We start from the raw sequence: 110,742 nt of genomic DNA on the forward strand, positions 1-110,742 counted from the left end.
AGCGGGCGAAGGGATTCGAACCCTCGACCCCAACCTTGGCAAGGTTGTGCTCTACCCCTGAGCTACACCCGCTCACACCCGTCGTGGCGAAGGTGACCCTCGCGCCGGACGGTTCGTCGTCTCAACGAAGCAAAAAGCCGCCTTGCAGCGGCTGTCGCTCCGGTCGTCTCGTTCGGTCAATTGGAGCGGGCGAAGGGATTCGAACCCTCGACCCCAACCTTGGCAAGGTTGTGCTCTACCCCTGAGCTACACCCGCTCACAACCGCGCCGCTGGTGGGAAAGACCCGCCGGCGGCCCCGGACGGCGTCTCTAAACACCATTCCGCCGGGCGTTGCAAGCGCTGAATCCAGGCGCTCGCCCCGCGGGCCGTTTGCCGGCATCGCACCGCCCCTCAGGGCTGCCACTGCGCGGATGGGGGCAGGCCCTCGCGAATTTCGCGCAGGCGCGCGCGGGTGGCGGCGGTGGTCTCGGCCGGCAGCGCATCGAGGGGGAAGAAGCCACAGGCGGCGATCTCCCGGTCGGGCTGTTTCGGCGCCCGCACCGCGAAGGCGGCGGCCACGTAGAGGGCGACGTGGTCGCGCCCGGCTCCCGCGCGGCTGTGATAGAAGCCGTGCAGCCGCAGGGGCTGCTCGGGATCGACCACGATCTCGGCCTCCTCGCGGAACTCCCGCGCCATGGCCGTCACCGCGCTCTCGCCGGCCTCGATGCCGCCGCCGGGCAGGTGCCAGCCCGCCACGTAGGTGTGGCGGACGAGGCAGACCCGACCCTCGGCGTCGATGGCGACCCCGCGCACGCCCAGGGTCATGCCGCGCGTCGCCAGGGCGCCGTAGTGGATCAGGCGCCGCATCCAGGGGCGTTGCAGGAGCATGCGGCTCAGACGACGCGCAGGCGGATGGCGCCGAGGCCCTCGATGGCGGCCGTCATCGTCTCGCCGCGCCGGACGGCGCCGACGCCCGACGGGGTGCCGGTGAAGATGAGGTCGCCCGGGTGAAGCTCGAAATAGGTCGAGAGCAGCGCGACCTGCTCGGGGATCGACCAGATCATCTCGGAGAGGTCCCCGCGCTGGCGCTCGCCCGCGTCCAGCGCCAGGGTGATGGCGCCTTGCACCGGGTGGCCGATGGCCGAGGCCGGGTGCAGCGGCCCGATCGGCGCCGAGGCATCGGCGGACTTGGCGAGGTCCCAGGGGCGCGCCAGGCGCTTGGCCTCGTCCTGGACGTCGCGCCGGGTCATGTCGAGGCCGACGGCGTAGCCGTAGACGTGGTCGAGGGCGGAGGCCTCCGGGATGTCGCGGCCGCCCAACCCGAGGGCCGCCACCATCTCGACCTCGAAATGGTAGTTCTCGGTGCGCGGCGGATAGGGATGGTCGACGGCCGCCTCGCCGGTGACGATCTGCAGGGCGTCGGCGGGTTTCATGAAGAAGAACGGCGGCTCGCGGTCCGGGTCCTTGCCCATCTCGCGGGCGTGGGCCGCATAGTTGCGGCCGACGCAATAGACCCGGCGGACCGGGAAGAGGTCGTCGCTGCCGACGATCGGAAGGGCGGTGCGGGGCGGGTTCGGGATCACGGACAGCATGGGTCTCCAACCTCTTCATTCGGCGGATGCGGCGCGGCGCCCCGTCGCTCGCCCTGCACAGGACGCCGCGCCATCCCTATCATAGGCGGCAGGTCCGGCCGCGCCATCCCGCCGCGAGCCGAGGCCTGCCGTTGCGAGTTCCGTGGTGACCGACCCTTCCCGCCTGCTGGCGCAACTCGCCGCGCATCTCGGTGCCGCGCACGTCCTCACCGATCCGGCCGACCTCGCGCCCCATCTCGCCGAGACCCGGGGCCTGCGGCGCGGCCACGCCCTCGCGGTGGTGCGGCCCGCCGACACCGAGGAGGTCGCCTGCGTGGTGCGCGCCTGCGCCGAGGCGGGGGTGCCGGTGGTGGCGCAGGGCGGCAATACCGGGCATGTCGGCGGCGGCCTGCCGCAGGGGGGCATCGTCCTCTCCCTGGCGCGCCTGAACCGGCTGCGGGCGGTGGATCCCGTCAATGCCAGCATGACGGTGGAGGCCGGGATGGTGCTGGCCGACGTGCAGGCCGCCGCCGCGGAGGCCGGGATGCTGTTCCCGCTCTCCCTCGCCTCCGAGGGTTCCTGCCGCATCGGCGGCAACCTCTCCACCAATGCGGGGGGCACGGCGGTGCTCGCCTACGGCAATGCCCGCGACCTCGTCCTCGGGCTGGAGGTGGTGCTGGCGGATGGCCGGATCTGGAACGGGCTGAAGGGCCTGCGCAAGGACAATGCGGGCTACGACCTCAAGCACCTGTTCCTCGGTTCGGAGGGGACCCTCGGGCTGATCACGGCCGCGGTGCTGAAGCTCTCCCCCCGGCCCGCCTCGCGGGCCGTGGCCTTCGTCGGTCTCGCCTCGGCCGAGGTCGCCCTCGCCCTGTTCCGGAACCTGCGGGCGGAGGCCGGCCCGGCCCTGACCGCCTTCGAGTACATCGTGCCCTTCGGCCTGGAGATCGTGCTGCGCCACCGGACGGGAGCCCGCCGGCCCCTGGCCGGGGCGCACGCGGCCTACGCCCTGGTGGAAATCGCCACCACCCGCTCGGGCGAGGAGGCCGGCCTCCTGATGGAGGGGTTCCTCGCCGGGGCGCAGGAGGCGGGCCTCCTCGAGGATGCCGCCCTGGCGGCGAGCGAGGCCCAGGCAAACGCCTTCTGGGATCTGCGCGAGAGCCTCTCCGAGGTGCAGAAGGCCGAGGGCGCCTCGATCAAGCACGACGTCTCGGTGCCGCTCTCCCGCCTGCCCGCGTTCCTCGCCGAGGCGACGCGCGCCTGCGAGGCGGCGATGCCGGGCCTGCGGGTCTGCGCCTTCGGGCATTTCGGCGACGGCAATATCCACTTCAACCTGAGCCAGCCCGTGGGCATGGACCGCGCCGCGTTCCTCGCCCACTGGGAGCGCTTCAACCGCATCGTCCACGACATCGTCGCGGAGCTCGGCGGCTCGATCGCGGCCGAGCACGGCGTCGGCCTCCTGAAGCGCGACGAGCTGGCGCGCTACGCCGACCCGGTGGCCCTCGACCTGATGCGCAGCCTCAAGGCCGCCCTGGACCCGGGCAACGTCCTCAACCCGGGCAAAATTCTGACCCCGGCCACGATGGCCCGCGACCGGCCTGCCGCCGAGGCCGCGTCATTCGGCTTTTCCGAAGGCTCAACAAAAATTTAGTCGGAACCGGGCCGGACGTGCCCGGATTGTTGTTGTGCGTCGCACAAAGCCTTGCCAGATTGTCGACGGCAATGCGCCATAAATCGGCTCCGCTGCGGGCGGACAAGGGTGCACGACACCGACGGACGGCTGGTTGCAGTGCGGTGGGTTAGCCCGGTCTTAACCCTTCCGCCCTCTCTTGAAGGAGAGAGAACAGATCAGACGTCGCGATCGAAGACCGAGCAGGAGACACGTTCGATGCCGACTTCCCAGGCGAGAGTTCCGACCGCCGAAGCGAGCCGCTACCTGAAGCAGCTCTGCCGCCACTGGAGCCACAAGTTCCCGGTGGAAGCCACCGACGATGCCGGCCGCGTGCCCTTCGGCGAGGACCGGGTCTGCACCTTCGAGGCCGGCCCCGACGCCCTACTGATGCGGGTCGCGACCCCCGATCCGGCTGCCCTGACGCGCCTGGAAAACGTGGTCTCCGACCACCTCCTGCGCTTCGCCTTCCGCGAGCACCTCGGCGAGATCACCTGGTCCCGCGCCGCCTGAACCGACGCCGCGGCCGGCCCACCGGGCCTGCGTCCGCCGAGGGTTGACCTGCCGTCCCGAGACCTGATCTTGAGCGCACAGCGCTGAAGGCAGCATCGGGAGACAGGCATGGACGGGATTGCGCAGACAACTGCTGGGTCCACACCGACCGGGGCCGCGTCGCCGCACGGGGCGCAGCATGGCGAGCGCCTGATGCGCCTGGCCGAGGTCGCCGTGAAGGTCGGCCTGGGTCTCCGGCCCGGGCAGGAACTCGTGATCACCGCGCCCCTGGAGACGGTGCCGCTGGCCCGCCTGATCACCGAGCAGGCCTACAAGGCCGGTGCCTCCCTGGTGACCACTTTCTACACGGACGACGCCGCCACCCTGGCGCGCTTCGCCCACGCCCCCGAGGCGGCCTTCGACACCGCCGCCGGCTGGCTCTACAGCGGCATGGCCGAGGCCTACCGCAACGGCGCGGCCCGCCTCGCCATCGCGGGCGACGACCCCTCCCTCCTGGCCGGGCAGGACTCGGCCAAGGTGGCCCGCGCCAACCGCGCCCGGTCGAAGGCCTACGTGCCGGCCCTCGAGCTCATCGCCAACTTCTCCACCAACTGGACCATCGTCTCGGCGGCGACGACCCCCTGGGCCCGCACGGTGTTCCCCGACCTGCCGGAAGCCGAGGCCGTGTCCCGCCTGTGGGACGCGATCTTCGCGGCCTCGCGGGTGGACGGCCCCGACCCGGTGGCGGCCTGGGAGGCGCACAACGCCGCCCTGCACGCCCGCATGGACGCCCTCAACACCCATCGCTTCGCGGCCCTGCGCTTCTTCGGGCCCGGCACGGACCTCACCGTGGGCCTCGCCGACGACCACGAATGGTGCGGCGGCGCCTCGGCCTCCCGCAGCGGCATCGTCTGCAACGCCAACATCCCCACTGAGGAGGTGTTCACCACCCCGCACAAGGACCGGGTGGACGGCACCGTCACCAGCACCAAGCCGCTCTCCTACCAGGGCACCCTGATCGACGGCATCCAGGTGCGCTTCGAGGGCGGGCGCATCGTCGAGGCCACCGCCCGCACCGGCGGCGACGTGCTTGCCAAGGTGCTGGAGACCGACGAGGGCGCCCGTCGCCTCGGCGAGGTCGCCCTGGTGCCGGCCTCCTCGGCGATCTCCGCCTCGGGGCTGCTGTTCTACAACACCCTCTACGACGAGAACGCCGCGAGCCACATCGCCCTGGGCCAGGCCTACAGCAAGTGCTTCCGCAACGGCGGCGCGGATTTCAGCGAGGACGACCTCGCGGCGCGGGGCGCCAACCGCAGCCTGATCCACATCGACTGGATGATCGGCTCGAACCGGATCGACGTCGACGGACTCTCCGCCGAGGGCCGGGCGATCCCGGTGATGCGCGCCGGCGAGTGGGTGGACTGACGCCGCCGGGGCCGCATCGCCCGCCGGCCTGATCCCGAGAGCCATCCGTCCGCGTGCGCCCTCCCCCGTGTGACGGCGCACGCGGATCGCTGCCGCCAAATTGACGTGGGCAAATTTCCCACGCAAATTCGGGACGTGGTCGCACCGGCCACGGACGCGCGACCGAACGTCCGACGGACATCCGCACAGACCCGCCGCCGCCCTCGGGTGGATCGACATCCGAGTCCGCCAGTCCCGGGTGTCCGGGGCCTAGGCGACGACCCGATCCCCGCCCCCCGTGCCTGCCGGCGCACGGATGCGGGGATCGGGCCGGGCGTATCCCGGTGAATCCGGGGCGCCCGCGGGATGTCCCGCACCGGTCTGCCGGTTGGAACCGTCGTTCGGGGTCGCCATCTCCCGAGGGAGACAACGAGGATCTCATGATCAAGCCCCTTCTGCTGGCCGGCCCGATGGCTGTCCTGCTCGCCGGAGCGGCCTCGGCCGCCGACCTCCCGCGCCGCGTCGCGCCGCCGGTCTTCACCACGGTTCCGGCCTTCAGCTGGACCGGGTTCTATGCGGGTCTCAACGCGGGCTACGGCTTCGATGCCAGCAGCAGCAGCGGCGCCACCGTGATCGGGACCAGCGCCGCTTCCGGCATCATCGCCAACGGCGCCGATCCAGGCCTCGTCGCCTTCAGCAACCGCAACGCCAGCAACGGTTTCAGCGGGGGCGGACAGGTCGGCTACAACTATCAGTTCACGCCCGGCTCCGGCGTGGTGGCCGGCGTCGAGGCGGACGCGCAGTATCTCGGCTTCGGCAGCAACCGCAGCGCGGCGTCCTTCGTCGGCACGCCCAACCCGGACCTCACCTTCGTCAATCCGAACGGCCTGTCGACCCTCGACTACTTCGGCACCGTGCGCGGCCGCCTCGGCTACGCCTTCGACCGGACCCTGGTCTACGGCACTGGCGGCTTCGCCTATGGCGGCGGGGGCAGCTCCAGCGTCGGCCTGCCCAACCGCAGCAGCGACACCTTCCGCACCGGCTGGGCCGCGGGCGGCGGCGTCGAGTACGCCCTGCCCAGCGACTCGTTCCTGAACTTCTTCAAGTCCTCCGCCGTCACCGTGAAGATCGAGGGCCTCTATGTCAGCCTCGACCGCAACGGCACGAACGGCGTGTTCGCCTCTTCGAACGCCACGGGCGCCCAGTACAGCGTTTCCGGCACGGGTTATGCAGCCGCGACGGGCACGACCAGCCGTCGCGCCGACGAATTCGCCGTCGTGCGCGCCGGCCTGAACTACAAGTTCGGGACGTACTGAGCCGTTGCCGGACCCGCTTTTGGCCTGAGCCTCCCCAGCCCGATCAGACTGGCCGCTCGGTCAAACGACGCCCCGGGAGCGATCCCGGGGCGCTGTCAGAATCCCGGCGCGCTTCAGAAGCCCGGAGCGCTTCAGAAGCCGGGAGCCTTGGCGGCGCCGAGGATCCGGCTCGGGCGACCCTCGATGCCCCCCTGGAGCACGACGACGTAGGAATCGGCATCCGTCACCTGGGCCGCGTGGCGCGGCACCTCGAAATGGGCCGCATGACCCGCCCAGGGGCCGATCCGGTGCATCCCGCGCACGACGTTGATGTAGTCGAACACCTGTCCCTTGTTCTCGCCGCCGCCGATGGCGATGCGCCGCCGCCGCATCACGGGGAGAAGCCAGAGCTCGGCCTTGGTGTCCGGTCCGGTGCTCGCGCCGACATCGACGCAGATTCGGTCGCCCTCTTCCCAGCTCCGGACCGGCACCTGGATGGGACTGGTCGCCCGGGCCCGGCGCAGGGCCCGTTCCAGGGAGTTGCGATCCGAGCGGATCATCGAGGGCTCGCCGTTGACGATGGCCTGGGGCGTGAAGACCTGTCGCTCGCCGCGCAGGGAGGCGTAGGCCCGCTGCCGCGCCGTGAAGGCGGGCTGGGCATAGACGTCCTTCCAGCCGAGATAGTCCCAGTAGGTGATGGGGAAGGTCAGGGCGATCACGCCGGGCTCCCGGGCGAACTCCCCGAGTACCCGCGAGGCCGGCTGACAGGAGGCGCAGCCCTGGCTCGTGTAGAGCTCGATCACCACCGGGGTGCGCTCGCCCGCCTGGACCTGGGTCGCACCCGCCGCCAGGGCCCCGGCGGCGACCAGGAGGGCGAGGTGCAGGCCGACGGTTCGGCGCGGAAGGGATGGGGCGGCGCGGCTCATGGGATCAGGATACCGTCGCCGGGCCATTCCCCGTCATCACGGTCGCTCGATCCTCCGGCGCGCCGGCCGGGGCCGCGGCACCCGGGACCGGCGCGGGTTTGGGCTGCGCCTTGGGCTTGGGCAGCATCGCGGGACGCCAGCGCCGGTGCATCCAGAGCCACTGGCCGGGATTTTCGCGGATCCAGCCCTCGATCACCCGGGTCATCGCCTGCATCGCCCCCTGCACGTCGATGGCGCCCGCGGCGTCGCGCGGCAGGTCGAGGGGCGGCGTCAGTTCGAGATGGAAGCGGGTCCCGTCGCGGCGGATCACCCGCGCGCCGTGGACGGGACATTCGTAGTGGCGGGCGAGCTTACCCAGGAGCGGATTGACCAGCACCGGCTTGCCGAAGAACTCCACCACGACGCCGCGGGTGAAGTGCTGGTCGATGAGCTGGCCGAGATGGCCGCCGCGCTCCACCACGCCCTGCATGGCGAAGACCGCGCCCTGCCCGGCCGCCGCCAGGCCCCCCATGGTCTGGCGCCGGACCTCCTGCACCAGGCGGGCGGAGGCCGCGTCGTTGGGCGGGCGGAAGATCGCGGTGGCGTCGAGGCCGAACCGGGCCGCGCAGATCGCCGGCAATTCCCAGTTCGCCAGGTGGGCGGAGAAGATCAGGCCCGGCTTCCCGTCGTCGCGCAGGTCGGCGAAATGCGTCTCGCCCGCCACCGTGATCCGGCCGCCCGCCGAGAGATGGGCCGGATCGAGATCGAACAGCGTGTGGAGATGGGCGTATTCCGCCCCCGTGCGGCCGAGATTGTCCCAGGCTTCGCGGGCCAGGGCGCGGATCGCGGCCTCGTCCCGCTCGGGGAAGGCGGCGCGCAGATTGGCCGTCGCGATGCGGTGGGCCGGCAGGAAGGGGCCGATCGTCCGCACGACCCAGCCGCCGACCCGGCTCGCCCGCTCCGCCCCGAGGAGGCGCGCCAGCCAGAACAGTCCCCGGATCAGGGGAATCATGGCGAGGCCGGCCAGCCGCGGCAGGTTACGCTTCAGGACGAGGGCAAGGCGAAGCAAAACGAATCCCGTGACGCGGGGCGTCCCGGCGACGACCCTGGGCCCTGGCATAATTCATTTTGGTTCGGGAGGGCACCCGTGTGCGCCGCAACTCAGAGCGTCACGAGGATCTTGCCGAACACCTTGCGGGATTCCAGGCGCTCCAGCCCTTGCGCGAAATCCGCCAGGGGCAGGATCGTGTCCACCACCGGGGTGATGCCCTGCGCCATCTTTTCCATGGCGTCCCGGATATTGGCCATCGAGCAGCCGAACGAGCCGGTGATGCGGTACTGCTGCTGGAACAGCTGCATCAGGTTCATGGTGGTCGAGACGCCCGAGGTGGAGCCGCAGGTCACGAGCCGTCCCCCGCGCTTGAGGCAGAGGAGCGAGCCGTTCCAGGTGTCGGGCCCGACATGCTCGAAGACCACGTCGACGCCCTTGCGCTTGGTCAGCCGCCGGACCTCGCCCTCGAAGCGCTCCGCGCGGTAGTTGATGACGTGGTCGGCGCCCAGCGCCTTGGCCTTCTCGCCCTTGGCGTCGTCGCCCACCGTGGTGAAGACCGTGCAGCCGATGGCCTTGGCCATCTTGATCGCCGCCGTGCCGATGCCGGACCCGCCGGCATGGACGAGGATGCTCTCGCCCGGCTCCAGGCGGGCGTTGTCGAACAGCATGTGCTGCACGGTGCCGAAGGCCACGGGGGCGCAGGCCGCATCGGTGAAGCTGACCCCGTCCGGCATCTTGATCACGAGGCGGGCCGGCATGGTCACCCGCTCGCGGGCGAAGCCGTCGATGTGGAAGCCCATTACGCCCGAGACGTCCTCGCAGAGGTTGTCGCGACCCTCGCGGCAGGCCTTGCACCGGCCGCAGGTCTGGGCGCCGTACATCGCCACCCGGTCGCCCTCGGCCAGGCCCGTGACACCCTCGCCCACGCAGACGATCTCGCCCGAGGCCTCGGCCCCGACCGCCAGGGGCAGCTTGCGCTTGGCGAAGGCCATGCCGCGGAAGCCCCAGACGTCGATGAAGTTCAGGCCCACCGCGCGCACGCGGATCTGGACCTCGCCGGGACCGGGGGCCGCGGGCTCCGCGACATCCTCGAGGCGCAGGTCGCGGTCACCGTGGAGTTGGAGGGATTGCATCGGGTTTGCTTCCGTTCGCGGGGCGCCGCGGATGCCCCCACAGGGGCTGGGCGTTCATGCGCCTCTCGCTATCCTTCGCGGGACGAGGCATCAACCCGGCGGGCCGGCCTCACTCCGGCGACAGGTAGCGCCGTCGGGCCCAGCCGAGGATCGGGCCGGCCTTGACCCGGCACCAGGTCAGCCCGCTCGGGGTCTCGGCGGTGCAGCCGAAGCCGCGCAGGCGCGCGCCCGGCGGGGCCTGGCCGAGGGCGGGCGCGGCGGCGTCCGGCGTCTCGCGGATGCTCAGGGTCTCGCCGCGCGGGAGCCCGTCGACCCGGAACGCGTCGGCCGCGGCGGCGGGGCCGGCGGCGAGGAGCAGGAGGACCAGCGCGGCGGGAATCGGGGACATGGTCGGTTCGGCCTCAGGAGCGATGGACGCCCATCATCGCGGTGAGGCCGCCATCGACCGGCAGCACCGCACCGGTGATGTAGGCGGCGCCCTCGCCCATCAGGAAGGCCGCGAGGGCGGCGACGTCCTCCGGCCGGGCGAAGCGGCCGGCGGGGATCTGGCGCTCCATGCCGGCGCGGTAGGCGGCGTAGGGGGCCATCATCCCGGTGTCGATGAAGCCCGGCGCAATCACGTTGACGGTGACGCCGCGCTTGGCCGATTCCACCGCCAAAGTGCGGCAATACGCGATGAGGGCACCCTTGGTGGCGGCGTAGGCGGCGTTGCCGGGGTTGGCCCGCAGGGCCGCCACCGAGCCGATGGCGACGATGCGTCCCGCGCGCGCGCGGGTCATGCCCCGGACCAGGGACTTGGCCAGGCGCGTCAGCGACCAGAAGTTCACCTGCATGGCGGCCTCGGCCCGGTCCTGGTCCAGCATCGCCGCCAGGGCGTCGTAGGATTGGCCGGCATTGTGGACGAAGCCGTGGAAGCCGTCGCCGGCCTCGAGGTCCTCGCAGAACGCCTCGACGGCGGCGCGGTCGGCGAGATCCAGGGCCTGCGCGGAGATCGAGCGGCCGGGATGGGCCGCCGAGAGCGCCGCGACCAGCGCCTCGGCGGCCTCGGCGGAGGACCGGTAGGTGAAGGCGACGTCGTGGCCGGCGGCGACCAGCGCCCGCACGATGGCGGCACCGAGGCCGGAGGCGCCCCCGGTGACGAGGACGCGGCGGCCGGGCCCGGGGCTCAGGTCCGTTGTCATGCCGGCTCGTCCGCCAGCACGAGGCAGGTGTTCTGGCCGCCGAAGCCGAACGAGTTCGACAGCACCCGGCGCACCGGCACGTCCCGGGCCTCGGCCACGATGTCGAGGGGAATGGCGGGGTCGGGCACCGCGTAGTTGATGGTCGGCGGGATGCGCCCGTGCGCGATGGTGAGGAGCGAGATCACCGCCTCGACGGCGCCCGCGGCCGTGAGGGTGTGCCCGATCATCGACTTGTTGGACGAGACCGGCAGGGTGCGGATGCGGTCGCCGAACACGGCGGCGCAGCTCATCGCCTCCATCTTGTCGTTCTCCGGCGTCGAGGTGCCGTGGGCGTTCACGGTGTCGATGGCGTCGGGCGCCGTGTCGGCATCCGCCAGGGCGGCGCGGATCGCCGCGATGCCGGGGGCGCCGTCGGGGCTCGACCGGGTGCGGTGGAAGCCGTCGCCCTTCTCGCCGCAGCCGAGCACGTAGCCGAGGATCTTCGCGCCGCGGGCGCGCGCCGCCTCCGCGTCCTCCAGGACGAGGGCGCCGGCCCCCTCGCCCATGACGAAGCCGTCGCGGTTCTTCGAGAAGGGCTTCGAGGCGGCCTCGGGCGGATCGTTCTGGGTGGAGAGGGCCGAGAGCAGCGAGAAGCGGATCAGGGATTCGGGGTTCACCGAGCCGTCGGTGCCGATGCAGAGGGCGGCCGTGACCTCGCCGCGCCGGATCGCCTCGACGCCGAGCTGGATCGCGGTGGCGCCGGACGAGCACGCGGTGGAGAGGGAGATCGGCGAGCCCTTGGTGCCGAAGCGGTCGGCGATGTGGTCGGCCACCGTGCCGAAGATGAACAGGTCGTGCCAGGGGTCGAAGCGCCGGCTCGCGGCGGCGCGCTGCAGGTCCGTATAGGTGATCGGGCCGGTCTGGCCCGAGGCCTCGGCCAGGGCCTGCCGCTGCGGCCACTCGATCTCCACCGGGGGGACGGCGATGAACAGGGCGCCGGGGAAGTCGCCGGGCCGGCCGAGGCCCGACTGCGCGATCGCCTCGTCGGCGGCGGCTTCGGCGAAGCGCTGCGACAGGGCCGGTGCCACCAGGGGGTCGGTGTCGAGGAAGTCGACGGTGCCGGCGATGCGGGTGCGCAGGCCCCCCGTGGGGAAGCGCCGGATGGCGTGGATGCCGGACCGACCGGAGGTCAGCGCGGCCCAGTTGTCCGCCTGGCCCTGGCCGAGGGAGGTGACGATGCCGAGGCCGGTGACCGCCACCAGCGGCCGGCCTTTGGCGTCCCTGAGTTTGGCCTGCCGAAGGTTGGCCGCCGGTCCTCGGGCGTCCCTGACCTTGGCCTCACGGTGAGATTGGTTCGTCATCGCGCCGTCTTACACTCTTTTCGCCACCACCGGAGCCCGGGATCGCCCCGGGTCAGGCCGCCGTCACCCGGATCACGCCCTCGCCGCGGCGATGGCCCACCACCGTCACGGCGACCTCGCGCAGGCCCTTCTCGGCGACCAGCGCGGCCGCCAGGGCCGCGCCGAAGGGCGCCACCGTCTCGAGGGTGTGGCCGGTGAGATCGCCCAGAGCCGTCACGGGCACGCCCGGCGCCAGGCGCGCCAGGGCTGCGCCCTCCTCGGCCGTGACCGGGGCGACGCCGGTGGCACCGGCCAGGACGATCTCCGGTGCCTCGAGGCCCGTCGCCGCCCAGAGGGCCGCGAGGCTGGCCTCGGTGCTGCCCTCCCTGCGCGTCGTGCGGTCGCTCGCCACCGGGCAGAGGCGGGCCAGCGCCCGGGCCCCGCGGGCGGCGGCGTGCTCGGCCGCCTCCAGCACCAGGAAGGCGGCGCCACTGCCGAGGATGAAGCCGGCCTCGTCCGCCGGGGTCCGGTCGAAGACCGGGCGGAAGTCGCGGGCGCGCAGGAAGCCGCCCATCTCGTGGATGACCATGACGTCGGGCCGCTCGGCGCTGTAGGAGCCCCCCACCAGCATGCAGTCCACCTGGCCGGAGGCGATCCGTGCCTGGGCGATGCGCAGGGCGTCGGTGCCGGCGGCCTCCTCGCCCATGAAGGTGCGGGACGCCCCCGTGACCCCGTGGACGATGCCGATATTGCCGGCGAGCAGGTTCGAGAGCTGGGCCAGGAACAGGGTCGGGCGCAGGTCGTTCTGCAGGTGCTCGTTGAGGTAGGCGCCCGGATCGGCGGCCTCCCGCAGGCCGGTCAGGATGGCGCCGTCCACCGCGGTGTCGCGCTCGCCGCCGCCGGCCGAGACCACGAGGTGCATGCGGCCCTTGAGGTCGGCATCCCCCTTCACCCCGGCGGAATCGAGGGCGAGCCCGGCGGCGTAGACGCCCAGGCGCTGCCAGGGCTCCATCTGGCGCTGGTCGGACTTCTTCGGGATCTGGCCGTCGAGGGCCAGGGGCGCCACCGGGTGCACCGTATACGGCGCGAAGGTCTCGGTGTCGGTGCGCGCCGGCGCACCCGCCCCGAGGGCCGCGAGATGCGCCGCGAGGCCCTCGCCCGCGCAGGAGACGAGGCCGATGCCGGTGACGACGACGTCGCGCGAACTGCTCATCTCACCCCGTCGCTCATCTCTGGACCCTCATCGCCTCAGACCCGGCCTCAGACTCGGCCGCACGGTCACGCGGGCTCGCCCGTGAGATCGAACAGGCCGATCTTCCGGGCCCGCTCGCGCATCGGCCCGTCGAGGCCGGCCGGGAACGGCATGGTGCGGAAGCGCAATTCGGCATTGGCCAGCGGCTTGCCGTCGTGCTGGATCGCCGCCTTCGTCACCGCGTAGCCCGAGCCGTCATGTTCGAGGCTGGCCGCGATCTGCAGCTCGGCGCCCGGGCCGACGAAGGACCGGAAGCGCGCCTTGTCGACCCCCATCAGGAACGGCATCTGCCGAAATCCCAGATGGGCGAGCACGAGGTAGCCCGAGGCCTGGGCCATGGTCTCGGTGAGCAGGACGCCCGGCACCAGCGGGTGGTCGGGGAAGTGCCCCTCGAAGACCGGGCTCGCCATCGGCACGCGGGCCAGGGCCTCGATGCGGCCGGCCTCGCGGTCGAAGCGGGTCACGGCGTCGATCATCTCGAAATATTCGAGGCGCATGGCGTCCTGGGTCCCGGGGGCGAAGGGGCGGCGTCGGGCTCCCGGGGCTTCCCGGGCGGACCGGCTTCAGGCCTTGGCGGCCTTCTCGGCGACCAGGGCGTCGATGCGGGCGCAGAGGTTCTTCAGGACGAAGTACTCCTCGGCCGGCACCTTGCCCTCGTTGACCTCCTGGGTCCAACGCTCGAGGGGGAGCTTGATGCCGAAGGCCTTGTCCACCGCGAAGGCGATGTCGAGGAAGGCGAGCGAGTCGATCCCGAGATCGTCGATGGCGTGGCTCTCGGGGGTGATCGTGTCCCGCGGGATGTCGGCGGTGTCGGCGATGATGTCCGCGACGCGATCGAAGGTGGCGGTGTGGGTCTGGTCGGACATGCGTTCTCGCCGTGTGACTGGGTATCCCGCCGGATTCGGCCCGTGCCGATCGGGGGCCGGAGCGATCCGGCGCATGATGCCCGGTGCCCCCGGTCGCGCAGCATGCCCCGTGGGCCGGCGCTGCCGCCGCCCTGGACAGTGAAGGCGGTCCCTTACACGAGGGGGTCAGGAGGGGCAACCGTAGCCATCACGGCGTCGCGATCCGGCCGGCGCCTCCATTCCGATCCCGCGGCGATGGACTAGATGCAGGAGCAGGACGTGGTCGCCGCGGCCACGCCGCACGAGGTCGAACAACACGATGGTCCAGCTTCCCTCCGTGACGCCGGCCGGCACGCCGCCCGCGGGCGCGCCCGACCCGCGCCCGCTTCCCGATCATCCGCCGCGTGCGGGGACGCACCCGCTGTCGGGTTCGGCGCAGAGCCTCGCGCGCCTCGCCCTGTTCCTCGCCCTGGCGGGCCTCGGGATCTGGGTCCTGCACCACTTCATCCCGGCCCTGGTCTGGGCGGTGATCCTGGCGATCGCCCTCGGGCCCCTCTACGCCCGCGCCGAGCGGCGCTGGCCGCCGGGCCGGCACAACCTGCTGCTGCCGCTCCTCTTCACCGCGGCGGTGGCCCTGGTCTTCCTGATTCCCCTGGTGGTGCTGGGCGTGCAGGCGGCGCGGGAGGCCCACGACGTGGTCGCCTGGGCCCGCTCCTTCGAGAAGTCCGGCATCCCGGTGCCGGACTTCCTGGGCCACCTGCCCTTCGGCGCGGCGCAGGCGCAGGCCTGGTGGGGGGAGAACCTGAGCCACCCGGCCGCCGGCTCGGAGCTCCTGCACCGCTTCGACAATTCCTCGGTGATCGGGGTGACCCGCAGCCTCGGGGCGCAGATCGTCCGGCGCGTGGTGCTGTTCGGCTTCACCCTCGTGGCGCTGTTCTTCCTGTTCCGCGACGGCCGGGCGGTCGCCGCGCAGGTGCTGGCCGCCAGCGCCAAGCTGTTCGGCCCCCGCGGCGAGCGGGTGGCGCGACAGATGGTGGCCTCGGTCCACGGCACCGTGGACGGCCTGGTCCTGGTCGGCCTCGGCGAGGGCGTGCTCCTGGGGATCGTCTACTACTTCGCCGGCGTGCCGCACCCGGTGCTGCTCGGGGCCCTGACGGCGGTGGCGGCGATGATCCCGTTCGGGGCGCCCCTGGTCTTCGGCCTCGCGGCCGCGATCCTGCTCGCCAACGGCGCGGTGGTGCCGGCGGTGGTCGTGGTGGCGGCGGGCTTCGTCGTCACCTTCGTGGCGGACCACTTCGTGCGTCCGGTCCTGATCGGCGGCACCACGCGCCTGCCCTTCCTCTGGGTGCTGCTCGGCATCCTCGGCGGCGTCGAGACCTTCGGCCTCCTCGGGCTGTTCCTCGGCCCGGCCGTGATGGCGGCGCTGATCCTGCTCTGGCGGGACTTCACGCAGGGCGCGCCGATGGAGCCCGCGGGGGCCTGAGCCCGGGGACCTGAAGGCCGCCCCCGTCGGATCGGGCCTGGGCGCGGGGACGCGCGGTGGACCGCTACCAGCGGAGGAGGCGCGGCCCCAGAACCGCTCCCGCGAGGGTGCACAGCGCGATCGTCCCGCCGTACCAGACGGCGACGAACGGGACGGTGTCGTCCATGCAGTGCAGCGAATAGCCGACGGCGCTCACGGCGCCGGCGGCGAGGCCCACCAGGGCGCCTGCCCGAACCAGGTCCGTCGGCGCCCCGAACCGGCGGACCGCCCAGGTCACGACGGCGAAGGGAACGACGGCGATCAGGGGAATCGAGACCAGGCATTCGAGCCAGGCATGGCCCGAGATTTGGCCGTGCCAGTGCGCGCGGGGCATCGTCGCCAGGCTGGCCCCGGCCAGCGCCGCCACCACGACGAACGGCAGGGCGGCGATCCCGAGATGGACGCGGCTCTCCCCGCCCGGACGGGCGACCCGGGCGAGATACCGGATCGCGAGGCCCCCGACCGCGGCCGCGAAGGCGAGCTTGAAGGCGAGGAACAGCAGCGGGCGGCCCTGCATCAGGCCGGGGCGGAGGCCGAGGACGGCGAGCGCCAGGCCGAGCGCACCCGCGGCCCCCACGGCCACGGCCAGTCCGAGCCGCCGGGTCATCCCGGAGCTCCGAACCGGTTCGCGCTCGAAGCTGCGTCCCAGGAGGCCGATGAGGTCGTCCGTCTTCATCGCACCGTGCCTCCGACGCGTTTCGCCAACGCCTTCAGGCCGCGATGGACGCTCACCTTGATCGCCGTTTCGGACATGCCGGCGCGCGCCGCGGCCTCGGCGGTGCTCAGGCCGTCGACCTTCGTCGACCGGATCGCGTTTCGCATCTTGAGCGGCAGGAGCGCGAGCAGGCGCTCGACATCGAGGGAGCTCTCCGCCGCGACGTGGTCGCCCTGGACCAGCAGCACGCCGGCATCCTCGACGGGGACGTTCGCCGCGGCCGAGCGCGTATGCCGAAGATGGTCGATCAGCTTGTAGCGGGCGATGGCGTGGATCCAGGGCGTCACCGGCTGCGTGACGTCATAGGTGTGCCGCCGCGTATGGATCACCATCAGGGTTTCCTGGACCAGGTCCTCCGCCTCGGTGTCCGCCCGCCCGGACCGAACCAGCTTGCCTTTGTAGTACGCGCGCAGGTGCGAACCGAGGCGCTCGAGGAAGCGCCGGTAATCGACGGCGCTCCCCGCGAGGCTGGCGACGAGCAGACCGCGCAGTTCGCGTTCCGCCGGGGACACGGCAGCGAGACGCGCGGACTCCCGACGAACGGCTTCATCCCGACCCGGTTCATTTCGAACCGGTTCATTTCGAACCGGTTCATCCCGAGCCGATTCGTGGCCGCCGAGCGGAAGAACGAAGGCCCTCGCATCAGTCCCCACCCCGCAGACCTCCTCACGACCACGACGCGGTGCCGCCCGAGAGGCATGTTCCGAGGGGGCATGTCCCGCGGTGCATGTCCCGCGGCGCATGTCGTCCGGCGATCCGCTTACCACGGCCGGCCCCTGAGTCGCGACACGGACGCGCTCCCACCGCTCGAACGGGATGTCCGCACGCGCGGCCCGAAAGGTTACTGCGCGCCCGGCATGCCCTCGCGTACAGGCATGTGCCGCGCGCGATTGCCAATCAGGGGTGGTATTCCTAAACCCCAGCCGGGTTCGGTCGGACGGGCGGGCAGGGCAACCTCGGAGCCCTGCCGCCGGGAGCTTCCGGATCCCGCGACAGGGCGTCGCCGACCGTCTCCGGGCAGGTGTCCTGTCCGATCCGGTGACGGCGTCGGCCTCGCGCCCGGCCGTCCAGCCATCGATTCTCCCACAGTGCAGCCCTGTCTTGGAGTGCAGCCATGATCGCGGTGATCCCGAACTGGCATCCGCTCGCGGTCCATTTCACGGTCGCTCTCCTCCTCACGAGCAGCGGCCTCTTCGCCCTCGGGACCATGCTGGGCACGCGGCCGAGCGGCGGGGCGCTCACGACCACCGCCCGCTGGAACCTCGCGATCGGCATCGGGATCACGGTCGCGACCCTCGCCACGGGCTGGTGGGCCTACAACACGGTCGCGCACGACGCGGCCTCGCACCGGAACATGACGATCCACCTTCGCTGGGCCGTGGCCACCGCGCTGGTCTTTCTCGCCGCCGGGGGCGTCGCCTGGTCGGAGCGCCGGAAGCCCGCCGGAGCGGGCCTCGTGCTGCTGGTGTTGCTGGCGGGCGGTTCGGGCGCGCTCGCGGTGACCGGCTGGCTCGGCGGCGAGAACGTCTACCGCTACGGCCTCGGCGTCATGGCCCTCCCGAAATCGGGCGACCACGTCCATCCCGGCGGCGGCGACCATGGCGATGGGCAGGGCCACACGCATGACGACCAGGCACATGAGGGCTCGGCGCATGAGGACCCCGCGCATGGAGGCCCCGCGCATGGAGGCCAAGCGCATGGAGGCCCCGCACATGACCACACTCCGACGGACGGCGCAGCCACGCCCGAGGCGGTGAGCGGGGCCGATCCGGTCCCGGCCCCGGCCCCGGCCTCACCTGCCACCCCACCTGCCACCCCGCACGACCATACGCCTTGACCGTCCCGCCGCCTGCTGCGTCGCCCGCCCGGCCGACCCCGTCCCGGAATCAGCTTATGGCAAAAACACAACACAGGGTTGTTTCTTCGGACAATTGCAGCCTGGTGGATTGCCGGTCCCGCCGGGCCGTGGAATGGTTCGTCAACATTGGGCAGGAATCCTGATCAGTGGTCTTCGTGCGCACCGTGATGCTGGCCGTCCTCGCTTCGGCCTTGGCCTGGACCCTGGCCTGGACCCTGGCTTGGGCCTTGCCCATCGGCCCGGCCGCGCCGTGCGCGATGGGTCCTCATGCCGCCACGGCCGACCACCGGGGCTCCGAGGCCGCCGCACCGAGGTCCCATGCCGATCACGGGCGGGCCTCGCTGGGGCCCGACACGCCGGACAGTGCGCCGCACGCCGCGCTTCAGGCGCCGTCGGAGGCCGGTCCGTCCGCGACCGCCGGCGATGACGATGACGATTGCCCGGGTCGCCCGCACCGTTCGAAGCGCCCGGCCTGCCCGTCGCCCTGCTGCCCCCTCGCCTGCCAGGCCGCGCTGCCGATGACGGCCTGGATCGGCACGCCCCTGGAGGGCGCGCCCGCCGACCCCGTGCTCATCGGACGGGCGGACGGGGCTGTCGCCGCGCCTCCGTTCCGGATCGAGCGACCGCCGAGGCTCGCGGCCTGACGCGCGGGCGGTCCTCGCGACCGCCGACGGCCGGTCCGGCAGGACGGCCCCCTCACCTCATCGCCTCGGTGCCCCGCTCGGGCGCGACCCCGTCGTCGGCATCGGCCGTGCGGCCTGCGGCGCCTCGTCCGCGGCCCTCCGCCTCAGTTCGGGAAAGACAAGATGTTCAAGTTGCCGAGACCGGCCGCGCTCGCGGCGGTCCTGCCGCTCGCCGGCTGCCTGCCCGCCCCCGTGCCCGTCGGGCTCGTCCTGCCCTCCGACCCGAACCTGACGGTCCCGCCCCCGCACTACGCGAAGGCCACGCAGGGCGTGAAGGATTTCGGCGTGGTCGAGACCAAGGACTGGCGGGAGCTCAACCGGCAGGTGAACCCGCAGGCGACGGGCGGCGGCAAAACCGACAGGCCGGGCATGACCGGCATGGGCGACAAGCGCGATGCGGGAGGCCGCTGATGGTCCGTCGCTGTAACCCGATCGATGCCCCGCCCGGACTTACCGGCATGGGACGCAACACGACCACGCCGGGGGAAGCCGGGACGACGGGGCGCACGCCGGGGGGCGCCGTTCGGGGGCGCCCCGGGCGTGTCGCCGGGAGCTTGACCGGTCTGGCCCTGCTGCTGGGCGGCTGCGCGAGCGTCTCGCCCGATGCTGGCGTGTCGGTCGCCCGCACCTACGCCGCGCTCGAACTCGGCAAGGACATCGTCAAAGCGGGCGACCAGGGAATCGCGCCGGGCGCGGAAGCCCGGGTGGAGGCGCTGCTGCGGCGTCCCCTCACGGCGGATGGCGCCGTCCAGGTCGCGCTCCTCAGGAACAGGGGCCTGCAGGCCGCCTTCAACGGCCTCGGAATCTCCGAGGCGCAGTACGTTCAGGCCACGCTGCCGCCGGCCCCGAGCGTCTCGATCACCCGATGGGGGCTCGGGTTCAACGCGGAGATCGAGCGCTCCGTGGCCGCCAGCGTGCTGGACCTGGCGACGCTGCCGGCCCGGGCCGAGATCGCCGGCCAGCGCTTCCGGGCCGACCAGTACAACGCGGCGAACGAGGTCCTGAAACTCGCCGGCGAGGCCAGGCGCCAGTTCTACCGCACGGTGGCGGCCAACCAGGCCGTCGCCTTCCTCGAACAGTCGCTGGCGGGCGCCGAATCCACCTCGATCCTGACCCAGCAACTGGGCGAGACGGGTGCGCTCGGCAAGCTGGAACAGGCGCGCGAGCATGCCTTCTACAGCGAGCTGGGGGCCCAGCTCGCGAAGGCGCGTGTCCAGCAGCGGGCGGAGCGGGAGCGCCTGACCCGCCTGCTCGGCCTCTGGGGCCGGGAGATCGATTTCCGCCTCCCGAAGGGCCTGCCCGCGCTGCCCAAGCGCCTCGTGGACGGGCGCGGCCTGGAGGCGGAGACGGTGCGGCGGCGGGCCGACGTGCAGGCCGCCCGCTTCGAACTGCAGTCGCTCGCCGGGCAGTTCGGCCTGGTCCAGGCCACCCGCTTCGTCAGCGTCTTCGACCTGGGTTTCGCCAACCAGTACGCCCGCTCGCGGACGTTCGAGGGCGGTGCGTCTCCGAAGGTCGACAAGGACAGCCTGAACGGGTTCTCGGCCGACCTGACCATCCCCCTCTATGATTTCGGCACGACGGCGGTTCAGGGCGCGCAGGAGAGCTATCTCGCCGCGGCGAACCGGCTGGCGGAGCGTGCGGTGAACGCGCGGTCCGAGGTCCGCGAGGCCTACCAGCGCTATCGCGGCCAGTACGACATCACCCGACACTACCAGACGAGCGTCCTGCCCCTGCGCAGGACGATCCAGGACCAGGCCCTGCTCCAGTACAGCGGCATGCTCCTGGACGTCACGACGCTGATCATCGACGCCCGTGCCAGGATCCTGAGCAACATCCAGGCGATCGAGGCGCAGCGCGACTTCTGGATCGCGGCGACCGACCTCAAGGCGGCGACCGTCGGCGGCGGGTTCTCGGCGGAGAATTTCGGCGGTGAGGCCGCCGGCGGCACCCCGGGCGAGAGCCTCGCCGTCGGGACGCCCGGCGGTTGAGCCCCGCCGCCCCGCCGCCCCTGACACTCGGAGAAGCATCATGACCGACATCTCGCGCAGAGGAATCCTGGGAGCGGGCGGCCTCGTGCTCGCCGGCACGTCGCGGATCAGCGGACGGGCCGAGGCCGCGGGTCTGCCGGAGGCCCCGATCATGGACAAGGCGACGATGCAGCCGCCGCTCTATCCGACGAGCGGGCCGGACTACCAGCCGGTGGTGACGCTCAACGGCTGGACGCTGCCGTGGCGCATGCGCGGCGACTGGAAGGAGTTCCACCTGGTCGCCGAGCCGGTGGTGCGCGAGATGGCACCCGGCATGAGCGCGCGGCTCTGGGGCTATAACGGGCAATCGCCGGGCCCCACCCTCGAGGCGGTCGAGGGCGACAAGGTCCGCATCTTCGTCACCAACCGCCTGCCGGAGGCGACGGCCGTGCACTGGCACGGTCAGACGCTCCCCAACGGCATGGACGGGGTCGCCGGGCTGACCCAGCCCGGCATCCCGCCGGGCAAGACCTTCGTCTACGAGTTCATCCTGCGGCGCTCCGGCACCTTCATGTACCACCCGCACTCGGACGAGATGGTCCAGATGGCGATGGGCATGATGGGCTTCTTCGTCGTGCATCCGCGCGACCCGGCCGAGCGGCCGGTCGACCGCGACTTCGTCTGGATGCTGAACGCCTACGACATCGAGGCCGGGTCCTACGTGCCCAAGGTCAACACGATGCTCGACATGAACATGTGGTGCTTCAACAGCCGCGTGTGGCCCGGCATCGATCCCCTGGTCGTCCGTCAGGGCGACAAGGTCCGGATGCGCTTCGGCAACCTCACCATGACCAACCACCCGATTCACGTCCACGGCTGCGACTTCAAGGTCACCGGCACGGATGGCGGCTGGATCGACCCGCGCGCTCAGGTGCCGGAGGTGTCGGTCGACGTCGCCGTGGGACAGATGCGGGTCATCGAGTTCAATGCCGACAACCCGGGCGACTGGGCCCTGCACTGCCACAAGTCGCACCACACCATGAACGCGATGGGCCATTCGGTCCGGACGTATATCGGCGTCGACCTGAAGCGCACGGCCAAGCAGATCCGCGCGATCGCGCCCGGCTACATGCCGATGGGTTCCACGGGCGGCGGCATGATGACCGAGATGGAGATGCAGCTGCCGGAGAACACGCTGCCGATGATGACCGGCACCGGCCCGTTCGGCTCCGTCGAGATGGGCGGGATGTTCACGGTCCTGAAGGTGCGGCCCGGACTGGCGGCCGGCGATTATCGCGATCCGGGCTGGTACCAGCACCCGGAAGGCTCCGTGGCCTACGCCTGGACCGGCGATCCGATGCCCGAGCCGGCGCGCGCGCCGGACACGCCCAAGGGCCGGAAGGCGCGCCAGACCGACCTCCGGGCCGTGGATCCGCGCACGCGGCGCACCGCGTCCCGCGCGGGCCGCCACGAGCCCTGAGCGGGCGGCCGTAGCGTCGCCCGCGCCCGCGGCCGGCCGCCCTGGGGCGGCCCGGGCAAACCCGTTCGGACCGGGCGCGATCCCGTCCGGAATCCACCGCCCCGGTCGCCGCTCCGCCCGCGCGGGCCGGCCCGGCGCTTCGATCCTTTGAAGGAGAACCCACCATGAAACGCAAGATTTCGACACGCAAGATTTCGACACGCCAAATTTCGCGCGCCGTCCTCGCGACGGCCTTCCTGGCGGTCGCGATGCCCGCCTGGGCGCAATCCGTGAAGGGGACGGTGACCAAGCTCGACCCGGCCGCCGGCAAGGTGACCCTCGACCATGCCGCGATCCCGAAGCTCGACATGGACGCGATGACGATGGCGTACCGGGTCAAGGACCCGGCGATGCTCAAGGACCTCAAGGCCGGCGACGCGGTCGATTTCGAGATCGCCGAGACCGGCGGCGCCTACACCGTCACGCAGATCCGCAAGGCGAAGTAACGCCCCGGTCAGGGGCCCTCGCACGCGGGCGAACCCGCCTCGGTGCGAGGGCCGTCGAGCCTTGAAATGGAGCAACGATGCGACGCTTGATCCTGTCCACCGCGCTCGCGACCGCCCTCGTCGGCGCGGTCGCGCCTCCCGCCGGTGCCCAGCCCGCCAAGGGCGCGCCCGCAGCCCTGGAGCGGGCGCGCGAGACGATGGCGACCCGGTTCCGGGACACGAAGCTGACCGGCGACCCGGACCGGGATTTTGCCGCCTTGCTGATCGCCGGCTTCGAGGAGACGCTGTTCCTCGCCCAGACGGAGCTCGACTACGGCGGCGACCCGGAGCTGCGCGCGGTCGCCCGGAAGATCCAGGACGAGCAACAGGCGCGGATCGACGCGCTGAAGCAGTGGCAGCTCCACCGTCGCGAGGCGGGCGAGCGGGCGCAGCCCGACCCGACGCCGTCGGGCGAAGGCCCCCCCGACCGGCCGGCCGAGGCGGCGGCGACCAAGACCCAGCCCGCATCGCCCCCCGCACCGGCGGCTTCCGCGAACGCGCCCCTCGTGGCCGCGACGGTGAAGAAGGTGGACGCCGCCGCCGGCAAGGTCACCCTCGACCACGCGGCCATCCCCAATCTCGGGATGGACGCCATGACGATGGCCTACCGGGTGCAGGACCCGGCCCTGCTCAAGGGCCTCACGCCGGGCGAGGCGGTGCGGTTCTCCGCCGAGCGCCTCAACGGGTCCCTCGCGGTGACGCGGATCCAGAAGGCGCGGTGAGCGCCGGGGGCGAACGCCCCCCGGCGGCCCGGTGACGGCGATCCGTCCCTGGTCGCGAACCAGCGGCCGGTGCTCCGAGGCTGTCCCGACGTCGCCGCCGCGGGCCAGTCCCCGCTCGCGGAAGGACCGGCCCGGGACCGCGGTCTGGCCGCCTCAGACGTCGAGGTTGGCGACGCTGAGGGCGTTGTCCTGGATGAACTCGCGGCGGGGTTCGACCACGTCGCCCATCAGCTTCACGAACAAGTCGTCGGCGTCCTGGGTGTCCTTGACCCGCACTTGCAGCAGCGAGCGCACGTCGCGGTCGAGGGTGGTTTCCCAGAGCTGCTGGGCCGTCATCTCGCCGAGGCCCTTGTAGCGCTGGAGCTGCAGGCCCTTGCGGCCGAAGGCCATCACCGCCTCGAACAGGCCGACGGGCCCGTGCAGGGTGGTCTCGTCGCCCTTGCGTGCGTAGGTGACGGGCTGGTCGTAGATCTCGCGCAGGGCCTCCGCCCGGTCGGCGAGGCGGCGCGCTTCCTGGGAGGCCAGGAGCGAGGCGTCCAGGGTCGCCACCTGGCGCACGCCGCGCAGGGTGCGGCTGAGGACGTAGCCGCCCTCCGCGACGGAGCCTTCCCAGCCGCGCTCGATGTCGTCGGCGATCCGGTCCATGCGCCGGGCGACCTCCTCGGCCAGTCCCTCGGCCTCGGCCTGGGCCTCGTCGACATTGGCCCGGAAGGCGCCGGCGATCAGGGCCTGCTCGACCACGGCACGGTCGTAGCGGGTGTGGAGCGCCTGCATCAGGCTGCGGAACTGGCGGGCCTCCTCCACCAGGGACTTCAGCTGCGCGCCGCCGAACTCGGTGCCGGAGGCGAGGCGCAGCACGGCGCCCTCGACGCCGGCGTCGATGAGGTAATCCTCCAGCGCCCGCTCGTCCTTGAGGTAGAGCGCCGACTTGCCCTTGGCGGCTTTGTAGAGGGGCGGCTGGGCGATGTAGAGGTGCCCGCGCTCGATCACCTCCGGCATCTGCCGGAAGAAGAACGTCAGCAGCAGGGTGCGGATGTGCGAGCCGTCCACGTCGGCATCCGTCATGATGATGATGCGGTGGTAGCGCAGCTTCTCGGGGTTGAAGCCCTCGCGGTCCGTGGAGGAGCGGCCGATGCCGGCGCCCAGCGCCGTGATCAGCGTGCCGATCTCGGCCGAGGACAGCATCCGGTCGGCGCGCACCCGCTCGACGTTGAGAATTTTTCCGCGCAACGGCAGAACGGCCTGGAAGGTGCGGTCGCGGCCCTGCTTGGCCGAGCCGCCGGCGGAATCCCCCTCCACCAGCAGGATCTCGCACTTCGAGGGATCGCGCTCCTGGCAATCGGCGAGCTTGCCCGGCAGCGAGGCGATGTCGAGGACGCCCTTGCGGGTCACGGTCTCGCGGGCCTTGCGCGCCGCCTCGCGGGCGGAGGCCGCCATGATGACCTTGGCCATCACCGATCGGGCCAGCGCCGGGTTCTCCTCCAGCCAGTTCGAGAGGCCCTCGTTGAGGACGTTCTCCACGGCCGGGCGCACCTCGGAGGAGACGAGCTTGTCCTTCGTCTGCGAGGAGAATTTCGGGTCCGGCACCTGCACCGAGATGACGGCGGTGAGGCCCTCGCGGCAATCCTCGCCGGTGAGCGAGATCTTTTCGCGCTTGGCGATGCCCGAGGACTCGGAATAGCCGGTGATCTGCCGGGTCAGGGCCGCGCGGAAGCCGGCCATGTGGGTGCCGCCGTCGCGCTGCGGGATGTTGTTGGTGAAGGGCAGCACGGTCTCGTTGAACGAGTCGTTCCACCACAGGGCGACCTCGACGCGGATGTTGTCGCGCTCGGCCCGCACCATCACGGGCTTCTGCATGCCCTCGATGGGTTTGCGCGAGCGGTCGAGGTAGCGCACGAACGCCTCGATGCCGCCCTCGTAGAACAGCTCCTCGCGCTTGTGCTCGGCGTGGCGCGCGTCGGTGAGCACGATGCGCACGCCGGAATTCAGGAAGGCGAGCTCGCGCAGGCGCTTCTCCAGCGTCGCGTAGTCGAACTCGATCATCGTGAAGGTTTCGGTCGAGGGCAGGAACGACACCTCGGTGCCGCGCCGGCCGTTGCCGTCGCCCACGATCACCAGGGGCGAGACCGCGTCGCCGTGGCGGAACTCCATCGCGTGCTCCTGGCCGTTGCGCCAGATGCGCAGGCGGAGCCATTGCGAGAGGGCGTTGACCACGGAGACGCCGACGCCGTGCAGGCCGCCGGAGACCTTGTAGGAGTTCTGGTCGAACTTTCCGCCCGCGTGCAGCTGGGTCATGATGACCTCGGCCGCCGAGACCCCCTCCTCCTTGTGGATGTCGGTGGGGATGCCGCGGCCGTTGTCGGAGACCGTGACGGAGCCGTCGGCGTTCAGCGTGACGGTGACGAGGTCCGCGTGACCCGCGAGCGCCTCGTCGATGGCGTTGTCGACCACCTCGTAGACCATGTGGTGCAGGCCCGAGCCGTCGTCGGTGTCGCCGATATACATGCCGGGGCGCTTGCGCACCGCGTCGAGGCCCTTGAGGACCCGGATGGATTCCGCGCCGTAGGCATCGGCGGCGATGTTATGGGAGTTGTCGGACATGAACTTCCTCGGGCAGGCGGGCATTCAGGCCGGGCTTGCCGGCCCGGGCGGGGCTTGCCGGCCCAGGCCGGGCCCCCGCCACCTGCAATTCTTCTTGACCTACGCAATATAAGCATTTCGGCCGGAAAATGCATCTTTTCCAGGCCGTTTGGGGTTTGCGGAGACCCGATCATGGGGCGTCTCCCTTAACCACGCGTCAAGGGCGTAGCCCCACCTGCGCCGCCGTCCGGATCGGACGCCGATCGACGATCAGTCCGGCCCCCGGCGGGCATCGACGAGGCTCAGGCTCAGGTCCGGTCGACCGCGTTCGGCCAATCCCGCCGCCAGGACGTCGTGGTCGAAGTGAGGGTGGGGGAAACTGCCGGCAGCCGGGCGGAAGGTCACCTCCCGTCCAGCGCGCCCCTGGCTGTCCCCGGTGCACCGCAGGGGCGCGACGGGATCACCGTGGGCGAAGTCGATCGCATAGGCCTGACCGGCGTGCCAGATCCGGAGGCCGAACTGCTCCGAGAGGGCGTTGACGGACGCGACGCTGATCCGCGCCGTGTCACCCAGCCCGGGCGGCCCATCGTAGCGCGGCGGCTCCAAAATGCCCGGCGGTTCCAAGATGCCCGGCGGTTCCGAGACGCTCGCCTGGCCTGTGCGACGGCCACGGGCCTGGCTCTCCAGGATCGTCAGCCGTGTCTCGATCGCCGAGACGCCCGTCGCGGGGTCGCGTTCGAGAGGATCTGCGGCGCCGTTGTCCGAGATCGTGACCGAGCCGTCCCGGTTCAGGGTGACGGCCACCCGATCCGCCCCGGCCCGATCGAGGGCGTCATCGACGACGACGAAGACCAGATTGTGCAGACCCGTGCCGTCATCCGTCGCGCCCACGTACAGCGACGGTCGCCTGCGGACGGGGTCGAGCCCCCACAAGATCTGGATCGGATCCGTGAAGAAGTCATCCGGCGATAAGGGTCGACGTTTGTCGCTCATGGGTTTGCCTCCGCCCGAAAGTCGCGAACAAGGTCTCGCCGGGGTGGGAGCTTGCCGGAAAGACGACGAACCAAAACGAACAGGGAGAAAGACACTAAAACGGCGAGACGGATCGGGGCGGCTGCCGGTGTCCCGCTGTCGGTGCCCCCGCTCCGAGGTTCCTGTTCCCCGCAAGAGCCAAGCCCCTTGCGAGGCCGCTTGCGAGGCCCCTTGCAATGCCCTTTGCAAGAGCAAAATCCCATGCAAGAGCGAGGCCTCAATCCTGGAGGCTCACTCCTGCAGGAACGGGTTCGACACGCGCTCCTCGCCGAGCGTGCTGGTGGGGCCGTGGCCGGGGATGAAGGCGACGTCGTCGCCCAGCGGCAGGACCTTGTCCTTGATCGCCCGGATCAGCTGCTCGTGGCTGCCGCCGGGCAGGTCGGTGCGCCCGACCGAGCCCTTGAACACCACGTCGCCCACCAGGGCGAAGCGCGCGTCGCGGCTCATGAAGACCACGCTGCCGGGGGAGTGGCCGGGGGCGTGCAGGATGTCGAAGGCCAGGCCGCCGACCTCGACTTGGTCGCCGTCGGTGAGCCAGCGGTCCGGCGTTACGGCCCGGGCGGCGTCGATCCCGTAAGTGGCGCCGGTCTCCGGCAGGCTGTCGAGGAGGTAGCGGTCGGCCTCGTGCGGGCCCTCGATCGGCACGCCGAGCCGGTCCCGCAGCTCGGCCGCGCCGCCGGCATGGTCGATATGCCCGTGGGTGAGCAGGATCTTCTCGATGGTGATGCCCTGGGCGGCGATCGCCGCCTCGATCCGGTCGAGGTCGCCGCCCGGATCGACCACGGCGCCGACCTTGGTCTCGTCCGACCAGATCAGGGTGCAGTTCTGCTGAAAGGGAGTCACCGGAATGATTCCGGCGCGGGGCGTACCTGGCATCGCTGCTCTCGCGGGATGGCGCCGCGGCGGCGCGGACGGGCCGCCCGCCCCGGCAGGGGGTTGGCGCCGCTGCGGCGCCGGTGGGCCTGTCTAGCCCGAGATCGGCGCGGGCGCGAATCCGCCACGCCCGGGGCGGTCCCGGGCGTGGCGGCTCCGAGATCGCGGTCCTCGGGGCGCGGCTTCCAGGTCTCGGCTTCCAGCTCCCGGCTTCCAGGTCCGGACTTCCAGGTCTCGGCCCCCATGTCGCGCCCCCATGGTCAAACTTCGGCCTCGCCACGGGCCTAACGGAGCCTTAACCACGGTCCGGCCGCACGCCTCGCCGGGCGAGCCACCGTCCCCCTTCCCCATCCGGGCCCCTTGCGCACATGCTGAAAACCGCCTTCGTCGCCGCACGGGACCGGCAGCGCCTCGGGGAGATCGCGTCCGTCCTCATCGGCTTCGGCGTCACCAAAGTGGTCGAGCGCCTCGGCCTCGCCCAGGTGGCGCGCCTCGCCAAGCGCCGGACGCCGCAGGTGGACATCGCCCGCCTGTCGCAGCCCCAGCGCGTGCGCCGGGCGATCGAGACCCTGGGGCCGACCTTCGTCAAGCTCGGGCAGATCCTGGCGAGCCGCCCCGATCTCCTGACGCCGGAATGGACCGAGGAGCTGGAGAAGCTCCACAGCCAGGTCTCGCCGATCCCGTGGGAGCGCATCCGGCCCCAGCTCGAGGAGGATCTCGGGGCGCCTCCCGCGGAGATCTTCGCCGAGTTCGACACCACGCCGCTGGCCGCCGCCTCCATCGCCCAGGTCTACCGCGCCCGCCTGCAGACCGGCGAGGAGGTGGTGGTGAAGGTGCTGCGCCCGGGCCTGCGCAAGACCATCGAGGCGGACCTGCGCCTGATGGGCCACGCCACCCGCATCGTCGTGGACGAGTGGCCGGAATTCGGGCGCTACCAGCCCCAGGAGCAGATGCGCCACCTCGCCAGCGGCCTCTACGGCGAGCTCGACCTCATCAACGAGGCGCGCAACTGCGAGACCATCGCGGCGATCTTCGCCGACCGCGACGACATCGTGGTGCCCAAGATCCACTGGGAATGGACCTCCGAGCGGGTGCTCGTGCAGGAATTCGTGCACGGCATCCCGCCCAACGACCATGCCCGCCTGGACGCCGCCGGCTACGACAAGGTGCTGCTCGCCCAGAAGGGCACCGACGCCTTCCTGCAGATGGCCCTGATCGAGGGCGTGTTCCACGCCGACCCGCATCCCGGCAACATGCTGATCATGCCGGACAACCGGATCGGCTTCATCGATTTCGGCATCATCGGGCGCCTGTCCCAGCGTCGGCGGACCCAGCTCCTGATGCTGATCGGCGCGATGCTCAAGGAGGATTCCGACGGGCTGATGGCGGTGCTCCTCGACTGGAGCGGCTCGAGCAACCCGGACCTGACCAAGCTGGAAGCCTCGTCGCAGGCCTTCGTCGCCCGGCACACCGGCGCGACCCTCGATTTCGGAGCCCTGCTCACCGACTTCATGACCATGGCCCGCGAGAACGACCTTGCCATGCCCACCGACCTCGCCATCCTGTTCAAGGGGCTGGTGACGGCCGACGGCGTGATGCGCCAGCTCGACCCCGGCTTCGACCTGTTCTCGGCCGCCGGCCCCACCGTGAAGCGCAAGCTCGCCTCGCAGTTCTCGATCAAGGGCCTGACCCGCAAGGTCGAGGCGGTGGGTGCCGGCCTGTTCGGCGCGGCCTCCGAGCTGCCGACCCTGATCCACCTGATGCTGGTGCGCCTGAAGCAGGGCCGCGTCACCGTCGAGATCGAGCTGAAGGGCATCGAGAAGCTCACCCGCGGCATCGAGCGCGCTGCCGCCCGCATCGCGGTGGCGCTCATCGTCGCCGCCTTCGCGACCCAGCTCGCCCCCCGCTTCATGGACCTCGGCACGCCCGCCTTCATCACCGTCGGCGCGGTGGTCTGCGTGATCGGGATCGGCTGGCTCGTGCTGCTGGGCCGCAACAAGTAGCGAGTCGGGCGATCCTCAGGACGTCGCGGCGGGTTCGGCCGCGCGGGGGCGGACGCCGGACTCATCCACCGTCGCCCGCGCCTTCGACAGGTCGTGGGCGTTCTGGAGGTTGAGCCAGAAGTGCGGTGCCGTCCCGAAGCGGACGCCGAGCCGGATCGCGGTATCGGCGGTGATGCCACGCCGCCCGCGGATGATTTCGGAGACGCGATGGGCCGGGACCCCGATTTCCGCCGCGAACTGCCGGGCGGAGAGGTCGAGCGGCGTCAGGTATTCCTCCACGAGGATTTCGCCGGGATGAGTGCGGATGCGGGCCATGGTCGATCGCCTGTGCGGTCTCGCGATCCTGTCCTCGGTCCTGATGTTTGAAAAGGCCTGCCGCCGAACAGCAGAGGGTCTGCCAGTGGCGACGATCGGACGACTGACCGCGGCATCGGTCGGGGCGACGGCATGCCGGCCGCGGACCGCGTGCGACGCCCGCGAACCGGAGGACAGAGCGTCGAAAACGCCCAGCGGATCGTTTCCTTGAGGTTGTAAAATTCGCGCTTGAAATTACCTGAAGTTGGTAAGCCCGCGTGGGCTGCGAACGGAAGGAAGCGTGCACCATGGCTGATCGCGCGGTCAGGAAGACCGGAAAGAACGCTCAGGGCGACATCACGACGTTGTGTAACGACGGGGACGCGTGGTCGCCGCGTCGGAAGCCCGATGCCATCAACGACATCGAGTCCGGGCTCCATACCTATCATGTGCCCTGGATCAACGGACGGACCGAGATCCGGGTCGTCCAGGGGCCGAACGGCAAGTACCTGCGGACGGACCGCGATACGACGACCCGAAACAACCTGGACGATCTTCCGGATTGCTGATCCGGTTCAGGGTCCGGGCGCGACCCCCGCGGCGGCCCGGCTCCCGGCGGGGCCGCCGCGCCGGCGTCTTCGCAGCCGGCTCACCCCACCCGCCGCTTCAGCGGGGCGTCGAGGCCGCCGACGCGGAACCAGTGGTAGCCGTAGCGCTCCATCATCAGGCAGTGGCGGCCCTCCGCGTCCGCCTCGCAGCGGCGGCCGGTGAGGAGGTCGACGAGGATCCGGCCCTCCGGCCCCTCAACCCCGGCCGAGAGTTCGATCTCCATCGGCGTGCCCGCGAGGTTGTGCACGCAGAGCACGGAATTGCCCTCCCAGTCGTAGCGGATCGCCAGGATCGCCGGCGAGGCGGTCTCGATCACCGCGAAGTCGCCCCAACCGATCTCCGGCACCTCCTTGCGGGTGCGGATCACGCTCTCCATCCAGTTCAGGAGCGAGCCGCGGTCGTGGCGCTGGCTGGCCACGTTGACGTGGTCGAAGCCGTAGGCGCCGTGGTCGATCACCGGCAGGGTCGGGGTCTCGCTCTTGGTGAAGCCGCCCTGGGCCTCGCCGCTCCACTGCATCGGCGTGCGGGCGCAATCCCGCTCCTTGAGCGTGAGGTCGTCGCCCATGCCGATCTCGTCGCCGTAGCGCAGGACCGGCGTGCCCGGGAGGGTGAACATCAGGGAATAGGCGAGCTCGATGCGCTGCTGGTCGCCCCCGAGCATCGGGGCGAGGCGGCGCCGGATGCCCCGGTCGTAGAGCTGCATCCCCTTCTCGGGCCCGAAGGCGGAGAACACCGCCTGGCGCTGCGCCTCGGTGAGGCGGCCGAGGTCGAGCTCGTCGTGGTTGCGCAGGAACACCGCCCACTGGGCCGAATCCGGCCGGTTCCAGGTCTTGCGCATGGCCTTGGCCAGGGGGCGCCCGTCGCCGGCGGCGAGGCCGTAGAACAGGGCCTGGTTGACCTGGAAGTTGAACAGCATGTGCAGCCGGTCGGCGTCGTCGCCGAAATATTCGAGATCCTTCTTGGGCAGGATGTTGGCCTCGCCCAGGATGATGGCGTCGCCCTGGCGCCATTGCAGGAACTCGCGGAAGTCGCGCAGCATGTCGAACTGCTCGTCGGGCTCGCCGGTGACCTCCGGCCCCTTCTTGGCGATGACGAACGGCACCGCGTCCATGCGGAAGCCCGAGACGCCGAGCTGGATCCAGAAGCCCATGATCTTCTGGATCTCGGCCCGCACCGCCGGATGGGCGGTGTTGAGGTCCGGCTGGAACGGCATGAAGCGGTGGAAGTAGTAGGCCCCCGCCTTGGCGTCGCGGGTCCAGGTCGTGGTCTGGACGCCGGGAAACACCATGCCCTCGTCGGCGTGGGGCGGCCGGGTCTTCGACCAGACGTACCAGTCCCGGTAGGGCGAATCCGGGTCCGCGCGGGCGGACTGGAACCAGGGATGCTGATCCGAGGTGTGGTTGACCACGAGGTCGATCAGGACGCGCAGGCCCCGCTGCTTGGCCGCGTGGGTGAAGGCGACGAAGTCGCCGAGCGAGCCGTAATCCGGGTCGACGCCGTAATAGTCAGAGATGTCGTAGCCGCCGTCGCGCTTCGGCGAGGGCTGGAACGGCATCAGCCAGATCGCCGTGATGCCCATGCCCTGCAGGTAGTCGAGCCGGCGCTCCAGCCCGGCGAAGTCGCCGATGCCGTCGCCGTTGCCGTCGAGGAAGGTCCGGACCGACAGGCAGTAGACGACGGCGTTCTTGTACCAGAGGTCCTTGATCATGCCGGCATCCCCGGGGGCGGGCGCCCCGGAGCCACAACGCGGCCCCGCGGGAAAGCGTTGCCGTGAGCGTGGCCGTTCGCATGACCCTTCGCACGATCGGGCGCATCGCCAGCGGGCGCGCCGCCCCAAGCGTGGCCGCGTCGTCCTTAAATCAGCCGCCTTGTGCAGCGCATCTGCCACGCTCCGGCGCGCGGCCTCGGCTATGACCCGTGCGGACCCAGTCCCGTGACGACCCAACCTCCGGTATCCCGGCCCGCATGAACATCATCCTGATCAAGCTGTTCGCCACGGCGCTGACGCTCAGTCAGGTCACGACGCGGCCGGATGCGGTGAAGACGCAGTTCGATCCCGTGACCGACAAGGCCCAGGTGGTGCAGATCCTGCGCGACGGCTGCGCCCACATGCGCAAGGCCTTCGACATCGAGGACATCAACCTCGACGAGCTGATCTCCACGGCCATGGAGGACCCGAGCGCGGTGGCGGGCGCCAGCGCCCCCAAGATCCTGCACGGGCTCGACATCGGCGAGCTCAACGTCAGCTACCGCCAGTTCTGCAAGGGCGAGACGCCCAAGGACTCGCCCTTCGACGCGGCCGAGGTCATCGCCTTCTACAACAAGGCGGTGGCCGACCTGCCCTCGGCCGAGGCCCTGAAGGAGCGCAAGCTCCCCGGCGCCAGCCTCATCCTCGACGGCGCGGGCAAGCGCTACGCCGAGGCCTTCGAGGCCAATGGCCGGCGCCTGAGCGTGCCCATCGCCGAGGTGCCGGCGATGGTGCAGAAGGCCTTCGTGGCGGCCGAGGACAAGCGCTTCGAGACCCACCGGGGCATCGACGAGCGCGGGGTGATCCGCGCCTTCATCGGCAACCTCGCCTCCCCGGGCCGCCCGGCCGGCGGCTCCACCATCACCCAGCAGGTGGTCAAGAACCTCTCGGTCGGCGACGACGTCACCTACGAGCGCAAGATCCGCGAGATGATCGTGGCCTCCCGCCTGGAGCACATCCTGGGCAAGCCGCAGATCCTGGAGCTCTACCTCAACGGCATCTATCTCGGCCGGGGCGCCTACGGCATCGAGATGGCGGCGCGCAGCTACTTCGGCAAATCGGTGGGCCAGCTCACCGTGCCGGAGGCCGCGCTGCTGGCCGGCATGCCCAAGGGCCCGAACTTCTACAATCCCGACAAGTACCCCGACCGGGCCCGCGAGCGCCGGGCCTACGTGCTGGCGCGCATGAAGGAAGAGGGCGTCATCACCGAGGCGCAGCTCGGCGAGGCCGCCAACGCGCCCCTCGGCCTGAAGCCGATCGACGCGGTCCGGCGCGATTCCGGCTTCTACTTCGTCGACCACCTGGCCCGGGAGGTGCGCACCTTCGCGGGCGTCGACTCCCTCACCGCCGCCAGCCACGTGGTGCGCTCCACCCTCAATGCGGGCCTGCAGACCGCCACGGAGGCCGCCCTGCAGGAGGGTCTCTCCACCTACGAGCGCGCCACCGGGCGCGCCCGCTACGAGGGGCCGGAGCTCAACCTCGCCGACGCCGTGCGCAAGCTCGAGGCGGCGGTGCCCGCCGCCGAGGCCTCGCCCCTCGGCGTGCCCCTCCTCACCGGCGATCCGGTCAAGCCGGTCCCCGGTCCGAAGCCGGCCCCGAAGACGAAGGCCGAGCGCAGGGCCGCGGCCGCCGCCGACAAGGCGGCGGAGCAGGCCACCCCGAAGGTCGAGCGCCCGAAGCCGGCCTGGCAGCGGGCGCTGGAGACCGCCCGCCCGGTCCTCTACGACGTGCACTGGCCGCTGGCCGTAATCCTCGACACCGGGCGCGGCGGCACCGCGAAGGTCGGCCTCGCCGACGGCCGCACCGCCAGCCTCGAGCCGGGCCCGGCCCGCGGAAAGCTCCAGCCCTACGACGTGGTCCGGGTGAAGCTGCGCGATCCCGGCGCGAAGGTGCCGCGTGCCGACCTGCGGGTGCGCCCCGGCGTCCAGGGCGCCGCCCTGGTGCTGGAGAACCGGACCGGGCGCATCCTCGCCATGGCGGGCGGCTTCTCCTATCCGGTGAGCCAGCTCAACCGCGTCACCCAGACCGTGCGCCAGCCGGGCTCGACCCTGAAGCCCCTCACCTACCTCGCCGCGCTCAATGCCGGCCTGCAGCCCAACACCCTGGTGATGGATTCCGCCATCACCCTGCCGCCCATCGGCGGCGTCGGCGATGCCTGGTCGCCGAAGAACTACGAGGGCTCGGGGGCCGGGGCCACGACCCTGCGCCGGGGGCTGGAATTCTCCAAGAACCTCGTCACCGCCCGCCTGCTCCAGGGCGGCATCGCCGACAAGGCGCCGGCCAGCCTGCAGAAGGTCTGCGACCTCGCCCTGGAGGCGCAGATCTACGCCGCGTGCGAGCGCTACTATCCCTTCGTGCTCGGCGCCCAGCCGGTGCGGATGGTAGACCTGGCGGCGTTCTACGCCGCGGTGGCCAACGAGGGCGCCCGCCCGGCGCCCTACGCGCTGGAAGCCGTCGAGCGCGACGGCAAGACCCTCTATACCCGTGAGGCCCGGGCCCCGACCCGGATCGGCTCGGCCGACCGGGTGGCGTTCTACCAGCTCAAGACCATGCTGCAGGGGGTGACGAACCACGGCACGGCGGCGGCGCTGAGCCGGTTCTCGTCCTCCATCGCGGGCAAGACCGGAACCTCCGAGAACGAGAACGACGCCTGGTTCGCCGGCTTCACCAACGAGATCACCATCGTGGTCTGGGTCGGCTACGACAATGCCGACGGCACCCGCCGGACCCTCGGGCACGGACAGACCGGAGGCCACCTCGCGGTGCCCATCGCCGGCTCCATCCTCCAGGCGGCCTGGGCCAACGGCGTGCCGCGCACGTCCCTGGCCCCGCCCTCCCCGGAGGCGCGCCAGGACCTGCTCGAGGCCAGCATCGATCCGCGCAGCGGCCAGCGCGTCGACGGCGGCGGGTTCCAGGAGCATTTCCGGATCAAGGACGGCCGGATGGCCGACACCCAGTACAAGCTGCTGCCGCGCGAGACCCGGACCGCCATGCGGCCCGATCCCGAGGATGGCGACCTCGGCGCCGAGGACGAGGCCCCCGACGTGGCGGGCGGCCTGTTCGGCGGCCTCGACGGCAGCAGACGGGCGCAACCGGATTACGATCAACGCCGGGGGCAGCCCGAGGCCGATCTGCTCGATCCCTACGGGGCGCGCCGCAACCGCCGGGCCCAGTCCGAGACCTACCAGCCCTGGCCGGGCACGCAGCGCTCGCCCTTCGGCGACGACGAGGAGGTCCGTCCGCGCCAGCGCCGCCGCGATCCCGACTACCTGTTCGGCGACGAGCCGCGCTTCTAGGGCATGCGGCGCCGTGAGACGCCCGCGGGCGACATCCGAGGTGCGTGGCACGGCGCCGGGGCCGGTGCGGAGGAGACCGGCGCCATGCTGACGCCCGGGTCCCAGGGCCGGTTTGCCGATCCGCCCCCGCCCGAACTCCGCCCGGGCCGCGGCGGCCACTGCGCGGTGGCGGGCACCTTCTACAGGGCCGTGGCCCCAGCCCATGCGGCGGCGGCGCTGTCCGGGTCGCACCGGGCCGGACGCTATTCGCGGCCGGGCCAGCCCACGCTGTATCTCAGCGCCTCGCGGGCCGGGGTCGGCGCGGCGATGCGCGCCCACACCACCGCGACCGATCCGGCGAAGGTGGTTCTCACCCTCCGGGTCGAGGCCGACGCCCTGTTCGACCTGCGCGACGCCGAGGCCGTTGAACGCGTGCGGCGGGCCGCCGGCGCCCCGTTCGGCGACTGGCAGCAGGATCTCGCCGACGGGCACGAGCCCTCGTCCTGGCGCGCCCGCGACTGGATCGCCGCCCAGGGCGCGCAGGGCCTGATCGATCCATCCCGCCAGGCGCCGGGCCTGTGGCACCTCGTGCTGTTTCACTGGAACGTCACGGGTGCGCCGCAGGTGTGCCGGTGACGGCCCGGCCGGGCGCGCCGGCCGCCTGCCCCTGATTCGACGGATCGCCGGCCGAGACCGGGCGCGCGCCCATATCCTTTCCCGACTCCCGTCCTTCCCCGACTCCCATTCTTCCCCCGACCCAGATCCCTCCCCGACTTTCGAGGCCCCGACGTGAACAGGCAGATTTCGCAAGCGCCGCTCTCCCGCAGCCGCAGGCCCACGACCCTTCTCGCCGCCCCCGTCCTGACCCTGGCCCTGGCTCTCGCCCTCGCGGGCGGCACCCTCCCGCCGGCCCGTGCCCAGGAGGGCATCAAGCTGCAGCCGCCCGCGAGCCCGGCGGTGTCGGAGCGGATCAAGGACGTGCCGGCCATCGAGGCGGCCGGCGTCACCGGCCTGAAGCCCGGCACCATCCTGTTCACCGACCATCGCGACGATCCGACCAAGCCGGAGAGCGGCCTCGTGCCCTATCTCGACTGGGGCAAGCTGCGCCCCGGCGAGCGCGCGGCTCTGGCCCCGCACCCGACCTATGCCGAGCCCGACTACGTGCAGACCCTGAACGGGGTGGCCAAGCGCCGGCACGAGACCCTGAAGGTCTACGTGGCGCAGGGGCGCTTCGTGGTGGCGAAGGCCCCGGAGAGCATCGACCTCTCCGCCTACGCCACCCTCGGCTTCGTCGCGAAGATGGACCCGGTGATCAAGCACAAGGCCCTGAACCCGGCCGACGCCACGCCGAACAAGGACCCGGCGGCCGCCTTCGCCAAGCGGCCGGACCGGCCCTGGTGCGAGGTGGGCACGACCTGCATCGAGTCGCGCTACGACCTGGAGGGCAAGTTGCCGCTCGGCGTGAAGCTCGCCAACCGGCTGGAGGACGGGGCCTCGAAGAAGATCGCCGAGTTCGTCTCGTTCCAGAGCGAGCTGCGCACCCTGCCCCCGGCGGAGATCGCAGCGCTGGGCAATCTCACCAAGCTCGACACGCCGGTGACCGGCGGGCTGGAGCAGACGATCTTCTGGGTCAACCAGATCCTGCGCTTCGGCAAGTTCCTGGCGGTGTTCCAGCCGATGCCGGGCGATCCCGGCAAGACCGTGGTGACCACCTACATGGCCCTGGCGATCAAGGGCGACGTCCTCGACCGCAAGCAGGAATACGCCCGCGTGCCGGTGCTCAAGAACCTGCTGCCGGCCCAGGTGCTGATGGGCAACTCGTCCTTCAACACCGGCACCTCGATCAGCGCCGGCCTGCCGACCTACGCCCGCAACCGCATGATCGCCTTCGCGGACGCGCTGGCGAAGAACTGAGGGCAGGCCCTGGGGCACGCGCCTCCCCGACGGATCCCGGGCCTGCCCGAGATCCGTCGCGCTGGTGGGTGGCGTTGAAGGCGGAGAGGCTTGGGCGCCCCCCGACCGTCGGAGGCCCGCGGAGCCACCCCCGCGGAACCTCGGCCCGCGCCGGGGAGAGGGACACGCCCTCCGTCCAGGCCGGGCGACGCTGATCCGTCTTGGTTTCCCGGCGGGGTGATGGCAAGCGACAGCGCATCGTCGTTCCGAGGCGCCGTCGGCGCGCCCGGACTCCGGAGCCGCCAACGCTGTCAGATCTTGCGCCGCCTGCGCGCCTGGATCGCGGGCGCCGCTGCGCGGCCCCGGGATGGCGGGGTGGGACGGATACCGTTTCGCCGCGCGAAGCGGTCTCCGCGGTCAACCCGGGTGGACGCCGTCGCGTCGCTCAGGTCCTCGCGTGGAGGACCGCGTCACGCCCACGCCCCTCCCCATCCGGGGAAGGGACGCACCGGGGGACGCTGCCGGCTCAGTTGCCGCGGAAGGCGATCGAGGGCATCGACGGCTGGGTGTACTGGCGGTTGACGTCGCGGCGGGTCTGGGTGCCGTTGGTGTTGCTGGACTGGCGATAGTTGCTGGTGTCGAAGGCGTCCGAGAGACCGCTGCGGCCGCTCGGGCTGTCGCTGTTGCAGGCGCAGAGGCCGCCCAGGAGGGTGGCGGCGAGGGCGAGGGAAGCGAGGCGCATCGGGGCGGATCCTGTGGCGAAAGCAGCGCCTGTGGTGCTGCCCCGGCCCCGCGCCCGTCAAGCGCAAGGCTAACGAATCGTCGCCGGTTCCTGCCGTACTGATGTTGCCGTGCCACGAAAATGCTCACCACCTCGGCAAGGAAGCGGCGGTTCGGGGGGTGAAGATGGGGAATCGCGGCGCGTGCAGGCTGGCGCTTTGCCCGCGAACACGCGAGACATGGTGTCAATGAGCAACGTCGTTCCCTTCCTCCGCCGCCCCGCCGCTCCGCCGGTCGTCATCAGCGACGTGGTGGCGGTCGCCGACGATCTCTTCGCGCTCCTGGAGCAGCTGGAGCTCGTGAGCGCCCGGGCCGCCGCCATGGGACGCCCGGCCCGCGAGGTCGAGCGCACGGTCCAGAACCTCCTCGACGCCGTGACGGCCGTGGAGCGGGCCCTCGACTGTATCGGCGAGGGCGACGAGGCCGGCCAGGCGCGCTGACGGCCGGTCCGCACCGGCTTTCCCGGCCCGGTCCCTGTTGCGAATGCACGAATCGGCCCGTCGACGGCACGCGTCCACTGAAGTTCCCATCAAAACGACAAATTTGTCTCAGCAAAGGTCTACTTGTAGACAGACGGATGCGACGGCTCTGCGCTAGAGGCCGGAGAGACAGACGGTGAACACAGCGCACGGCATGGGCCCGGCCTCCGATCGACCTACGGGCAACCTTCTCCTCGACGGCCTCCGGCCCGAGGATCGCGCGCTGCTCGAGCCCTTCCTCGACCCCCTGCCGCGGGAGCGCGGCGAGTCCCTGTTCGAGGCCGGCAGCGACGTCACCTCCATCGCCTTCCCGTGCCGGCAGGCGGTGGTCACCCTCATCGTCGCCATGCGCGACGGCCGCAGCGCCGAGGTCGCCACGGTGGGTCGCGAGGGCGCGGTGGGCGGCGTCGTCAGCAGCGGCTTCCTGCCCGCATCCACCAACGCCGTCGTCCAGATCGGCGGACCGATCCTGCGCATGGACGCCCTGCGCCTCCAGGAGGCCAAGCGGGTCTCCCCGGCCCTGCGCAACCTGTTCACCCGCTACGCCGACTGCCTGCTCGCGCAGGTCCTGCAATCGGTGGCGTGCAACGCCCTGCACCCGATCGAATCCCGCTGCCTGCGCTGGCTCCTGACCCTGCAGGACCGCATCGGCACCGACGTCCTGCCGGTGACCCACGAGCTGCTCGCCACCATGCTGGGCGTGCAGCGGACCTACCTCACCCGGATCCTGCGGGCGCTGCAGCAGCAGGGCCTGATCGAGGTCGGGCGCGGCCGCATCACCGTCCGCAACCGCGTGCTGGCGGAGACCGCCGCCTGCGAGTGCCACGGCGTCGTGCGGAGGCACTACGAGACGGTGCTCGGCGCGGTCTACGATCCCGGCGGCGGCCTCGTGGCGGTGGAGCCGCCCCCCGACCGGCGGGAGACGGACGCGCCGCGCGAACTCGCGACGTCCGAACCGGCCTGACCCTCCCCTCCGCAGAGCCCCGCTTCCCCGCCTGCCCCCGATGACGCAGTCCGCCGCAAACCAGCAGCCCGGCCAGGCCCCGGACGAGCCGCCCCCGGCCGCCGGGGACCGGACGGCTGCGGGCGCGCCGGGCTTCGAAGCGGCAAGTGGTCCCCCGAGTGATTCCGCAAGCGATCCCATAGGCGATCCCACAGGTGATCCCGCGGATGCGGCGTTGCTCCTGCGTCTCGCCGCAGAGTCGGCCGGCCTCGGCCTGTTCACCTACGACCCCGCCACCCGGACCCTCCGGTGCGACGCCGGATTCCGGAGCCTGCTCGGCCTCGCCGCGCCGGGGCCGGTCGCCGACGCGGACACCGTCCTCGCGGCCCTCGACCCCGAGGATCGCGCCGCGCTGGACGCGGCGTTCTGCGCCGCCCTCGCTCCGGCGGGGTCCGGGACACTGGACTGCACGGTCCGGCGCGTGACCTCGACACGACCGCGTTGGATACGGGCGCGGGCGCGACGCGTGGTCGACCAGGGCCGCGCGGCCCGCCTGGTCGGCACGATGCAGGACGTCACCGAGGCGCGGGCGGCCGAGATCGCCGCACGCGCCACCAACGACGCCATCCGCGACTGGGACCTCGCCACCGGCGTCGTGCTGTGGAATCCCGCCCTGACCACCGCCTACGGCTGGGCGCCGTCGGAGGTGGGACCGACCAGCGCCTGGTGGCTCGCCCGGATCCACCCGGACGATCGCCCCGGCGTCGAGGCCGCTCTGGGCGCCGCCCTCGCGGGCGGCGTCGAGGCCTGGAGCCAGGAGTACCGCTTCCGACGCGCCGACGGCACCTATGCGGAGGTCCTCGACCGCGGCGCCCTGGTCCGCGACGCGGACGGAATCCCCCTGCGCATGAGTGCCGCGCTGCTCGACCTGACAGAGCGCAACCGCGTCGGCGCGCAGTTCCGGGCGGTGTTCCAGGGCGCCAATATCGGCATCGTCCAGTTCGATCCGCGGACCGTGCGCGCCTTCGCGGTGAACGCCAAGCTGTGCGAGATCTGGGGGGCGCCGGAATCCGAGATCCTCGGCCATTCCCTCGCCCGCTGGACACCGCCCGAGGACGACGACGACCGGGCGGGGCTGCACGAGCGCCTCGCGACCGGGGAGACCCTGCAGCTCCGCCTGGAGAAGCGCTACCGCCGCATGGACGGGCGCATCATCTGGGCGCGGGTCAACCTGGTCTCACAGCGCCTGGGCGGCGAGGTCCACGCCACGGCGATGATCGAGGACATCACCGAGGAGAAGCGCGCGGATGCCCGCCGTGAAGCGCTGATCGCCCTCGGCGACCGCCTGCGCGACCTGCACACGCACGCCGACGTGGTCGCCGCCACGGCCGAGAGCCTGGGGCGGACCCTGCTGGTCGCCCGGGCGGGCTATGCCCAGGTCGACCCCGGCGGTCAGATCGCATCGCTCAATCCCGACTGGACCGCCGAGGGGGACGCGGATGCGACCCACGCCGTCGGCCTGCCGACCGCGTCTCGGTCGACCCTGGCGGCGAGCGTCGGCCGTCTGGGCCGCGGCGACGTCATCAGCGTGGCCGATATCGCCGCAACGCCCGAGCGCGTCGACGACCCGGAGGGCTATGCCCGGCTCGGGATGCGCGCCGTGATCAAGGTGCCGGTTCTCCGCCGGGGCCGCCTCGTGGGCATTCTCTACGTCCTCGATCGCCATCCCCGCGATTGGAGTGCCGGCGAGATCACGTTCGCGCGCGAAGTGGCGGAGCGCGCCTGGGGCGGTCTCACCCGCGTCGAAGCCGACGAACAGCAGCGTACGTTGAACCGGGAACTGAGCCACCGCCTCAAGAACACCCTCGCGATGGTTCAGGCCATCGCCTCGCAGACCCTGCGCAACGTCACCGATATCGAGGCCGCCAAGGAAGCCCTGGCGGCCCGTCTCATCGCCCTCGGCAAGGCGCACGACATCCTGCTCGCCGGGGTGCACGAGAGCGCCGAGATGGAAGCGGTGATGCGCGGCGCCCTCTCGATTCACGACGATCGGCAGCCTGGGCGCTTTGCATTCGCGGGCCCTGCGGTCCTTCTCGGCTCGAAGGCGGCCCTGGCCCTCGCACTGATGCTGCACGAGTTGGCGACCAACGCCGCCAAGTACGGTGCGCTCTCGGTTCCCGATGGACGGGTCAACCTTCACTGGAGCCTCGACCAGGACCGAACCACGGGTGGGACGATGGTCCAGCTGATCTGGTCCGAAGCGGACGGGCCGATGGTCACACCGCCCACGCACAAGGGGTTCGGGTCGCGACTGATCGAACGCGGCCTCGTCGGTGCCGTCGGCGGCACGATCGCGCTGGACTACCATCCCACCGGTCTCGTCTGCAGCGTGGCAGCACCCCTGGAAGGCTTCCAGTCCAGTGGCTGATCGCCCGAGGACGTGACCGGGTTCCGCCTCCTGCGCGTAACCCACGCATTGCCGCTGCACCGCACCCTGGGCTAGAGGGCGAGACCATGTGGACACGCCTCGCCCATCCCGGTCACTTCCTGCGCTGGACCCAGCCCGTGATGCCCTGGCTTGCCGGGCTGTCGGGTCTGCTCCTCGTTGTCGGTCTGTATCTCACCTGGTTCGTCGTGCCGCCCGATTACCAGCAGGGCGAGACCGTACGGATCATGTACATCCATGTGCCGGCGGCCTGGCTCGGCGTCTTCTTCTACGGCGCCATGGCGATCTCGGCCATCGGAACCCTCGTCTGGCGTCACCCCCTGGCCGATGTCGCCCAGCGCGCCGCCGCGCCGATCGGGGCGGCATTCACGCTCATCTGCCTCGTGACCGGATCTCTGTGGGGCAAGCCCATGTGGGGCACCTACTGGGTCTGGGATGCGCGCCTGACCTCGATGCTCGTGCTTTTCCTGATCTATTGCGGGATCATCGCCCTGTGGCGGACGATCGAGGATCCGAACCGGGCCGCGCGTGCCATCGCCATCCTGACCCTGGTCGGCGCGGTGAATCTGCCGATCATCAAGTTCTCGGTGAACTGGTGGTCGACCTTGCACCAGCCGGCGTCGATCATGCGCATGGGCGGATCGTCCATCGATCCCAGCATGCTCTACCCGCTGCTCGAGATGATCCTCGCTTTCACGATCCTCGGCGTCACGCTGCACCTCCAGGCTATGCGCACCGAGATCTTGCGGCGCCGAATTCGGGCCTTGACCCTGCGGGAAGCCGAACGCCTCGATGCCGGCCCGTCGTCCGCACGTGGGGCGTCGATGAGCCAGGGGGCGATGGGGCAAGCGCCGATCGGTCGGGCGGTTCAGAGCCTGTGAGCCCCGCATCGATGTGGGCAGCAGGGACAGGCACCCCGGAAATCTCACTCGTGAAGTTTTGTCCATGACCCTTGGCCAGCACGCCGGCTACATCCTGGGGGCCTATGCCTTCACCGCTCTGGTGGTTGGTGGGCTGACTCTTCATGCGTTGCGCGATCAACGCTCTCGGAAGCGAGAACTGGATCGCCTGCAGGGTGAGGTGAAAGACGGTCCGGGAGGCCGCGCGTGAGCACGCCCGAATCCTCGATGCAAAGTCCGGAACCAGTCCGGCGTTCGCTGCTGGTCATCCTGCCGCTCGTCACGTTCGCAGTCCTTGCTGGAATCTTCTTTCTTCGCCTGCGCTCGGGTGCCGATCCCGCGGCCATTCCCTCGGCGCTGATCGGCAAGCCGGCGCCGACCTTCACCCTGCCGGCGATGCCGGGCTTGGTTTCACAGGGCGCGCCCGTTCCCGGCCTCTCTCATGCCAATCTTCTGGGCAAGGTCACGGTGGTCAATTTCTGGGCTTCATGGTGCGCTCCCTGCCAGATCGAGCATCCCCAGCTCATGCGACTGGCGCGGGAGCCTGGCGTCCACTTGGTCGGCATCGACTACAAGGACACGCCGGAGAATGGGCGCCGTTTCCTGACCCGGAACGGCGTTCCCTTCCAGGCCGTGGGGCTCGATACGGAGGGACGCACCGGCATCGATTTCGGTGTCTACGGAGTTCCCGAGACCTTCATCATCGGACCGGATGGCACCATTCGGGACAAGCTGGTGGGAATCCTGACCCCGGAGAGCTATCCCGGTGTGCTCGACAAGATTCGATCCATCGAATCGGCGGCCTCCACCCCGCGATGACCTGACCCGACGGACGCTCAGCGCCTAGCCCGGAGGAGGCGGCGATATTCCGTCTCAGGCACGCCGTAGCTGTCCCCCGCCGCGGCCTTGAGCTTGTCCCGGTCCAACACCTGAACGTGCGAGCGCCGAGCCTTGATCATCCCGGCGCCCTCCAGGCTGTGGATCGCCGTCGTCACGCCGGGGCGGCGCACGCCGAGCATCGTCGAGAGGAACTCGTGCGTGACGGGGAACTCGTCTCCGTCCACCCGATCGTGGCACATTAGAAGCCAGCGGGCGAGGCGCTCCTCCAAGGTATGACTGCCGTTGGACAGCGCGGTTCCAGCGGTCTGTAAATGGGCCACATAGGCGTAATGCGCGAAGATTCCCCTTAGGAGTCGCCGCTCCTCGATGAGGCGCCGGAATGCCGTGGCTTCGACCCGGACGGCATCCCCCTCGATCTGCACGAAGGTCTCATGGGGCGTCCGGTCGACATCGAGCAGCAGCGGGACCCCGACAATTCCTTCAGGACCGGTGATGCACACCTCGATCCGCCGGCCCTCGGGCGTAGCGGCAACCTCCGAGGCGATACCCGATTCTAAGAAATAGACGTGCGTGATTGATTTGTTGGCGGCGATCAGGATGTCTCGGCGCCCCAGCGCTACGCCCTCCGCAACGGATTGGATCGCCTCATAATCATCAGGGCTGAGGATGCTGAGGAGGTGATTTCGAACGTATCGCTGTGACGGCACCGGCATGAAACGTAGCGGCTCGATAGAGCAGCTATCGAACGTCTTGCTGCTCGGACAGGGGGACAGACGTCTCTCATAGCCGGATCTAGGTCTTAAGGAACTGCATCAGAGGGCGTCTGTACTATGTCGTACAATTTGCTGGCTAGGCTATGTCTGCCCCTGCTCCGAAATGTACGCTATCGTACGGTTGAAAATGCGATCTCGAGTAAGACTCGACCGGATGGATCCGTAACTTCGAAGCTGCGGCACTCCCAGATTTTGGGATCACCATAGGTCTCTGGGCGCCTGCGAATGTCGTGAACGGTGCGCTCGACGAGATCGCGTGCCTCAGGCAAGCCCGGTAAGACATCGCCTTCGGGATCAAAGATCAATGTATCTCGGTCCCGGATATTTAGGAAGTACTGGGGCATGGCGGATTCATCCGGTGATTACCTGAGGGAACCGTACCATGCGAAGCTTGAACGGCGCCGCAAGGTGCTTGTTCTTGTAAGGGGGGTTCCCCTCTCTTAGACGATCGTCTCCAGGCCTCTTCGTACGTGCAGCCACAGCGAAGGGTATCTGCACAACAGATCTTTATTCTTGTTCGTTACTGCTGGATTGGCTTTCCATAATCTCACCTACAAGAACGGCAATCAAGGATAGAACAATATTTCAATCGGTTGTGATTATATATTTCTGACGAAATTTATATTAAAAAAGATATAGATTGTTATCTTATATCACAAGGGGAGTTTCTGTCTTTCTAGATAAGTTCTTCGTCTGATAACGGACCGAAATACAACTCGTTGTTATCTTCACAATGCAGCATCGATATGGCATGTCCACTTCGTCGCCCAAGTTAAGTACGGGCTGCGGGTGACCTTGCGTTCGCACTCCCGCTTTTTGATTGCCGGGGTTGTGACGTCGATCATTGTTCAATCCGAGGTTCGCAACCGCCTCCTTCGCGCGTTGCCGCCATCCGAGTTCGAGCGACTTCGATCATCGCTGGTTCGTTGCTCATTCGAGCAGGGAGCCTTGCTCGAAGTCCCTGGCGAGCCGATTGCGGCCGTACATTTCCCGGAGCCGGGCATGATCTCCGTGATTGCTCACGCGTCCGACGGCGTACAATCAGAGGCTGGGATCGTCGGGCCAGAGGGTATGATCGGCATCGCCTTGCTCAACGGGGTCGATAGCGCGCCGCACAGCGCTCTCGTTCAGGTGCCGTGCCGGACCCTGCGCATCGACGCGGATGCATTCCGGACGGCACTGTCCGAGAGCCGGGCTCTGCACGCCTACTTCCTGCGCTACGCTCAGTTCTACGCCGTGCAACTGGCCCAAGCCGGTCTCTGCAATGCGCATTTCACTATCGAGCAACGCCTCGCCCGCTGGCTGCTGATGTGTCACGACCGGGCCGACCGGGAGGATTTGCCGCTGACCCATGAGACGCTCTCACTGATGCTCGGCGTCCGGCGTGCAGGCGTGACGACCGGGCTGCGCGTGCTCGAACTCGCCGGCGCCCTGAAGATGCGCAGGGGCGGCATCGGAATCCGTGATCGTGTTGCACTTCTGGCTGTCGCCGGGGCATCCTACGGCGTTCCTGAGGCCGAGTATGCCCGCATCATCGGCGCAGCTTGAGGAACGCCGTCAGCTTCGCGCGATATCAAGGGGAACTGCTATCAGGCTCTTTGCGCTCATGGCGTAGAAGAAGCGGTGTCTGGGCCAACGCGAAGGCGATAGTCAGCGGCATGATGCCGAAAACCTTGAAGCTGACCCAGAAATCTTCCGTCTGAGTCCGCCAGACGACCTCGTTGATCACTGCCAGGAAAAGGAAGAACACCCCCCAGCGGAAGGTCAGCTTGCGCCATCCATCCTCCGTAAGGGCGAACATCGAATCCAGTACGACCGAGAGCAGGGACTTGCCGAAGGCGAGGCCGCCCAGCAGCACGACGCCGAACAGCGTGTTCACGATGGTCGGCTTCATCATGATGAAGGTCTTGTCCTGTAGCGCCAGGGTCAATCCTCCGAACACGATCACCACCACACCCGAAACCAGGGGCATGATCGGCAGGCGCCGCATCAGCGCATAATGGACCGCGAGAGCCGCCACGGTTGCGGCGATGAAGATGCCGGTCGCCACAAACAGCTTCTGATCCGGGTGGACGCCCAGGCGTTCGGCGTAGGCGTTGCCGAAGAAGAAGACCATCAGCGGCCCGAGCTCGAGGGCGAGCTTCAGGAACGGGGGGAGATGGCGGTGCGGGGGAATGGCTTCAATCTGCATGGTGTCCGTCATATAGGGTTGCCGGTGACGGCCTGCCGCGACACGGCGCTTCAGGGTGCGTGCCGTCTCACCCGGCGTCCAGTCCTGCGATGGCCCGGGCGAAGTCTCGGGCAGCGAAGGGCTCCAGGTCCTCCACGCCCTCCCCGACGCCGATGAAGTGCACCGGCAGGCCAAACTTGGCGGCGAGTGCCACCAGGATGCCGCCGCGAGCCGTGCCGTCGAGCTTGGTCATGACGAGGCCGGTCACGTTCGCTGCCTTCGAGAACAGCTCGACTTGGCTCAGTGCGTTTTGACCCACGGTGGCGTCGAGCACGAGGAGCACTGCGTGGGGTGCTTGCGGGTCGACCTTGCGGATCACCCGAAGAATCTTTTCCAGCTCCGCCATCAAGCCTGCCTTGTTCTGCAGCCGGCCCGCCGTGTCGATGAGGAGCACGTCGCTCCCTTGCGCCTTGGCCGCTTCGTAAGCGTCGAAGGCGAGGCCCGCGGCGTCCGCGCCCTGCGCGCGGGCGATGACGGGCGTCTGCGTGCGCTGGCCCCAGACCTTAAGCTGCTCGATCGCCGCAGCGCGGAAGGTATCGCCCGCGGCCAGCATCAGGGAGTGCCCTTCTGCCTTGAGCTTCAGTGCGAGCTTGCCGATGGTGGTGGTCTTGCCCGCGCCGTTGACCCCGATCATCAGGATCACGAAGGGCTTCTTCGAGGTATCAATGCGAAAGGGAATCGCCACGGGAGCGAGCGCGCGCTCCACCTCCGCCGCCAAGATCTCGCGGACCGCATCCGGAGAAATACCCTTCTCGTAGCGGCCCTTGCCTACGGCCTCCGAGATCCGGGTTGCCGTCTCGATGCCGAAATCTGCCTGGATCAGGGCGTCCTCGAGCTCCTCCAGAGTGTCGGCGTCGAGCTTGCGCTTGGTGAACAGGCCGGTGACGCGCTCGGTCAGGGCCGAGGAGGTCCGCTTCATGCCTCCCGTCAGGCGGCTCCACCAGCCGCGGGTCGGTTCTTCCGAAGCCGCGTCGGGCTCTGGCATGAAAATCTGAGTCGAGACTTCCGGCTCGAGCTCGGGACGTGGTGCGAGTGGGACTGCCTGTGCGGGCTCGGGTGCGAAGGCTTGGCTCGTTGTGTCGGCGGCCTCGGCTCCCCGTGCGGGATCGTCGCCGGCCGTGCCCGCGGGCGGACGCTCCTCCGCGCCCTCCACGGGCTGGAGGTCTGCGCCCTCGAGTTCGTCCGGGATCGCATTCTTGTCCGGTGTCCCTTCGCCCGGCTCACCGGGCGGTGGCGGTACGTGGGAGACGTCCGTCGCGGCCGTGGCAAAATCGGGTTGACCCTCGGACAGCGATGCGGGGGAGTCCACGGGCAGCGCGGCCGGTTCGACCACCGGCTCGACGATGGTCTTTGCGACCGGTTTGGGATCCGGCGGTTGAACCGGCACCGGGGCGGGCCGCTCCTCCTCCTTGGTGCCGAACATCTTGCGCAGCAGCCAGCCCGGCCTCTTGTCTTCGCTCATTCCCGCTTGCTCCCCGGACCCGGCATGGTTAGCGCAGGGCCATGCCCCCAGCCGATGCCCTCGTAACAGACATAGGCGCGCGCCTCCTCTACCGCGATGCCCTTATGCTCGTCATCGACAAGCCGGCGGGTTTGCCAATCCATCCTGGCCCCAAAGGCGGCGAGACTCTCACCGATCATCTCGACGCTCTGCGCTTCGGTCTGCCCCGCCGGCCCGAGGCAGTCCATCGCCTCGATCGCGATACCTCGGGCTGCCTCGTCCTCGGACGCCACGCCAAGGCCCTTGCGCGCTTGAACAAGCTCTTCGCCGCGAGCGGCACGGTCGAGAAAACCTACTGGGCCCTGGTCGAGGGGGAGCCAGAGGCGGAGGCCGGCGAGATTGCCCTGCCCCTGGCGCGTCGCTCCGACGATCCCCGCTCCTGGTGGATGAAGGTCGACCCGGCGGGCGATAACGCCCTCACCCGCTTCGCGGTCCTCGGGCGCGGCGGCGGCCTGACTTGGCTCGCCCTCTCGCCGGTTACCGGGCGGACGCATCAGCTGCGCGTCCACTGCGCCGCGATGGGCTTTCCCATCCTCGGCGACCCGATTTACGGCACTGCCCCCCGCAGCGGCGGCCCGGGCCTCCAGCTGCATGCCCGCGCGCTCACTCTCCCGCTCTATCCAAAGAAGCCCCCGATCCGGATCGAGGCGCCGGCGCCTAGGCATATGCAGGTGGGATTGGCAGGGTGCGGGCATCGGGGAACCGGCAGCGCCTAGACGACCGATCGGCCGCGATCCGCTCAGGCGGCGATGAGCGCCCGTCCGTCGTGGCCGACAATCGTCACGTCGGTGAAGAGTCCGGGCGGTGTCTCGGGCGGGAGCCGGACTGGCGTGAAGGCGTCCGTGCGGCCGAGGCCGCCCCGCTCCGTGAGCACCCGGCGGGTCTGGCCCACCTCGCCGGCGAGATGGGCCGCGAGGGCGGCGTCGCCGGCAGCCCGCAGGCGCGCGGCGCGATCCCGGATGACGTCGCCGGGTACAGGTGGCATCCGGGCGGCCGGAGTGCCGGGGCGGGCGGAATACGGAAAGACGTGGAGATGCGTCAGGCCGCACTCAACCACGAGGTCGAGGGAGCGGGCGAACTGCGCGTCGGTCTCGGTGGGGAAGCCCGCGATCAGGTCGGCCCCGAAAACGGCGCCGGGGCGCAAGGCCCTGACCGTGTTGCAGAATCTAATCGCGTCGGCGCGGGCGTGACGCCGCTTCATCCGCTTCAGGATGAGGTCGTCGCCGGCCTGGAGGGAGAGATGGAAATGCGGCATCAGCCGCGCCTCGCCGGCAATGGCCGCCATGAGTGCCGCGTCGGCCTCGATGGAATCGATCGAGGAGAGGCGCAGCCGGGCGAGGCCGGGGACCTGCGCGAGGATGGTCTGTATCAGGTATCCCAGGCTCGGGGTCGCGTCGAGGTCGCGCCCATAGGCGGTCAGGTCGACCCCGGTGAGCACCACCTCGTGTCCGCCGGACTCGACGATGCGCGCGACTTGGTCGACCACGTCCCACAAGGGCACGGAGCGCGAGTTTCCGCGCCCAAAGGGGATGACGCAGAAGGTGCAGCGGTGATCGCAGCCGTTCTGGACGGGGATGAAGGCGCGGGTCTGGCCGGCGATGCCGGTGATCCGGGTCGGCGTGGCGCGGCGTACCGCCATGATGTCGTCGACGGCGGTCCGTGCCTCCGGACGGCTGGGAGCGGACCAGGTCTCGGCCCGGCCCTTGGCGTCGTTGCCGACGAGGCGCGCCACCTCCGGCATGGCCGCGTAGGCATCGGTCTCCACCTGGGCGCCGCAGCCGGTGACCACGATCTCGGCGCCGGGGCGTTCGCGGGCGAGCTTGCGGATCGCCTTGCGGGCCTGGCGACCGGCCTCGGCGGTCACCGCGCAGGTGTTGACGATGACGAGGTCCGCGGACGTCGTCGTCGCCGCAGCCGCGTGCCCGCGCATCACCTCGGATTCGACGGTGTTAAGGCGACAGCCGAAGGTCAGTGTCTCGACCGTCATCTCAGGCGGCGTCTTCGGCCGAGAAGATCTCCGGCGGGAAGCTGCCGTCCCATTCCAGCGCCACCGGGCCGGTCATCAGAACGTGGTCGTCCGCGCGCCATTCGATGACGAGGTCGCCGCCGGGCAGGCTCACGGTGGCGCCGCGACCGATCATTCGCAGGCGCGAGGCGGCTACCACGGTGGCGCAGGCGGCAGTGCCGCAGGCCTGGGTCAAGCCTGCGCCGCGTTCCCAGACCCGCAGCTTGATCCGGTCCGGCCCCAGCACCTGGGCGACCGAGATGTTGGCGCGGTCCGGAAAGATCGGGTGGTTCTCCAGCATCGGGCCCATGCGGGCGAGATCGTAGGTGTCGGGATCGCGATCCACGAAGAACACCGCGTGCGGGTTGCCCATGTTCACGACGCTCGGCGAGTGCAGCACCGGATCGTCGATCGGACCGATCTGGAGTTCGATCCGGCGGGTGTCCTGGAAAGGCTCGGCCAGGGGAATTTCGGTCCAGGCGAGCTTTGGCCGGCCCATGTCGACGGTGAAGGAGCGCTCGGCGACGCGCTTGACGCCCACGAGCCCGCCGCGGGTCTCGAGGAGGAGCCGGCCGCTCTCGGCCGGCCGGGCCATGGCGGGGTCGTCGAGCATCGCGTAGGCGACGCAGCGGGTGCCATTGCCGCAGGCGCCGGCTTCCGAACCATCGGTGTTGTAGATCCGCAAGGACGCATCGGTGCCCGGCGTACGGGTATCGTGGATCACCATGAGCTGGTCGAACTGCGCCCGGGGATACGCCGCGATGGCACGCGCCTCCCCGGCCGTGACCTGCGTCTGCGTGCCGCGCAGGTCCAGCACCACGATCTGGTTTCCGGCTCCATGCATCTTCAGGAACCGTCGATGGGCAAGCTCGCTCATGCCGCCTTGTCTCTGTGTCGTGCGTCCGGGATGTTCGAGATCGCGCAGGCCGACGGACCCCCGCGAGGGCGACCGGCCCTGGTGGGGCTATAGGCCAAAGCGTCCGCGCACGCACGGGCCTCGAGCGGCGTGGCTGCGTTGCAGAAGCGCCGCGCTTCATCCGCTTCGTGCGGCGCGGCACCCGGAACGGCTCGCCCGAGGCCGGTATCGCGCCTAGTTTCTTCTTACGGGCCCAGGGGTGTGCGATTCGACGTGCCCCGCGCCGATCCGGAGCCACCGCCTTGACCCGCCCCAGCTTCTTGACCCGCCCCAGCTTCAAGTCGCTCGCCACGGTGCTCGCCGGGTGTGTCGCGCTGTCGACGGCCTGCGCCGCGAACCCGGCCCAGGCGCAGGCGGTCACGCCCCCGGCCGCGGCCAACCCGCTGCCGACCACCACCAACCCCGATCCGAAGACGCCGGGCACGGCGGACATCCCGGTGCCGGCCCAGGCCGGGACGGCCCCCTCCGCCACGCCGCCGGCCGGCCCGCGGCAGACCCTGGTGGCGACCCCCGGCGACGCCAACGACGTCGACGAAGTCTCGCTGCCCGCGAAGCCCGCGGCGATCCTCGCCGGGCGGACGAAGTGGGAGGAGGCGGTACCGAGTCTCAAGGCCGCGTTCCAGCGCATCGAGGCCGATCTCGCCAAGGCCGGCATTCAGGCCGTGGGCCGGCCGATCGCGGTCTTCGCCAAGACCGACGACGACGGCTTCCAGTACGATGCGATGATCCCGATCGCTGCGATGCCGGACCCCAAGCCCGCCGAGGCCGACGGCCTGCGCTTCGGCACCACGCCGAGTGGCCGCGCCCTCCGGTTCCCGCACAAGGGTTCCTACGACGAGATCGACGGCACCTACGAGACCCTGACCGCCTACCTGGATGCCAAGGACATCGTCGTGCAGGATAAGTTCATCGAGGAATACGTCACGGACCTGAACGACAAGGCCGACGAGAAGCTCGACGTGAACATCTACGCCCTGCCGAAGTAGCAGGCAGGCGACGATGTCGCCGACCGGCGAGCCCACGTAGCGCACCACGCGGACGAAGCCGGATCGGATGGCGCTGCCGCTGCCGACGAGGGCCATGTCGGTGATGAGCGCCGCGATGGTCCCGAACAGGGCGAGCGTCTTCGCGCGGCGCGAGAGCCCGAAGAGCGTCGGTCTCGACCTCCGTTCTCAGTAGCCAGGATGCGGTGGCGGCCGAGTCGCTCGATCCGTGCGATCGGCGCGGTGAGGCGGATCCCGACGAGGTCCTGGCTCAGGGTGGCGTTGCTGCAGCGGCCGGCCAGGGCGCTGCCAAGGCCGGGAATCAGGCTTCGGCGATACTCAGCACCCCGAGCTCCGGAAAGATCCCCGGGGAGTCGTCCGTCGGCCCGCGTTCGACGTCGATCGCGGCGCTGACCTTCGCCAGCATTGCAGCGATCGCGACTCCACACACGGCTTCGACGGCCGACGTGATCCCTACCAGGGGCGGGGCCGGCCGCAGGAGCCAGATGGCATCCCGGCCGAGTCGTTTGTGTCCAGCCCTGGGTTGCCTGTTCGAGACTTCATCTCGGACGTGGGCGTGAGGGCAGTTCCGGTGTGCAGCGCCGACCGACATCCTCGCTGAGGCGGGCAGCCTCAGAACAGGCCGGGCTGCTCGGGCGGTTCGGTGCGCGAGCCCCCCTCCAGGGCCAGCAGGAAGCGCTTGATGTCGAGGCCGCCGCCAAAGCCCGTCAGGGCTCCGCCGGCACCGATGACCCGGTGGCACCGCACGACGATCGGCAGGGGATTGGCGCCGTTGGCCGCTCCCACGGCGCGGCTGGCGCCGGGCCGCCCGATTCGGCGGGCGAGTTCGCCGTAGCTGATCGTTTCCCCCGGCGGGATCTCGGTGAGAGCCTGCCAGACCGCGTGTTGGAACGGAGTGCCCCGCGGTGCGAGGGCGAGATCGAAGCGGGTGAGGCACCCGTCGAAGTACGCTTCGAGCTGCGCGCGCGCCGGAGCGAAGGCGGTGTCGTCGCAGTACCAGTCCGGCCCCGGCGTCACCGCGCCCTTGCCGCGCGGAAACCCGATGCAGGCGAGGCGTTCATCCGGTCCGGCGAGGACCAGCGGACCGATGGGGGTCGACAGGATCGTGTAGCGTGTTGCTGGCATGGCGAGGCTCGTCAGCGAGGAGGCCTGACCTTCGCTCTCTGTCCGGTCAGATTTCGAGGATGGGCGGTTTTTCGATTGGGAATGCGCCAGACCGCTTGTCCGGCGACCGGACCCTTGTGCCGGGCGGATACAAAGGCTCGCTGAAAAATTCAGGCTTATTCTGCCGAGGATTTACAACTAATCACCGTAATAAACAACTCAGGGTTTGGGATGGATACTGATCTTTCTCGAGTTGATCGGTCTGTCCGATTCACCATTCCGGTGGATTTTGTACAAATCATTTGCATAACGGAAAAAACCTCGCCTTACAGGGACGGCATCCTGGCGCGCATCCTGACAAGACGGAGCGTCGGAGGAGGCTGCTGACGGCAGGCGTATCGGACAAGTTGCAATGACGGGTCATCCGCGTCCCGATCCGGTCACCTGGCGCTCCCAGGGACGGTTCGTTGCCAGTATCGCATCGATGCGACACCTCCAGCTGTTCAACGATCGCGGCGGACTCGCAATCGGTTTCGACGTCCTGCGTTCGACCATGCCCGACATCGCGATCGCCGGCAGTCAGAACGAGGCCTTCAGCCTGTGGGAGACCCGCTCGTCCAGCGGCTTCGTGACGAAACCCAAGTTCAACGCGCAGCTGATCACGATCCGCTTCGTGACGAGCGGTCACGTCATCTATCGGCGCCGGTCCGGAGACGTCGACGGCGTTCCGACGCATGCGACCCTCGTCAACTTCAGCGACCTGCGGGAGGTCCAGGCCTTCGGCGCGTTCGGTGCGGTCAGCGGGACGTTCAGCGTCGAGGCGCTGATGGCCGCCCAAGTGGCCCTGACGGGCATCCGCGATGGTACCCTGCCGGACCTCGCGCCCACGGCTCCCGTGGCGACCCCTGCCATGATGGCCCTGTTTCTCACCCTGCAGCGGGTTCAGCAGCAGATCCAGGGTCTCGACAGCCATGACGACCTGACCTTCCCACTCCTGAAGGAGATCCTGAGCTACCAGTTGCTGTCGGCTTGGCCCCGGCGCGCCGCCCCTGCTCCGTCCCAGGCGCAAGACATCCCCTCCCGCAGCCTCGGGCGGGCGCTCGACTACATCGCGGCGAATCTCTCGCGGGCCCTGACCCTCGCCGACATCGCGGCAGTGGCGGGGATCAGCGTCCGCTCGCTTCAGGACCGCTTTCGACGTGACCTCGGGCGTACGCCCGTTCAGGTGATCCTCGAGCTCCGGCTGGCGCAAGCCCACCGGGACCTGATGTCCCCCACCAAGGCGTCCCTCTCGATCGCCGACATCGCCCGCTCCTGGGGCTTCGTCCATATGGGCGATTTCGGCCAGCGCTACCGTCGCCAGTACGGTCGCACGCCGACGGAAACCCGCCGCGCCAGCCGCGCCGTCTGAGGCGTTCGGACCGGCCCGGCACCGTTGCGGGGCGCCGAGAATGCTCGGCCCTCGCCAACGATCGGATCGGCGTCGGAGCGTTTCTATCGGGATTGCGCGCGATCGTATCACGATTGCGATGATTTGACAGTTTCTGTCATTTGACAGAATTTGAGTAAGCGTCGCTTTGCCGGAAAGAATATTTCCAAAAGTGCGATCAATCTGCGGGGCGGACTTCAAGTGCCTGGCGGGAGATTTATCGGTCTATCGCGGCAATGATGGTTGTATCTCTGTTGCAGCAGAGTGCCGACGGTGCGGCCTCTCTTTATTCAAACCTCTCCCGATGTTGCAATCACACGTGTCGCCAGATGCCGTATACTGAACCCACGCTTGCCTGGCTGGAAAACCTCAACCGGGATCGGACCGTCGCACCGCGAGCCTTCGCCGAAGGCGCCGGCTCGGCCACGGCGGACGCGCAGCCGACCTCGTTCGACACTGCCGATACGACGGGCCTCGAGGACGAATTGCAGAAGCGTCTCGGCCAGATCGTGTTCTCGACCCTCTGCGAGAAGCTCGGCCGATCGGCCCTGCTGTCGGTGGAGAGTGACCTCGCCGCGACCGGGAGCCTGACGCCCGATCATCTCCGGGCGGCGCGTGCCCTGCTCAACTGGTCCATGTCCGATCTTGCCCTGAAGAGCGGCCTCTCGATCTCGACGATCAAGCGCATCGAGTTGGAACCGCAGGACGTCACTCGGCGCAGCTACCGCCTCGTGGTCGACACCCTGCGGGGCGGGGGCATCCGCTTCGTCACCCTCGAGGGCGGCACGATCGCGGTGGCCAAGGCAAGCCGGGCCGCCCCGCCGGCGTCCGCGCTTCTGCCGCAGATTCCCGGCCACGCGGGCTGACGGGCGGCGTCCCGCTCAGAACAGCGGGATGTCGTGATGGCTGAGCCCCGAATGGGGGGTGTGATGGGGGGCGACGTCGAGGTGCGCGCCGGAATCGGTCCCGGCCGCATGATCGCCGGCCTCAGGCAGACTGGGCTCCGGAGCGTCGGCCATCGTGGCCATGGCCTCGACGCGCAGGTTCGCGGCCGGATCGCCTGCTCCTTGGCCGCCCTCTGCGAATACGAAGCTGTCGGCACCGGCTTCGCTCGCGATCGGGTGGTGGCCATGGCTGACCGCGTGGTCCCTGTACCCCTGGTGCCGAGCGGCGTGCTGGTCGGGTCCGACCGCCGTGGCGGTGCCGTCCTGATCAACCGGTGTCGTGGCGGGTGGCGGCGTGAGCGGTGTGGGCTCGGGTAGAGCCGCCGCGCCGCCGCGACCGTCATCGTGCAGGAGGCCGTCATCGTGCATGATCTGGCCCGGGAGAACGCCCTCGATGTCGACGCCGATGAGATCCAGCTTGGCGACGTAGCTTCCCATCCCGGCCGCTTCGGCCTGGGCGTGGACATCGGCGACCTTCTGCGCGCCGGTCACGTACTCGATCGCGACGACGTCCTTGCCGGCATCCTGGGCGATCTTCAACTGGTCGAGGCTCGCCTGCGTCTCGGCGGTAGGCTGCTTCGCGGAACCGTCATCGTTGTAGAACAGGTTCTCCTTGAACAACCCGTCGATGCTGTCGACGTAGGCTCTGTCCGTCAGCAGCTCCTCCGCCCCGTTGACCCAGACCTTGAACGTCGGAGCCTGCGCCTTGGCATAGGCGCTCAGCTCCTGGACAAGCGTCCGCATCGCACCGGCGGCGTCGCCCCCGGGCGCATGCGCCTGGGACCAGGGCAGTTGGAACGCATCGACCACGTCGAAGTAGATCCCGTCATAGCCCGCCTTCACCATCCGATCGATGGAGGCTTCGGCGACCCCTTTCCACTCCGGCGTCCAGTAGGCGACCTCGAAATCGCCCGCCCAGTTCGGGTCCTCGGGTCCGAGCGCTTCGCTCGGGATCGAGGCGAAGTAATCCCGGTAGGCCTCGGCCTCCCCGAGGCTGAAATAGCCCAGGAGCAGGGCCTGGCCCGGGCCGCCGCCCATCTGCTTCACCTCGGCCGGCGTGAACATCTGTCCGTCATCGGTGTAGACCTCGACCACCTTCACGTCGAACGGCGCGGCCGCGATCACCGCGGGATCGACGCCTTGCAGGACATACATCGCCGTCTTGGGCATCTCCGTGCCTCCCATGGTGTTTCTGTGCTTTTGGATGGGTGATGAGTCGGGGCCTGGGTGGGCCGGGACCCGTCGGGTCTCGCGGGCCGTGCGCCCTGTGACCGGCGGCCTAGTCGGTGGGGGCTAGGTCGTCCGCGGACCAGGTCTCACGGATGTTGCCCACGTCGATCTCGTAGGCTTCTCCGAGATTCCAGACGCCGACGACGGCGCCGACGCGGCCGTCGGGCAGGCGCACCAAGTCGAGGTGGATGAAGGGGGAAGGGGTCACGGGCACATCCTCCAGCGTCTTCGCCAACGGAGTACGCCGTCTTCGAACCCGAATATCAGTTCATATGGCGCAACCGGAGCAATCAATACGACTGAAAATTGATGTAGATATTTTTTCCTGCGGTATTGAATTGGTGTTAATCTTAGACGTTTATGGGATTGACGTCAAAGCACGCTGATCTACGGCGCCGAACCGGGGACGGATGGCTACGCTTCGGCGCATCCGGCCACGGCGTGCCCTCAGGGCGGTTCGGACCGGCGGGAATGGACCACGTGGGGAGCCAGGATGTATTCCACAGCGATCAACAGCAGCGTTGCTTGCTGATCTTTGTAAGGCCAAGTTCCAGCCACAATCTTCAAGAAGTCTACGGCTCCTGCTATTTCTGCGGAGGCGGTCATGACAGTGACGATCTTTGATCCTCTGACCGGGAAGATGGTGACGATCACGCTGCCCGACTGGCGATAGGCCGAGGGCTGTGCCGCGCGGGCATCACGCGTAAGGGGGCGCTCCCGTCCCGGGCGGGCCGGGAGCGCGATGCGCGGGCCCTACTCCGCCGCCTCGCTGTAGGACTCCACCGGCGGGCAGGCGCAGACGAGGTTGCGGTCGCCGTAGGCGTTGTCGACCCGGTTGATCGGGGGCCAGTACTTGTCCATCCCCAGGCTTCCGCTCGGGAAACAGGCCGCTTCGCGGGAATAGGGGCGTTCCCAGGCGCCCACGAGGTCCCGCACCGTGTGGGGGGCGTGCTTCAGGGGGTTGTTGGCCCGGTCCATCCGCCCGTCCTCGATGGCACGGATCTCCTCGCGGATCGCCAGCAGGGCGTCGCAGAAGCGGTCGATCTCGCCCTTGGTCTCGGATTCGGTGGGCTCGATCATCAGGGTGCCGGCCACCGGCCAGGACATGGTCGGCGGGTGGAAACCGCAATCGATCAGGCGCTTGGCGATGTCGTCGACGCTGACGCCCGCACTCTTCTGGAACGGCCGCACGTCGATGATGCACTCATGCGCCACCCTGCCCTGCGCGCCGGAATACAGCACCGGGTAGGCCCCCTTCAGACGGGCCGCGATGTAGTTGGCGTTGAGGATGGCGATGCGAGTCGCCTGGGTGAGGCCGCGCCCGCCCATGAGCAGGCAGTAGCTCCACGAGATCGGCAGGATCGAGGCCGAGCCGTAGGGCGCCGCCGAGACCGCCCCCGCCTCCCCCGTGCGCGGGTCGGTGGGCAGGAACGGGATCAGGTGCGCCTTCACGCCGATCGGACCCATGCCGGGGCCTCCCCCGCCGTGGGGGATGCAGAAGGTCTTGTGTAGGTTGAGATGGCTGACGTCGGCCCCGATATCACCGGGGCGGGCGAGGCCCACCAGGGCGTTCAGGTTGGCCCCGTCGAGGTAGACCTGTCCGCCGTGGCCGTGGACGATGTCGCAGATCGCGCGGACCTGGACCTCGAACACCCCATGGGTCGACGGATAGGTGATCATGCAGGCGGCGAGCTTCTCGGAATGCTGCTCGGCCTTCCGCCGGAAATCGTCGAGGTCGACATTGCCTTGCGCGTCGGCCCCCACGACCACGACGCTCATGCCGCACATTTGCGCCGAGGCCGGGTTGGTGCCGTGAGCCGAGGACGGGATCAGGCAGACGGTCCGGTGCACGTCGCCCCGCGACAGGTGATAGGCTCGGATCGCCAGGAGTCCGGCATACTCGCCCTGGGCACCGGAATTCGGCTGCATCGAGATCGCGTCGTAGCCGGTGATGGCGCAGAGCTTGTCGGACAGATCGTCGATGAGCTCCCGGTAGCCGAGGGCTTGGTCCGCTGGGACGGAGGGATGGATCTCCGAGAATTCCGGCCAGGAGATCGGCAGCATCTCGGCGGTGGCATTGAGCTTCATCGTGCAGGAGCCGAGCGGAATCATCGCACGATCGAGCGCCAGATCCCGGTCGGCGAGACGGCGCATGTAGCGCGTCATCTCGCTCTCGGCCCGGTTCATGTGGAAGATCGGATGGGTCAGGTAGGGCGAGGTCCGCACCAGCCCGGCGGGCAGACGGTTCTCCGGCCAAGCCTCGTCGTAGGCCGGGTCCGTCGCCCCGAAGGCGCGCCAGACGGCCTGGAGAATGTCGGGCCGGGTGCGCTCGTCCACCGTGATACCGACGCGGTCGTCGCCCACCTTGCGCAGGTTGACGCCGTTGGCCACCGCCTGTCCGAGGATCAGGCCCTGGAAGGCCCCGACCCGGACGGTGATCGTGTCGAAGAAGTGCTCCGGCTCGACCGTGAAGCCGAGGGCCTCGAGCCCGGCGGCGAGACGCACGGCGTCGCGATGGACCCGGGCCGCGATCGCCTTCAGTCCGCGCGGGCCGTGGAACACCGCGTACATGCCGGCGATGACCGCGAGCAGCACCTGCGCGGTGCAGATGTTCGACGTCGCCTTCTCGCGGCGGATGTGCTGCTCGCGCGTCTGGAGCGCGAGGCGGTAGGCGCGGTTGCCGCGGGCATCCACCGACACGCCGACGAGGCGACCCGGCAGGGTGCGCTTGTGGGCATCGCGGGTCGCCATGTAGGCCGCGTGCGGGCCGCCATAGCCCATCGGCACGCCGTAGCGCTGCATCGAGCCGATGGCGATGTCCGCGCCCATCTCACCCGGCGATTTCAGGAGTGTCAGCGCCAGCGGGTCCGCCGCCACCACCGCGACCGCCCCGGCCGCGTGCAGGTCGGCGATGGGCTGGGTCAGGTCGCAGATCCCGCCGCAGACGCCGGGATACTGGAAGATCGCACCGAAGACCTGGGCGGGATCGAGGTCCTTGGCCGGATCGCCGACCACGACGGTCCAGCCCAGCGGCGCGGCGCGGGTGCGCAGCACCGCGAGGGTCTGGGGCAGGCACTCGGCATCGACGAAGAAGGCGGTCTTTGCATTGCCGGAGATCCGTTGGGCCATGCCCATGGCTTCCGCCGCGGCGGTGGCCTCGTCGAGCAACGAGGCGTTCGCGATGTCGAGGCCGGTCAGGTCGCAGACCAGGGTCTGGAAGTTCAGGAGCGCCTCGAGCCGGCCCTGGCTGATCTCCGGCTGATAGGGCGAGTAGGCGGTGTACCAGGCGGGGTTCTCGAAGATGTTGCGCTGGATCACCGGCGGCATGGTGGTGCCGTGGTAGCCCTGCCCGATCAGCGAGACGAGGAGCCGGTTCTTGTCGGCGATGCCCCGCATGTGCTCGATCACCCGACGCTCCGTCATGGCGACCCCGAAATCGAGGCGCTCGTCCTGCCGGATGTCGGTCGGCAGGGTCTCGTCCATCAGGGCCGGCAGGCTCTCGGCGCCGACGACGCCGAGCATCGTCTCGATTTCCTGCGTCGTCGGGCCGATGTGGCGGCGGTTGGCGAAGTCGTAGGGGTCGTAGCGGTCGGTGGTCATGGGGGACCTCGGATGTCGCTGGTGCGGGAATGGAATCGCGCTGCCCTCTCCCTCATGGGGAAGGGATCGAGCGTGGGGCCGTCGGGTGATCCTCGATCACCGGGCGACCGCGGGCGTCGGCCCTGTCTGTCCGGACGGGGGCAGGCGCCGCTCCGCGGATCGGAGGGGCGGCGCTACTTCGCGAATTCGGCGTAGGCGGCCTCGTCCATCAGCCCGTCGAGGCTGGCCGGATCGTCGAGGCGGATGCGGTAGAGCCAGCCTGCGCCCTGCGGGTCTGTGCCCACGCTGGATGGGTCGGTCACGGCTGCCTCGTTGATCGCGATGACCTCGCCGGAGACCGGCGCATAGACATCCGAGGCCGCCTTGACGGATTCGACCACCGCCGCGGCCTCGCCCTTGGTCAGCTTCGCGCCCACCTTCGGCAGCTCGATGAAGACGAGGTCCCCGAGCTGTTCGGCGGCGTGGGTGGTGATACCCACCGTGGCGACCTCGCCGGTGCAGTCCAGCCACTCGTGCTCGTCCGTGAACTTCCGCATCGCACTCTCCTGGTTGTTGGCAAAGGGGGTTGGAACGGGCCCGATCAGGCGCGCTTGAAGCCTGCGGGAACGAAGGGCAGGGCCGCGACCGCGACGGCGAGGCGCTTGCCCCGCACTTCGGCGAAGACGCGGGTGCCGGGGGCAGCGAGCGCGGCCGGCAGGTAGCCCATGGCGATGGGGGCCTGCAGGCTGGGTCCGAAGCCGCCGGAGGTCACTTGGCCGACCGCCGTGCCGGTCTCGTCGGCGAACAGCGGCGCTCCCGCCCGCACGGGGGTGGGCCCCTCGGGACGCAGGCCGACGCGCTTGCGACTCGGGCCGTCCTCCAGGGCTGCGAGGATGCGCGCAGCACCGGGAAAACCGCCGGCCCGGACCCCGCCGCGCCGGCGCACTCTCGGAATGGCCCAGGACAGCCCGGCCTCCACCGGGTCGGTGCCCGGGTCGATGTCGTTGCCGTGCAGGCACAGCCCCGCTTCCAAGCGCAGGGAATCGCGGGCGCCGAGTCCGATCGGCAGCACGGCCGGATCGGCCAGCAGCGCTTCGGCCAGGGCCTCGGCCTTGTCCTCGGGGATCGAGATCTCGAAGCCGTCCTCACCGGTATAGCCGGAGCGGGTGACGATGGCGGAGGCACCCAGCAGCCCGAGCATCCGCACGTCCATGAAGCGCATTGCGGCTACCTCTGGTGCGAGGCGCGTCAGGGCTGCCTCGGCGCCCGGCCCCTGCAGGGCGACGAGGGCGCGGGCCAGCACCGTGACCGTGCAGGCGTCGGCGAGATGCGCACGGAGATAGGCCTCGTCAGCGACCTTGTTGGCGGCGTTGACCACGAGGACGAGGCTGTCGCCGCAATGGGCGACCATCAGGTCGTCGCGGATGCCGCCCGACGCATCGAGGAGGAGCCCGTAGCGCTGGCGGCCCGGCTTCAGGCCGAGCACATCGATGGGCAGGAGGGTCTCGAGTGCGCGCGCCACGTCGTCGACATCGCCCGAGCGCGGGGTGAGCCGGATTTGACCCATATGCGAGACGTCGAACAGCCCGGCCTGGGCCCGCGTGTGCAGGTGCTCCTTGAGCAGGCCCGCCGGGTACTGCACCGGCATGGCGTAGCCCGCGAAGGGGACCATGCGGCCGCCGTGACGCAGGTGCAGGGCATGGAGGGGCGTGCAGGCAACATCGGGGGACATCGGATTACTCCACGACAAACAGCCTCCGGAAGCTCGACTGAGCGTTTCCGGCTGCCCCCATCTGTCGCGGTTACCTGAGAGCTTCTCCCCGACCGCTGCTGCGGTCCGGGATTTCTCCTTCGGTGGACGCCATCAGGCGCCTCTCTCCAGATTGTCCAACGGTACGGTGATTGTGCCTGAGAGTTTCCGGGGGTGGTTGCTCCGTCGGCGCCATGGTTCGAAAGTTTCTGCGTGTGAAACGCTCGACCTGGGCTCTCCCGTATCGTCCTTGATGACCACGTCAGGGTTTCACATCGCACTGCGTCAGGCAAGGCGCCCTGCCCGGCCGGTGCGTTACGCTTTCGCCGATCCGTCAGTCCGACCACGATCCGCGACCGCGCTCGGGAACCGCGGCGACTCCGGCCGGATTCCCTCGATATGCCGATCGCACCCGGACGAGACCTCCCCGAACACGATCTCGCCGGGCCCCGCCCCCGCCGGGGCCGCGTCCCGAAGCCGGGCTCAGCCGCGTTCGACCCGGCCCTGACCGACAAGGCGCTGGCGATCCACGCGCGCCTCTGCCCGGTCTATGGCTGCCCGATCCCCTACTTCCACAGCCTCGACCCGTTGAGCGAACTCGTCTCCTCGCTGCTCTCCCACCGGACCCGCAACGCTGAGTCCGGCCGGGCCTTCAAGGCCCTCCGGGCGCGCTATCCCGACTGGGACCAGATGCTGGCTGCCCCCGTCTCCGACATCGAGGCGACCATCGCGGGGGTGACCTGGCCCGAACTGAAGGCGCCGCGGCTCCAGGCGATCCTCTCCGCCGTGCAGGCGCGCCACGGCGCACTGAACCTCGACTTCTTGAAGGATATGGCGGTGGAGGAGGCCCGGGCCTGGCTCGAGGCGATTCCCGGGGTCGGGCCGAAGACGAGTGCGGCAGTGCTCTCCTTCAGTATTCTGCGGATGCCGGCCCTGCCGGTGGACAGCCACCACCACCGGGTTGCCCAGCGCACCGGACTCATCGGTCCCCGCGTCGATGTGGGGCCGTCCCACCCGATCCTGCGGGCGCAACTGCCGGCGGACTGGAGTGCGCAGGCGCTCTACGACAACCATGAAGTGCTGATGCTGCACGGGCAGAAGGTTTGCCACCACCGCAATCCCGCCTGCACCCGCTGCGTGCTTCTCGACCTGTGCCCCGAAGGACAGGCGCGGACGGGGAGCGGGGGCGCGATCCGGGAGCCGTAACGGCTCCGCTCGGCTCGTCGCGACGATCCTGCGCGATTGTCGGAGGATTTCGCGGAGCCTTGACCGGTTCCGGCATGGCGTCCAGAAACCGGCGCTCGGCTGCACGGGATTTCGTCCGCGGCCGCTCTCCCTCAATTCGCACGAGGACCCCGCCGCGATGACCGCGTTCAAGGAACTGGTGTTCTCGGGCGTACAGCCGACCGGGAACCTGCATCTCGGCAACTATCTCGGCGCCATCAAGCGCTTCGTCGAGATGCAGGCGCGCGATGCGCAGTGCCTTTACTGCGTCGTCGACCTGCACGCGATCACCCTGTGGCAGGACCCGGCTGCGCTGAAGGGCCAGATCCGCGAGGTCACCGCCGCCTTCCTCGCCGCCGGCATCGACCCGAAGCGCTCGATCGTCTTCAACCAGAGTCAGGTGCCCCAGCACGCCGAACTCGCCTGGATCTTCAATTGCGTCGCGCGGCTGGGCTGGCTCAACCGCATGACCCAGTTCAAGGACAAGGCCGGCAAGGACCGGGAGAACGCCTCGATCGGGCTCTACGACTATCCCGTGCTGATGGCGGCCGACATCCTGGCCTACCGCGCCACCCACGTGCCGGTGGGCGAGGACCAGAAGCAGCACCTCGAGCTGACCCGCGACATCGCCCAGAAGTTCAACAACGACTTCTCGCAGTCGATCGCCGCCCACGGGCACGACGAAGGGGCCGGCTTCTTTCCTGTCACCGAGCCCCTGATCGGCGGGCCGGCGGCGCGCGTCATGAGCTTGCGCGACGGGACCAAGAAGATGTCGAAGTCGGACGCCTCCGACAATTCGCGGATCAACCTGACGGACGATGCCGACGCCATCGCGGCCAAGGTGCGCAAAGCTAAGACCGACCCCGACGCCCTTCCCTCCGAGGTGGCGGGCCTGGCCGGGCGCCCCGAGGCGGACAATCTGGTGGGCATCTTCGCGGCCCTGAAGGATGTCACGCGCGAGGAGGTCCTGCGCGACTTCGGCGGCGCCCAGTTCTCGGCCTTCAAGGGGGCCCTGGTCGAACTCGCCGTCGAGACCCTGGCTCCGCTGGGCGCCGAGATGAAGCGCCTCGTGTCCGATCCGGCCGAGATCGACGCGGTGCTGGCCGACGGCGCCGAGCGCGCCGAGGCCATCGCGGCCCCGACTCTCGACGCCGTCAAGGACATCGTCGGATTCGTCCGCCGGGGACCGCGCCTGCGGATGGTGTGAGGAGACGCGGCCCTTCCCCACGCGCGGGAAAGGGCCGCTCGGGAGGCGTCAGCTCTCGCCGCGGGCGACCCGGGCCTCGTACTCGGGCAGCTCGATCTGGCCTTCCCGCGCGACGCGGGCCTTGTCCGCCTCGGGGATGACGTCGGCGACCATGTCGAGACGCTTCCAGAGGGCGAGCGGCGTCTCCTTTTCGGGGGTGGGCACGTACCGGTTCTGCGCCACCTTCTGGTACTTGTGGATGTAGCGCGGGCAGTTGACCCAGGCCTTCGTCACCTCGACGCGGACGAGGTACTTGGCTTCCGTGTACTCGGCCATCAGGGGATCGTCGCGCAGCATCCGGGCATGGCCCTGGACGCGGACCCTGTGCGGGGTCTCGAAGTCGATGAAGAGCAGGCCGACCTTGGACTGCCCCTCGATGTTGCCCATCGAGTACCACATGCCGTTGCCGTCGAAGCCCGGGAACACCAGCGTGTTGCCCGCGATCACCTTCACGAAGCCGGGGCTACCACCCTTGTAGGAAACGGTCGGCATGCCGTCGGGATCGACGGTGGAGAGAAAGAACATGTCTCGGCTGCCGATGAAGGCGGCCTCGGTCTCACCGATCTTGTCCTGGACCCAGCCCGTGTCCAGGCGCTCGGCGAGCTTGACGGTGTTGAACTCTTCCTGCAGCGCGCGATGCGCGTCGGAGTAGAGCGATGCCATGGGGGTCCTCCGCGTTTCGGCTGCTCTCATCCGGGCGGCCGTTGCCCGGGATGATCGCGGGAAACCTGTCGGAGCACAACAGGCGCCGCCGCTTCGTCGCGTCCGAGGGGGCGTGCCGTGGCCCCGGTTCGCGCATGAAAAAACCGGCGCCGCTCTCGCGACGCCGGCTTCATCCCTCAGAGGAGACCGGGCGACGCCGGTCTCCTCCATCCCGACTCAGTTCTTGGACTTGTCGACGAGGGCCTTCTCGGAAATCCACGGCATCATGCCGCGCAGCTTGGCGCCGACTTCCTCGATCGGGTGGGCGGCGAGCTTGGCGCGGGTGGCCTTGAACGAGGTCTGGCCGACCTTGTTCTCGAGCATCCAATCGCGGGTGAACTTACCCGACTGGATGTCGTTGAGTACGCGCTTCATCTCGGCCTTGGTCTCCGGCGTGACGATGCGGGGACCGGTGACGTACTCGCCGTACTCGGCGGTGTTCGAGATCGAGTAGTTCATGTTGGCGATGCCGCCCTCGTAGATGAGGTCGACGATGAGCTTCACCTCATGCAGGCACTCGAAATAGGCCATCTCCGGGGCGTAACCGCCCTCGACCAGGGTCTCGAAGCCGGCCTTGATCAGCTCGACGAGGCCGCCGCAGAGCACGGCCTGCTCACCGAACAGGTCGGTCTCGCACTCTTCCTTGAAGGTGGTCTCGATGATGCCGGCGCGGCCGCCGCCATTGGCCGAGGCGTAGGACAGGCCGAGGTCGTGGGCGTTGCCCGAGGCGTCCTGCGCGATGGCGATCAGGGTCGGCACGCCGCCGCCCTTCAGATACTCGCCGCGCACGGTGTGGCCGGGGCCCTTCGGCGCGACCATGAGCACGTCGAGGTCCTTGCGGGGCTCGATGAGGTTGAAGTGGACGTTGAGGCCGTGGGCGAACAGGAGGGCGGCGCCCTGCTTCATGTTCGGCGCGAGGGACTCCTTGTAGATGTCGCCCTGGAGCTCGTCCGGGGTCAGCATCATGACGACGTCGGCCTGCTTGGCGGCCTCGGCCACCGACATCACCGTGAAGCCCTCGTGCTCCGCCTTCTTGGCCGTGGCCGAGCCCTCGCGCAGCGCGATGACGATGCCCTTGACGCCGGAATCGCGCAGGTTGAGCGCGTGGGCATGGCCCTGGCTGCCGTAGCCGACGATGACGACCTTCTTGCCCTTGATCAGGTTGAGGTCGGCGTCACGATCGTAATAGACCCGCATGGGTTGGTTCCTCTTCTCGTGGGGTGTCAGGGTCGGGCCTGGCCGTAGAGGGCCAGGAACTGATCGACGGCGCGGGCTGCGTCACGTCGGATCTCGGCGGCGTCGAGGTCGAGCGCGTCGCCGAGAAGAAGTCTGATCTGGATGTCGCGCCCGACCAGACCCAGGAAGGTCCGGAAGGCCGTCTCGCTATCCTCGAAGGCTAGGAACCCGGCGGTGCGTCCCGCCTCGAGCACGGGCTTGACCCGCCCGCCGATGGCCAGCCGCCCGTTCGCCAGCACGATGCCACCGAGGTTGCTCTTGCGCGAGCCGGCATGCGCGATGGCGATGCGGTTGAGAACCACCGAGGTGCGGCCCGCGATGACGTCGAGCCAGGTCACCGCGAAGTCGAGCAGGCGGTCGCGCAGGGTGGCCGCGTCGAGGGCACTCTTGGCGTCGCGCCCCGCATGGACCCGCGAGGCCTGCCAGCGCACCGTGGCGGTGAGGAGACCGTCCCGGTCCCCGAACCACTTGTAGAGCGTTTCCTTCGAGCAGCTCGCACGGCGTGCCACCGCATCCATGGTGAGCTGGTCGCCTTCCTCGACGAGCAGGGCGAGCACGGCATCGAGCACCGCCTGCTGGCGGGCCGAAGGCGCATCGTGCACCGTCTCGTCAGAAGGGGCCGAACTCGGGGACATGCTTCCTGTGCACCAGTACCGTACCGTACGGTACGCGGTTCCCTAAGCCGATTCGGTCACCTGGGCAAGGGGCGCGCCTCGCCGAACCTTACGCGGGCAGTTTGAGGCCTTCGCGGGCGAAGACCGACTGCACGGCGGGGCGCGCGGCCATGGCCCGGGCATGGGCCGTCCAGGCGGGGAAGCGCTCGGCCATGTCGAAGCCCAGCGCCGGACCCCGACCCCAGGTCCAGAACAGCAGAAGATAGGGATCCGCGACGCTGTAGGTCTCACCGAGAGCCCAGCCGCCGTTGGAGAGCTTGACCTCGGTCATCGTGAACAGGTCGCCGCAGGTCTCAGCCCCCTTGGCCTGGATGCCGGGGAAGGCCGATTCGTCGTTCGTGTAGCGTTCGGCCCGGCGGATATGTGCGTAGGCGATGTGGTGGCCCGTGGAGAGCCAGCCGAGCCATTCGTCGACCCGTGCCTGGTCGCGCGGATCCTGCGGCCAGAGGCCGGCTCCAGGGTGCATCCGCGCGATGTGGCGCAGGATCGCGGTGTTCTCGGTGAGCACCCAGTCGCCCTCTACGAGGGCTGGTACGCGGCCGCGCTCATTGACGGCGAGGTAGCCGGGCGCCCGCTGGTCGCCCTTGGCAAGGTCGAGCCGCACCGTCTCGTAGGGCGCGCCGGTCTCCGCGAGGGCGATGTGAGAGGCGAGCGAGCAGGCGCCCGGAGCGTAGTAGAGGATGGTCATAGAAGCTCCGAGTCGTTGCAGGTGATGCCGATCGGGGTCGCGAACGTCCCGGGGCCTTGGGACAGGGCGAAGTTCGGTGCCGAGGCGATCGGCGGGAGAAAGCGCCCGTCCTCCGATCCCGTTCGGGCCCTGTCTCGACGCTTCCGCTTCGGCGCAGGCCGCCGTCTGGCGGCGGTCTGCGGCCGGGATTTACATCGGCTCGGCGCCGCGTCCCATCGCGGCGATGCCGGTGCGGGAGATCTCCACGAGGCCGATCACCGTCATCAGGCTGATGAAGCGATCGATCTCCTCGGTGGTGCCGGTGACTTCGAACACGAAGGAGTTCAAGGTCGCATCCAGGGTCTTGGCGCCGAAGGCCGCCGCGAGGGTCAGCGATTCGGTGCGGTGTTCCCCGGTGCCCGCCACCTTGACGAGACAGAGTTCGCGCTCGAGGGCCTTGCCCTGGAGTGTGAGGTCGACGACCCGATGCACAGGCACGAGGCGGTCGAGCTGCGCCTTGATCTGCTGAATCACCGCGTCGGTTCCGGCGGTGACGATGGTGATGCGGGAGAGGTGGCGCGCCACCTCGGTCTCCGACACCGTCAGGCTCTCGATGTTGTAGCCCCGTCCCGAGAACATGCCCGAGATCCGGGCGAGCACGCCGGGCTCGTTATCGACGATGACGGCCAGGGTGTGCCGGTTGATCGGCTCGACCCGGCCGGCATCGGGATAGTGTGTGTTCATGGCGTTCATGGCGTGCCCCGGATCTTCGTCTGCGATGGCGTGTCGTGGGTGGCCCGGCGGGGCCGATCGGAAAGGGACCGGGCGCGGCCGCGCCCGGTCCGAATGTGTCAGGATGGGTCCGGAGGCTCAGACCAGCATCTTGCCCTCTTCCGAGATGACGTCACCGATCTCGACCCCGGTCTCGCCGAGGTAATCGGACAGCAGCATCTCGTTGTGCGCCTTGCCCGACGGGATCATCGGGAAGCAGTTCTCCTTCTTGTCGACGACGCAGTCGAAGACGACGGGGCCGTCATAGTCGAGCATCTCGGCGATCGCGGCGTCGAGGTCGCCCGGCTTCTCGCAGCGGATGCCCTTGGCGCCGTAGGCCTCGGCCAGCTTCACGAAGTCCGGCAGGCTCTCGGAGTAGCTCTGCGAGTAGCGCGAGCCGTGCAACAGCTCCTGCCACTGGCGCACCATGCCCATGTACTCGTTGTTCAGGATGAAGATCTTGACCGGGAGGCGGTACTGAACCGCCGTGGACAGCTCCTGCATGTTCATCAGGATCGAAGCCTCGCCGGCGATGTCGATGACGAGCCCGTCCGGGTGGGCGAGCTGCGTGCCGATGGCCGCCGGCAGGCCGTAGCCCATGGTGCCGAGGCCGCCGGAGGTCATCCAGCGATTCGGCTCGTCGAACTTGAAGTACTGCGCCGCCCACATCTGGTGCTGGCCGACCTCGGTGGTGACGTAGGTCTCGCGGTCCTTGCAGGCCTCGTAGAGGCGCTGGACGGCGTATTGCGGCTTGATGATCGTGCCCGACGGCCAGTAGGCGAGGCAGTCGCGCGCCTTCCAGGTGCGGATCTTGGTCCACCAATCCTCCATGCGGGCCTTGTCCGGCTGGCGCGGCAGCGCCGTCCAGGCAGACAGCATGTCCTCGAGCACCGAGCCGCAATCGCCGACGATCCCGACATCGACCTTGACGACCTTGTTGATCGAGGACGCATCGATATCGATGTGGATCTTCTTCGAGAACGGCGCGAAGGCGTCGAGGCGGCCGGTGATGCGGTCGTCGAAGCGCGCCCCGATGCAGACCATGACGTCGCACTCATGCATCGCCAGGTTCGCCTCGTACGTCCCGTGCATGCCGAGCATGCCGAGGAACTTCTCGTCCGAGGCCGGGAAGGCGCCCAGGCCCATCAGGGTCGAGGTCACGGGGAAGCCGGTCTCGGCGGCGAGCTTGCGCAGCAGGGCCGAGGCGTGCGGACCGGCATTGATGACGCCGCCGCCGGTGTAGAGGATCGGCCGACGGGCCGAGGCCATCAGCTCAACGGCCGCCTGGATCTGGGCCGCATCGCCCTTGAAGGCCGGCTTGTAGGTCTTGTGGCCGTTCTGGGTGGGGCGCTCGTAGACGCCGGACGCGAACTGCACGTCCTTCGGCAGGTCGATGACGACCGGGCCGGGTCGGCCGTTCGCGGCGACGTAGAACGCCTCGTGCAGGATGCGCGGCAGGTCGTCGATCGATTTGACCAGATAGTTGTGCTTCGTGCAGTGGCGCGTGATGCCGACCGTGTCGCACTCCTGGAAGGCGTCCGTGCCGATCAGGTGCGTGGGAACCTGGCCGGTGATGCAGACCAGCGGAATCGAATCGAGCAGCGCGTCGGTCAGGCCGGTGATGATGTTGGTGGCGCCGGGGCCCGAGGTGACCAGGACGCAGCCGACCTTGCCGGATGAGCGCGCATAGCCCTCGGCCGCATGGACGGCGCCCTGCTCATGGCGCACCAGGATGTGCTTGAGAGTCTCCTGGTGGAAGAGCGCGTCGTAGATCGGCAGCACCGCGCCGCCGGGATACCCGAACAGCGTGTCGACACCCTGATCCTGAAACGCCCGGATGACCATTTCGGCCCCGGTCATGACCTCGCCGCCCATCGTCCTGCTCCTTGAAACTCTGTGTGCTGTACGTGTCGTCCGGCGCGTCGCGGCAATAAAAAAGGGCCCCGAGGGACCCTGCATGCGCCACCATTCGGATCGCGGACCCTGCTGTCAGGTCCGCCCCGTCGGTGGCGCTTCCGTTACGATAAGGATGGCACGCATCGCGTCTTCGTCCGCCTCGTTCGTCCGCCCGACAGGGCGAATCGAAAATCGTGAGGGGTGTCTTACCGAAGGCGGCGACACCGGTCAACGCCGAGACGCACGATCTTGCCGGTACAGGCGTCGCACATCCCCAGACGACAGGCGTCGGATGCGGACCGAATTACTCGACCGGAACTTCCCCCAGAATGGCGCCGGTCTTCGGGTCCGCATCAAATCGCATGCGTCGTCCGTCCTTGATCCCCTCGCCGTCCCAGTGGCCGTCATCGGCTTCGAGCTTGGTGATCGCGCTGTAGCCTGCGCTCTTCAGGGCCTGCTTCGTCTGGGCCGGCGTGAGCCAATCGGCCCCCGGAACCTCCGCCCGCGCCATTCCGGAAACTGCCAGAAGGACGATGGTCAGGGCAGCGGCACGGCGGGGATGGACGGTTCGGGGCATGTGAAGACTCCTGAGGCGGCACGGCCCCGTGGGCGCAGGCGCACAGGGTTCGCTGAAGTTAGGGCGAATGGCCGGCGCCGCGAGGGCGCGACCTCGGCCGGGGCACGGATTCGTGTTTGCCCCGCGTGGCATCGCCGTCCTATCACGTGCGAGGTCCGGGATCGGATCGCGCCCGATCCCGCCCGTGAGGACCCTGCCCCTGTCCGAAACCAGCGCTTTCCTCCTCTTGGACGTGGCGGGCGTCGCCTGCGCGCTCGCGCGGACGTCGGTCAGCGAGGTGCTGCCGCTGCCGGACCTGCACGCCCCGCCGGCCGGCGGTGGGCCGCTTGCGGGGTTCCTCAATCTCGGGGGCAGCCCGGTGCCCGTGGTCGACCTTGCCCGGCTTCTCGGTCTCAGCAGGAACGCCGTGCGTCGGGATGCCGGCGACGCCTACCAGCACATTCTCCTCGATGCGCCGCGGGGCACCGGCTTCCTGGTCGACCGCGTCGAGGACCTGATCACCGTCGAGGATGCGGCGCTGCGTCCGGTCGCGGCCGAGCGGACGCTCAATGGCTGCGTCGTTGCCGAGATCGCCCGGGATGACGGGCTGGTTCACGTGCTCGGCCTGGCACACCTTCTGTCGGCGGAGGAACGGGCGCGCCTGTCGGCCCTGACCGATGCGGCCGCCGAGCGCCTCGCCGCCCTGCCGGCCGCCTGACCCGGCCGGCACCCGCCATGCAGCACCCATGACGCGTCCGCCGCGCTCCGGCCCGGAGGTCGATCCGGGCTTTCCGGCCCTCAAGGCCCGGATCATCGCCCGCACCGGTCACCACTACTACGCCGACAAGGACGACCTCCTGTTCGACCGCCTGCGCAAGCGCTTCCGGGCGCTCGGGCTCGCGGATGCGACGGCCTACGCCGCCTGCCTCGACGACCGCCTGACCGGCGGCTCGGAATGGGCCGCGCTGGAGGCCGAGATCACCATCGGCGAAACCTTTTTCTTCCGCTACGCCGAGCAGTTCGCGGCCCTGCGCACCACCATCCTGCCCGCGCTGATCGCCGCCCGCGCCTCCGAGCGCACCCTGCGGGTCTGGAGCGCCGGCTGCTCTACCGGGGCCGAGCCCTACTCGATCGCCATCCTGCTGCACGAACTCCTGGGAACCGCCTTGCCGGAGTGGCGGATCGCGATCCTGGGCACCGACATCAGCACGGCCGCCCTCGAGACCGCGCGGGCGGGGATCTATGGTCGCTGGGCCCTCCGGACCCTGCCCCCCGGCGAGCGCCTGCGCTACTTCGTGCCGGGCCCGGCCGTCGCGGGGCCGGGCCGCGACGGCACCTATGCCCTGCGGCCGGAATTCCGCCGGATGGTGCGCTTCGAGCGGCGCAACCTGATGGACCTCCTCGACGTCCGTGCCGCCCCGCCCGTGGCGGAGTTCGACCTTATCCTCTGTCGCAACGTGCTCATCTACTTCGAGGCCGAGATCGTCCTGGGAATCGTGCGCGCCCTCGGCCGGCGCCTGACGCCCGAGGGCTGGCTCCTGATCGGGCATGCCGAGCCGAACCCGGCCATCGCGGCGATGCTGGAGCCCGTGAACCTGCCCGGAACCGTCGCCTATCGGCCACGGGGCGCCAGCCCCCCGGTCCCTCCGCCGACGCCCTGGATCCCGGAATTCATTCCCGAACCCATCCCGGTCGCTCCGCCGGCGCCCGTCTTCGGGGGCCCGGAGGCGGCCGAGCCCGACGCGTCCAAGTCCACCCTGGTCGACTCCACCCTGGCCGACGTCCTCGCGCCGCACGACGCGGATGCCGTCGAGCCCCTGGACGATACGGTCCGGCCGGACGATCTGACCCGCATCCGGGCCCTGGCCGATGCGGGCGAGACCGCGGAGGCCTGGCGGGCGATTCGGGCGGCGATCCGCACGGCGCCGACCGATCCCGTGCTGCACTACTATGACGGCCTCCTCGCCCACAGCCTCGGGCGCGAGGCCGAGGCCGAGCGGGCCTGGCGGGGCGCGCTCTACCTCGACCGCACTTTCGTGATGGCGCATTACCAGCTCGGCCTGCTGATGATCGGCCTCGGACGGCGGGCCGACGCGGCGCGTGCCCTCGACAACGCCATCCGTCTGGCCCAATCCCTGGCGCCGGATGCAGTGGTGGCCGAGGGCGACGGGCTCGGCCCGCACGAGATCGCGCGCAGCGCCGCCCTTGCCCGTGCCGGCGTGACAGGAGAAGGGCCGTGACGCAGACCCGGGCCGAAGCCTCCGCCGCGCGCACGCAGGCCCTGCGTGCCGAGCGCTCCCGCCTGCTGGCGAGGCGTGGACGGGGAACGGCGGAGACGGCCGGACCGACGCGGGCCTATCTCGTCTGTGCCTGTGGCGGCGACCGCTTCGCCCTTGCCCTCGCCCAGGTGGCACAGGTGCTGCCGGCCCGGCCGGTGACCCCCCTGCCCGGCGCCCCAGCGGCGATCCTCGGACTCATCGCCATCTCCGGCCGCGTCGTCAGCCTGATCGCCCTCGCCCAAGCCCTCGGACGCGCCGCCGCGGCGGCCAGCGACGAGGGCCACGTCGTCCTGCTGCGGGGCGCGGGCGTTCCGGTGGCGCTCGCCGTCGATCGCGTGCTCGGTGTGGCCGACATCGCCGAGACGACGGACGTTCCGGCCCTGTCCGAGGCGGGTTTGAGCCCGGAGGCGGTTTCGGGCTATGCCCCGCCCGGTGCCGGACCGGATGGGGAACCCGGGTTCGTCGTCGTCGATCTGCCGCGCCTCCTGCGGCGGTACCTGCCGTGACTGTGTCTGCCGTGACCGTTTCTGCCTCGCCGCCGCTCGGGTGGTGAGACGACTCGAACTGCCGAGGCCCGGGGTGCCCTGCCCCGTGTCTCGGTCGATTTCCCGGAGCCTGGAGCCCCTCGTGTCGATCTCGATCGGAAAACGCATCCTCCTCGGCTTCGTCGCCATCACCATCGTCATCGTGGCGCTTGGCTTCTACGCCCTCGGGCAAATCGGCGTGGTGCGCGACACGACCGACGGCATCGTCACCCGCGACCTCACGGTGGCGCGCCAGCTCGACGATCTCGCCAACAAGGCCCGGGACATGGGTCTCCAGCGCCGCAACGCCATCATCGCGCTGCTGATGCGGGCGCGGGGCGGCCCGGAGCGGGATGACGGTTCGGCCTCCTGGCGCCGGTCCGCCACCGAGGCCGAGGCGATCCTTGCCGAACTCGTGCGCGCGACGGACGGCTACCGGGCCCGGTCGGTCTCGGAGGAGCGCAGTCTCGCTTGGCGCAAGGTGAATGCCATCGCCATCGAGGCGGTGGGCGAACTGCGCGAGCTGCGCAGCGCGAGCGAGGCGCAACTCGTCTTGATCGCCGCCAAGGACGTGGAGGGTGTCGAGGCCCGCAACGACGCGCTGAACCGAAGCCAGGACATGTTCCTCAGCGACATCGAGCGCACCCGCAGCGCCCTCGACGAGGGTATCGCCGCCGGCCAGCGCGGCGTCGCCGATCTCTACGAGCGCAGCCGCCTCTCCATCCTGCTCACGCTGGGTGCCTGCATCGTTCTCAGCATCCTCATCACCCTGCTGATCAGCCGGGCCGTGGTACGACCCCTCGAGGAGGTGATGGCCTTCGCGGAGCGGGTCGGCGAGGGCGACCTCTCGGGGACCCTCGAGGCGCGGGGCAAGGACGAGATCGGTCGTCTCGGGCGCACCCTGAACCGCATGGTGGCCGGCCTCGCCGACCTCGCCCGGACCAACCGGGCCGCGACCTCCGACCTCAACGCGGCGGCGGCCGAGATCCGCGCCTCCGCCCAGGAGCAGGCCGCCAGCGTCGAGGAGCAGTTCGCCGCCGTGCAGGAGACCGCCGCCACGGTCGACGAGATCACGCATTCCGGTGCGCAGATCGGCAAGCGGGCCGGCGAGGTCATCGCCACCGCCCAGTCGACGGCCCAGACCTCCCGGGCCGGCCTGCGCGCCGTGGCCGACACCGCCCGGGCGATGGACTCGATCCGCGAGCAGGCCGAGGCGGTGGCCGGCAACATCGTCGCCCTCTCCGAGAAGACCCAGGCGATCGGCGACATCATCACCACCGTCAACGACATCTCGGAGCGCACCCATCTCCTGGCGCTGAACGCCGCCATCGAGGCGGCAGCGGCCGGTGAGAGTGGGCGCAGCTTCGCGGTGGTCGCCTCGGAGATGAAGCTCCTGGCCGACCAGGCCAAGGCGGCCACCGGGCAGGTCCGGACGATCCTCGGCGAGATCCAACGCGGCATCAACACCTCGGTCATGCTCACCGAGGAGGCGGTCAAGCGCGCCGCCACGGGCAAGGCCCGCTCCGACACCACCCAGCGGACCATCGAGGAGATTACTGCCCGGGTCGAGGAGAGCGTCCAGACCTTCCAGCAGATCGTCGCCTCGACGAACCAGCAGCAGCTCGGCATCGAGCAGGTGATGGGCGCCCTCCAGAACATTCGCCAGGCGAGCCAGCAGACGGCGGCCGGTACCCGGGAGGTCGAGGCGGCCTCCGCCAACCTCACCGAACTCGCCCAGGCGCTGATGACGCTCGCCGAGCGCTACCGGCACTGAGAGGAACCCCGCGTTTCCGGGCGCTCCGGTCTCGCGGGGGATGCATGATGCACGAATGGCTTCGCGCGAGTTCCGGACGTTCGGACTTCGCCGTAACCCAGGGGCGGCCTTAGGCGACGGATGGACATTCGCCAGCTTCTACTCGCGGCGTTCGAGGTCGAGCACCGCGAGCACATCGATGCGATCCGCGCCGCCCTCGGGGGCGAGGACGGCGAGCACGTGCCCGATTGGAACGACGTCTTCCGGCGGGCGCACAGCCTGAAGGGCGCCTCCCGGGCCGTCGACCTGCCGGCGGTGGAGGCCGTCGCCCATCGCCTGGAGACCCTGTTCGAGCGCGTGGTGGCCCAGGAGGGCGGGCTCTCGCAGACCGCCACTGCCGCCGTCCACCTCGCCCTCGACCGGATCGAGGCCTACGTCGCCGGTCTGACTGATGGGATAGGCCCGGACATGCCTGCCGATGCCCTCGCGGCCCTGGATCGCGCCCTCGATCCGAGCGCGGCCACGCTACCCGAGTCGGATCGGGAGCTGGCCCCGGCCCAGGCCCCGGCCGCCGAGCCTGCCGCGCCCACCGCTCCGGCTCCGAAATCCACACCGCCCGAGACGCCCACCGACGTCGCCCAGACGCTCCTGCGGGTGCCCGCGGACGCCGTCGAAGCGCTGACCCGGGCCACGCACGAACTGGCCAGTGCCCTCGGGGGCGAGGCCGTTCTGGCTGACGGTATCGCCCGCCTGGGTCGCCGGGCCGCCGATCTTGCCCGTCTCGCCGAGCGCCGGCGCGGTGCCCGTGGATCGGAGCCGGACCTCGATGCGCGGGCCCTGGAGACCGGCCTCCTCGCCCTGGCGCGCGATGCCGCGGACCTTGCGCGGGTTCGCAGCGCCCTCGCGTCTTCCATCGAGGGCGCCATGACGCGGGTCGCCGGCGAGGCCGAGCGCCTGGCCCTGGTCCCGGCCGAGACCGCCTTCGGGGGATTCGCGCGGGCCCTGCGCGACCATGCGCGCGAGGCTGACCGCGCCATTACGGTGACCGCGCGCGGCCTCGACCTGCCGGTCGATCGCGGGATGCTCCAGGTCCTCAAGGACCCGGTCCTGCACGCCCTGCGCAATGCCCTGAGTCATGGGGCCGAACCCCCCGCAACGCGCCGGCGCCTCGGCAAGACCGATGCTCTGGCGATCGGCCTCGACGTCGAGGTCCAGGGGGGGCGCCTGGTCGTCCGGGTCCACGATGACGGACGGGGGCCTGACCTCGCCGCGATCGCCGAAACCGCCCGGCGCCGGGGCCTGCTCGCGGCCGATGCCGATCCCGGGCCGGAAGCGCTGCTCGCCCTGGTCTTCGAGCCCGGCTTCTCCACCGCCTCCGCCGTCGACACCCTCTCGGGACGCGGCATCGGTCTCTCGGTGGTGGCGGACGCGGCGCGCCGGCTCGGCGGCACGGTTCGCCTCCTGCCGCGGAGCCCCTACGGGACTGAGCTCGTCATGGCGCTGCCGCTCTCGGCGGCTCGCCGGGCGATGCTCCTCGTCCGGGCGGGCGGGATGACCTACGCGCTCCCGAGCGCTTCGGCCGAGCGCCTGCTGCGCCTGGAGCGCGGCGACCTCGCGCAGGTCATGGGTCGCACCGTTGCGCAGGTGGAGATCGGCGGAGACCCCGTCAGCGTGCCGGTGCTGGACCTGGCAGGCCTTCTCGGGCTGCCGGCCCGCGCAGAGGAGGCCGACGCCACCTGCCCGGCGATCCTTCTCCGCGGCAACGGGCGCCGTTGTGTCCTCGCCGTCGACGCGTTGTCCGATGTGACCACCCTGCGGGTGTTGCCGGCCCCACCGATCGGGACCGATCCGCGGTTGATCACCGGAACCGTGATCCTGCCGGGAGACCGGCCCGCTCTCGTCCTTGATGCCGAGGGGCTGGTCGCACGGGCGGGCGAGGCCGGCTCGGCCGCGGCACCGCAACCCACAGGCATCCGCGGAACGATCGCGCAGGCGCCACGTTCGACGATCCTCGTGGTGGATGATTCCATCACCACGCGAACCTTGGAGAAGGGTATCTTGGAGGCGGCAGGATACCGCGTCGTCGTCTGTGTCGACGGCCAGGATGCGCTCGACCGCCTGCGGGCGGGCATCGAACCGGTGGATCTCGTCGTCGCCGACGTGGAGATGCCACGTCTCGACGGCTTCGGATTGCTGAAGGCCCTGCGCGCCGAGGAGGCCTTCGCACAGCTGCCGATCATCCTGATGACCTCGCGCGGCGATGCCGAGGACGTGGCCCGCGGTCTCGACCTCGGAGCGGACGCCTACCTCACGAAGCAGACCTTCGACCAGCGCAAGCTCCTCGACACCATCGGGCAATTGCTGTGACCGGACACGAGCGGGACGGAACGACGCCGGGAGTGCCCGCGCGGGTGCGGGTGATGCTGGTCGAGGATTCCCTCGTGGTGCGCCAGCTGCTGATCCATATCGTCGGCCGGGATCCGCGACTGGAAGTCGTGGCGGCCGTGGCCTCCGGCGAGGAGGCTCTGGCGACGATCGGCCAGGTCCGCCCGGACGTCGTTTCGATGGACATCCGTTTGCCGGGAATCGATGGCCTGGAGACGACGCGGCGGATCATGGCCGAGCGCCCGACCCCGATCGTGGTCATCGCCGACGCGATCGAGGATTCCTCTCTGCGCATCTCAATGAACGCCCTGCGGGCCGGGGCGCTTTCGGTGGTGGAGAAGCCGGTGGCCACCACCAATGCCGGCTACGACGCCGCTGCCAGCGAGATCTGCACGCAGCTGCGCATCATGGCCGCCGTGCCGGTGATCCGGCGCCGGCCGATCGGTTCGGAATGGGCCGGTCGCGTCGCTGCGCCGCCGCCGTTGGCCGCCGCCCTCAAGGTGCCCGAATCCGCCAGCGTCCTGGCCATCGCCGCATCGACCGGTGGCCCGCCGGCCCTCGCCCGGGTCATCGGAGCGCTGCCGGCAAGTTTCCCCATTCCGGTCCTGGTCGTCCAACACATGGGTCCCGCCTTCATGGAGGGGTTCGCCACTTGGCTGAACGGGGTCGTCGGGCTGCCGGTCTCCCTGGCCCGCGAGGGTGAGCGGGCCGAGGCTGGCCGCGTCTACGTGGCTCCGGGGGACCGGCACCTGGAGCTCGGCGGCGGCGGCCACCTGCGCATCACCGATGCCGCTCCCGTGGGTGGCCAGCGCCCGGCCGCTACCGCACTGTTCCGCTCGGTCGCCCGGTATGCCGGGGCCCGCGGCATCGGCGTCCTGCTCACCGGGATGGGCGAGGACGGAGCCCTCGGCCTCCTCGACATGCGCCGGGCCGGAGGGCTCACCGTCGCCGAGGACGAGAGCACCGCAGTGGTGTTCGGCATGCCGGCCGCCGCGATCCGCCTCGCGGCCGCCGGTACCGTGCTGCCCCTGGACCGGATCGCCGCCCATCTCGCCCGCGTCGCGGAGGCCGCGCCGTGACCGAGGCCATCCCGCCCCGCCTCCTCCTCGTCGAGGATTCCGAGACCCAGGCCCTGGAACTGCGGCTCCTGCTCGAGTCGAAGGGCTTCGCGGTCGAGCGCTGCGCCACCGCCGAGGCGGCCCTCGACCATCTCAACACCCGCCTGCCCGATCTCGTGGTGGCGGACCATCATCTTCCCGGCATGAACGGCGACGAGTTCGCCCGCCAGCTCCGGCTCTCGCTCCGCACCCGCGCCCTCCCCCTCCTGATGCTCACCGGCGCCCGCGACGGCGAGCGCCAGGGCCTGGAGAGCGGCGCCGATGCCTACGTGGCGAAATCCGCCGATCGCGACCTCCTCGTGCTGCGCATCCGGGCTCTCCTGCGCGAGCGCATGGGCGGCAGCGACGGGCCCGGCGTCTCCGCCTTCCGCCGGGGGCGGGTCCTCGTGGTCGATGCCAGCGCCACCTACCGGACTTTCCTCGCCGGGCTCCTCGCCCATGAGGGGCAGGAGGTCACCACCGCGGACAGCCACGCGGCCGCCATCGCGGCTCTGGAGGCAGAGGGCGCTGCCTTCGACTGCGTGACGATCGACCTTCTCGCCACGACCTATGACGGCCTCGCCCTCTGCCGGGCGATCAGCGACCACCGCAATGCCGGACTCGCGGGCCGGGAGGCCGGCGCCCCCACCTTTCAGGTGGTCGGCATCGCGGGCTCCAACCCGGCCAAGGACTTCCTTGTGGAGGCCTTCGCCGCGGGCGCCGATGACGTGGTCTCGAAATCCGACGGCGAGATCCTGGTGATGCGGGTGCGCAGCCTCGTGCGCCGCAAGCTCTTGGAAGAGGACAATCGCCGCATCGCGGGCGAATTCGGCGCCCGTGAACGGGCCCTGGAGCGGGCCCGGGCCGAGGCCGAGGCGGCGGAGGCACGTGCTGCCCTGGCTGGGGCCCTGGAGCAGGCCAACGCGGACCTCGCCACCGCCAACCGCAAGCTCACCGACGCGCAGGCCAAGCTCGTCCAGGCGGCCAAGATGGCCTCCCTCGGCGAACTGGTGGCTGGCATCGCCCACGAGATCAACAACCCCCTCGCCTTCATCCTCGCTCACCAGGGCACGGTGGAGCGCATCCTCGGCGAGGTCGCGGCGGCGCCGGATTCGCCCGACAGCCCGCGCCGGCTCAGGAAGTGCGGCGACCGGGTTGGGGCCATGCGCATGGGCCTGACTCGCATCCAGGACCTCGTCCTCAACCTGCGCAAGTTCTCCCGCCTCGACGAGGGCGAGCGCACCCTGGTCCACGTGCCCGAGGCGATCGAGACGGTGCTCGCCTTGATCCAGCACAAGCTCGGCGACCGGATCGCGGTGCTGCGGGATTTCTCGGGCCGGCCGGAGATCCATTGCACGCCCGCCCTCCTGAACCAGGTCGTCATGAACATCCTCGGCAATGCCGCGGACGCGATGCCCGAGTCCGGTACCATCACCATCGAGACCCGCGGCCTCCCCGACACCGACATCATCCGGATCAGCGACACCGGCCCCGGCATCCCCGAGACGCTGCGCGAGAAGATCTTCGAGCCGTTCTTCACCACGAAACCCGTCGGGTCCGGCACAGGCCTCGGCCTCGCGATTGCCTACAGTGTCGTGCAGGCGCATAGCGGCACGCTCAGCGTCGAGGCCGCTCCCGGAGGTGGGGCCTGTTTCGTCATCGGCATCCCACGGCAGACGGGTTGAGCATGTCACAGGGCACGATCCTCGCCGTCGACGACGAACCCGACATCCTCATCGCCCTCGAGGACCTCTTCGAGGACCAGTACCGCGTTCTCACCACGACGAAGCCGGCCGAGGCGCTGCAGATCCTGGCCGGCAACCCGGACATCGCCGTGATCCTCTCGGATCAGCGCATGCCGGGCATGACTGGCGACGCCATGCTGGCCGAGGCACGTAAGGTTCACGACGCCCAGGCTATCCTGCTCACCGGCTACGCCGACATGAGCGCGGTGGTGGCGGCCCTGAACCAGGGCGGCATTACCGGCTACGCCACCAAGCCCTGGGATGCGAACCTGCTGCGCAACACCGTGCGCCAAGCCTTCGAGCGGCATCAGCTCGGACGGGACCTCTCGACGGAGCGGGCGCTGCTGCGCGGCCTCCTGGACAATGCCGAGGATGCGATCTCCTTCAAGGATGCGGAGGGGCGCTTCGTGCGCCTCAACGCCCGCAAGGCCGCGGGTCTCGGTGGAGACGTCGCCGGCTGCCTCGGACGCACCGAGGATGCGATCCTGGGCGACGGCGCGGCCATCCGCAGTGCGGATGCCGCCGTGATCGCCACCGGCGAGCTGAGCGACAGCCTGGTCGCCGAGGGGGCGACCGGAGCCGAGCGCTGGCGCCACGTGACCCGCGTGCCGATCCGCGACGCGGCGGGCGAGATCACCCACCTTGCCACCATCGAGCGCGACGTCACCGACCAGAAGTCCCTGGAGGCGCGCCTTCGGCAGTCGGACAAGATGCAGGCGTTGGGGACCCTGGCCGGCGGCATCGCCCACGACTTCAACAACCTGCTGATGGCGATCCTCGGCAGCCTCGAACTCGTGGCGCCGAAGGTCGCCGACCAGCCACGGGTCCAGCGCCTCGTCGGCAACGCGATGCAGGCGGCCCAGCGCGGCGCCTCCCTGACCAAGCGCCTCCTCAGCTTCAGCCGCTCCCGCGACCTGCGCCCCCGCGCCGTCGACGTGAACGGACTCATCACCGGGATGCATGATCTGCTGGGGGGCAGCCTCGGCGGTCTCGTCACCGTCGAGACGACCCTCGCCCCCGAGGCACCGGCCGCCTGCGTCGATCCGGACCAACTCGAACTCGCGATCCTCAACCTCTGCATCAATGCCCGCGACGCCATGCCGGAAGGTGGCCGCATCGTCGTCGCAACCCGCAGCTTCGCGCTGGACGACGATCCGGACTTGCCGACCGGCGCCTATTTGTCCGTCGAGATCAGCGATGCAGGCAGTGGCATCGCCCCGGAGATCCTCACGCGGGTCTGCGAGCCATTCTTCACCACCAAGGCGGTGGGCCAGGGGACGGGCCTCGGCCTCGCCATGGTCTTCGGCCTCGCCCAGCAATCCCACGGGCGGCTGCGCATCGAGAGTGCACCGGGTGAAGGCACCCGCGTTCAGATCATCTTACCGCGGGTCGAAGCCACAGATCTCGACGAGGTCGCGGTGCCGGGCGCCGCGCTGCCCACCGCCCGAGCGGCGCGCATCCTCGTCGTCGACGACGACCCAGAGGTCCGGCACGTGACGGCCTCGTTCCTGTCGAGCTTCGGCTACAGCGAGCGCGAGGCCAGCGACGGCTCCACCGCCCTGTCGCTGATGGAACAGGGGACCTTCGACCTCGTCGTCGCCGATCTGGCGATGCCGGGCATGACCGGCGTGGAGTTCGCCGAGATCGTGCGTGCGCGCTGGTCCGACGTGCCCGTGCTGATCGTCACCGGCCATGCCGAGGCGATCCCGATCCCGCCTGACCTCCCGGTGCTGCGCAAGCCCTTCGAATCCGCTGATCTTGCAGCGGAAGTCTCGCGGCTCCTCGACCGGGCCGCCTGACGCGTTGGACCTTGCGGCGGGAAATCGCTCTAGCGCGGGCCCATTCCGGCCAACAAAAAAGGCGGCCCGGAGGCCGCCTTCTTCATCGTCGGTTGGAGGCGAGGCTTACGCCGCGTCGTCCACCAACACAGGGCCGGAATCCTTACCGCGCGCGTCGACGTCACGATCGACGAACTCGATGACCGCCAGGGGGGCGTTGTCGCCGTAGCGGAAGCCGGCCTTCATGATGCGGCAGTAGCCGCCCGGACGGGTGTTGTAGCGCGGGCCGATCACGGCGAAGAGCTTGCGGACCATGGCCTCGTCGCGGATCTGCGACATGGCGAGGCGGCGGGCGTGCAGGCTGTCGGTCTTGCCGAGGGTGATCAGCTTCTCGATGACCGGACGCAGATCCTTGGCCTTCGGCAGGGTGGTGACGATCTGCTCGTGCTTGATCAGCGCGGCCGACATGTTCGCGAACATCGCCTTGCGGTGCTCGGTGGTGCGGTTGAAACGACGACCGCGAAATCCATGACGCATGATGGCTATCCTTGGTTGATGGCCGCCGTGCCACGGTACGGCCAAGCGCCCCTCCGAAATGGTCTTCGGGGCTGTTCATTCCGCATGACCCCGCGGCGGGATTCGTTCTGGGCGTCCGCGTCGCGCGGACCCCCCGCAATGCCAGCCGGACGCGGCAACGGCACGAGGCCATCGCCGCATCCGGCTGGGGCGGATGCGCCGTGCGCCTAGTAGTGCTCTTCGAAGCGCTTGGCGAGGTCCTCGATGTTCTCCGGCGGCCAGCCGGGGATGTCCATGCCGAGGTGGAGGCCCATCGCGGCCAGCACTTCCTTGATCTCGTTGAGCGACTTGCGGCCGAAGTTCGGGGTGCGCAGCATCTCGCCCTCGGACTTCTGGATGAGGTCGCCGATGTAGACGATGTTGTCGTTCTTCAGGCAGTTCGCCGAACGCACCGAGAGCTCGAGCTCGTCGACCTTCTTGAGCAGGGCCGGGTTGAAGGGGAGCTGCGGCGCGAGCGGTTGCGCCTCCTCCTTGCGGGGCTCCTCGAAGTTCACGAACACCTGGAGCTGGTCCTGGATGATGCGCGCGGCGTAGGCCAGGGCATCCTCCGGCGACACGGCGCCGTTGGTCTCGATCGTCATCGTCAGCTTGTCCTTGTCGAGATCCTGGCCCTCGCGGGTGGTCTCGATGCGGTAGGACACCTTGGTGACGGGCGAGAACAGGGCGTCGACCGGGATCAGGCCGATCGGCGCATCCTCGGGACGGTTCCGCTCGGCCGGGACGTAGCCCTTGCCGGTGGCGACCGTGAACTCCATCCGGATCTCGGCGCCGTCATCCAGCGTGCAGATCACGAGGTCGGGGTTCAGGATCTGAACGTCGCCCACCGTGCCGATGTCGCCGGCGGTGACGACGCCGGGACCGGTCTTGCGCAGGGTCAGGCGCTTGGGGGCCTCGGTCTGCGAGCGGATGGCGATCGTCTTGATGTTGAGGACGATGTCGGTGACGTCCTCGCGCACGCCGGGGATCGACGAGAATTCGTGCAGCACGCCGTCGATCTGCACCGAGGTCACGGCCGCGCCCTGGAGCGAGGACAGCAGCACGCGGCGGAGCGAGTTGCCGAGCGTGGTGCCGAAGCCGCGCTCGAGGGGCTCGGCGACGACGGTGGCGACCCGCTTGGGGTCGTGCCCGGTCGAGACCTGGAGCTTGTTCGGCTTGATGAGCTCTTGCCAGTTCTTCTGAATGACCACGATGCTACCTCTCGCAAGATCGGCGCGGGCCACATGGGTGGTCCACGCATTGCCCGTCGACACCGCGCCATCGGCGCCCGGCGGGCTGGAAACTGTTGCGTCCGCGTCAGGCGCGGACCGTTACTGGGCCGCGACCCAGAGCTCCGGAACGAAGCTGTAGGCGGCCCCGTCCCGGGCGACGTAGCCCAGGGCCGGAAACTCCAGATGGGCACCTGCCACGAAGGTTCGGTCACCCGAAACGGCGTCGAGCATCCGGCGACGCACGGCGCGTGCCTGATCCCCGTCGACGTCGAAGACCATACCGGCTTCCGGCTGCTTGAACTGGATCGCCGGCAGGTGAATGATGTCCGCCCACATCAAAAGCGACGCGTCGCCCGACGTGATGCGGTAGCCGGTATGACCCGGCGTATGGCCCGGCAGGGGAATTGCCTCGATCCCCGCTGCCACGCTGCCGCTCGTGATCCTCCGCAGACGTCCGCCGTAAGGCGCGGTCGCCTGGCGGGCCATCTCGAAATAGGGCTTCGCGCCGTCCGGCGCCCGTGACAGCGCGCCGTCGTCGAGCCAGTGCGCCGCTTCGTCGGCATGAACCACGAGTTCGGCATTCGGGTAGGCCGCCGAACCGTCATCCCGGATCAGCCCGCCGGCATGGTCGGGATGCAGATGCGTGAGCAGGACCGTCTCGATGCTGTCCGGCGAAACGCCGGCCGCGGCGAGAGCCGCTGGAACGCCACCGAGGGACGGGCCACCGAAATGGCCCATCCCGCTGTCGATGAGGAGCGGCTTGCGCCCCGGACCCGTGATCAGGAATGCGTTGAGCGTGATCCGGGGATCCTGCGCGCGAAAGCCGGCGGCCTGTAAGGCGCCGGCCTCCGCACGATCGATCCCGGTGACGAGATCCAGCGAACCCTGAAGGTAGCCGTCATTCATCACCGTGACCGTCAGGTCACCCAAGCTCCACCGCAGCACACCCGGAAGCGGATTCTGAGCATTCGACACGCGCGTCTCCGTAACAGGCCCCAAAGGTTCGCGTTGGTCGCGCCTCAGACGCGACGACGCTTGCGCGGGCGGCAGCCGTTGTGCGGGATCGACGTCACGTCACGGATCGACGTCACGGTGAAGCCGGCGGCCTGGAGCGCGCGCAGGGCCGACTCACGACCCGAACCCGGACCGGACACCTCGACCTCGAGGGTGCGCATGCCGTGCTCGGCAGCCTTGCGGGCGGCATCCTCAGCGGCAACCTGGGCGGCGTAGGGGGTCGACTTGCGCGAACCCTTGAAGCCCATGGCACCGGCGGACGACCATGAGATGGTGTTGCCCTGGGCGTCGGTGATGGTGACCATCGTGTTGTTGAACGACGCGTTCACGTGCGCGACGCCCGAGACGATGTTCTTGCGTTCGCGGCGACGGACGCGGGTGGTTTCCTTGGCCATGTGTTCTCTCGTCCTTCAGGCGCGCCCGTCATTCCAGGCGCTCGGGAGTCTTCTCGGATGCCGGCGGCACGGATTTGGATCACCGTGCCGCGACGCAGGACTGGGCGCACAGGGATCCTGGCGCCGACGTCAGGAGACCGCCCGAAGAACGGTCTCCCGGTTCGGATGAATTACTTCTTCTTGCCGGCGATCGGCTTGGACTTGCCCTTGCGGGTGCGCGCGTTGGTGTGCGTGCGCTGGCCGCGGACCGGCAGGTTGCGGCGATGGCGCAGGCCGCGGTAGCAGCCGAGATCCATCAGGCGCTTGATGTTCATCGAGACTTCGCGGCGCAGATCGCCCTCGACGATGTAATCGCGGTCGATGGTCTCGCGGATCGACAGCACCTCGGCGTCGGTCAGCTGATTTACACGACGCTCAGCCGGGATCCCGACCTTGCCGGTGATCTCTTCAGCCTTCTTGGGGCCGATGCCGTGGATGTACTGCAGCGCGATGACGACGCGCTTGTTGGTCGGAATGTTAACGCCAGCGATACGAGCCAAGGTGTCTCTCCATGGGGCGCCGGACCTGAGGCCGGGCCGGGTGTCACGCGCGTCCGGTGGAGACCGGCCCCTGCGCGCCGTCCAAAACGACAAATCGGCCCGCATCGACCTCTAAGAGAGGCGATCCGGACCCACTTCCTCTGAACGAAGACCGGCCCACTAGCGCGGGCCGGGGGATGTGTCAACCCGGCTCACTCAATCAACCCGCAAAGGTCGCGGGCCGGAGGCCGGACCATCGGCTTGACCGATCAGGACTCCGCCGAAGCGGTGTGCCGGTCGAGGATCGCCACCAGATCCTCCGTGACGGCGTCGACCGGCTTCATGCCGTCGATGGTCTGCAGCAGCCCGGTACCGGCATAGTAGTCGGACAGGGGCGCGGTCTGCTTGCGATAGGCGTCCAGGCGAGTCTTGAAGACCTCGGGCGTGTCGTCCTTCCGCACCGGCTGACCGCGGGCTGCGGTCTCCTCGGCACGCTTGGCGATGCGGCCGACCAGGGCCTCCTCGTCAACGACGAACTCGATGACGGTGTCGAGGGCGATTCCCTTTTGCGACAGCATGGCATCGAGGGCCTTCGCCTGCTCCACCGTGCGCGGGAAGCCGTCGAGGATGAAGCCCGGCTTGGCATCCGCCTCTTCGATGCGGTCAGCGACGATCCCAACCACGATGGCGTCGGACACCAGGCCACCCGATTCCATCACGCTCTTGGCCTGCAGGCCGACCGGCGTACTGGCGGCGACGGCCGCCCGTAGCATGTCGCCGGTGGAGAGCTGAGGAATGCCGTAGCGTGCTACGATCCGCTCGGACTGCGTCCCCTTCCCCGCGCCGGGCGGCCCAAGCAGGATGATGCGCATGGTGTCGTTTCCTCAGGTCCGTTCTGCTTGGATATCCGGCGATCCTGCGAAACGCCGGGTCTCGGAATTCTAGCCAGGGTTGCGGTGCGCTTGAAGCCCGCACCGCATCGCCCTCAACGTCGGCGGGTCGCCCCACGCAGCTTGGCCTTCTTGACGAGGCCTTCGTATTGATGGGCCATCAGGTGCCCGTGGATCTGCGCCACCGTATCCATCGTCACCGAGACCACGATGAGCAAGGAGGTGCCGCCGAAGCCGATGGCCGCCGAGGAATACGATGCCAGGATCTCGGGCACCAGACAGACGAAAGTCAGGTACAGCGCCCCGATCAGGGTGACGCGGGTCAGAACCTTGTCGATGAAGGCCGCCGTGCGCTCGCCCGGGCGGATGCCGGGAATGAAGCCGCCGTGCTTCTTCAGATTGTCGGCCGTCTCCTCCGGGTTGAAGACCACCGCGGTGTAGAAGAACGCGAAGAAGATGATCAGGGCGGCGTAGAGGACCATGTAGAGCGGTCGGCCGTGGCCGATATAGGTCGTGATCGTCGCCAGGACGCCGGTGCCGCCGTTGTTGGCCGAGAAGCTCGCCACGGTGGCGGGCAGGAGCAGCAGCGACGAGGCGAAGATCGGCGGGATGACGCCGGCGGTGTTGAGCTTCAGCGGCAGGAACGAGGTCTGGCCCTCGTACATGCGGTTGCCGACCTGGCGCTTCGGATAGTTGATCAGCAGCCGACGCTGGGCGCGCTCCATGAACACGATGAAGTAGACGAGCGCGACGGCGGCCACGCCCATGCCGAGGATGACGGCCGAGGAGAGCGCGCCGGTGCGGCTGAGCTCCAGGGCCCCGACGATCGCCACCGGCAGGTGGGCCACGATGCCGGCGAAGATGATCAGCGAGGAGCCGTTGCCGATGCCGCGCGAGGTGATCTGCTCGCCGATCCACATCAGGAACAGCGTACCGCCGGTCAGGGTGATGACCGTGGACAGGATGAAGAACGGACCAGGTTCGATCGCGGCGCTCGACCCCTGGAGGCCGAAGGCGATGCCCCAGGACTGAACCAGCGCCAGCACCACCGTGAGGTAGCGGGTGTACTGGTTGATGACCTTGCGGCCCGATTCACCCTCCTTCTTCAGCGTCTCGAGGCTCGGAATCACCGAGGTCAGGAGCTGGATGATGATGGAGGCCGAGATGTACGGCATGATGTTGAGCGCGAAGATCGCCATGCGCTCGACGGCACCGCCGGAGAACATGTTGAACAGCCCGAGCACGCCGCCCGACTGCTGCTGGAAGTTCCGCGCGAACTGCCCCGGGTCGATGCCCGGGATCGGGATATAGGTCCCGAGACGGAACACGATGAGCGCGCCCAGCGTGAACCAGATGCGCTTCTTGAGCTCGTCGGCCTTGGCGATGGCCCCGAAATTGAGGTTCGCGGCAAGCTGCTCGGCGGCTGAGGCCATGGCACCGGTTCCTGATATCGATCCGCACGGGAGCCGAAGCTCCCCATAAACTGATACGGCGGCCACGCGCGAGGTTGCACGGGCCGCCGCTCAGAGCTTCGACTTAAAGTCTGGCGTTGGGCTACGCAACCACGCGGGCGGGCTTGCCCCGGGTGGAGACGCCGTCGCCATACGTCACGGCGACCGAGCCGCCAGCCTTCTCGACACCCTCGATCGCCGACTTCGACGCGCGAGTGACCTCGAAGGTCAGCTTGGTGGTGAGCTCGCCGACGCCGAGGAGCTTCACGCCGTCACGGGCGCGGGCGCAGATGCCGGCGGCGATCAGGGTCTCGACGGTGACGGTGGCGCCCGCCTCGATGCGGCCGGCATCGACAGCCTGCTGGACGCGGCCGAGGTTCACCTCGTTCAGGTCCGTGGAGTACAGGTTGTTGAAGCCGCGCTTCGGAAGGCGACGATGCAGCGGCATCTGGCCACCCTCGAAGCCCTTGATGGAGACGCCGGTGCGGGCCTTCTGACCCTTCACGCCGCGTCCTGCGGTCTTGCCCTTGCCGGAGCCGATGCCCCGTCCGACGCGCATCCGGTTCTTGGTGGCGCCGTCGTTGTCGCGGAGTTCATTCAGTTTCATGATGCCCTCCCTCAGGCCGCGTCGCCAAGGACGCGCACGAGGTGCTGCACCTTGCGGATCATGCCGCGCACGGAGGGGGTATCCTCCAGCTCGGAAACCCGGTGCAGCTTGTTGAGCTTGAGGCCGATCAGCGTTGCGCGCTGGTCGCCTTCGCGGCGGATCGGCGAACCGATCTGCTCGATGCGGAGAGTCTTCTGTGCCATTGGACCCTCCCCTTACGCGACGGCGGCTTCGGACATGTCGGACGGATCGGCATCGCGGCGACGGGCCTGGAGGGCCGACACCTTGAGACCGCGACGGGCCGCGACGGAGCGCGGGCTGTCCTCGTTCTTGAGCGCCTCGAAGGTGGCGCGCACGAGGTTGTAGGGGTTCGAGGAGCCGAGGCTCTTGGCCACCACGTCCTGCATGCCCAGCGTCTCGAAGACGGCGCGCATCGGGCCGCCGGCGATGATACCGGTGCCCTGGGGAGCGGCGCGGAGGATGACCTTGCCGGCGCCATGACGACCGTAGACGTCGTGGTGCAGGGTGCGGCCCTCGCGAAGCGCCACGCGGACCAGACCACGCTTGGCGGCTTCCGTCGCCTTGCGGATCGCCTCGGGAACCTCACGGGCCTTGCCGTGGCCGAAGCCGACGCGGCCCTTCTGGTCGCCGACGACGACGAGGGCTGCGAAGCCGAAGCGACGGCCGCCCTTCACCACCTTGGCGACGCGGTTGATGTGGACGAGCTTGTCCACGAACTCGCTGTCGCGCTCCTCGCGCTCATCGCGGCGGCCGCGGCCACCGCCTTCACGTTCACGTGCCATACTGAATATCCATCTCACTGACGCGGGTGGCGGACCCGCTCGCTTGAATCGTCCGGAACGGAGAGCGGCCTGCGCCGCCCTCCTCCGCCAGTCTTAGAACTCGAGGCCACCCTCGCGGGCGGCGTCGGCGAGCGCCTTGACGCGCCCGTGATAGAGGTAGCCCGAGCGATCGAAGATCACCTGGGTGACGCCTGCAGCCTTGGCGCGCTCGGCGACGAGCTTGCCGACGGCCTGGGCGGCCGAGACGTCGGCACCGGTCTTGAGATCGGTGCGCAGATCCTTCTCGAGGCTCGAAGCCGACGCGAGCGTCTTGCCCGCCGCGTCGTCGATGACCTGAACGTAGATCTGCTTCGAGGAACGGAACACCGAGAGCCGGGGCCGTCCATTGGCCGCCGCCCGCAGCGCGCGGCGCACACGCGCCTTGCGGCGGTCGAGTGCATCGATTTTGCGTGACATGTTCGGCGGCCCTTACTTCTTCTTGCCTTCCTTGCGGAAGATGAACTCTCCCGCGTACTTCACGCCCTTGCCCTTGTAGGGCTCAGGGCCGCGATAGTCGCGGATCTCGGCGGCCACCTGGCCGACCACCTGCCGGTCGATGCCGGAGATGACGATCTCGGTGGGCTTCGGCACCGCGATCGTGATCCCTGCCGGGATCTCGTACTCGATGTCGTGGCTGTAGCCGAGCGAGAGCTTCAGAGCCTTGCCGGCCATCGCGGCGCGGTAGCCCACGCCGGTGATCTCGAGCTTCTTCTCGAAGCCCTTGGAGACGCCCTCGACGAGGTTCGCCACCTGAGCGCGGGAGGTGCCCCAGAGCGAGCGGGCCTCCTTGGTCTGGTTCTTGGGCTGCACCGAGACGGCGCCGTCCTCGAACTTCACGTCGACCACGTTGGGAACGACGTACTGGAGCTCGCCCTTGGAGCCCTTCATCTTCACCGTTTGACCGGTCACCGTGGCCGTCACGCCGGACGGGACGGGAACGGGCTTCTTGCCTACGCGAGACATCGCCTTATTCCTCCAAGTCCGAGATCAGAACACCTTGCAGAGCACTTCGCCGCCGACGTTGCGCTCGCGCGCCTCGTGGTCGGCCATGACGCCCTGCGGGGTGGACACGATGGTGACGCCGAGGCCGTCGGCGACGCGCGGCAGCTCGCCCACCGACGAGTAGACGCGGCGGCCAGGCTTCGACACGCGCTGGATCGAGCGGATGACGGGCTGGCCGTCGTAGTACTTCAGCTCGATCGCGAACTCGGTCCGGCCATTGCCGTAATCCGTGGTCGCGTAGTCGCGGATGTAGCCCTCGGACTTGAGGACGTCGAGCACGCTGGCACGCAGGCGGGAGCCGGGCGTCTGGACGACGTTGCGGCGACGCTGCTGACCGTTGCGGATGCGGGTGAGCATATCACCCACGGGATCGTTGACCATGGTGGTTGCTCCTTACCAGCTCGACTTGACGAGACCGGGGATCAGACCCTGGTTGCCGAGTTCGCGCAGCGCGATGCGCGAGATGCCCATCTTGCGATAGAAGGCGCGCGGACGGCCGGTCATGCCGCAACGGTTGCGGACGCGGGTGGGGGACGAGTTGCGGGGCAGTTCCGCGAGCTTGAGGCGCGCCTCGAAGCGCTCCTCCATCTCGAGGGACTCGTCATTCGCCGTGGCAAGCAGCGCCTTGCGCTTGGGAGCGTAGAGCTTCACCAGCGCTTCGCGGTGCTTGTTCTTCTCGATCGAGCTTTTCTTTGCCATTTCTCTCTCCGGTGTCCGCGTATGAGACCCTAGCGGGGGCTCACTGCCGGAACGGGAATCGGAACTGCGTGAGGAGCGCGCGCGCCTCAGCATCGGTGCGGGCGGTCGTCTGGATGACGATGTCCATGCCCCAGGTGGCCTCGGCCTTGTCGTACGAGATCTCCGGGAACACGAGGTGCTCCTTCAGTCCCAGGGCGTAGTTGCCGTTGCCGTCGAAGGAGCGCGGGTTCAGGCCGCGGAAATCGCGGACGCGCGGGAGCGCGATCGTGATCAGGCGATCCATGAACTCGTACATGCGCTGCTTGCGCAGCGTGACCTTGCAGCCGATCGGCATGCCTTCGCGGACCTTGAAGGTCGCGATGGCCTTGCGGGCCCGGGTGATGACCGGCTTCTGGCCGGCGATCAGCGCCAGGTCGCCGGCAGCGACGGTGGCCTTCTTGGAATCGGCGGTCGACTCGCCGACGCCCATGTTGATCACGATCTTCTCGATGACCGGAACCTGCATGGGGTTCTTGTAGCCGAACTCTTCGATCAGCTTCTGGCGCACCACTTCGTCGTAATGCTTGCGCAGGCGCGGGGTGTACCCGTCAGTGTTCTTCTCAGCCATCGATCAGATCCCCCGAGCGCTTGGCGAACCGGACTTTGCGGCCGTCGTCGAGAATGCGGAAACCAACGCGCGTGGGCTGACCATCCTTCGGGTCGGCGACAGCGATGTTGGAGAGGTGAATCGCAGCTTCCTTGGAGACGATGCCGCCTTCCTGGTTCTGCGTCTGCTTCTGGTGCTTCTTCACCAGGTTGATGCCGCGAACGAACGCTCGATCTTCCTTCGGGAGCACCTGGATGACCTCGCCGGAGCGACCCTTGTCACGACCGGTAAGGACGACGACCTTGTCGCCTTTCTTGACCTTGGCGGCCATCACAGCACCTCCGGCGCGAGCGAGATGATCTTCATGTGGTTGCGGGCACGCAACTCGCGCGGCACCGGTCCGAAGATGCGGGTACCGATCGGCTCCTTCTGATTGTTGATCAGAACGGCTGCGTTCTTGTCGAAGCGGATCACCGAACCGTCGGGACGCTTCACTTCCTTGGCGGTGCGCACGACGACCGCCTTCATGACGTCGCCCTTCTTCACGCGACCACGGGGAATTGCTTCCTTGACCGAGACCACGATGATGTCGCCGACACCGGCGTATTTACGCTTCGACCCGCCCAGAACCTTGATGCACATCACGCGGCGCGCACCAGAGTTGTCGGCGACGTCCAGATTCGTCTGCATCTGGATCACGGGCAGTGACCTTTCCTTGTTTCAGGCGGGTTTCCGCACGCGGACGGTATTGTCCGGCGGACGACGCCTGATGGGGATCTGATGTCCCCGGCTCATGTAAAGCACCGCGCAATCGGTGTTTGACACACCGGCGCGGCCGCCGCGTACGAAGGGTGCGAGCACCCCTCTCAAATGTCGCGAAGGCACGCCGGATACACCAGGGCGTGGATCTGTGCAAGGGTCAATTGCCGACCCGGCTCATAGATCGGCGCTTCGCCCGCCCGATGCCGCCATGCGCAGATCCGGCCGACGCGCCGGAACGTCGGCGAGTTCGACCACACCCCGGTCGAGGCGGGCCTGGCTGTCGATCGCCTCGCCGAGGACGACGGCCACGCTGCGGCGGGTGATCCGATTCCCCATCTCGGTGGTCAAGGCTGCGAGGGCGAGCCGGTAGACCATTTCCTTCAGATAGGCCGCACTTGCGCCCTCGGTGCGCGCGACGATTTCCGGAAGGGCCCCAGGGTCGAAGATCAGGGACGTGCCGTACAGGGTGACCAGGCGGGCACGGCACGAGGCATCCGGGCAGGCAATCTCGATCGCCACGTCGATCCGCCCCGGCTGTGAGATCAGAGCCGGGTCGATATTTCGCGGATGATTCGCAGTGAAGAGGAACAGGATATCTGCGTCGGCCTCGAGGCGTTCCATCTCGCTCAGCAGGCTCTGAAGTCCGCCCGTCTCGGTCGAGCCCTTGGGAGCCTGTCGATCGTGACCGATCCGGTCGACGTTCTCGAGGACCAAGAGGCTGGGCTGGAAGCTCCGCGCAAGCTGCAACTGCTCGCCCAGGCAGCGCCCACCATCGGGCGTCACCAAGACGGTCGTGCGATCGGGCAGGTTCGACGCGATGTAGCGGGTAACGTGGGTCTTTCCGTTACCGGGAGGTCCGTAGAGCAGCAGGCCCCGGCAGGTCGATTGCCCGAACCGCCTGAGATCTCCGCGATGGCGATCGAATGCGAAGACGTGATGATTGAGTCGCGCCATCGTCGGGTCGTCGAGAATGACCTGGGCCCGCGTCACCGACGCCGACCGGCGGACACGCATTCCCGCTTCCGACGGGGGATCGAGCGTAACGACCTTGCCACGATAGCGCGTCGATCCAGCCGCGGCGTCCTGGATCGCCGAGAGAAAATCGCGGGCGAATCCGACGGACGTCGCATCGGGCAGCGTCGCTACTTCGATCCGCACGACGCGCCCCTCCTGCGCGGACGATGACCGAGAGAGCAGGACAGCCGCCGGACGGTTCGAGATCCGGAACAGCCACAAGGCATTGCTCAGCGCCTTGAAAGGCTCCGCATCGCCGAGATCGAAATCATGGAACTGGAGGGGCGCGATCGCGACCGGGCGCGCCCCACAGCGTACCAGGAGGCTGGAGATCGTCAGGGGCGCGCGCAGCTCAGGTTGGTGAAGACCGGTGCGCACGACATTGAGCCGCGACAGCATTCCGAGAGCTGCAGCCTGGATGTCCGGCAGCAGGTGCAGACCGAAGCTGCGCTGGCTGGTGACGATGCCGTCGATTTCGCGCGCTCCGAAGAACGCGACCAGAAGTCCGTAGGCACTGTTCAGGCTGTCCGCCACGCGACCATCCCCGTCATCTCGCACCCAAGGTTACGAGGGCCGCCTGAACACGGCGGATCCTCGATTCCTTTGTCGAACGAGATCAGGATTCTGGTAGCGACCACCCGAAACGACTTGGGTTCGGCACACCGATGCGAAGCAGGCACAAAAAAACGGGCGCAGAACCCTGCGCCCGTCTCCTCGACCGTGCATGACGATCAAGCTTCGGCGGAGACCGCTTCCGAGCTGGCGCCCTCGACGAGCTTCCAGGTCTTGGTCTTCGAGAACGGACGGCACTCCTCGATCGACACGGTCTGACCGACCTTGGCGACGTTAGCTTCGTCGTGGGCGTGGTAGTTCTTCGAGCGACGGACGGTCTTCTTCATCACCGGATGGGTGAAGCGACGCTCCACCTTCACGACGATGGTCTTCTCGCCCTTGTCGCTGACGACGACGCCCTGCAATACGCGCTTCGGCATGATGTACTCCTCAGGCCTGCGCCGACTTCAGCGTCTTCTGACGCTGAAGCGTACGAACGCGGGCGATATCGCGGCGGACTTCGCGGACGCGCGCGACGTTCTCGAGCTGGCCGGTGGCGCCCTGGAAGCGCAGGTTGAACTGCTCCTTCTTCAGGTTCAGCAACTCATCGTTCAGCTGATCGGGCGACAGGGCGGCCAGATCCGACTGTCTCTGCGACGACTTCATGATCCCCTCCCTCTCAATCAGCGATGCGCTGAACGACGCGCGTGCGGATCGGGAGCTTCGCCGCGCCGAGGCGCAGGGCCTCCTTCGCAACGTCCTCGGCCACGCCGTCGACTTCGAACATGATACGTCCGGGATGCACGCGCGCAGCCCAGAACTCGGGTGCACCCTTACCGGAGCCCATGCGGACCTCGGTGGGCTTGGCGGTGACCGGCACATCCGGGAAGATCCGGATCCAGACGCGGCCTTGGCGCTTCATCTCACGCGTGATCGCGCGGCGAGCCGCCTCGATCTGGCGCGCGGTGATGCGCTCGGGCTCGACGGCCTTCAGGCCGAAGGTCCCGAAGTTGAGGTCGAAGCCGCCCTTGGCCGCACCGTGGATGCGACCCTTGAACTGCTTACGGAACCTGGTCTTCTTGGGTTGCAACATGGCAGCCTCTCAACACCTTTCTGGGTGACGGGGTCACGAACGCGCCGTTAGGCGTGCTCGCGCCGGCCGCGCTCGCGGCCACCCTCACCATCGCGCTCGCGACGGCCGCCCGAACGGCCACCCTCTTCCTGCGCCTTCTTGTCCTGTGCCATCGGGTCGTGCTCGAGGATCTCGCCCTTGAACACCCACACCTTGATGCCGCACGTCCCGTAGGTCGTGAAGGCCGTCGCAACGCCGTAGTCGACGTCGGCGCGGAGGGTGTGCAGAGGGACGCGACCCTCACGGTACCACTCTTGGCGAGCGATCTCGGCGCCGCCGAGACGGCCTGAGCAGTTGATGCGGATGCCCTCGGCGCCCAGACGCATCGCCGACTGAACGGCGCGCTTCATGGCGCGGCGGAACGCGACGCGACGCTCGAGCTGCTGGGCAATCGAGTCGGCCACGAGGGTGGCATCGATCTCGGGCTTGCGCACCTCGACGATGTTGATCGTCACGTCGGCCTTGGTGAGCGTACCGACCAGCTTGCGCAGCTTCTCGATATCCGCGCCCTTCTTGCCGATGACCACGCCCGGACGACCCGAGTGGATGGTGACGCGGCATTTCCGGTGCGGACGCTCGATCACGATCTTCGAGACGGCGGCCTGCTTGAGTTGCTTCATGAGGGCGGCGCGGATCGCGACATCCTCGTGCATCAGTTTCGCGTATTCACCCTTCTGGGCGAACCAGCGGGAGTCCCAGGTCCGGTTGATACCGAGCCGAAGACCGATCGGATTGACTTTCTGGCCCATCAGGTCCTCCTCACGCCGCTTCGGCGGTCGGGACTTCGCGCACCACGATGGTGAGGTTCGCGAAGGGCTTCAGGATACGGGCGCCGCGGCCACGCGCACGGGCGTGGAACCGCTTCAGCACGAGCGCCTTGCCGACGAACGCCTGGGAGACGACGAGATCGTCGACGTCCAGGTTATGGTTGTTCTCGGCATTGGCGATGGCGCTTTCGAGGCACTTCTTGACCTCGCGGGCGATCCGCTTGCGGGAGAACTCGAGATCGGCAAGAGCCGAGTCGACCTTCTTGCCGCGAATGAGCTGCGCGACGAGATTGAGCTTCTGAGGGCTGACGCGCAGCATGCGCGCGACGGCCTGAGCCTCGTTCTCGGGGAGCGCGCGGGGAGTGGCGGGCTTGCCCATGATCAGCGCCTCTTCGACTTCTTGTCGGCTGCGTGACCGTGGAAGGTGCGGGTCGGCGAGAACTCGCCGAACTTGTGGCCGACCATTTCCTCGGAGACGTACACCGGGATGTGCTTCTGCCCGTTGTGCACACCGAAGGTGAGCCCGACGAACTGCGGCAGGATCGTGGAGCGGCGGCTCCAGATCTTGATGACTTCGTTACGGCTGGAACCGCGAGCGGCTTCAGCCTTCTTGAGGAGGTAGCCGTCGATGAACGGCCCCTTCCAGAGCGAGCGTGCCATGGGCGTTACTTCTTACGGTTATGACGGCTGGACAGGATGAAGACGTCGGTCCGCTTGTTCGAGCGGGTCTTCTTTCCCTTCGTGGGAACGCCCCAGGGCGTGACCGGGTTACGGCCGCCGGAGGTACGTCCCTCACCGCCGCCGTGCGGATGGTCGACCGGGTTCATGGCGACGCCGCGCACGTGCGGGCGCTTGCCGAGCCAGCGGTTGCGGCCGGCCTTGCCGAGCGAGATGTTCATGTGGTCCGGGTTCGAGACCGCACCGACGCTGGCGAAGCACTGACCGTGGACCAGGCGCTGTTCGCCCGAGTTCAGGCGCAGCGTGACGTAGCCCTGATCGCGGCCGACGATCTGGGCGTAGTTACCGGCGGAGCGGGCAATGGCGCCGCCCTTGCCGATCTTGAGCTCGACGTTGTGGACGATCGTGCCCACGGGCATGTTGCCGACCGGACCGGCATTGCCGGGCTTGATGTCGACCTGCTCGGCCGCGATCACCTTGTCGCCCGGCGACAGGCGCTGCGGAGCCAGGATGTAGCTCTGCGTGCCGTCGGGGAAGGCGATCAGCGCGATGAACGCGGTCCGGTTCGGATCGTACTCGATCCTCTCGACCGTGGCGGACACGCCCATCTGCTCGCGACGCTTGAAGTCCACGTTGCGGAGCGTGCGCTTGTGACCGCCGCCACGGAAGCGGACCGTGATGCGGCCGAGGTTGTTGCGGCCGCCGGACGACGACTTGCCCTCGGTGAGCTTCTTGACCGGCTTGCCCTTGTAGAGCTCACGGCGGTCGACGAGCACGAGCTGGCGAAGGCTCGGCGTGACCGGTTTGAATGTCTTCAAGGCCATCGGTGGTAATCCTTAACCCGACTTGTCTCAGAGGCCGGTCGTGACGTCGATCGTCTCACCCTCGGCGAGGGTCACGATCGCTTTCTTCACGTCCGAACGCTGTCCGCGAAGTCCGCGGAAGATCTTCTTCTTGCCCTTGGTGACGAGCGTGTTCACGCCCGTGACCTTGACGTCGAACAGCTTCTCGACCGCTTCCTTGATCTGCGGCTTGGTCGCCTTCGGGGAAACCCGAAACACGACCTTGTTCTGTTCGGTGAGGTTCGTCGCCTTCTCGGTGATGACCGGGGAGACGATGATATCGTAGTGGCGCGGATCGGCACTCATTGAAAACGCGCCTCCAGCGCATCGATCGCTGCGCGGGTCAGCACGAGCTTCTCGCGACGCAGGATGTCGTACACGTTGATGCCCTGGATCGGCAGCACGTCGATCTGCGGGATGTTGCGGGCGGCGCGTGCGAAGTTCACGTCCACCTCGGCACCGCCGATGATCAGGGCGCTGGACAGGCCCATCTTCTCGAAGCGCTCGACGAGCGCCTTGGTCTTGCCCTCGGCGAGCTTCACGTCGTCGACGATGATGAGGGTCGAGTCCTTCACCTTCGCGGACAGCGCGTGCTTCAGGGCGAGCGCACGGACCTTCTTGGGCAGATCGTGAGCATGGCTGCGCACGACCGGACCGAAGGCGCGTCCACCACCGCGGAACTGCGGGGCGGAGGCTGCGCCGTGACGGGCGTTACCGGTGCCCTTCTGCTTATACAGCTTCTTGCGCGTCCGGTTCACATCCGAGCGGTTCTTGACCGCATGGGTACCGGCCTGACGCTTGGCGAGCTGCCAGCGCACCATGCGCTGGAGCAGATCGGCACGGGGCTCGAGACCGAAGATGGTCTCGTCCAGGTCGACGGAACCGGCACCGGCGCCATCGAGCGTGGTGATATCGAGCTTCATCACGCGTTCTCCTCGGAAGCGGGAGCCTCGGGAGCCGGCGCCTCGGTGACGGGAGCCGAAGCGCCCTGCTCACGGAACTTGCCCGGCTGCGGAACGTCCGCGGGGAGCTTACGCTTCACCGCGTCGCGGATCTGGATCCAGCCGCCGGCGACACCCGGAACGGCGCCCTCGACGAGGATGAGGCCGCGCTCAGGATCCGTACGCACGACGCGCAGGTTCTGGGTCGTGACCCGGTCGACGCCCATGTGACCGGGCATCTTCTTGTTCTTGAAGGTCTTGCCCGGATCCTGACGGCCACCGGTCGAACCGATCGAGCGGTGCGAGATGGACACGCCGTGGGTGGCGCGCAGACCGCCGAAGTTCCAGCGCTTCATACCGCCAGCGAACCCCTTACCGGTGGTGGTGCCCGTCACGTCGACGAACTGGCCCGGGATGAAGTGATCGGCGGTGATCTCGGCGCCGACCGGGATCAGCTTGTCCTCGGACACGCGGAACTCGGCGAGCTTCTGCTTGGGCTCGACCTTGGCGACCGCGAACCGACCGCGCTCGGCAGCCGACACGTTCTTCACCTTGGCCTTGCCGACGCCGACCTGAAGGGCGACGTAGCCGTTCTTCTCGACGGTACGGTGGGCAACCACCTGGCATTGATCGATTTTGAGCACTGTGACGGGGACATGTTCACCTGCATCCGTAAAGATGCGGGTCATGCCGACCTTCTGTGCGATGACGCCTGAGCGCATAGGTGTCTCCCTCGCGCGATTCTACGGTAAGCTCTAAATCCCCGCGGGACTTAGAGCTTGATCTCCACGTCCACGCCGGCGGCGAGGTCGAGCTTCATGAGCGCGTCCACGGTCTGGGGCGTCGGATCGACGATATCGAGGACGCGCTTGTGGGTGCGCATCTCGAACTGCTCGCGCGACTTCTTGTCGATGTGCGGCGAGCGGTTGACGGTGAACTTCTCGATATGCGTCGGCAGCGGGATGGGGCCACGGATGGTGGCGCCTGTGCGCTTGGCCGTCGAGACGATCTCGCGGGTCGACGCATCGAGGATGCGATGGTCGAACGCCTTGAGGCGGATACGAATATTCTGACCGTTCATGACCTGAAACCTTGGCGGGGCGATGGTGGGGCGGGCGCGAGGACCCGCCCCTCAATCGTTCCCTGCAGACGTGACCGTTGGGACGGACGATTACTCGTTGATGGCGGCGACGACGCCGGCGCCGACGGTGCGTCCGCCTTCACGGATGGCGAAGCGCAGCTTCTCTTCCATGGCCACCGGCACGATCAGGGTGACGTCCATGGTCACGCTGTCGCCGGGCATCACCATCTCGGTGCCCTCGGGCAGCACGCACACGCCGGTCACGTCCGTGGTGCGGAAGTAGAACTGCGGGCGGTAGTTGGTGAAGAACGGCGTGTGGCGGCCGCCCTCCTCCTTGGTCAGGATGTAGGCCTCGGCCTTGAACTTGGTGTGGGGCTTGACCGAGCCGGGCTTGCACACGACCTGGCCGCGCTCCACGTCCTCACGCTTGGTGCCGCGCAGCAGCACGCCGACGTTGTCGCCGGCCTGGCCCTGGTCGAGCAGCTTGCGGAACATCTCGACGCCCGTGACCGTCGTGGTCTGGGTGTCGCGGATGCCCACGATCTCCACCGTCTCGCCGACCTTGACGATGCCGCGCTCGACGCGACCCGTCACCACCGTGCCGCGGCCCGAGATCGAGAACACGTCCTCGATGGGCATCAGGAACGGCTTGTCGATCGGACGCTCCGGCTGCGGGATGTAGGCATCCACGCTCGCCATCAGCGCCAGCACCGCGTCGTGGCCGATCGCCTTGTCGCCGTTGTCCAGCGCCACCTTGGCCGAGCCCTTGGTGATCGGGATGTCGTCGCCCGGGAAGTCGTACTTCGAGAGGAGCTCGCGCACCTCCATCTCCACGAGCTCGAGGAGCTCGGCGTCGTCCACCAGGTCGACCTTGTTCAGGAACACCACCAGGGCCGGCACGCCGACCTGACGGGCCAGCAGGATGTGCTCGCGGGTCTGCGGCATCGGGCCGTCGGCCGCCGACACCACCAGGATCGCGCCGTCCATCTGCGCCGCGCCCGTGATCATGTTCTTCACGTAGTCGGCGTGACCGGGGCAATCCACGTGCGCGTAGTGCCGGTTCGTGGTCTCGTACTCCACGTGCGCCGTCGAGATCGTGATCCCGCGCGCCTTCTCCTCAGGCGCCTTGTCGATCTGGTCGTACGCCGTGAACGTCGCCCCGCCCGACTCGGCCAGAACCTTCGTGATCGCCGCCGTCAACGACGTCTTGCCGTGATCCACGTGACCAATCGTGCCAATGTTGCAGTGCGGCTTCGTACGCGCGAATTTCTCTTTGGCCATGATAGCCTCCGTCTGATCTGATGTTGCGTCTGAAGGGATGCGGGTGGCGCCCCGTGGGGCGCCGCCGTCTTAGGCGTACTTGGCGACGACCTTCTCGGCCTCGCCGCGCGGCACCTCTTCGTAATGGTCGAACTGCATCGTGAAGTTGGCACGGCCCTGGGAGAAGGACCGCAGCTGGTTCACGTAGCCGAACATGTTGGCCAGCGGCACCATCGCGTTGATGACGTTCGCATTGCCGCGCATGTCCTGGCCCTGGATCTGGCCACGGCGGGAGTTGAGATCGCCGATCACCGAACCGGTATACTCTTCCGGCGAGACGACCTCGACCTTCATCACCGGCTCGAGGAGCACCGAGCCGCCCTTCTGGAGGGCTTCACGGAGCGCCGCACGGGAGGCGATTTCGAAGGCGAGGGCCGACGAATCGACGTCGTGATAGGCACCGTCGATCAGCTCGACCTTGATGTCGACGACCGGGAAGCCGGCCAGGATGCCCGCGCCCAGAACCGAGTTCAGACCCTTTTCGACGCCGGGAATGTACTCCTTGGGCACCGTACCGCCGATGATCTTCGACGAGAACTCGAAGCCCTTGCCGGGCTCGTTAGGCTCGACGATGAACTTTACCCGAGCGAACTGACCGGTACCACCGGTCTGCTTCTTGTGGGTGTAGTCGATCTCGGTGCGCTTGGTGAGCTTCTCACGATAAGCAACCTGCGGCTGACCGATATTCGCGTCGACCATATAGGTACGGCGCAGAATATCGACCTTGATGTCGAGGTGGAGCTCGCCCATCCCGCGAAGAATGGTCTGGCCCGACTCCTGGTCCGTCGAGACCCGGAACGACGGGTCCTCGGCAGCAAGCTTGGCGAGGGCGATGCCGAGCTTTTCCTGATCGGCCTTCGACTTGGGCTCGACGGCGATCTCGATGACCGGCTCCGGGAACTCCATCTTCTCGAGGATGACGGCGTCCTTCGGGTCGCACAGGGTGTCACCCGTCCGCGTCTCCTTGAGACCGGCCAGCGCGACGATGTCGCCCGTGAAGGCTTCCTTCACGTCCTCGCGGTTGTTGGCGTGCATGAGCAGCATGCGGCCGACGCGCTCTTTCTTGTCGCGCGACGAGTTGATGACGTTGGCGCCCGATTCGATCTTGCCGGAATAGACGCGGCAGAACGTGATCGTTCCGACGTGCGGATCGTCCATGATCTTGAACGCGAGCATGGAGAAGGGATCGCTGTCAGACGGGTGACGGACGATCTCTTCCTCGGTCTTGAAGTCGAGGCCCTTGATCTCGCCGCGATCGGCGGGGGACGGCAGGTAATCGACGACGGCATCGAGCAGGGGCTGCACGCCCTTGTTCTTGAAGGCCGAACCACAGAGCACCGGATGGAAGGCGCGGCGCTGAACGGCGGTGCGGACGAGGCGGTGCATCGTCTCGGCATCGGGCTCGACGCCGTCGAGGTAGGCCGACATGGCGTCGTCGTCCATCTCGACGCAGGCCTCGACCAGCTTGATCCTATACTCGGCGGCCTGATCGGCGAGGTCGGCCGGGATTTCCGTCTCAGAGAAGTCGGCGCCGAGCTTCTCGGAGGTCCAGACGATGGCCTTCATCTTGATCAGGTCGATAACGCCCTTGAAGGTCGTCTCGGCGCCGATCGGCAGCTGCAGGCAAACCGGCTTGCCGGCGACGCGATCAATGATGTCGGCCACGCACTTGAAGAAGTCGGCACCGATCTTGTCCATCTTGTTGACGAACACGACGCGGGGCACGTCATACTTGTCGGCCTGGCGCCAGACGGTCTCGGTCTGCGGCTCCACGCCCTGGTTGCCGTCGAGCACACAGACCGCGCCGTCGAGCACCCGGAGCGAGCGCTCCACTTCGATGGTGAAGTCCACGTGGCCGGGGGTGTCGATGATGTTCAGGCGCTTGTCGCGCCAGAAGCAGGTCGTCGCGGCGGACGTGATCGTGATGCCACGCTCCTGCTCCTGCGTCATCCAATCCATCGTCGCGGCGCCGTCATGGACTTCGCCGATCTTATGGGACTTGCCGGTGTAGTAGAGGATCCGCTCGGTGGTCGTGGTCTTGCCGGCATCGATGTGAGCCATGATGCCGAAGTTGCGGTAGTCCTCGATCGCGTGCGTGCGGGGCATCGGATTGCTCCTGAAAGGGTCCGGGTCCGCTTACCAGCGGTAGTGCGAGAAGGCGCGGTTGGCTTCGGCCATCCGGTGGGTGTCTTCACGCTTCTTCACGGCGTTGCCGCGGTTGTTGGCGGCGTCGAGCAGTTCGGCGGACAGGCGCTCGACCATGGTGCGGTCGTTGCGGCCGCGGGCCGCCTGGATGAGCCAACGGATGGCGAGAGCCTGACGGCGCTCGGTGCGCACCTCGACGGGGACCTGGTAGGTCGCGCCGCCGACGCGGCGGGAGCGCACTTCGATCGCCGGAGCGACGTTCTCGAGAGCGGCGCGGAAAACCTCGATCGGGTTTGCACGGGCTCGGTTCTCGACGATGTCGAAGGCGCCGTAAACGATGCGCTCTGCGGTCGACTTCTTTCCCTCGTACATGATCGAGTTCATGAACTTGGTCAGCACGATGTCCCCGTACTTCGGGTCCGGGATGATCTCACGCTTCTCGGCAGAATGGCGGCGGGACATCGCTCGCTCCGTCTTAAACTTGGTCTTCTTGAAACCACCCTGCGCAGGCCGCCTTGAGCCTCTGGGAGGCCGGCAACATCCTTACAGGGTGCGCGAATATCGGTCTTACTTCGGACGCTTGGCGCCGTACTTGGAGCGGCGCTGCTTACGACCCTTGACGCCCTGCGTGTCGAGCACGCCGCGCAGGATGTGGTAGCGCACGCCCGGAAGGTCCTTCACGCGGCCGCCGCGGATCATCACCACGGAGTGCTCCTGAAGGTTGTGACCCTCGCCCGGGATGTAACCGATGACCTCGAAGCCGTTGGTCAGACGAACCTTGGCGACCTTGCGGAGCGCGGAGTTCGGCTTCTTCGGGGTCGTCGTGTAGACGCGGGTGCAGACGCCACGCTTCTGCGGGCAGGCGTCGAGCGCCGGCACCTTGTTGCGGCTCTTCTGCGCCTTGCGCGGCTGAGCGATCAGCTGGTTGATCGTCGGCATGCCAATCCTCTCGAAACGCGTCACCTGCGTCGGTGACCGTCGAAATCCAAATCTCGTTCTGGCCAGTCCCGGCATCGCACATGACTGTGCGACGAAACGCAAAACCGCGCCCCAGGCTGATGTCAGCCTTTGGCGCGCCGTTGCAAGCAGAGGATCACCTGCATCGAAGCAAGCGATCGTGCCGGGCTGACACGTGTTCGTCTGTTGAAGTCGGATGCGTTTAGGAAGCCTGGATCGAGGCTCTGGGCCTCACGATCGATTGCTGCCTACGGCCAGCCGCTCAATGAGGGCCTGATAGAGGCGGATTCGCCCCGCGTCAACCCATTCCGTTACAAGTTCATGAAGTTGCGGGCCCTGGGTGATCCGTCAATCCGGATCGATGAGGTCCAACGAAAAGGGGCCGCCCATGGGCGGCCCCTTCCGGTTCAAGGCACTTGGTCGTCGGCTTATTCGGCCGCGGGGGGCAGCTCGGAGAGAGGCTGAGCCCCGCTCTCGGCGGCCTTCTGCTGCAGGATGAGGTTGTCGCGACGCCGCGCCACCGCGCGGATCTCGGCAGCCATGGATCCCGTCCCGGCGGGGATGAGCGAACCGACGATGACGTTCTCCTTGAGGCCCTCGAGGTAGTCGATCTTGCCGTTGACGGCGGCCTCGGTGAGCACCCGGGTGGTCTCCTGGAACGAGGCCGCCGAGATGAACGACTTCGTCTGCAGGCTCGCCTTGGTGATGCCCAGGAGGACGGGCACGCCGACGACCGGCTTCTTGCCCTCGGCGAGCAGCTTCTCGTTGACCTCCGCCAGCTCCGTCCGGTCGATCTGGTCGCCGGTGAGGATGTCGGAATCGCCGCCGTCGGTGATCTCGACCTTCTGCAGCATTTGCCGGACGATGACCTCGATGTGCTTGTCGTTGATCGACACGCCCTGGAGCCGGTAGACCTCCTGGATCTCGTTGACGAGGTAGGCAGCAAGCTCCTCCACGCCCTTGATCGCCAGGATGTCGTGCGGCGCCGGGTTGCCGTCGACGATGTAGTCGCCGAGCTCGACCACGTCCCCGTCCTGAAGGTGGATGTGCTTGCCCTTCGGGATCAGGTACTCGACCGCCTCCGACCCATCATGCGGCGTCAGCGTCAGGCGGCGCTTGTTCTTGTAGTCGCGCCCGAACTGGATCGTGCCCGACTTCTCCGCGATGATGGCCGCGTCCTTCGGACGACGGGCCTCGAACAGCTCCGCCACCCGCGGCAGACCGCCGGTGATGTCGCGGGTCTTGGCCGAGTCGGCCGAGACACGGGCGAGGATGTCGCCGGCCTTCACCTTCGCGCCCGGATCGTAGCCGATGATGGCGTCGACGGGCAGGAAGTAGCGGGCATCCGAACCGCGCGGCAGCTTCATCGGCTTGCCGTCGGCATCGAGCACCAGCATGGCCGGCTTGAGGTCGGCGGTGCGGGCCGTCCCACGCCAGTCGATGACAACGCGCTTGGCGATGCCGGTCGACTCGTCGGTGGTCTCGGTGATCGACTGGCCGTCGATCAGGTCCTCGTAGGCCACCACGCCGTCCGTCTCGGTGATGATCGGGCGGGTGTAGGGGTCCCACTCGGCGATGCGCTGGCCGCGCTTGACGGTGTCCCCCTCGTCCACGCGGAGCTTCGCGCCGTATTGCAGGCGGTGGTTCGCGCGCTCGGTTCCGTCGGACCCGACGATGACGATGGAGACGTTACGGCCGGTGGCGATGAGATCGCCGTCCGAGTTCCGCGCCAGGGCGCGGTTGCGGATCTTGATCGTGCCCTCGAAGCTCGACTCGATGAAGGACGAGTCGGAGATCTGGGCGGCGCCACCGATGTGGAAGGTACGCATGGTGAGCTGGGTGCCCGGCTCGCCGATGGACTGCGCCGCGATGACGCCGACGGCCTCGCCCATGTTGACGGGCGTCCCGCGGGCGAGATCGCGCCCATAGCAGGTGGCACAGACGCCGCTCTTGGTGGCGCAGACGAGCACCGAGCGGATCTTGACCTCCTGGATCCCGGCGGCCTGGATGGCCGGCAGGTGCTTCTCCTCGATGGTCTCGTTCGTCTTGACGATCACGGTGCCGTCGAGGGCCACGAGGTCCTCGGCCGTAGCGCGGCCGAGGATGCGGATGGCGAGCGGAGCCACGACCTGGCCCGCGTCCACGATGGCGCGCATGCGGATGCCGTTGGTGGTGCCGCAATCGACCTCGCGGATGACGGCGTCCTGCGCCACGTCGACGAGACGACGGGTCAGGTAGCCCGAGTTCGCGGTCTTCAACGCCGTGTCCGCGAGACCCTTGCGGGCGCCGTGGGTGGAGTTGAAGTACTCGAGCACGTCGAGGCCTTCCTTGAAGTTCGAGATGATCGGCGTCTCGATGATCTCGCCGGAGGGCTTGCTCATCAGACCGCGCATGGCGGCGAGCTGGCGCATCTGCTCGCGGGAGCCGCGGGCGCCGGAATTCGCCATCATGTAGACCGAGTTGACCTGCTTGTCGGTCCCGTTCTCGTCCTTCTGAACCGCGGAGATCGCGGCCATCATCTCGTCCGCCAGGCGGGCCGAGCACTTGCCCCAGGCATCGACGACCTTGTTGTACTTCTCACCCTGGGTGATCAGGCCGTCGTTGAACTGCTGCTCGAACTCCTTGACCAGATCGCGGGTCGACCCGACGATCGACCACTTGTTCGCCGGCACGACCATGTCGTCCTTGCCGAACGAGATGCCGGCCTTGAACGCGTGGTTGAAGCCGAGCGCCATGATCCGATCACAGAAGATCACCGACTCCTTCTGACCGCAGTGGCGGTAGACGGTGTCAATCATCGCGGAGATCTCCTTCTTGGTCATCAGCTTGTTGACGACGTCGAAGGGGACTTTGGCGTGCTGCGGCAGGGCCGTGGACAGGATCACCCGGCCCGGCGTGGTGTCGTAAGTCTTCGTCAGCGGCTCCCCGTCGGGGCCAATGCCGTTCCAGCGCCAGCGGATCTTGGTGTGCAGCTTGACGGTCTTGGCCGCCAGAGCGTGCTCCAGTTCGCCGATGTTGCCGAAGACGCCCTGCATCGGGTTCTGCTTGTTGGTCGGGTCGAAGGCGCCGATCGCCCCCTCAGCCACGATCGACAGGTAGTAGAGGCCGAGCACGATGTCCTGCGACGGCACGATGATCGGGTGACCGTTCGCCGGGTGCAGGATGTTGTTGGTCGACATCATCAGGACGCGCGCTTCCAGCTGAGCCTCGAGGCTCAGGGGGACGTGCACGGCCATCTGGTCGCCGTCGAAGTCCGCGTTGAAGGCGGTGCAGACCAGCGGGTGCAGCTGGATCGCCTTGCCCTCGATCAGCTTCGGTTCGAAGGCCTGAATGCCGAGACGGTGCAGGGTCGGCGCACGGTTCAGCATCACCGGATGCTCGCGGATCACCTCATCGAGGATGTCCCAGACCTCCGGCTTCTCCTTTTCGACGAGCTTCTTGGCCTGCTTCACCGTGGCGGAGAAGCCCTTGGCGTCGAGGCGCGCGTAGATGAACGGCTTGAACAGCTCCAGCGCCATCTTCTTCGGCAGGCCGCACTGATGCAGCTTCAGCTCCGGACCGACGACGATGACCGAACGGCCGGAATAGTCGACGCGCTTGCCGAGCAGGTTCTGGCGGAAGCGGCCCTGCTTGCCCTTCAGCATGTCGGCGAGCGACTTCAGCGGACGCTTGTTGGCGCCGGTGATGACGCGGCCGCGGCGGCCGTTGTCGAACAGCGCGTCCACCGCTTCCTGAAGCATGCGCTTCTCGTTGCGGATGATGATGTCGGGCGCGCGCAGTTCGATCAGCCGCTTGAGGCGGTTGTTGCGGTTGATCACGCGGCGGTAGAGGTCGTTCAGATCGGACGTGGCGAAGCGTCCGCCGTCCAGGGGAACGAGCGGGCGCAGATCCGGCGGGATCACCGGCACCACGGTGAGGATCATCCACTCGGGCTTGTTGCCCGACATCTGGAAGGCCTCGATGATCTTCAGGCGCTTGAGGAGCTTCTTGGGCTTCAGCTCGGAGGTGGTGGTCGCGATCTCCTCGCGAAGCGCATCGGCGATGCCGTCGAGGTCGAGCTCCTGCAGGATCCGGCGGATGGCCTCGGCGCCGATCATGGCGGTGAAGCTGTCCTCGCCGTACTCCTCCTGGGCGCGCAGGTACTCCTCCTCCGACAGGAGCTGACGCTCCTTGAGGGGGGTGAGGCCCGGTTCGATGACGCAGTAGGATTCGAAGTACAGGATCCGCTCGAGGTCCTTGAGGGCCATGTCGAGCAGCAGGCCGATGCGCGAGGGCAGCGACTTCAGGAACCAGATGTGCGCGACGGGGGCGGCGAGCTCGATATGGCCCATGCGATCGCGCCGGACGCGCGCGAGGGTCACCTCGACGCCGCACTTCTCGCAGATGACGCCCTTGTACTTCATGCGCTTGTACTTGCCGCACAAGCACTCGTAATCCTTGATCGGTCCAAAGATACGCGCGCAGAACAGGCCGTCACGCTCCGGCTTGAACGTGCGATAGTTGATCGTCTCGGGCTTTTTGATTTCGCCGAAGGACCACGAGAGGATCTTCTCCGGCGACGAGATCGAAATCTTGATCTGGTCGAAGCTCTGGGGCTGAGCCTGCTGGTTGAAAAGATTCATGACCTCTTGGTTCATGATCTACTCCTGCTGACGAGGCGCACCCTCCGCCGAGGGGCTGACCGCGTGCTGAAAACGGATGCGGCGCGACGACCGGCCGGATCGTCGCTGACCGTAGAATGGGAGGCCCTGCCCCTCCCCGCTCGGACCGCGCCGGGGTCGAACCCGGCGCGGGAGCGTGATGCGGTGGTTATTCGGCCGCCTCTGCGGGCGGCTCGATCTGGTCGTTGGCGAGCTTCTTCGAGGAGGTGAGCTCCACGTTGAGGCCCAGCGAGCGCATCTCCTTGACGAGCACATTGAACGACTCGGGGATGCCGGCCTCGAAGGTGTCGTCGCCGCGCACGATGGCCTCGTAGACCTTGGTGCGGCCGGCAACGTCGTCCGACTTGACCGTGAGCATCTCCTGCAGCGTGTACGCCGCGCCGTAGGCTTCGAGGGCCCAGACCTCCATCTCGCCGAAGCGCTGACCGCCGAACTGGGCCTTTCCACCCAGCGGCTGCTGCGTGACCAGGGAGTACGGACCGATCGACCGGGCGTGGATCTTGTCGTCCACCAGGTGGTGCAGCTTCAGCATGTAGATGTAGCCCATTGTCACCTTGCGGTCGAAGGGCTCACCCGAGCGGCCGTCATAGAGGGTCGACTGGGCCGACCGGTCGAGACCGGCCATCTCCAGCATCTGCTCGATGTCGGCTTCCTTGGCGCCGTTGAACACCGGGGTCGCCATCGGCACGCCGCGGCGCACGTTGTTGGCAGCCTCGGCCAGTTCATCGTCGGACAGGCCTTCGAGCTCGGACGGCGAGTAGATCGCCTTCATCTCGTCGCGGAGCGGCTCGATGTCCTGGCTGCGAAGGTAGGCGTCCACGGCCTGGCTGACCTTGCGGCCGA

At 68.9% G+C, this 110,742-nt stretch carries 111 protein-coding genes, 2 tRNA genes and 1 riboswitch (1 of these 114 cut by a window edge); of the genes, 38 read left to right on the forward strand and 75 right to left on the reverse strand.

Features of this window, described 5'->3' with window-relative positions:
- The 4 genes from AC0IY1_RS07405 to AC0IY1_RS07420 all read right to left on the reverse strand — a co-directional run bounded on the left by AC0IY1_RS07405 (position 1) and on the right by AC0IY1_RS07420 (position 1,572).
- A tRNA-Gly gene (locus AC0IY1_RS07405) sits at positions 1–72 on the reverse strand.
- A gap of 109 nt (positions 73–181) precedes the next feature.
- Positions 182–256: transfer RNA gene (locus AC0IY1_RS07410), tRNA-Gly, on the reverse strand.
- A gap of 135 nt (positions 257–391) precedes the next feature.
- Positions 392–868, reverse strand: a complete 477-nt coding sequence (locus AC0IY1_RS07415; protein WP_055949520.1) for an NUDIX domain-containing protein — start codon at positions 866–868, stop codon at positions 392–394.
- 5 nt (positions 869–873) lie between these two features.
- On the reverse strand, positions 874–1,572 hold the full coding sequence (locus AC0IY1_RS07420) for a fumarylacetoacetate hydrolase family protein (protein WP_055949517.1): 699 nt from the start codon (positions 1,570–1,572) through the stop codon (positions 874–876).
- Between the two features lie 145 nt (positions 1,573–1,717).
- Here AC0IY1_RS07420 and AC0IY1_RS07425 point away from each other — a divergent pair, with 145 nt between their 5' ends.
- From AC0IY1_RS07425 to AC0IY1_RS07440, 4 genes are all read left to right on the forward strand, one after another.
- Positions 1,718–3,202, forward strand: a complete 1,485-nt coding sequence (locus tag AC0IY1_RS07425) for an FAD-binding oxidoreductase (protein ID WP_471768747.1) — start codon at positions 1,718–1,720, stop codon at positions 3,200–3,202.
- Between the two features lie 237 nt (positions 3,203–3,439).
- The gene (locus AC0IY1_RS07430) at positions 3,440–3,733 is read left to right on the forward strand and encodes a DUF2218 domain-containing protein (RefSeq protein ID WP_103710195.1); all 294 of its coding nucleotides are present in this window, start codon (positions 3,440–3,442) and stop codon (positions 3,731–3,733) included.
- Between the two features lie 192 nt (positions 3,734–3,925).
- Complete coding sequence (locus tag AC0IY1_RS07435; protein WP_471768859.1) at positions 3,926–5,137, forward strand: aminopeptidase; 1,212 nt, start codon at positions 3,926–3,928, stop codon at positions 5,135–5,137.
- A gap of 419 nt (positions 5,138–5,556) precedes the next feature.
- Entirely contained in the window at positions 5,557–6,432 is an 876-nt protein-coding gene (locus AC0IY1_RS07440; RefSeq protein WP_471768748.1) for an outer membrane protein, read from the forward strand.
- A gap of 131 nt (positions 6,433–6,563) precedes the next feature.
- Here the strand turns inward: AC0IY1_RS07440 and AC0IY1_RS07445 are convergent, their stop codons facing one another.
- The 9 genes from AC0IY1_RS07445 to AC0IY1_RS07485 form a co-directional block, all read right to left on the reverse strand.
- Positions 6,564–7,337 (reverse strand): DUF1223 domain-containing protein, encoded by a 774-nt coding sequence (locus AC0IY1_RS07445; protein WP_055949505.1) that lies wholly within the window; start codon positions 7,335–7,337, stop codon positions 6,564–6,566.
- Positions 7,338–7,341: 4 nt separating this feature from the next.
- A complete protein-coding gene (locus AC0IY1_RS07450) occupies positions 7,342–8,385 on the reverse strand; it encodes a lipid A biosynthesis lauroyl acyltransferase (RefSeq protein ID WP_471768749.1) in 1,044 nt (347 codons plus the stop codon).
- A gap of 92 nt (positions 8,386–8,477) precedes the next feature.
- Positions 8,478–9,500, reverse strand: a complete 1,023-nt coding sequence (locus AC0IY1_RS07455) for a zinc-binding dehydrogenase (RefSeq protein ID WP_103710200.1) — start codon at positions 9,498–9,500, stop codon at positions 8,478–8,480.
- Between the two features lie 109 nt (positions 9,501–9,609).
- Positions 9,610–9,888 (reverse strand): SH3 domain-containing protein, encoded by a 279-nt coding sequence (locus AC0IY1_RS07460; protein ID WP_055949499.1) that lies wholly within the window; start codon positions 9,886–9,888, stop codon positions 9,610–9,612.
- Between the two features lie 13 nt (positions 9,889–9,901).
- The gene (locus tag AC0IY1_RS07465; protein WP_471768750.1) at positions 9,902–10,681 is read right to left on the reverse strand and encodes an SDR family NAD(P)-dependent oxidoreductase; all 780 of its coding nucleotides are present in this window, start codon (positions 10,679–10,681) and stop codon (positions 9,902–9,904) included.
- The gene (locus AC0IY1_RS07470) at positions 10,678–12,021 is read right to left on the reverse strand and encodes a beta-ketoacyl-ACP synthase (protein ID WP_471768751.1); all 1,344 of its coding nucleotides are present in this window, start codon (positions 12,019–12,021) and stop codon (positions 10,678–10,680) included. The genes AC0IY1_RS07465 and AC0IY1_RS07470 overlap by 4 nt, the downstream gene beginning before the upstream one ends.
- A 52-nt stretch (positions 12,022–12,073) precedes the next feature.
- The gene (locus tag AC0IY1_RS07475) at positions 12,074–13,213 is read right to left on the reverse strand and encodes a beta-ketoacyl-ACP synthase (RefSeq protein WP_471768752.1); all 1,140 of its coding nucleotides are present in this window, start codon (positions 13,211–13,213) and stop codon (positions 12,074–12,076) included.
- A gap of 65 nt (positions 13,214–13,278) precedes the next feature.
- A complete protein-coding gene (locus tag AC0IY1_RS07480) occupies positions 13,279–13,749 on the reverse strand; it encodes a 3-hydroxyacyl-ACP dehydratase FabZ family protein (RefSeq protein ID WP_103710207.1) in 471 nt (156 codons plus the stop codon).
- Positions 13,750–13,815: 66 nt separating this feature from the next.
- A complete protein-coding gene (locus AC0IY1_RS07485) occupies positions 13,816–14,118 on the reverse strand; it encodes an acyl carrier protein (protein ID WP_055949487.1) in 303 nt (100 codons plus the stop codon).
- 298 nt (positions 14,119–14,416) lie between these two features.
- Between AC0IY1_RS07485 and AC0IY1_RS07490 the strand changes: the two genes are divergently transcribed.
- Complete coding sequence (locus tag AC0IY1_RS07490; RefSeq protein WP_471768753.1) at positions 14,417–15,580, forward strand: AI-2E family transporter; 1,164 nt, start codon at positions 14,417–14,419, stop codon at positions 15,578–15,580.
- Positions 15,581–15,644: 64 nt separating this feature from the next.
- Here the strand turns inward: AC0IY1_RS07490 and AC0IY1_RS07495 are convergent, their stop codons facing one another.
- Both AC0IY1_RS07495 and AC0IY1_RS07500 read right to left on the reverse strand, forming a co-directional pair.
- Positions 15,645–16,295 (reverse strand): NrsF family protein, encoded by a 651-nt coding sequence (locus AC0IY1_RS07495; protein ID WP_055949484.1) that lies wholly within the window; start codon positions 16,293–16,295, stop codon positions 15,645–15,647.
- Positions 16,292–16,846, reverse strand: a complete 555-nt coding sequence (locus AC0IY1_RS07500) for a sigma-70 family RNA polymerase sigma factor (RefSeq protein WP_055949483.1) — start codon at positions 16,844–16,846, stop codon at positions 16,292–16,294. Before AC0IY1_RS07500 ends, AC0IY1_RS07495 begins: the two co-directional genes overlap by 4 nt.
- Positions 16,847–17,448: 602 nt before the next feature.
- Here AC0IY1_RS07500 and AC0IY1_RS07505 point away from each other — a divergent pair.
- The 7 genes from AC0IY1_RS07505 (at position 17,449) to AC0IY1_RS07535 (ending at position 23,568) form a co-directional block, all read left to right on the forward strand.
- On the forward strand, positions 17,449–18,171 hold the full coding sequence (locus AC0IY1_RS07505) for a DUF2231 domain-containing protein (protein ID WP_471768754.1): 723 nt from the start codon (positions 17,449–17,451) through the stop codon (positions 18,169–18,171).
- A 167-nt stretch (positions 18,172–18,338) separates the two neighbouring features.
- Entirely contained in the window at positions 18,339–18,836 is a 498-nt protein-coding gene (locus AC0IY1_RS07510; protein WP_471768755.1) for a hypothetical protein, read from the forward strand.
- Positions 18,837–18,998: 162 nt separating this feature from the next.
- Positions 18,999–19,286: a hypothetical protein gene (locus AC0IY1_RS07515; RefSeq protein ID WP_471768756.1), complete on the forward strand. Its 288-nt coding sequence runs from the start codon at positions 18,999–19,001 to the stop codon at positions 19,284–19,286.
- On the forward strand, positions 19,286–20,863 hold the full coding sequence (locus AC0IY1_RS07520; RefSeq protein ID WP_471768757.1) for a TolC family protein: 1,578 nt from the start codon (positions 19,286–19,288) through the stop codon (positions 20,861–20,863). The genes AC0IY1_RS07515 and AC0IY1_RS07520 overlap by 1 nt, the downstream gene beginning before the upstream one ends.
- A 40-nt stretch (positions 20,864–20,903) precedes the next feature.
- Positions 20,904–22,322, forward strand: coding sequence for a multicopper oxidase family protein (locus tag AC0IY1_RS07525; RefSeq protein WP_471768758.1), 1,419 nt, complete (start codon positions 20,904–20,906; stop codon positions 22,320–22,322).
- A gap of 164 nt (positions 22,323–22,486) precedes the next feature.
- Positions 22,487–22,807: a copper-binding protein gene (locus tag AC0IY1_RS07530; RefSeq protein ID WP_471768759.1), complete on the forward strand. Its 321-nt coding sequence runs from the start codon at positions 22,487–22,489 to the stop codon at positions 22,805–22,807.
- Positions 22,808–22,884: 77 nt separating this feature from the next.
- Positions 22,885–23,568, forward strand: coding sequence for a copper-binding protein (locus tag AC0IY1_RS07535; RefSeq protein ID WP_471768760.1), 684 nt, complete (start codon positions 22,885–22,887; stop codon positions 23,566–23,568).
- Positions 23,569–23,721: 153 nt separating this feature from the next.
- Here AC0IY1_RS07535 and gyrB read toward each other — a convergent pair whose 3' ends face one another.
- The 3 genes from gyrB to AC0IY1_RS07550 form a co-directional block, all read right to left on the reverse strand.
- Positions 23,722–26,169, reverse strand: a complete 2,448-nt coding sequence (gene gyrB / locus AC0IY1_RS07540; protein ID WP_055949462.1) for a DNA topoisomerase (ATP-hydrolyzing) subunit B — start codon at positions 26,167–26,169, stop codon at positions 23,722–23,724.
- Between the two features lie 249 nt (positions 26,170–26,418).
- Positions 26,419–27,141, reverse strand: coding sequence for a hypothetical protein (locus tag AC0IY1_RS07545; protein ID WP_471768761.1), 723 nt, complete (start codon positions 27,139–27,141; stop codon positions 26,419–26,421).
- A 270-nt stretch (positions 27,142–27,411) separates the two neighbouring features.
- Complete coding sequence (locus tag AC0IY1_RS07550) at positions 27,412–28,056, reverse strand: MBL fold metallo-hydrolase (RefSeq protein WP_471768762.1); 645 nt, start codon at positions 28,054–28,056, stop codon at positions 27,412–27,414.
- 365 nt (positions 28,057–28,421) lie between these two features.
- On the opposite strand from AC0IY1_RS07550, the gene AC0IY1_RS07555 reads away from it, so the two are divergent.
- Entirely contained in the window at positions 28,422–30,056 is a 1,635-nt protein-coding gene (locus tag AC0IY1_RS07555) for an ABC1 kinase family protein (RefSeq protein WP_055949454.1), read from the forward strand.
- Positions 30,057–30,071: 15 nt separating this feature from the next.
- Here AC0IY1_RS07555 and AC0IY1_RS07560 read toward each other — a convergent pair whose 3' ends face one another.
- Positions 30,072–30,371: a HigA family addiction module antitoxin gene (locus AC0IY1_RS07560; protein ID WP_471768763.1), complete on the reverse strand. Its 300-nt coding sequence runs from the start codon at positions 30,369–30,371 to the stop codon at positions 30,072–30,074.
- Between the two features lie 287 nt (positions 30,372–30,658).
- Between AC0IY1_RS07560 and AC0IY1_RS07565 the strand changes: the two genes are divergently transcribed.
- Entirely contained in the window at positions 30,659–30,919 is a 261-nt protein-coding gene (locus tag AC0IY1_RS07565) for a DUF3892 domain-containing protein (RefSeq protein ID WP_103710260.1), read from the forward strand.
- An 80-nt stretch (positions 30,920–30,999) separates the two neighbouring features.
- On the opposite strand, the gene AC0IY1_RS07570 is transcribed toward AC0IY1_RS07565, so the two are convergent.
- Complete coding sequence (locus tag AC0IY1_RS07570) at positions 31,000–32,667, reverse strand: alpha-amylase family protein (protein WP_471768764.1); 1,668 nt, start codon at positions 32,665–32,667, stop codon at positions 31,000–31,002.
- Positions 32,668–32,924: 257 nt separating this feature from the next.
- On the opposite strand from AC0IY1_RS07570, the gene AC0IY1_RS07575 reads away from it, so the two are divergent.
- The 3 genes from AC0IY1_RS07575 (at position 32,925) to AC0IY1_RS07585 (ending at position 37,895) form a co-directional block, all read left to right on the forward strand.
- Positions 32,925–36,002 carry a penicillin-binding protein 1A gene (locus tag AC0IY1_RS07575; protein WP_471768765.1) on the forward strand — a complete coding sequence of 1,026 codons (3,078 nt, stop codon included), beginning with the start codon at positions 32,925–32,927 and terminating at the stop codon, positions 36,000–36,002.
- 84 nt (positions 36,003–36,086) lie between these two features.
- Positions 36,087–36,617, forward strand: coding sequence for an RES family NAD+ phosphorylase (locus AC0IY1_RS07580; RefSeq protein WP_471768766.1), 531 nt, complete (start codon positions 36,087–36,089; stop codon positions 36,615–36,617).
- Positions 36,618–36,842: 225 nt separating this feature from the next.
- Positions 36,843–37,895 carry a hypothetical protein gene (locus AC0IY1_RS07585; RefSeq protein WP_471768861.1) on the forward strand — a complete coding sequence of 351 codons (1,053 nt, stop codon included), beginning with the start codon at positions 36,843–36,845 and terminating at the stop codon, positions 37,893–37,895.
- A 505-nt stretch (positions 37,896–38,400) separates the two neighbouring features.
- Here AC0IY1_RS07585 and AC0IY1_RS07590 read toward each other — a convergent pair.
- Positions 38,401–38,616 (reverse strand): hypothetical protein, encoded by a 216-nt coding sequence (locus AC0IY1_RS07590; RefSeq protein WP_055949441.1) that lies wholly within the window; start codon positions 38,614–38,616, stop codon positions 38,401–38,403.
- Between the two features lie 226 nt (positions 38,617–38,842).
- On the opposite strand from AC0IY1_RS07590, the gene AC0IY1_RS07595 reads away from it, so the two are divergent.
- From AC0IY1_RS07595 to AC0IY1_RS07620, 6 genes are all read left to right on the forward strand, one after another.
- Positions 38,843–39,094: a hypothetical protein gene (locus tag AC0IY1_RS07595; protein ID WP_055949438.1), complete on the forward strand. Its 252-nt coding sequence runs from the start codon at positions 38,843–38,845 to the stop codon at positions 39,092–39,094.
- A 193-nt stretch (positions 39,095–39,287) separates the two neighbouring features.
- Positions 39,288–40,097, forward strand: coding sequence for a Crp/Fnr family transcriptional regulator (locus AC0IY1_RS07600; protein ID WP_055949434.1), 810 nt, complete (start codon positions 39,288–39,290; stop codon positions 40,095–40,097).
- 214 nt (positions 40,098–40,311) lie between these two features.
- Positions 40,312–42,504, forward strand: a complete 2,193-nt coding sequence (locus AC0IY1_RS07605) for a PAS domain-containing protein (RefSeq protein WP_471768767.1) — start codon at positions 40,312–40,314, stop codon at positions 42,502–42,504.
- 86 nt (positions 42,505–42,590) lie between these two features.
- Entirely contained in the window at positions 42,591–43,403 is an 813-nt protein-coding gene (locus AC0IY1_RS07610) for a heme ABC transporter permease (protein WP_471768768.1), read from the forward strand.
- A 64-nt stretch (positions 43,404–43,467) separates the two neighbouring features.
- On the forward strand, positions 43,468–43,632 hold the full coding sequence (ccmD, locus tag AC0IY1_RS07615) for a heme exporter protein CcmD (protein WP_103710223.1): 165 nt from the start codon (positions 43,468–43,470) through the stop codon (positions 43,630–43,632).
- A 17-nt stretch (positions 43,633–43,649) separates the two neighbouring features.
- Complete coding sequence (locus AC0IY1_RS07620) at positions 43,650–44,240, forward strand: DsbE family thiol:disulfide interchange protein (RefSeq protein ID WP_471768862.1); 591 nt, start codon at positions 43,650–43,652, stop codon at positions 44,238–44,240.
- A gap of 17 nt (positions 44,241–44,257) precedes the next feature.
- On the opposite strand, the gene AC0IY1_RS07625 is transcribed toward AC0IY1_RS07620, so the two are convergent.
- Together AC0IY1_RS07625 and AC0IY1_RS07630 are read right to left on the reverse strand one after the other, a co-directional pair.
- Positions 44,258–44,974: a Crp/Fnr family transcriptional regulator gene (locus AC0IY1_RS07625; RefSeq protein ID WP_471768769.1), complete on the reverse strand. Its 717-nt coding sequence runs from the start codon at positions 44,972–44,974 to the stop codon at positions 44,258–44,260.
- A 170-nt stretch (positions 44,975–45,144) separates the two neighbouring features.
- Positions 45,145–45,378, reverse strand: a complete 234-nt coding sequence (locus AC0IY1_RS07630; protein WP_471768770.1) for a DUF6894 family protein — start codon at positions 45,376–45,378, stop codon at positions 45,145–45,147.
- Between the two features lie 445 nt (positions 45,379–45,823).
- Between AC0IY1_RS07630 and AC0IY1_RS07635 the strand changes: the two genes are divergently transcribed.
- A complete protein-coding gene (locus AC0IY1_RS07635; RefSeq protein WP_471768771.1) occupies positions 45,824–46,582 on the forward strand; it encodes a Crp/Fnr family transcriptional regulator in 759 nt (252 codons plus the stop codon).
- Positions 46,583–46,607: 25 nt separating this feature from the next.
- Here the strand turns inward: AC0IY1_RS07635 and AC0IY1_RS07640 are convergent, their stop codons facing one another.
- Both AC0IY1_RS07640 and ftsY read right to left on the reverse strand, forming a co-directional pair.
- Entirely contained in the window at positions 46,608–47,225 is a 618-nt protein-coding gene (locus tag AC0IY1_RS07640) for a septation protein A (RefSeq protein WP_103710264.1), read from the reverse strand.
- A 67-nt stretch (positions 47,226–47,292) separates the two neighbouring features.
- Entirely contained in the window at positions 47,293–48,726 is a 1,434-nt protein-coding gene (gene ftsY / locus AC0IY1_RS07645; RefSeq protein WP_471768772.1) for a signal recognition particle-docking protein FtsY, read from the reverse strand.
- A gap of 41 nt (positions 48,727–48,767) precedes the next feature.
- Here ftsY and AC0IY1_RS07650 point away from each other — a divergent pair, with 41 nt between their 5' ends.
- The gene (locus tag AC0IY1_RS07650; protein WP_471768773.1) at positions 48,768–49,481 is read left to right on the forward strand and encodes an RluA family pseudouridine synthase; all 714 of its coding nucleotides are present in this window, start codon (positions 48,768–48,770) and stop codon (positions 49,479–49,481) included.
- 23 nt (positions 49,482–49,504) lie between these two features.
- On the opposite strand, the gene mtaB is transcribed toward AC0IY1_RS07650, so the two are convergent.
- Both mtaB and dapF read right to left on the reverse strand, forming a co-directional pair.
- A complete protein-coding gene (gene mtaB / locus AC0IY1_RS07655; RefSeq protein WP_471768774.1) occupies positions 49,505–50,752 on the reverse strand; it encodes a tRNA (N(6)-L-threonylcarbamoyladenosine(37)-C(2))-methylthiotransferase MtaB in 1,248 nt (415 codons plus the stop codon).
- Between the two features lies 1 nt (position 50,753).
- The gene (gene dapF, locus AC0IY1_RS07660; protein WP_471768775.1) at positions 50,754–51,647 is read right to left on the reverse strand and encodes a diaminopimelate epimerase; all 894 of its coding nucleotides are present in this window, start codon (positions 51,645–51,647) and stop codon (positions 50,754–50,756) included.
- 353 nt (positions 51,648–52,000) lie between these two features.
- Here dapF and AC0IY1_RS07665 point away from each other — a divergent pair, with 353 nt between their 5' ends.
- On the forward strand, positions 52,001–52,672 hold the full coding sequence (locus tag AC0IY1_RS07665; protein WP_245436234.1) for a GyrI-like domain-containing protein: 672 nt from the start codon (positions 52,001–52,003) through the stop codon (positions 52,670–52,672).
- A gap of 630 nt (positions 52,673–53,302) precedes the next feature.
- Here AC0IY1_RS07665 and AC0IY1_RS07670 read toward each other — a convergent pair.
- A complete protein-coding gene (locus tag AC0IY1_RS07670) occupies positions 53,303–53,815 on the reverse strand; it encodes a methylated-DNA--[protein]-cysteine S-methyltransferase (protein ID WP_471768776.1) in 513 nt (170 codons plus the stop codon).
- A 391-nt stretch (positions 53,816–54,206) separates the two neighbouring features.
- Between AC0IY1_RS07670 and AC0IY1_RS07675 the strand changes: the two genes are divergently transcribed.
- A complete protein-coding gene (locus AC0IY1_RS07675; protein WP_471768777.1) occupies positions 54,207–55,205 on the forward strand; it encodes an AraC family transcriptional regulator in 999 nt (332 codons plus the stop codon).
- A gap of 347 nt (positions 55,206–55,552) precedes the next feature.
- Positions 55,553–56,089: a helix-turn-helix domain-containing protein gene (locus tag AC0IY1_RS07680; protein WP_055949400.1), complete on the forward strand. Its 537-nt coding sequence runs from the start codon at positions 55,553–55,555 to the stop codon at positions 56,087–56,089.
- 15 nt (positions 56,090–56,104) lie between these two features.
- Here the strand turns inward: AC0IY1_RS07680 and AC0IY1_RS07685 are convergent, their stop codons facing one another.
- From AC0IY1_RS07685 to gcvT, 5 genes are all read right to left on the reverse strand, one after another.
- Positions 56,105–57,337, reverse strand: a complete 1,233-nt coding sequence (locus AC0IY1_RS07685; protein WP_471768778.1) for an endo alpha-1,4 polygalactosaminidase — start codon at positions 57,335–57,337, stop codon at positions 56,105–56,107.
- A 109-nt stretch (positions 57,338–57,446) separates the two neighbouring features.
- The gene (locus AC0IY1_RS07690) at positions 57,447–57,605 is read right to left on the reverse strand and encodes a hypothetical protein (protein WP_156375565.1); all 159 of its coding nucleotides are present in this window, start codon (positions 57,603–57,605) and stop codon (positions 57,447–57,449) included.
- A gap of 545 nt (positions 57,606–58,150) precedes the next feature.
- Entirely contained in the window at positions 58,151–60,997 is a 2,847-nt protein-coding gene (gene gcvP, locus AC0IY1_RS07695; RefSeq protein WP_471768779.1) for an aminomethyl-transferring glycine dehydrogenase, read from the reverse strand.
- Between the two features lie 173 nt (positions 60,998–61,170).
- Positions 61,171–61,533, reverse strand: a complete 363-nt coding sequence (gene gcvH / locus AC0IY1_RS07700) for a glycine cleavage system protein GcvH (RefSeq protein ID WP_471768780.1) — start codon at positions 61,531–61,533, stop codon at positions 61,171–61,173.
- A gap of 44 nt (positions 61,534–61,577) precedes the next feature.
- The gene (gcvT, locus tag AC0IY1_RS07705; protein WP_471768781.1) at positions 61,578–62,708 is read right to left on the reverse strand and encodes a glycine cleavage system aminomethyltransferase GcvT; all 1,131 of its coding nucleotides are present in this window, start codon (positions 62,706–62,708) and stop codon (positions 61,578–61,580) included.
- Positions 62,709–62,862: 154 nt separating this feature from the next.
- Positions 62,863–62,978: riboswitch (glycine riboswitch) on the reverse strand.
- Positions 62,979–63,125: 147 nt separating this feature from the next.
- Here gcvT and AC0IY1_RS07710 point away from each other — a divergent pair.
- Positions 63,126–63,932: an endonuclease III domain-containing protein gene (locus AC0IY1_RS07710; RefSeq protein ID WP_471768782.1), complete on the forward strand. Its 807-nt coding sequence runs from the start codon at positions 63,126–63,128 to the stop codon at positions 63,930–63,932.
- A 157-nt stretch (positions 63,933–64,089) separates the two neighbouring features.
- A complete protein-coding gene (gene trpS / locus AC0IY1_RS07715; RefSeq protein ID WP_103710237.1) occupies positions 64,090–65,157 on the forward strand; it encodes a tryptophan--tRNA ligase in 1,068 nt (355 codons plus the stop codon).
- 48 nt (positions 65,158–65,205) lie between these two features.
- Here trpS and AC0IY1_RS07720 read toward each other — a convergent pair whose 3' ends face one another.
- The 7 genes from AC0IY1_RS07720 to AC0IY1_RS07750 form a co-directional block, all read right to left on the reverse strand.
- Positions 65,206–65,859, reverse strand: a complete 654-nt coding sequence (locus AC0IY1_RS07720; RefSeq protein ID WP_471768783.1) for a pyridoxamine 5'-phosphate oxidase family protein — start codon at positions 65,857–65,859, stop codon at positions 65,206–65,208.
- Positions 65,860–66,075: 216 nt separating this feature from the next.
- Positions 66,076–67,095: a ketol-acid reductoisomerase gene (gene ilvC, locus AC0IY1_RS07725; protein WP_103710239.1), complete on the reverse strand. Its 1,020-nt coding sequence runs from the start codon at positions 67,093–67,095 to the stop codon at positions 66,076–66,078.
- Positions 67,096–67,121: 26 nt separating this feature from the next.
- Positions 67,122–67,769, reverse strand: a complete 648-nt coding sequence (locus AC0IY1_RS07730; protein WP_471768784.1) for a TetR/AcrR family transcriptional regulator — start codon at positions 67,767–67,769, stop codon at positions 67,122–67,124.
- Positions 67,770–67,857: 88 nt separating this feature from the next.
- Complete coding sequence (locus tag AC0IY1_RS07735) at positions 67,858–68,496, reverse strand: glutathione S-transferase family protein (protein WP_471768785.1); 639 nt, start codon at positions 68,494–68,496, stop codon at positions 67,858–67,860.
- A gap of 189 nt (positions 68,497–68,685) precedes the next feature.
- A complete protein-coding gene (gene ilvN, locus AC0IY1_RS07740) occupies positions 68,686–69,228 on the reverse strand; it encodes an acetolactate synthase small subunit (protein ID WP_055949365.1) in 543 nt (180 codons plus the stop codon).
- A 117-nt stretch (positions 69,229–69,345) separates the two neighbouring features.
- Positions 69,346–71,121, reverse strand: coding sequence for an acetolactate synthase 3 large subunit (locus AC0IY1_RS07745; RefSeq protein WP_055949362.1), 1,776 nt, complete (start codon positions 71,119–71,121; stop codon positions 69,346–69,348).
- 325 nt (positions 71,122–71,446) lie between these two features.
- On the reverse strand, positions 71,447–71,719 hold the full coding sequence (locus AC0IY1_RS07750) for a PepSY domain-containing protein (protein WP_471768786.1): 273 nt from the start codon (positions 71,717–71,719) through the stop codon (positions 71,447–71,449).
- Positions 71,720–71,912: 193 nt separating this feature from the next.
- Here AC0IY1_RS07750 and AC0IY1_RS07755 point away from each other — a divergent pair, with 193 nt between their 5' ends.
- The 8 genes from AC0IY1_RS07755 (at position 71,913) to AC0IY1_RS07790 (ending at position 83,280) form a co-directional block, all read left to right on the forward strand.
- The gene (locus tag AC0IY1_RS07755; RefSeq protein WP_471768864.1) at positions 71,913–72,416 is read left to right on the forward strand and encodes a chemotaxis protein CheW; all 504 of its coding nucleotides are present in this window, start codon (positions 71,913–71,915) and stop codon (positions 72,414–72,416) included.
- 28 nt (positions 72,417–72,444) lie between these two features.
- Complete coding sequence (locus AC0IY1_RS07760; RefSeq protein WP_471768787.1) at positions 72,445–73,938, forward strand: CheR family methyltransferase; 1,494 nt, start codon at positions 72,445–72,447, stop codon at positions 73,936–73,938.
- Positions 73,935–74,483 (forward strand): chemotaxis protein CheW, encoded by a 549-nt coding sequence (locus tag AC0IY1_RS07765; RefSeq protein ID WP_471768788.1) that lies wholly within the window; start codon positions 73,935–73,937, stop codon positions 74,481–74,483. The genes AC0IY1_RS07760 and AC0IY1_RS07765 overlap by 4 nt, the downstream gene beginning before the upstream one ends.
- A gap of 121 nt (positions 74,484–74,604) precedes the next feature.
- Positions 74,605–76,275: a methyl-accepting chemotaxis protein gene (locus tag AC0IY1_RS07770; RefSeq protein WP_471768789.1), complete on the forward strand. Its 1,671-nt coding sequence runs from the start codon at positions 74,605–74,607 to the stop codon at positions 76,273–76,275.
- Positions 76,276–76,395: 120 nt separating this feature from the next.
- Positions 76,396–78,621, forward strand: coding sequence for a hybrid sensor histidine kinase/response regulator (locus tag AC0IY1_RS07775; RefSeq protein WP_471768790.1), 2,226 nt, complete (start codon positions 76,396–76,398; stop codon positions 78,619–78,621).
- Between the two features lie 53 nt (positions 78,622–78,674).
- Entirely contained in the window at positions 78,675–79,718 is a 1,044-nt protein-coding gene (gene cheB, locus AC0IY1_RS07780; protein ID WP_103710245.1) for a chemotaxis-specific protein-glutamate methyltransferase CheB, read from the forward strand.
- Entirely contained in the window at positions 79,715–81,421 is a 1,707-nt protein-coding gene (locus tag AC0IY1_RS07785; RefSeq protein ID WP_103710246.1) for a response regulator, read from the forward strand. Before cheB ends, AC0IY1_RS07785 begins: the two co-directional genes overlap by 4 nt.
- Positions 81,422–81,423: 2 nt before the next feature.
- On the forward strand, positions 81,424–83,280 hold the full coding sequence (locus tag AC0IY1_RS07790; RefSeq protein ID WP_471768791.1) for a response regulator: 1,857 nt from the start codon (positions 81,424–81,426) through the stop codon (positions 83,278–83,280).
- 105 nt (positions 83,281–83,385) lie between these two features.
- Here AC0IY1_RS07790 and rplQ read toward each other — a convergent pair whose 3' ends face one another.
- From rplQ to rpoB, 35 genes are all read right to left on the reverse strand, one after another.
- A complete protein-coding gene (gene rplQ, locus AC0IY1_RS07795) occupies positions 83,386–83,796 on the reverse strand; it encodes a 50S ribosomal protein L17 (RefSeq protein WP_055949338.1) in 411 nt (136 codons plus the stop codon).
- A 206-nt stretch (positions 83,797–84,002) separates the two neighbouring features.
- Positions 84,003–85,022, reverse strand: a complete 1,020-nt coding sequence (locus AC0IY1_RS07800) for a DNA-directed RNA polymerase subunit alpha (RefSeq protein ID WP_055949333.1) — start codon at positions 85,020–85,022, stop codon at positions 84,003–84,005.
- A gap of 120 nt (positions 85,023–85,142) precedes the next feature.
- On the reverse strand, positions 85,143–86,018 hold the full coding sequence (locus AC0IY1_RS07805) for an MBL fold metallo-hydrolase (RefSeq protein ID WP_471768792.1): 876 nt from the start codon (positions 86,016–86,018) through the stop codon (positions 85,143–85,145).
- 44 nt (positions 86,019–86,062) lie between these two features.
- A complete protein-coding gene (gene rpsK, locus AC0IY1_RS07810) occupies positions 86,063–86,452 on the reverse strand; it encodes a 30S ribosomal protein S11 (RefSeq protein WP_055949325.1) in 390 nt (129 codons plus the stop codon).
- Between the two features lie 170 nt (positions 86,453–86,622).
- Complete coding sequence (gene rpsM, locus AC0IY1_RS07815; protein WP_019904471.1) at positions 86,623–86,991, reverse strand: 30S ribosomal protein S13; 369 nt, start codon at positions 86,989–86,991, stop codon at positions 86,623–86,625.
- A gap of 248 nt (positions 86,992–87,239) precedes the next feature.
- Positions 87,240–87,842 carry an adenylate kinase gene (locus AC0IY1_RS07820; RefSeq protein WP_471768793.1) on the reverse strand — a complete coding sequence of 201 codons (603 nt, stop codon included), beginning with the start codon at positions 87,840–87,842 and terminating at the stop codon, positions 87,240–87,242.
- A 113-nt stretch (positions 87,843–87,955) separates the two neighbouring features.
- A complete protein-coding gene (secY, locus tag AC0IY1_RS07825) occupies positions 87,956–89,293 on the reverse strand; it encodes a preprotein translocase subunit SecY (protein WP_471768794.1) in 1,338 nt (445 codons plus the stop codon).
- Positions 89,294–89,414: 121 nt separating this feature from the next.
- On the reverse strand, positions 89,415–89,918 hold the full coding sequence (rplO, locus tag AC0IY1_RS07830) for a 50S ribosomal protein L15 (protein WP_055949317.1): 504 nt from the start codon (positions 89,916–89,918) through the stop codon (positions 89,415–89,417).
- Between the two features lie 11 nt (positions 89,919–89,929).
- Positions 89,930–90,121, reverse strand: a complete 192-nt coding sequence (gene rpmD / locus AC0IY1_RS07835; RefSeq protein WP_055949314.1) for a 50S ribosomal protein L30 — start codon at positions 90,119–90,121, stop codon at positions 89,930–89,932.
- 12 nt (positions 90,122–90,133) lie between these two features.
- On the reverse strand, positions 90,134–90,721 hold the full coding sequence (rpsE, locus tag AC0IY1_RS07840) for a 30S ribosomal protein S5 (protein ID WP_055949312.1): 588 nt from the start codon (positions 90,719–90,721) through the stop codon (positions 90,134–90,136).
- A gap of 93 nt (positions 90,722–90,814) precedes the next feature.
- Positions 90,815–91,177 carry a 50S ribosomal protein L18 gene (rplR, locus tag AC0IY1_RS07845; protein WP_055949309.1) on the reverse strand — a complete coding sequence of 121 codons (363 nt, stop codon included), beginning with the start codon at positions 91,175–91,177 and terminating at the stop codon, positions 90,815–90,817.
- Between the two features lie 12 nt (positions 91,178–91,189).
- The gene (gene rplF / locus AC0IY1_RS07850) at positions 91,190–91,723 is read right to left on the reverse strand and encodes a 50S ribosomal protein L6 (RefSeq protein WP_055949306.1); all 534 of its coding nucleotides are present in this window, start codon (positions 91,721–91,723) and stop codon (positions 91,190–91,192) included.
- A 24-nt stretch (positions 91,724–91,747) separates the two neighbouring features.
- Positions 91,748–92,143 carry a 30S ribosomal protein S8 gene (gene rpsH, locus AC0IY1_RS07855; protein WP_055881679.1) on the reverse strand — a complete coding sequence of 132 codons (396 nt, stop codon included), beginning with the start codon at positions 92,141–92,143 and terminating at the stop codon, positions 91,748–91,750.
- 12 nt (positions 92,144–92,155) lie between these two features.
- The gene (gene rpsN, locus AC0IY1_RS07860; RefSeq protein ID WP_055949303.1) at positions 92,156–92,461 is read right to left on the reverse strand and encodes a 30S ribosomal protein S14; all 306 of its coding nucleotides are present in this window, start codon (positions 92,459–92,461) and stop codon (positions 92,156–92,158) included.
- Between the two features lie 40 nt (positions 92,462–92,501).
- Positions 92,502–93,068 (reverse strand): 50S ribosomal protein L5, encoded by a 567-nt coding sequence (gene rplE, locus AC0IY1_RS07865; protein ID WP_055949300.1) that lies wholly within the window; start codon positions 93,066–93,068, stop codon positions 92,502–92,504.
- Positions 93,061–93,378: a 50S ribosomal protein L24 gene (gene rplX, locus AC0IY1_RS07870; RefSeq protein WP_055949297.1), complete on the reverse strand. Its 318-nt coding sequence runs from the start codon at positions 93,376–93,378 to the stop codon at positions 93,061–93,063. Before rplX ends, rplE begins: the two co-directional genes overlap by 8 nt.
- Entirely contained in the window at positions 93,378–93,746 is a 369-nt protein-coding gene (rplN, locus tag AC0IY1_RS07875) for a 50S ribosomal protein L14 (protein ID WP_055949294.1), read from the reverse strand. The genes rplX and rplN overlap by 1 nt, the downstream gene beginning before the upstream one ends.
- Positions 93,747–93,983: 237 nt before the next feature.
- Entirely contained in the window at positions 93,984–95,357 is a 1,374-nt protein-coding gene (locus AC0IY1_RS07880; protein ID WP_471768795.1) for an AAA family ATPase, read from the reverse strand.
- A 197-nt stretch (positions 95,358–95,554) separates the two neighbouring features.
- The gene (gene rpsQ / locus AC0IY1_RS07885) at positions 95,555–95,815 is read right to left on the reverse strand and encodes a 30S ribosomal protein S17 (protein ID WP_055949288.1); all 261 of its coding nucleotides are present in this window, start codon (positions 95,813–95,815) and stop codon (positions 95,555–95,557) included.
- Positions 95,816–95,825: 10 nt separating this feature from the next.
- Positions 95,826–96,041 carry a 50S ribosomal protein L29 gene (gene rpmC / locus AC0IY1_RS07890; RefSeq protein ID WP_018044221.1) on the reverse strand — a complete coding sequence of 72 codons (216 nt, stop codon included), beginning with the start codon at positions 96,039–96,041 and terminating at the stop codon, positions 95,826–95,828.
- A gap of 13 nt (positions 96,042–96,054) precedes the next feature.
- Entirely contained in the window at positions 96,055–96,468 is a 414-nt protein-coding gene (rplP, locus tag AC0IY1_RS07895; protein ID WP_055949287.1) for a 50S ribosomal protein L16, read from the reverse strand.
- Positions 96,469–96,515: 47 nt separating this feature from the next.
- Positions 96,516–97,256, reverse strand: a complete 741-nt coding sequence (gene rpsC / locus AC0IY1_RS07900) for a 30S ribosomal protein S3 (protein ID WP_055949284.1) — start codon at positions 97,254–97,256, stop codon at positions 96,516–96,518.
- Positions 97,257–97,266: 10 nt separating this feature from the next.
- Positions 97,267–97,653, reverse strand: a complete 387-nt coding sequence (rplV, locus tag AC0IY1_RS07905) for a 50S ribosomal protein L22 (RefSeq protein ID WP_055949281.1) — start codon at positions 97,651–97,653, stop codon at positions 97,267–97,269.
- Between the two features lie 2 nt (positions 97,654–97,655).
- Positions 97,656–97,934, reverse strand: coding sequence for a 30S ribosomal protein S19 (rpsS, locus tag AC0IY1_RS07910; protein WP_055949278.1), 279 nt, complete (start codon positions 97,932–97,934; stop codon positions 97,656–97,658).
- A 5-nt stretch (positions 97,935–97,939) separates the two neighbouring features.
- Positions 97,940–98,776 (reverse strand): 50S ribosomal protein L2, encoded by an 837-nt coding sequence (gene rplB / locus AC0IY1_RS07915; protein WP_055949274.1) that lies wholly within the window; start codon positions 98,774–98,776, stop codon positions 97,940–97,942.
- A gap of 27 nt (positions 98,777–98,803) precedes the next feature.
- Positions 98,804–99,100 (reverse strand): 50S ribosomal protein L23, encoded by a 297-nt coding sequence (locus tag AC0IY1_RS07920; RefSeq protein WP_018044227.1) that lies wholly within the window; start codon positions 99,098–99,100, stop codon positions 98,804–98,806.
- The gene (gene rplD / locus AC0IY1_RS07925) at positions 99,097–99,717 is read right to left on the reverse strand and encodes a 50S ribosomal protein L4 (protein ID WP_055949267.1); all 621 of its coding nucleotides are present in this window, start codon (positions 99,715–99,717) and stop codon (positions 99,097–99,099) included. Before rplD ends, AC0IY1_RS07920 begins: the two co-directional genes overlap by 4 nt.
- Positions 99,717–100,457: a 50S ribosomal protein L3 gene (gene rplC / locus AC0IY1_RS07930; RefSeq protein ID WP_447677671.1), complete on the reverse strand. Its 741-nt coding sequence runs from the start codon at positions 100,455–100,457 to the stop codon at positions 99,717–99,719. Before rplC ends, rplD begins: the two co-directional genes overlap by 1 nt.
- 50 nt (positions 100,458–100,507) lie before the next feature.
- A complete protein-coding gene (gene rpsJ / locus AC0IY1_RS07935; RefSeq protein WP_018044230.1) occupies positions 100,508–100,816 on the reverse strand; it encodes a 30S ribosomal protein S10 in 309 nt (102 codons plus the stop codon).
- A 90-nt stretch (positions 100,817–100,906) separates the two neighbouring features.
- Positions 100,907–102,097: an elongation factor Tu gene (gene tuf, locus AC0IY1_RS07940; protein WP_471768796.1), complete on the reverse strand. Its 1,191-nt coding sequence runs from the start codon at positions 102,095–102,097 to the stop codon at positions 100,907–100,909.
- Between the two features lie 69 nt (positions 102,098–102,166).
- On the reverse strand, positions 102,167–104,242 hold the full coding sequence (fusA, locus tag AC0IY1_RS07945) for an elongation factor G (protein WP_055954716.1): 2,076 nt from the start codon (positions 104,240–104,242) through the stop codon (positions 102,167–102,169).
- A 30-nt stretch (positions 104,243–104,272) separates the two neighbouring features.
- Positions 104,273–104,743: a 30S ribosomal protein S7 gene (gene rpsG / locus AC0IY1_RS07950; protein ID WP_055954713.1), complete on the reverse strand. Its 471-nt coding sequence runs from the start codon at positions 104,741–104,743 to the stop codon at positions 104,273–104,275.
- A gap of 105 nt (positions 104,744–104,848) precedes the next feature.
- Positions 104,849–105,220, reverse strand: a complete 372-nt coding sequence (rpsL, locus tag AC0IY1_RS07955) for a 30S ribosomal protein S12 (protein WP_018044234.1) — start codon at positions 105,218–105,220, stop codon at positions 104,849–104,851.
- Between the two features lie 446 nt (positions 105,221–105,666).
- Positions 105,667–109,875 (reverse strand): DNA-directed RNA polymerase subunit beta', encoded by a 4,209-nt coding sequence (gene rpoC, locus AC0IY1_RS07960; RefSeq protein ID WP_055954709.1) that lies wholly within the window; start codon positions 109,873–109,875, stop codon positions 105,667–105,669.
- 172 nt (positions 109,876–110,047) lie between these two features.
- Positions 110,048–110,742: the 3' portion of a DNA-directed RNA polymerase subunit beta gene (gene rpoB, locus AC0IY1_RS07965; RefSeq protein WP_055954707.1), read on the reverse strand. It continues 3,430 nt past the right edge of the window; the window shows 695 of its 4,125 coding nt (coding positions 3,431–4,125); the start codon falls outside the window, past its right edge — the gene reads right to left on this strand; it ends in the stop codon at positions 110,048–110,050.

The organism is Methylobacterium sp. AC690, assembly GCF_979256535.1.

Excerpts from the sequence above, each read along its gene's own strand:
- AC0IY1_RS07415 (WP_055949520.1), bottom strand. The coding sequence starts at position 868 with ATGCTCCTGCAACGCCCCTGGATGCGGCGCCTGATCCACTACGGCGCC.
- AC0IY1_RS07420 (WP_055949517.1), bottom strand. The coding sequence starts at position 1,572 with ATGCTGTCCGTGATCCCGAACCCGCCCCGCACCGCCCTTCCGATCGTC.
- AC0IY1_RS07430 (WP_103710195.1), top strand. The coding sequence starts at position 3,440 with ATGCCGACTTCCCAGGCGAGAGTTCCGACCGCCGAAGCGAGCCGCTAC.
- AC0IY1_RS07435 (WP_471768859.1), top strand. The coding sequence starts at position 3,926 with ATGCGCCTGGCCGAGGTCGCCGTGAAGGTCGGCCTGGGTCTCCGGCCC.
- AC0IY1_RS07440 (WP_471768748.1), top strand. The coding sequence starts at position 5,557 with ATGATCAAGCCCCTTCTGCTGGCCGGCCCGATGGCTGTCCTGCTCGCC.
- AC0IY1_RS07445 (WP_055949505.1), bottom strand. The coding sequence starts at position 7,337 with ATGAGCCGCGCCGCCCCATCCCTTCCGCGCCGAACCGTCGGCCTGCAC.
- AC0IY1_RS07455 (WP_103710200.1), bottom strand. The coding sequence starts at position 9,500 with ATGCAATCCCTCCAACTCCACGGTGACCGCGACCTGCGCCTCGAGGAT.
- AC0IY1_RS07460 (WP_055949499.1), bottom strand. The coding sequence starts at position 9,888 with ATGTCCCCGATTCCCGCCGCGCTGGTCCTCCTGCTCCTCGCCGCCGGC.
- AC0IY1_RS07465 (WP_471768750.1), bottom strand. The coding sequence starts at position 10,681 with ATGACAACGGACCTGAGCCCCGGGCCCGGCCGCCGCGTCCTCGTCACC.
- AC0IY1_RS07470 (WP_471768751.1), bottom strand. The coding sequence starts at position 12,021 with ATGACGAACCAATCTCACCGTGAGGCCAAGGTCAGGGACGCCCGAGGA.
- AC0IY1_RS07475 (WP_471768752.1), bottom strand. The coding sequence starts at position 13,213 with ATGAGCAGTTCGCGCGACGTCGTCGTCACCGGCATCGGCCTCGTCTCC.
- AC0IY1_RS07480 (WP_103710207.1), bottom strand. The coding sequence starts at position 13,749 with ATGCGCCTCGAATATTTCGAGATGATCGACGCCGTGACCCGCTTCGAC.
- AC0IY1_RS07485 (WP_055949487.1), bottom strand. The coding sequence starts at position 14,118 with ATGTCCGACCAGACCCACACCGCCACCTTCGATCGCGTCGCGGACATC.
- AC0IY1_RS07490 (WP_471768753.1), top strand. The coding sequence starts at position 14,417 with ATGGTCCAGCTTCCCTCCGTGACGCCGGCCGGCACGCCGCCCGCGGGC.
- AC0IY1_RS07495 (WP_055949484.1), bottom strand. The coding sequence starts at position 16,295 with ATGAAGACGGACGACCTCATCGGCCTCCTGGGACGCAGCTTCGAGCGC.
- AC0IY1_RS07505 (WP_471768754.1), top strand. The coding sequence starts at position 17,449 with ATGATCGCGGTGATCCCGAACTGGCATCCGCTCGCGGTCCATTTCACG.
- AC0IY1_RS07515 (WP_471768756.1), top strand. The coding sequence starts at position 18,999 with ATGTTCAAGTTGCCGAGACCGGCCGCGCTCGCGGCGGTCCTGCCGCTC.
- AC0IY1_RS07520 (WP_471768757.1), top strand. The coding sequence starts at position 19,286 with ATGGTCCGTCGCTGTAACCCGATCGATGCCCCGCCCGGACTTACCGGC.
- AC0IY1_RS07525 (WP_471768758.1), top strand. The coding sequence starts at position 20,904 with ATGACCGACATCTCGCGCAGAGGAATCCTGGGAGCGGGCGGCCTCGTG.
- AC0IY1_RS07530 (WP_471768759.1), top strand. The coding sequence starts at position 22,487 with ATGAAACGCAAGATTTCGACACGCAAGATTTCGACACGCCAAATTTCG.
- AC0IY1_RS07535 (WP_471768760.1), top strand. The coding sequence starts at position 22,885 with ATGCGACGCTTGATCCTGTCCACCGCGCTCGCGACCGCCCTCGTCGGC.
- gyrB (WP_055949462.1), bottom strand. The coding sequence starts at position 26,169 with ATGTCCGACAACTCCCATAACATCGCCGCCGATGCCTACGGCGCGGAA.
- AC0IY1_RS07545 (WP_471768761.1), bottom strand. The coding sequence starts at position 27,141 with ATGAGCGACAAACGTCGACCCTTATCGCCGGATGACTTCTTCACGGAT.
- AC0IY1_RS07550 (WP_471768762.1), bottom strand. The coding sequence starts at position 28,056 with ATGCCAGGTACGCCCCGCGCCGGAATCATTCCGGTGACTCCCTTTCAG.
- AC0IY1_RS07555 (WP_055949454.1), top strand. The coding sequence starts at position 28,422 with ATGCTGAAAACCGCCTTCGTCGCCGCACGGGACCGGCAGCGCCTCGGG.
- AC0IY1_RS07560 (WP_471768763.1), bottom strand. The coding sequence starts at position 30,371 with ATGGCCCGCATCCGCACTCATCCCGGCGAAATCCTCGTGGAGGAATAC.
- AC0IY1_RS07565 (WP_103710260.1), top strand. The coding sequence starts at position 30,659 with ATGGCTGATCGCGCGGTCAGGAAGACCGGAAAGAACGCTCAGGGCGAC.
- AC0IY1_RS07570 (WP_471768764.1), bottom strand. The coding sequence starts at position 32,667 with ATGATCAAGGACCTCTGGTACAAGAACGCCGTCGTCTACTGCCTGTCG.
- AC0IY1_RS07575 (WP_471768765.1), top strand. The coding sequence starts at position 32,925 with ATGAACATCATCCTGATCAAGCTGTTCGCCACGGCGCTGACGCTCAGT.
- AC0IY1_RS07580 (WP_471768766.1), top strand. The coding sequence starts at position 36,087 with ATGCTGACGCCCGGGTCCCAGGGCCGGTTTGCCGATCCGCCCCCGCCC.
- AC0IY1_RS07590 (WP_055949441.1), bottom strand. The coding sequence starts at position 38,616 with ATGCGCCTCGCTTCCCTCGCCCTCGCCGCCACCCTCCTGGGCGGCCTC.
- AC0IY1_RS07595 (WP_055949438.1), top strand. The coding sequence starts at position 38,843 with ATGAGCAACGTCGTTCCCTTCCTCCGCCGCCCCGCCGCTCCGCCGGTC.
- AC0IY1_RS07600 (WP_055949434.1), top strand. The coding sequence starts at position 39,288 with ATGGGCCCGGCCTCCGATCGACCTACGGGCAACCTTCTCCTCGACGGC.
- AC0IY1_RS07610 (WP_471768768.1), top strand. The coding sequence starts at position 42,591 with ATGTGGACACGCCTCGCCCATCCCGGTCACTTCCTGCGCTGGACCCAG.
- ccmD (WP_103710223.1), top strand. The coding sequence starts at position 43,468 with ATGACCCTTGGCCAGCACGCCGGCTACATCCTGGGGGCCTATGCCTTC.
- AC0IY1_RS07620 (WP_471768862.1), top strand. The coding sequence starts at position 43,650 with ATGCAAAGTCCGGAACCAGTCCGGCGTTCGCTGCTGGTCATCCTGCCG.
- AC0IY1_RS07625 (WP_471768769.1), bottom strand. The coding sequence starts at position 44,974 with ATGCCGGTGCCGTCACAGCGATACGTTCGAAATCACCTCCTCAGCATC.
- AC0IY1_RS07630 (WP_471768770.1), bottom strand. The coding sequence starts at position 45,378 with ATGCCCCAGTACTTCCTAAATATCCGGGACCGAGATACATTGATCTTT.
- AC0IY1_RS07640 (WP_103710264.1), bottom strand. The coding sequence starts at position 47,225 with ATGCAGATTGAAGCCATTCCCCCGCACCGCCATCTCCCCCCGTTCCTG.
- ftsY (WP_471768772.1), bottom strand. The coding sequence starts at position 48,726 with ATGAGCGAAGACAAGAGGCCGGGCTGGCTGCTGCGCAAGATGTTCGGC.
- AC0IY1_RS07650 (WP_471768773.1), top strand. The coding sequence starts at position 48,768 with ATGCCCCCAGCCGATGCCCTCGTAACAGACATAGGCGCGCGCCTCCTC.
- mtaB (WP_471768774.1), bottom strand. The coding sequence starts at position 50,752 with ATGACGGTCGAGACACTGACCTTCGGCTGTCGCCTTAACACCGTCGAA.
- dapF (WP_471768775.1), bottom strand. The coding sequence starts at position 51,647 with ATGAGCGAGCTTGCCCATCGACGGTTCCTGAAGATGCATGGAGCCGGA.
- AC0IY1_RS07670 (WP_471768776.1), bottom strand. The coding sequence starts at position 53,815 with ATGCCAGCAACACGCTACACGATCCTGTCGACCCCCATCGGTCCGCTG.
- AC0IY1_RS07675 (WP_471768777.1), top strand. The coding sequence starts at position 54,207 with ATGACGGGTCATCCGCGTCCCGATCCGGTCACCTGGCGCTCCCAGGGA.
- AC0IY1_RS07680 (WP_055949400.1), top strand. The coding sequence starts at position 55,553 with ATGCCGTATACTGAACCCACGCTTGCCTGGCTGGAAAACCTCAACCGG.
- AC0IY1_RS07685 (WP_471768778.1), bottom strand. The coding sequence starts at position 57,337 with ATGCCCAAGACGGCGATGTATGTCCTGCAAGGCGTCGATCCCGCGGTG.
- gcvP (WP_471768779.1), bottom strand. The coding sequence starts at position 60,997 with ATGACCACCGACCGCTACGACCCCTACGACTTCGCCAACCGCCGCCAC.
- gcvH (WP_471768780.1), bottom strand. The coding sequence starts at position 61,533 with ATGCGGAAGTTCACGGACGAGCACGAGTGGCTGGACTGCACCGGCGAG.
- gcvT (WP_471768781.1), bottom strand. The coding sequence starts at position 62,708 with ATGTCCCCCGATGTTGCCTGCACGCCCCTCCATGCCCTGCACCTGCGT.
- AC0IY1_RS07710 (WP_471768782.1), top strand. The coding sequence starts at position 63,126 with ATGCCGATCGCACCCGGACGAGACCTCCCCGAACACGATCTCGCCGGG.
- trpS (WP_103710237.1), top strand. The coding sequence starts at position 64,090 with ATGACCGCGTTCAAGGAACTGGTGTTCTCGGGCGTACAGCCGACCGGG.
- AC0IY1_RS07720 (WP_471768783.1), bottom strand. The coding sequence starts at position 65,859 with ATGGCATCGCTCTACTCCGACGCGCATCGCGCGCTGCAGGAAGAGTTC.
- ilvC (WP_103710239.1), bottom strand. The coding sequence starts at position 67,095 with ATGCGGGTCTATTACGATCGTGACGCCGACCTCAACCTGATCAAGGGC.
- AC0IY1_RS07730 (WP_471768784.1), bottom strand. The coding sequence starts at position 67,769 with ATGTCCCCGAGTTCGGCCCCTTCTGACGAGACGGTGCACGATGCGCCT.
- AC0IY1_RS07735 (WP_471768785.1), bottom strand. The coding sequence starts at position 68,496 with ATGACCATCCTCTACTACGCTCCGGGCGCCTGCTCGCTCGCCTCTCAC.
- ilvN (WP_055949365.1), bottom strand. The coding sequence starts at position 69,228 with ATGAACGCCATGAACACACACTATCCCGATGCCGGCCGGGTCGAGCCG.
- AC0IY1_RS07745 (WP_055949362.1), bottom strand. The coding sequence starts at position 71,121 with ATGGGCGGCGAGGTCATGACCGGGGCCGAAATGGTCATCCGGGCGTTT.
- AC0IY1_RS07750 (WP_471768786.1), bottom strand. The coding sequence starts at position 71,719 with ATGCCCCGAACCGTCCATCCCCGCCGTGCCGCTGCCCTGACCATCGTC.
- AC0IY1_RS07760 (WP_471768787.1), top strand. The coding sequence starts at position 72,445 with ATGACGCGTCCGCCGCGCTCCGGCCCGGAGGTCGATCCGGGCTTTCCG.
- AC0IY1_RS07775 (WP_471768790.1), top strand. The coding sequence starts at position 76,396 with ATGGACATTCGCCAGCTTCTACTCGCGGCGTTCGAGGTCGAGCACCGC.
- cheB (WP_103710245.1), top strand. The coding sequence starts at position 78,675 with ATGCTGGTCGAGGATTCCCTCGTGGTGCGCCAGCTGCTGATCCATATC.
- AC0IY1_RS07790 (WP_471768791.1), top strand. The coding sequence starts at position 81,424 with ATGTCACAGGGCACGATCCTCGCCGTCGACGACGAACCCGACATCCTC.
- rplQ (WP_055949338.1), bottom strand. The coding sequence starts at position 83,796 with ATGCGTCATGGATTTCGCGGTCGTCGTTTCAACCGCACCACCGAGCAC.
- rpsK (WP_055949325.1), bottom strand. The coding sequence starts at position 86,452 with ATGGCCAAGGAAACCACCCGCGTCCGTCGCCGCGAACGCAAGAACATC.
- AC0IY1_RS07820 (WP_471768793.1), bottom strand. The coding sequence starts at position 87,842 with ATGCGCATCATCCTGCTTGGGCCGCCCGGCGCGGGGAAGGGGACGCAG.
- secY (WP_471768794.1), bottom strand. The coding sequence starts at position 89,293 with ATGGCCTCAGCCGCCGAGCAGCTTGCCGCGAACCTCAATTTCGGGGCC.
- rplO (WP_055949317.1), bottom strand. The coding sequence starts at position 89,918 with ATGAAACTGAATGAACTCCGCGACAACGACGGCGCCACCAAGAACCGG.
- rpmD (WP_055949314.1), bottom strand. The coding sequence starts at position 90,121 with ATGGCACAGAAGACTCTCCGCATCGAGCAGATCGGTTCGCCGATCCGC.
- rpsE (WP_055949312.1), bottom strand. The coding sequence starts at position 90,721 with ATGGCACGTGAACGTGAAGGCGGTGGCCGCGGCCGCCGCGATGAGCGC.
- rplR (WP_055949309.1), bottom strand. The coding sequence starts at position 91,177 with ATGTCACGCAAAATCGATGCACTCGACCGCCGCAAGGCGCGTGTGCGC.
- rplF (WP_055949306.1), bottom strand. The coding sequence starts at position 91,723 with ATGTCTCGCGTAGGCAAGAAGCCCGTTCCCGTCCCGTCCGGCGTGACG.
- rpsH (WP_055881679.1), bottom strand. The coding sequence starts at position 92,143 with ATGGTCAACGATCCCGTGGGTGATATGCTCACCCGCATCCGCAACGGT.
- rpsN (WP_055949303.1), bottom strand. The coding sequence starts at position 92,461 with ATGGCAAAGAAAAGCTCGATCGAGAAGAACAAGCACCGCGAAGCGCTG.
- rplE (WP_055949300.1), bottom strand. The coding sequence starts at position 93,068 with ATGGCTGAGAAGAACACTGACGGGTACACCCCGCGCCTGCGCAAGCAT.
- rplX (WP_055949297.1), bottom strand. The coding sequence starts at position 93,378 with ATGGCCGCCAAGGTCAAGAAAGGCGACAAGGTCGTCGTCCTTACCGGT.
- rpsQ (WP_055949288.1), bottom strand. The coding sequence starts at position 95,815 with ATGCCGAAGCGCGTATTGCAGGGCGTCGTCGTCAGCGACAAGGGCGAG.
- rpmC (WP_018044221.1), bottom strand. The coding sequence starts at position 96,041 with ATGAAGTCGTCGCAGAGACAGTCGGATCTGGCCGCCCTGTCGCCCGAT.
- rplP (WP_055949287.1), bottom strand. The coding sequence starts at position 96,468 with ATGTTGCAACCCAAGAAGACCAGGTTCCGTAAGCAGTTCAAGGGTCGC.
- rpsC (WP_055949284.1), bottom strand. The coding sequence starts at position 97,256 with ATGGGCCAGAAAGTCAATCCGATCGGTCTTCGGCTCGGTATCAACCGG.
- rplV (WP_055949281.1), bottom strand. The coding sequence starts at position 97,653 with ATGGGCAAGCCCGCCACTCCCCGCGCGCTCCCCGAGAACGAGGCTCAG.
- rpsS (WP_055949278.1), bottom strand. The coding sequence starts at position 97,934 with ATGGCACGCTCGCTCTGGAAGGGGCCGTTCATCGACGGCTACCTCCTC.
- rplB (WP_055949274.1), bottom strand. The coding sequence starts at position 98,776 with ATGGCCTTGAAGACATTCAAACCGGTCACGCCGAGCCTTCGCCAGCTC.
- AC0IY1_RS07920 (WP_018044227.1), bottom strand. The coding sequence starts at position 99,100 with ATGAGTGCCGATCCGCGCCACTACGATATCATCGTCTCCCCGGTCATC.
- rplD (WP_055949267.1), bottom strand. The coding sequence starts at position 99,717 with ATGAAGCTCGATATCACCACGCTCGATGGCGCCGGTGCCGGTTCCGTC.
- rplC (WP_447677671.1), bottom strand. The coding sequence starts at position 100,457 with ATGCGCTCAGGCGTCATCGCACAGAAGGTCGGCATGACCCGCATCTTT.
- rpsJ (WP_018044230.1), bottom strand. The coding sequence starts at position 100,816 with ATGAACGGTCAGAATATTCGTATCCGCCTCAAGGCGTTCGACCATCGC.
- tuf (WP_471768796.1), bottom strand. The coding sequence starts at position 102,097 with ATGGCCAAAGAGAAATTCGCGCGTACGAAGCCGCACTGCAACATTGGC.
- fusA (WP_055954716.1), bottom strand. The coding sequence starts at position 104,242 with ATGCCCCGCACGCACGCGATCGAGGACTACCGCAACTTCGGCATCATG.
- rpsG (WP_055954713.1), bottom strand. The coding sequence starts at position 104,743 with ATGTCCCGCCGCCATTCTGCCGAGAAGCGTGAGATCATCCCGGACCCG.
- rpsL (WP_018044234.1), bottom strand. The coding sequence starts at position 105,220 with ATGCCGACGATCAACCAGCTGATCGCTCAGCCGCGCAAGGCGCAGAAG.
- rpoC (WP_055954709.1), bottom strand. The coding sequence starts at position 109,875 with ATGAACCAAGAGGTCATGAATCTTTTCAACCAGCAGGCTCAGCCCCAG.